This is a genomic window from Caproicibacterium sp. XB2 (assembly GCF_044880635.1).
Classification (GTDB): domain Bacteria; phylum Bacillota; class Clostridia; order Oscillospirales; family Acutalibacteraceae; genus Caproicibacterium; species Caproicibacterium lactatifermentans.
The window spans coordinates 300172-415514 of record NZ_CP173227.1 but is presented as its reverse complement, the minus strand read 5'-3'; the positions used below and the strand labels follow the sequence as shown (position 1 = coordinate 415514).

At 50.7% G+C, this 115343-nt stretch carries 109 protein-coding genes, 1 tRNA gene, 1 other RNA gene, 3 pseudogenes and 1 riboswitch (2 of these 115 only partly in view); of the genes and pseudogenes, 37 read left to right on the top strand and 77 right to left on the bottom strand.

What is annotated here, in order from left to right; genetic code table 11:
- The 8 genes and pseudogenes from rpoB to ACIHKT_RS01875 all read right to left on the bottom strand — a co-directional run.
- A protein-coding gene (rpoB, locus tag ACIHKT_RS01910) for a DNA-directed RNA polymerase subunit beta (RefSeq protein WP_174193481.1) crosses the window boundary here: on the bottom strand, window positions 1-3651 show its 5' portion. It extends 96 nt beyond the left edge of the window; 3651 of the gene's 3747 nt are visible here — the first part of the coding sequence; the start codon lies at window positions 3649-3651; its stop codon lies off the left edge, out of view.
- Between the two features lie 300 nt (window positions 3652-3951).
- Window positions 3952-4410 (bottom strand): RrF2 family transcriptional regulator, encoded by a 459-nt coding sequence (locus ACIHKT_RS01905; RefSeq protein ID WP_404352648.1) that lies wholly within the window; start codon window positions 4408-4410, stop codon window positions 3952-3954.
- A 13-nt stretch (window positions 4411-4423) separates the two neighbouring features.
- A pseudogene (gene rpoD / locus ACIHKT_RS01900) lies at window positions 4424-5599 on the bottom strand (RNA polymerase sigma factor RpoD); the annotation flags it as partial.
- Window positions 5600-5622: 23 nt separating this feature from the next.
- On the bottom strand, window positions 5623-7380 hold the full coding sequence (gene dnaG, locus ACIHKT_RS01895) for a DNA primase (RefSeq protein ID WP_174403125.1): 1758 nt from the start codon (window positions 7378-7380) through the stop codon (window positions 5623-5625).
- A gap of 32 nt (window positions 7381-7412) precedes the next feature.
- On the bottom strand, window positions 7413-8435 hold the full coding sequence (locus tag ACIHKT_RS01890) for a deoxyguanosinetriphosphate triphosphohydrolase (RefSeq protein WP_086035234.1): 1023 nt from the start codon (window positions 8433-8435) through the stop codon (window positions 7413-7415).
- A gap of 109 nt (window positions 8436-8544) precedes the next feature.
- Window positions 8545-9195, bottom strand: coding sequence for an IMPACT family protein (locus ACIHKT_RS01885; RefSeq protein WP_086035233.1), 651 nt, complete (start codon window positions 9193-9195; stop codon window positions 8545-8547).
- A 116-nt stretch (window positions 9196-9311) separates the two neighbouring features.
- Window positions 9312-9515: a 50S ribosomal protein L31 gene (gene rpmE / locus ACIHKT_RS01880; protein WP_086035232.1), complete on the bottom strand. Its 204-nt coding sequence runs from the start codon at window positions 9513-9515 to the stop codon at window positions 9312-9314.
- Window positions 9516-9651: 136 nt separating this feature from the next.
- Window positions 9652-10452: a M15 family metallopeptidase gene (locus tag ACIHKT_RS01875; RefSeq protein ID WP_157658892.1), complete on the bottom strand. Its 801-nt coding sequence runs from the start codon at window positions 10450-10452 to the stop codon at window positions 9652-9654.
- Window positions 10453-10752: 300 nt separating this feature from the next.
- Here ACIHKT_RS01875 and pyk point away from each other — a divergent pair, with 300 nt between their 5' ends.
- Window positions 10753-12510: a pyruvate kinase gene (gene pyk / locus ACIHKT_RS01870; RefSeq protein WP_404352645.1), complete on the top strand. Its 1758-nt coding sequence runs from the start codon at window positions 10753-10755 to the stop codon at window positions 12508-12510.
- Between the two features lie 74 nt (window positions 12511-12584).
- Here pyk and ACIHKT_RS01865 read toward each other — a convergent pair whose 3' ends face one another.
- The 4 genes from ACIHKT_RS01865 to ACIHKT_RS01850 all read right to left on the bottom strand — a co-directional run bounded on the left by ACIHKT_RS01865 (window position 12585) and on the right by ACIHKT_RS01850 (window position 15967).
- A complete protein-coding gene (locus ACIHKT_RS01865) occupies window positions 12585-13442 on the bottom strand; it encodes a YitT family protein (protein WP_086035229.1) in 858 nt (285 codons plus the stop codon).
- Between the two features lie 184 nt (window positions 13443-13626).
- Entirely contained in the window at window positions 13627-14361 is a 735-nt protein-coding gene (locus ACIHKT_RS01860) for an amino acid ABC transporter ATP-binding protein (RefSeq protein WP_086035228.1), read from the bottom strand.
- Entirely contained in the window at window positions 14348-15052 is a 705-nt protein-coding gene (locus ACIHKT_RS01855) for an amino acid ABC transporter permease (protein ID WP_338031370.1), read from the bottom strand. Before ACIHKT_RS01855 ends, ACIHKT_RS01860 begins: the two co-directional genes overlap by 14 nt.
- A 105-nt stretch (window positions 15053-15157) precedes the next feature.
- Window positions 15158-15967: a basic amino acid ABC transporter substrate-binding protein gene (locus tag ACIHKT_RS01850; RefSeq protein WP_086035226.1), complete on the bottom strand. Its 810-nt coding sequence runs from the start codon at window positions 15965-15967 to the stop codon at window positions 15158-15160.
- A gap of 569 nt (window positions 15968-16536) precedes the next feature.
- Here ACIHKT_RS01850 and ACIHKT_RS01845 point away from each other — a divergent pair.
- Both ACIHKT_RS01845 and ACIHKT_RS01840 read left to right on the top strand, forming a co-directional pair.
- Entirely contained in the window at window positions 16537-17031 is a 495-nt protein-coding gene (locus ACIHKT_RS01845; protein ID WP_174403124.1) for a nitroreductase family protein, read from the top strand.
- Window positions 17032-17070: 39 nt separating this feature from the next.
- Window positions 17071-17826, top strand: a complete 756-nt coding sequence (locus ACIHKT_RS01840) for a YwaF family protein (protein WP_086035224.1) — start codon at window positions 17071-17073, stop codon at window positions 17824-17826.
- 188 nt (window positions 17827-18014) lie between these two features.
- On the opposite strand, the gene ACIHKT_RS01835 is transcribed toward ACIHKT_RS01840, so the two are convergent.
- Window positions 18015-18575: a TIGR01440 family protein gene (locus tag ACIHKT_RS01835; protein ID WP_086035223.1), complete on the bottom strand. Its 561-nt coding sequence runs from the start codon at window positions 18573-18575 to the stop codon at window positions 18015-18017.
- A 250-nt stretch (window positions 18576-18825) separates the two neighbouring features.
- Between ACIHKT_RS01835 and ACIHKT_RS01830 the strand changes: the two genes are divergently transcribed.
- Window positions 18826-20514 carry a lipopolysaccharide biosynthesis protein gene (locus ACIHKT_RS01830; protein ID WP_086035222.1) on the top strand — a complete coding sequence of 563 codons (1689 nt, stop codon included), beginning with the start codon at window positions 18826-18828 and terminating at the stop codon, window positions 20512-20514.
- 128 nt (window positions 20515-20642) lie between these two features.
- Here the strand turns inward: ACIHKT_RS01830 and ACIHKT_RS01825 are convergent, their stop codons facing one another.
- From ACIHKT_RS01825 to ACIHKT_RS01815, 3 genes are read right to left on the bottom strand one after another with little or no spacing between them, the layout of a single operon-like run.
- A complete protein-coding gene (locus ACIHKT_RS01825; RefSeq protein WP_174193706.1) occupies window positions 20643-21416 on the bottom strand; it encodes an ABC transporter ATP-binding protein in 774 nt (257 codons plus the stop codon).
- 10 nt (window positions 21417-21426) lie between these two features.
- Window positions 21427-22338, bottom strand: a complete 912-nt coding sequence (locus tag ACIHKT_RS01820) for an ABC transporter permease (protein WP_086035221.1) — start codon at window positions 22336-22338, stop codon at window positions 21427-21429.
- Between the two features lie 48 nt (window positions 22339-22386).
- Window positions 22387-23424, bottom strand: a complete 1038-nt coding sequence (locus ACIHKT_RS01815; RefSeq protein WP_404352641.1) for an ABC transporter substrate-binding protein — start codon at window positions 23422-23424, stop codon at window positions 22387-22389.
- Between the two features lie 541 nt (window positions 23425-23965).
- On the opposite strand from ACIHKT_RS01815, the gene ACIHKT_RS01810 reads away from it, so the two are divergent.
- A complete protein-coding gene (locus ACIHKT_RS01810; protein ID WP_086035218.1) occupies window positions 23966-24580 on the top strand; it encodes an AAA family ATPase in 615 nt (204 codons plus the stop codon).
- Here the strand turns inward: ACIHKT_RS01810 and ACIHKT_RS01805 are convergent.
- The 5 genes from ACIHKT_RS01805 to ACIHKT_RS01785 form a co-directional block, all read right to left on the bottom strand.
- Window positions 24577-25275 (bottom strand): DNA alkylation repair protein, encoded by a 699-nt coding sequence (locus ACIHKT_RS01805; RefSeq protein ID WP_086035217.1) that lies wholly within the window; start codon window positions 25273-25275, stop codon window positions 24577-24579. The two genes, ACIHKT_RS01810 and ACIHKT_RS01805, sit on opposite strands and share 4 nt — an antisense overlap.
- Entirely contained in the window at window positions 25272-25745 is a 474-nt protein-coding gene (locus tag ACIHKT_RS01800) for a methylated-DNA--[protein]-cysteine S-methyltransferase (RefSeq protein WP_338031345.1), read from the bottom strand. Before ACIHKT_RS01800 ends, ACIHKT_RS01805 begins: the two co-directional genes overlap by 4 nt.
- A gap of 80 nt (window positions 25746-25825) precedes the next feature.
- Window positions 25826-26440, bottom strand: a complete 615-nt coding sequence (locus ACIHKT_RS01795; protein ID WP_086035216.1) for an ABC-2 transporter permease — start codon at window positions 26438-26440, stop codon at window positions 25826-25828.
- The gene (locus ACIHKT_RS01790) at window positions 26437-27291 is read right to left on the bottom strand and encodes an ABC transporter ATP-binding protein (protein ID WP_086035215.1); all 855 of its coding nucleotides are present in this window, start codon (window positions 27289-27291) and stop codon (window positions 26437-26439) included. Before ACIHKT_RS01790 ends, ACIHKT_RS01795 begins: the two co-directional genes overlap by 4 nt.
- Window positions 27292-27298: 7 nt before the next feature.
- A complete protein-coding gene (locus ACIHKT_RS01785; protein WP_086035214.1) occupies window positions 27299-27673 on the bottom strand; it encodes a GntR family transcriptional regulator in 375 nt (124 codons plus the stop codon).
- A 148-nt stretch (window positions 27674-27821) separates the two neighbouring features.
- On the opposite strand from ACIHKT_RS01785, the gene ACIHKT_RS01780 reads away from it, so the two are divergent.
- Window positions 27822-28712, top strand: coding sequence for a hypothetical protein (locus ACIHKT_RS01780; protein WP_086035213.1), 891 nt, complete (start codon window positions 27822-27824; stop codon window positions 28710-28712).
- 70 nt (window positions 28713-28782) lie between these two features.
- Here the strand turns inward: ACIHKT_RS01780 and ACIHKT_RS01775 are convergent, their stop codons facing one another.
- From ACIHKT_RS01775 to ACIHKT_RS01695, 17 genes are all read right to left on the bottom strand, one after another.
- Window positions 28783-29526 (bottom strand): ABC transporter ATP-binding protein, encoded by a 744-nt coding sequence (locus tag ACIHKT_RS01775; protein WP_086035212.1) that lies wholly within the window; start codon window positions 29524-29526, stop codon window positions 28783-28785.
- 11 nt (window positions 29527-29537) lie between these two features.
- A complete protein-coding gene (locus ACIHKT_RS01770) occupies window positions 29538-30593 on the bottom strand; it encodes an ABC transporter substrate-binding protein (RefSeq protein WP_086035211.1) in 1056 nt (351 codons plus the stop codon).
- A 53-nt stretch (window positions 30594-30646) separates the two neighbouring features.
- Window positions 30647-31429 (bottom strand): ABC transporter permease, encoded by a 783-nt coding sequence (locus ACIHKT_RS01765; protein WP_086035210.1) that lies wholly within the window; start codon window positions 31427-31429, stop codon window positions 30647-30649.
- Window positions 31398-31706, bottom strand: coding sequence for an MTH1187 family thiamine-binding protein (locus ACIHKT_RS01760; RefSeq protein ID WP_086035209.1), 309 nt, complete (start codon window positions 31704-31706; stop codon window positions 31398-31400). The genes ACIHKT_RS01765 and ACIHKT_RS01760 overlap by 32 nt, the downstream gene beginning before the upstream one ends.
- A gap of 117 nt (window positions 31707-31823) precedes the next feature.
- Window positions 31824-31936, bottom strand: a riboswitch (TPP riboswitch).
- A 59-nt stretch (window positions 31937-31995) separates the two neighbouring features.
- On the bottom strand, window positions 31996-33384 hold the full coding sequence (locus ACIHKT_RS01755; protein ID WP_086035208.1) for a penicillin-binding transpeptidase domain-containing protein: 1389 nt from the start codon (window positions 33382-33384) through the stop codon (window positions 31996-31998).
- 1 nt (window position 33385) lies between these two features.
- Window positions 33386-35149: an FtsW/RodA/SpoVE family cell cycle protein gene (locus ACIHKT_RS01750; protein WP_236849675.1), complete on the bottom strand. Its 1764-nt coding sequence runs from the start codon at window positions 35147-35149 to the stop codon at window positions 33386-33388.
- Window positions 35150-35317: 168 nt separating this feature from the next.
- The gene (locus tag ACIHKT_RS01745; protein ID WP_404352635.1) at window positions 35318-36169 is read right to left on the bottom strand and encodes a pyridoxamine kinase; all 852 of its coding nucleotides are present in this window, start codon (window positions 36167-36169) and stop codon (window positions 35318-35320) included.
- A 104-nt stretch (window positions 36170-36273) separates the two neighbouring features.
- Complete coding sequence (ruvX, locus tag ACIHKT_RS01740) at window positions 36274-36702, bottom strand: Holliday junction resolvase RuvX (RefSeq protein WP_086035206.1); 429 nt, start codon at window positions 36700-36702, stop codon at window positions 36274-36276.
- Entirely contained in the window at window positions 36699-37370 is a 672-nt protein-coding gene (locus ACIHKT_RS01735) for a histidine phosphatase family protein (protein ID WP_086035205.1), read from the bottom strand. Before ACIHKT_RS01735 ends, ruvX begins: the two co-directional genes overlap by 4 nt.
- On the bottom strand, window positions 37364-38275 hold the full coding sequence (locus ACIHKT_RS01730) for a dihydroorotate dehydrogenase (RefSeq protein WP_086035204.1): 912 nt from the start codon (window positions 38273-38275) through the stop codon (window positions 37364-37366). Before ACIHKT_RS01730 ends, ACIHKT_RS01735 begins: the two co-directional genes overlap by 7 nt.
- Window positions 38275-39045: a dihydroorotate dehydrogenase electron transfer subunit gene (locus ACIHKT_RS01725; RefSeq protein ID WP_086035203.1), complete on the bottom strand. Its 771-nt coding sequence runs from the start codon at window positions 39043-39045 to the stop codon at window positions 38275-38277. Before ACIHKT_RS01725 ends, ACIHKT_RS01730 begins: the two co-directional genes overlap by 1 nt.
- Entirely contained in the window at window positions 39042-39965 is a 924-nt protein-coding gene (gene pyrF, locus ACIHKT_RS01720; RefSeq protein ID WP_086035202.1) for an orotidine-5'-phosphate decarboxylase, read from the bottom strand. Before pyrF ends, ACIHKT_RS01725 begins: the two co-directional genes overlap by 4 nt.
- A gap of 47 nt (window positions 39966-40012) precedes the next feature.
- On the bottom strand, window positions 40013-41293 hold the full coding sequence (locus ACIHKT_RS01715; protein ID WP_086035201.1) for a dihydroorotase: 1281 nt from the start codon (window positions 41291-41293) through the stop codon (window positions 40013-40015).
- A 137-nt stretch (window positions 41294-41430) separates the two neighbouring features.
- On the bottom strand, window positions 41431-42585 hold the full coding sequence (locus ACIHKT_RS01710) for a phosphoglycerate dehydrogenase (protein WP_086035200.1): 1155 nt from the start codon (window positions 42583-42585) through the stop codon (window positions 41431-41433).
- Between the two features lie 19 nt (window positions 42586-42604).
- The gene (serC, locus tag ACIHKT_RS01705) at window positions 42605-43690 is read right to left on the bottom strand and encodes a 3-phosphoserine/phosphohydroxythreonine transaminase (protein ID WP_404352631.1); all 1086 of its coding nucleotides are present in this window, start codon (window positions 43688-43690) and stop codon (window positions 42605-42607) included.
- Between the two features lie 428 nt (window positions 43691-44118).
- Entirely contained in the window at window positions 44119-44352 is a 234-nt protein-coding gene (locus ACIHKT_RS01700) for a VOC family protein (protein ID WP_338031346.1), read from the bottom strand.
- Window positions 44353-44412: 60 nt separating this feature from the next.
- Window positions 44413-45606 carry an NADP-dependent malic enzyme gene (locus ACIHKT_RS01695; RefSeq protein ID WP_404352629.1) on the bottom strand — a complete coding sequence of 398 codons (1194 nt, stop codon included), beginning with the start codon at window positions 45604-45606 and terminating at the stop codon, window positions 44413-44415.
- Between the two features lie 1380 nt (window positions 45607-46986).
- Here ACIHKT_RS01695 and ACIHKT_RS01690 point away from each other — a divergent pair.
- A complete protein-coding gene (locus ACIHKT_RS01690; RefSeq protein ID WP_086035195.1) occupies window positions 46987-47304 on the top strand; it encodes a DUF1292 domain-containing protein in 318 nt (105 codons plus the stop codon).
- A gap of 10 nt (window positions 47305-47314) precedes the next feature.
- Window positions 47315-47507, top strand: a non-coding RNA gene (gene ssrS / locus ACIHKT_RS01685) — 6S RNA.
- Window positions 47508-47647: 140 nt separating this feature from the next.
- On the opposite strand, the gene ACIHKT_RS01680 is transcribed toward ssrS, so the two are convergent.
- From ACIHKT_RS01680 to ACIHKT_RS01650, 7 genes are all read right to left on the bottom strand, one after another.
- Complete coding sequence (locus tag ACIHKT_RS01680) at window positions 47648-48013, bottom strand: DUF1667 domain-containing protein (RefSeq protein ID WP_086036801.1); 366 nt, start codon at window positions 48011-48013, stop codon at window positions 47648-47650.
- Window positions 48014-48018: 5 nt separating this feature from the next.
- Window positions 48019-49284, bottom strand: coding sequence for an NAD(P)/FAD-dependent oxidoreductase (locus tag ACIHKT_RS01675; RefSeq protein WP_086035194.1), 1266 nt, complete (start codon window positions 49282-49284; stop codon window positions 48019-48021).
- Between the two features lie 12 nt (window positions 49285-49296).
- Window positions 49297-50814, bottom strand: coding sequence for an NAD(P)/FAD-dependent oxidoreductase (locus ACIHKT_RS01670; protein WP_157658891.1), 1518 nt, complete (start codon window positions 50812-50814; stop codon window positions 49297-49299).
- Window positions 50815-50880: 66 nt separating this feature from the next.
- On the bottom strand, window positions 50881-51618 hold the full coding sequence (locus ACIHKT_RS01665; protein ID WP_086035192.1) for an MIP/aquaporin family protein: 738 nt from the start codon (window positions 51616-51618) through the stop codon (window positions 50881-50883).
- A gap of 38 nt (window positions 51619-51656) precedes the next feature.
- Entirely contained in the window at window positions 51657-53153 is a 1497-nt protein-coding gene (glpK, locus tag ACIHKT_RS01660) for a glycerol kinase GlpK (RefSeq protein ID WP_174403119.1), read from the bottom strand.
- A gap of 221 nt (window positions 53154-53374) precedes the next feature.
- Complete coding sequence (locus tag ACIHKT_RS01655) at window positions 53375-53959, bottom strand: TetR family transcriptional regulator (protein WP_086035190.1); 585 nt, start codon at window positions 53957-53959, stop codon at window positions 53375-53377.
- Window positions 53960-53988: 29 nt separating this feature from the next.
- Window positions 53989-54555 (bottom strand): glycerol-3-phosphate responsive antiterminator, encoded by a 567-nt coding sequence (locus ACIHKT_RS01650; RefSeq protein ID WP_086035189.1) that lies wholly within the window; start codon window positions 54553-54555, stop codon window positions 53989-53991.
- A 499-nt stretch (window positions 54556-55054) separates the two neighbouring features.
- On the opposite strand from ACIHKT_RS01650, the gene ACIHKT_RS01645 reads away from it, so the two are divergent.
- The 5 genes from ACIHKT_RS01645 to ACIHKT_RS01625 all read left to right on the top strand — a co-directional run bounded on the left by ACIHKT_RS01645 (window position 55055) and on the right by ACIHKT_RS01625 (window position 58561).
- The gene (locus tag ACIHKT_RS01645) at window positions 55055-55306 is read left to right on the top strand and encodes a hypothetical protein (protein WP_086035188.1); all 252 of its coding nucleotides are present in this window, start codon (window positions 55055-55057) and stop codon (window positions 55304-55306) included.
- A 52-nt stretch (window positions 55307-55358) separates the two neighbouring features.
- Entirely contained in the window at window positions 55359-56354 is a 996-nt protein-coding gene (dhaK, locus tag ACIHKT_RS01640; protein WP_086035187.1) for a dihydroxyacetone kinase subunit DhaK, read from the top strand.
- A 31-nt stretch (window positions 56355-56385) separates the two neighbouring features.
- Window positions 56386-57012, top strand: a complete 627-nt coding sequence (dhaL, locus tag ACIHKT_RS01635) for a dihydroxyacetone kinase subunit DhaL (RefSeq protein WP_086035186.1) — start codon at window positions 56386-56388, stop codon at window positions 57010-57012.
- Between the two features lie 13 nt (window positions 57013-57025).
- Window positions 57026-57406 carry a dihydroxyacetone kinase phosphoryl donor subunit DhaM gene (dhaM, locus tag ACIHKT_RS01630; protein ID WP_086035185.1) on the top strand — a complete coding sequence of 127 codons (381 nt, stop codon included), beginning with the start codon at window positions 57026-57028 and terminating at the stop codon, window positions 57404-57406.
- Window positions 57407-57676: 270 nt separating this feature from the next.
- The gene (locus tag ACIHKT_RS01625) at window positions 57677-58561 is read left to right on the top strand and encodes a DegV family protein (protein ID WP_157658890.1); all 885 of its coding nucleotides are present in this window, start codon (window positions 57677-57679) and stop codon (window positions 58559-58561) included.
- 62 nt (window positions 58562-58623) lie between these two features.
- Here the strand turns inward: ACIHKT_RS01625 and ACIHKT_RS01620 are convergent.
- The 4 genes and pseudogenes from ACIHKT_RS01620 to ACIHKT_RS01605 form a co-directional block, all read right to left on the bottom strand.
- Window positions 58624-59388: pseudogene (locus ACIHKT_RS01620) on the bottom strand (IS3 family transposase); the annotation flags it as partial.
- Window positions 59389-59462: 74 nt separating this feature from the next.
- Window positions 59463-59828, bottom strand: coding sequence for a helix-turn-helix domain-containing protein (locus ACIHKT_RS01615; RefSeq protein WP_174403117.1), 366 nt, complete (start codon window positions 59826-59828; stop codon window positions 59463-59465).
- Window positions 59829-59922: 94 nt separating this feature from the next.
- A complete protein-coding gene (locus tag ACIHKT_RS01610) occupies window positions 59923-61173 on the bottom strand; it encodes a peptidoglycan-binding protein (protein ID WP_086035181.1) in 1251 nt (416 codons plus the stop codon).
- A gap of 46 nt (window positions 61174-61219) precedes the next feature.
- Window positions 61220-62461: an ATP-binding protein gene (locus ACIHKT_RS01605; protein ID WP_236849676.1), complete on the bottom strand. Its 1242-nt coding sequence runs from the start codon at window positions 62459-62461 to the stop codon at window positions 61220-61222.
- A gap of 130 nt (window positions 62462-62591) precedes the next feature.
- Here ACIHKT_RS01605 and ACIHKT_RS01600 point away from each other — a divergent pair.
- Window positions 62592-62680, top strand: a tRNA-Ser gene (locus ACIHKT_RS01600).
- Window positions 62681-62682: 2 nt separating this feature from the next.
- On the opposite strand, the gene ACIHKT_RS01595 is transcribed toward ACIHKT_RS01600, so the two are convergent.
- The 8 genes and pseudogenes from ACIHKT_RS01595 to ACIHKT_RS01560 all read right to left on the bottom strand — a co-directional run bounded on the left by ACIHKT_RS01595 (window position 62683) and on the right by ACIHKT_RS01560 (window position 71484).
- Window positions 62683-62850, bottom strand: coding sequence for a hypothetical protein (locus ACIHKT_RS01595; protein ID WP_236849677.1), 168 nt, complete (start codon window positions 62848-62850; stop codon window positions 62683-62685).
- 120 nt (window positions 62851-62970) lie between these two features.
- The gene (gene pgmB / locus ACIHKT_RS01590; protein ID WP_236849678.1) at window positions 62971-63621 is read right to left on the bottom strand and encodes a beta-phosphoglucomutase; all 651 of its coding nucleotides are present in this window, start codon (window positions 63619-63621) and stop codon (window positions 62971-62973) included.
- A 111-nt stretch (window positions 63622-63732) separates the two neighbouring features.
- Window positions 63733-65721: a TIM-barrel domain-containing protein gene (locus tag ACIHKT_RS01585; protein WP_086035178.1), complete on the bottom strand. Its 1989-nt coding sequence runs from the start codon at window positions 65719-65721 to the stop codon at window positions 63733-63735.
- A 15-nt stretch (window positions 65722-65736) separates the two neighbouring features.
- The gene (locus tag ACIHKT_RS01580) at window positions 65737-66579 is read right to left on the bottom strand and encodes a carbohydrate ABC transporter permease (protein ID WP_236858867.1); all 843 of its coding nucleotides are present in this window, start codon (window positions 66577-66579) and stop codon (window positions 65737-65739) included.
- Window positions 66569-67489, bottom strand: a complete 921-nt coding sequence (locus ACIHKT_RS01575) for a carbohydrate ABC transporter permease (RefSeq protein ID WP_086035177.1) — start codon at window positions 67487-67489, stop codon at window positions 66569-66571. The genes ACIHKT_RS01580 and ACIHKT_RS01575 overlap by 11 nt, the downstream gene beginning before the upstream one ends.
- Window positions 67490-67514: 25 nt before the next feature.
- Entirely contained in the window at window positions 67515-67736 is a 222-nt protein-coding gene (locus ACIHKT_RS01570) for a glycosyl hydrolase family 65 protein (RefSeq protein WP_404352875.1), read from the bottom strand.
- Window positions 67716-69677, bottom strand: a pseudogene (locus ACIHKT_RS01565) (glycoside hydrolase family 65 protein); the annotation flags it as partial. The gene ACIHKT_RS01570 and the pseudogene ACIHKT_RS01565, both read right to left, overlap by 21 nt.
- A 1-nt stretch (window position 69678) precedes the next feature.
- On the bottom strand, window positions 69679-71484 hold the full coding sequence (locus ACIHKT_RS01560; protein WP_404352621.1) for a glycoside hydrolase family 125 protein: 1806 nt from the start codon (window positions 71482-71484) through the stop codon (window positions 69679-69681).
- 187 nt (window positions 71485-71671) lie between these two features.
- On the opposite strand from ACIHKT_RS01560, the gene ACIHKT_RS01555 reads away from it, so the two are divergent.
- The 8 genes from ACIHKT_RS01555 (at window position 71672) to ACIHKT_RS01520 (ending at window position 81126) form a co-directional block, all read left to right on the top strand.
- Complete coding sequence (locus tag ACIHKT_RS01555; protein ID WP_404352619.1) at window positions 71672-72718, top strand: LacI family DNA-binding transcriptional regulator; 1047 nt, start codon at window positions 71672-71674, stop codon at window positions 72716-72718.
- A 142-nt stretch (window positions 72719-72860) separates the two neighbouring features.
- Window positions 72861-74162 carry a sugar ABC transporter substrate-binding protein gene (locus ACIHKT_RS01550; protein ID WP_086035174.1) on the top strand — a complete coding sequence of 434 codons (1302 nt, stop codon included), beginning with the start codon at window positions 72861-72863 and terminating at the stop codon, window positions 74160-74162.
- 283 nt (window positions 74163-74445) lie between these two features.
- Window positions 74446-74835 carry a metal-dependent transcriptional regulator gene (locus ACIHKT_RS01545; protein WP_086035173.1) on the top strand — a complete coding sequence of 130 codons (390 nt, stop codon included), beginning with the start codon at window positions 74446-74448 and terminating at the stop codon, window positions 74833-74835.
- Window positions 74836-74980: 145 nt separating this feature from the next.
- The gene (locus ACIHKT_RS01540; protein WP_086036797.1) at window positions 74981-76288 is read left to right on the top strand and encodes an alpha-amylase family glycosyl hydrolase; all 1308 of its coding nucleotides are present in this window, start codon (window positions 74981-74983) and stop codon (window positions 76286-76288) included.
- 836 nt (window positions 76289-77124) lie between these two features.
- Complete coding sequence (locus ACIHKT_RS01535) at window positions 77125-78816, top strand: phospho-sugar mutase (RefSeq protein ID WP_404352617.1); 1692 nt, start codon at window positions 77125-77127, stop codon at window positions 78814-78816.
- Between the two features lie 3 nt (window positions 78817-78819).
- Window positions 78820-79764 (top strand): type I phosphomannose isomerase catalytic subunit, encoded by a 945-nt coding sequence (locus ACIHKT_RS01530; protein WP_086035171.1) that lies wholly within the window; start codon window positions 78820-78822, stop codon window positions 79762-79764.
- A gap of 19 nt (window positions 79765-79783) precedes the next feature.
- On the top strand, window positions 79784-80755 hold the full coding sequence (locus tag ACIHKT_RS01525) for an ROK family protein (RefSeq protein ID WP_086035170.1): 972 nt from the start codon (window positions 79784-79786) through the stop codon (window positions 80753-80755).
- A gap of 17 nt (window positions 80756-80772) precedes the next feature.
- Window positions 80773-81126, top strand: coding sequence for an inorganic pyrophosphatase (locus ACIHKT_RS01520; RefSeq protein ID WP_086035169.1), 354 nt, complete (start codon window positions 80773-80775; stop codon window positions 81124-81126).
- Between the two features lie 180 nt (window positions 81127-81306).
- On the opposite strand, the gene udk is transcribed toward ACIHKT_RS01520, so the two are convergent.
- The 6 genes from udk to sufC form a co-directional block, all read right to left on the bottom strand.
- A complete protein-coding gene (udk, locus tag ACIHKT_RS01515; protein WP_086035168.1) occupies window positions 81307-81936 on the bottom strand; it encodes a uridine kinase in 630 nt (209 codons plus the stop codon).
- A 136-nt stretch (window positions 81937-82072) separates the two neighbouring features.
- Window positions 82073-82528, bottom strand: coding sequence for a Fe-S cluster assembly sulfur transfer protein SufU (gene sufU / locus ACIHKT_RS01510; protein WP_086035167.1), 456 nt, complete (start codon window positions 82526-82528; stop codon window positions 82073-82075).
- Window positions 82518-83738 carry an aminotransferase class V-fold PLP-dependent enzyme gene (locus ACIHKT_RS01505; protein ID WP_086035166.1) on the bottom strand — a complete coding sequence of 407 codons (1221 nt, stop codon included), beginning with the start codon at window positions 83736-83738 and terminating at the stop codon, window positions 82518-82520. The genes sufU and ACIHKT_RS01505 overlap by 11 nt, the downstream gene beginning before the upstream one ends.
- A complete protein-coding gene (locus ACIHKT_RS01500; RefSeq protein WP_086035165.1) occupies window positions 83731-84765 on the bottom strand; it encodes a SufD family Fe-S cluster assembly protein in 1035 nt (344 codons plus the stop codon). The genes ACIHKT_RS01505 and ACIHKT_RS01500 overlap by 8 nt, the downstream gene beginning before the upstream one ends.
- Before the next feature lie 57 nt (window positions 84766-84822).
- Complete coding sequence (gene sufB, locus ACIHKT_RS01495) at window positions 84823-86238, bottom strand: Fe-S cluster assembly protein SufB (protein ID WP_086035164.1); 1416 nt, start codon at window positions 86236-86238, stop codon at window positions 84823-84825.
- Window positions 86235-86987, bottom strand: coding sequence for a Fe-S cluster assembly ATPase SufC (gene sufC, locus ACIHKT_RS01490; protein WP_086035163.1), 753 nt, complete (start codon window positions 86985-86987; stop codon window positions 86235-86237). Before sufC ends, sufB begins: the two co-directional genes overlap by 4 nt.
- Before the next feature lie 330 nt (window positions 86988-87317).
- Between sufC and ACIHKT_RS01485 the strand changes: the two genes are divergently transcribed.
- The 12 genes from ACIHKT_RS01485 to hypE all read left to right on the top strand — a co-directional run bounded on the left by ACIHKT_RS01485 (window position 87318) and on the right by hypE (window position 100192).
- Window positions 87318-88697, top strand: a complete 1380-nt coding sequence (locus tag ACIHKT_RS01485; RefSeq protein ID WP_174193500.1) for a TrkH family potassium uptake protein — start codon at window positions 87318-87320, stop codon at window positions 88695-88697.
- Window positions 88698-88997: 300 nt separating this feature from the next.
- The gene (locus ACIHKT_RS01480) at window positions 88998-89288 is read left to right on the top strand and encodes a TM1266 family iron-only hydrogenase system putative regulator (protein ID WP_086035161.1); all 291 of its coding nucleotides are present in this window, start codon (window positions 88998-89000) and stop codon (window positions 89286-89288) included.
- Window positions 89285-90049: a nitrogenase iron protein NifH gene (locus tag ACIHKT_RS01475; RefSeq protein ID WP_086035160.1), complete on the top strand. Its 765-nt coding sequence runs from the start codon at window positions 89285-89287 to the stop codon at window positions 90047-90049. Before ACIHKT_RS01480 ends, ACIHKT_RS01475 begins: the two co-directional genes overlap by 4 nt.
- Window positions 90043-91368, top strand: a complete 1326-nt coding sequence (locus ACIHKT_RS01470; protein WP_086035159.1) for a nitrogenase — start codon at window positions 90043-90045, stop codon at window positions 91366-91368. Before ACIHKT_RS01475 ends, ACIHKT_RS01470 begins: the two co-directional genes overlap by 7 nt.
- Window positions 91365-92504, top strand: coding sequence for a nitrogenase component 1 (locus tag ACIHKT_RS01465; protein WP_086036796.1), 1140 nt, complete (start codon window positions 91365-91367; stop codon window positions 92502-92504). The genes ACIHKT_RS01470 and ACIHKT_RS01465 overlap by 4 nt, the downstream gene beginning before the upstream one ends.
- A complete protein-coding gene (locus ACIHKT_RS01460) occupies window positions 92501-93262 on the top strand; it encodes an AAA family ATPase (RefSeq protein WP_086035158.1) in 762 nt (253 codons plus the stop codon). The genes ACIHKT_RS01465 and ACIHKT_RS01460 overlap by 4 nt, the downstream gene beginning before the upstream one ends.
- Window positions 93255-94550, top strand: coding sequence for a nitrogenase component 1 (locus tag ACIHKT_RS01455; protein WP_236849683.1), 1296 nt, complete (start codon window positions 93255-93257; stop codon window positions 94548-94550). Before ACIHKT_RS01460 ends, ACIHKT_RS01455 begins: the two co-directional genes overlap by 8 nt.
- Entirely contained in the window at window positions 94547-95590 is a 1044-nt protein-coding gene (locus ACIHKT_RS01450; protein ID WP_086035156.1) for a nitrogenase component 1, read from the top strand. Before ACIHKT_RS01455 ends, ACIHKT_RS01450 begins: the two co-directional genes overlap by 4 nt.
- Complete coding sequence (gene hypF, locus ACIHKT_RS01445; RefSeq protein ID WP_086035155.1) at window positions 95587-97920, top strand: carbamoyltransferase HypF; 2334 nt, start codon at window positions 95587-95589, stop codon at window positions 97918-97920. The genes ACIHKT_RS01450 and hypF overlap by 4 nt, the downstream gene beginning before the upstream one ends.
- 13 nt (window positions 97921-97933) lie before the next feature.
- A complete protein-coding gene (locus tag ACIHKT_RS01440; protein ID WP_086035154.1) occupies window positions 97934-98140 on the top strand; it encodes a HypC/HybG/HupF family hydrogenase formation chaperone in 207 nt (68 codons plus the stop codon).
- Window positions 98140-99195, top strand: coding sequence for a hydrogenase formation protein HypD (hypD, locus tag ACIHKT_RS01435; protein WP_404352609.1), 1056 nt, complete (start codon window positions 98140-98142; stop codon window positions 99193-99195). Before ACIHKT_RS01440 ends, hypD begins: the two co-directional genes overlap by 1 nt.
- A complete protein-coding gene (hypE, locus tag ACIHKT_RS01430; protein WP_086035152.1) occupies window positions 99188-100192 on the top strand; it encodes a hydrogenase expression/formation protein HypE in 1005 nt (334 codons plus the stop codon). The genes hypD and hypE overlap by 8 nt, the downstream gene beginning before the upstream one ends.
- Window positions 100193-100297: 105 nt before the next feature.
- Here the strand turns inward: hypE and panD are convergent, their stop codons facing one another.
- From panD to ACIHKT_RS01410, 4 genes are read right to left on the bottom strand one after another with little or no spacing between them, the layout of a single operon-like run.
- The gene (gene panD / locus ACIHKT_RS01425) at window positions 100298-100663 is read right to left on the bottom strand and encodes an aspartate 1-decarboxylase (RefSeq protein ID WP_086035151.1); all 366 of its coding nucleotides are present in this window, start codon (window positions 100661-100663) and stop codon (window positions 100298-100300) included.
- Between the two features lies 1 nt (window position 100664).
- Window positions 100665-101540 (bottom strand): pantoate--beta-alanine ligase, encoded by an 876-nt coding sequence (gene panC, locus ACIHKT_RS01420; RefSeq protein ID WP_086035150.1) that lies wholly within the window; start codon window positions 101538-101540, stop codon window positions 100665-100667.
- A 5-nt stretch (window positions 101541-101545) separates the two neighbouring features.
- Window positions 101546-102400 (bottom strand): 3-methyl-2-oxobutanoate hydroxymethyltransferase, encoded by an 855-nt coding sequence (gene panB / locus ACIHKT_RS01415; protein WP_404352606.1) that lies wholly within the window; start codon window positions 102398-102400, stop codon window positions 101546-101548.
- The gene (locus tag ACIHKT_RS01410) at window positions 102393-103289 is read right to left on the bottom strand and encodes a Rossmann-like and DUF2520 domain-containing protein (RefSeq protein WP_174403113.1); all 897 of its coding nucleotides are present in this window, start codon (window positions 103287-103289) and stop codon (window positions 102393-102395) included. The genes panB and ACIHKT_RS01410 overlap by 8 nt, the downstream gene beginning before the upstream one ends.
- Window positions 103290-103905: 616 nt before the next feature.
- Here ACIHKT_RS01410 and ACIHKT_RS01405 point away from each other — a divergent pair.
- Entirely contained in the window at window positions 103906-104820 is a 915-nt protein-coding gene (locus ACIHKT_RS01405) for a YdcF family protein (protein WP_157658888.1), read from the top strand.
- Window positions 104821-104852: 32 nt separating this feature from the next.
- Here the strand turns inward: ACIHKT_RS01405 and ACIHKT_RS01400 are convergent, their stop codons facing one another.
- The 10 genes from ACIHKT_RS01400 to ACIHKT_RS01355 form a co-directional block, all read right to left on the bottom strand.
- Window positions 104853-105359: an O-acetyl-ADP-ribose deacetylase gene (locus ACIHKT_RS01400; RefSeq protein ID WP_086035145.1), complete on the bottom strand. Its 507-nt coding sequence runs from the start codon at window positions 105357-105359 to the stop codon at window positions 104853-104855.
- Window positions 105360-105494: 135 nt separating this feature from the next.
- Window positions 105495-106163 carry a V-type ATP synthase subunit D gene (locus tag ACIHKT_RS01395; RefSeq protein WP_086035144.1) on the bottom strand — a complete coding sequence of 223 codons (669 nt, stop codon included), beginning with the start codon at window positions 106161-106163 and terminating at the stop codon, window positions 105495-105497.
- Between the two features lie 55 nt (window positions 106164-106218).
- Window positions 106219-107622, bottom strand: a complete 1404-nt coding sequence (locus ACIHKT_RS01390) for a V-type ATP synthase subunit B (RefSeq protein ID WP_086035143.1) — start codon at window positions 107620-107622, stop codon at window positions 106219-106221.
- Window positions 107623-109398 carry a V-type ATP synthase subunit A gene (locus ACIHKT_RS01385; RefSeq protein WP_086035142.1) on the bottom strand — a complete coding sequence of 592 codons (1776 nt, stop codon included), beginning with the start codon at window positions 109396-109398 and terminating at the stop codon, window positions 107623-107625.
- An 89-nt stretch (window positions 109399-109487) separates the two neighbouring features.
- Complete coding sequence (locus tag ACIHKT_RS01380) at window positions 109488-109814, bottom strand: V-type ATP synthase subunit F (protein ID WP_086035141.1); 327 nt, start codon at window positions 109812-109814, stop codon at window positions 109488-109490.
- Window positions 109807-110766 (bottom strand): V-type ATPase subunit, encoded by a 960-nt coding sequence (locus ACIHKT_RS01375; protein ID WP_086035140.1) that lies wholly within the window; start codon window positions 110764-110766, stop codon window positions 109807-109809. Before ACIHKT_RS01375 ends, ACIHKT_RS01380 begins: the two co-directional genes overlap by 8 nt.
- 36 nt (window positions 110767-110802) lie before the next feature.
- The gene (locus ACIHKT_RS01370) at window positions 110803-111393 is read right to left on the bottom strand and encodes a V-type ATP synthase subunit E (protein ID WP_086035139.1); all 591 of its coding nucleotides are present in this window, start codon (window positions 111391-111393) and stop codon (window positions 110803-110805) included.
- 70 nt (window positions 111394-111463) lie between these two features.
- Window positions 111464-111946, bottom strand: a complete 483-nt coding sequence (locus ACIHKT_RS01365) for a V-type ATP synthase subunit K (protein WP_086035138.1) — start codon at window positions 111944-111946, stop codon at window positions 111464-111466.
- A complete protein-coding gene (locus ACIHKT_RS01360) occupies window positions 111943-113964 on the bottom strand; it encodes a V-type ATP synthase subunit I (RefSeq protein ID WP_404352600.1) in 2022 nt (673 codons plus the stop codon). Before ACIHKT_RS01360 ends, ACIHKT_RS01365 begins: the two co-directional genes overlap by 4 nt.
- 34 nt (window positions 113965-113998) lie before the next feature.
- Complete coding sequence (locus ACIHKT_RS01355) at window positions 113999-114310, bottom strand: hypothetical protein (protein WP_086035136.1); 312 nt, start codon at window positions 114308-114310, stop codon at window positions 113999-114001.
- Between the two features lie 300 nt (window positions 114311-114610).
- Here ACIHKT_RS01355 and ACIHKT_RS01350 point away from each other — a divergent pair, with 300 nt between their 5' ends.
- A complete protein-coding gene (locus ACIHKT_RS01350; RefSeq protein ID WP_086035135.1) occupies window positions 114611-115024 on the top strand; it encodes a (deoxy)nucleoside triphosphate pyrophosphohydrolase in 414 nt (137 codons plus the stop codon).
- 73 nt (window positions 115025-115097) lie between these two features.
- On the top strand, window positions 115098-115343 hold the beginning of the coding sequence (gene dcd / locus ACIHKT_RS01345; protein ID WP_086035134.1) for a dCTP deaminase. The gene runs 297 nt beyond the window's last position; 246 of the gene's 543 nt are visible here — the first part of the coding sequence; the start codon lies at window positions 115098-115100; its stop codon lies off the right edge, out of view.

Genomic DNA, 115343 nt, shown 5'->3' with positions numbered 1-115343 from the left:
GGGGCCGTCATACAGGGCTTTGTCGGCATCGTCCACGGTGTAGCCTTCCAGATTATCCGCAACATTGGGTTCATCAAAGTTGCTCTCGTTTGGTGCAAAGCCGGCGTCATCGTCATCATCAAAGGTCTGGCGCAGGTCAATTTCATTATTGTCTTTATCCAGTACCTTCATGTCAAGGCACAGGCTCTGCAGCTCTTTGATTAGGACCTTAAAGGATTCCGGAATGCCTGGTTTCGGAATATTCTGTCCCTTGACGATTGCTTCATAGGTCTTTACACGGCCTACAACATCATCGGACTTAACCGTCAAAATCTCCTGCAGGGTATAAGCAGCGCCGTATGCTTCCAGCGCCCAAACTTCCATTTCACCGAAACGCTGGCCGCCAAACTGTGCTTTGCCGCCCAGAGGCTGCTGCGTAACCAGAGAATATGGGCCAGTGGAACGGGCGTGCATCTTATCATCAACCAGATGATGCAGTTTCAGGTAATACATAATGCCAACGGTGACACGGTTATCAAAGCGCTCACCAGTACGGCCGTCACGCAGCTGGAACTTGCCATCCTCTGCGATTCCGGCTTTCTGGAACAGCTCGCGGATATCCTCTTCGTGGGCACCATCAAAGACCGGCGTCATTACTTTCCAGCCCAGTGCCTTTGCCGCCATGCCCAAATGCACTTCCAGTACCTGTCCGATATTCATACGGGACGGCACACCCAGCGGGTTCAGCACAATATCCAGCGGCGTGCCATCCGGCAGGTACGGCATATCCTCTACAGGCAAGATACGGGAAACAACGCCCTTATTGCCGTGACGGCCGGCCATCTTATCACCAACAGAAATTTTACGCTTCTGCGCAATATAGCAGCGCACTACTTTATTGACGCCGGGGCTGAGTTCATCGCGGCTGTTTTCACGGGTAAAGACCTTGACGTCCACCACAATGCCGTATTCGCCGTGTGGCACACGCAGCGAGGTATCACGCACTTCACGCGCTTTTTCACCGAAGATAGCACGCAGCAGACGGTCCTCGGCGGTTAGTTCCGTTTCGCCCTTCGGGGTAACCTTGCCGACCAGGATATCGTCCGCATGGACTTCCGCACCCACACGAATAATGCCATTGTCATCCAAATCGCGCAGCATTTCCTCGCTGACGTTTGGAATATCGCGGGTGATTTCCTCCGGTCCGAGCTTCGTGTCACGAGCTTCTGTTTCATGCTCTTCAATATGAATGGAAGTGAACATATCGTCACGCACAACTTTTTCGCTGATAAGGACAGCATCTTCGTAGTTGTAGCCTTCCCATGTCATAAAGCCAATGAGCACGTTTCTGCCCAGTGAAATCTCGCCGTCTTTGGTTGCCGGTCCGTCAGCGATAACATCACCGACATTGACGCGGTCATTGCGCTCCACAACCGGCACCTGATTAAAGCAGGTACCAGAGTTGGAACGCAGGAATTTAATAATCGGATACACATCCGTACCGCCCTCGTCGGCATCCACACGGACCTCGTCCGCGCTGACACTGTGCACCACACCGGCGCGCTTGCACAGTACACAGGCACCAGAGTCGACGCCGGCCTTGTATTCCATTCCGGTGCCGACAATTGGCGAATCTGTCTTAATCAGCGGCACAGCCTGCCGCTGCATGTTGGAGCCCATCAGTGCACGGTTAGTATCATCATTTTCCAGGAAGGGAATCATAGCCGTAGCAACGGAAACAACCATTCTCGGAGAAACATCCATATAGTCCACTTTCTCGCGTTCCACCACTACGAACTGGTCGCGGTGACGGCCGTTGACTTTGGCATTCTTGAAATGTCCCTCTTCGTCCAGTGGTTCGTTCGCCTGGGCAACAATGTAATTGTCTTCCACGTCCGCAGTCATATAGACCACATCACGGGTAACAACACCGGTCTCCTTGTCCACTCGGCGGTACGGCGCCTCAATAAAGCCATACTTATTGATGCGCGCAAAGGTAGCCAAATAAGAAATCAGACCGATGTTCGGGCCTTCTGGCGTTTCGATTGGGCACATACGGCCGTAATGACTGTAATGCACATCTCGTACCTCAAATCCTGCACGGTCACGGGACAGACCGCCGGGTCCCAAAGCGGACAGACGGCGCTTATGCGTCAGTTCTGCCAGCGGGTTTGTCTGGTCCATAAACTGGGACAGCGGAGAAGAACCGAAGAATTCCTTAATTGCCGCTACAACCGGACGAATGTTAATCAGGGAATGCGGCGTCAGTGCTTCCAGGTCCTGTGACTGCAGCGTCATGCGTTCACGAATCACACGCTCCAAGCGGGAGAAACCGATACGCACCTGGTTCTGCAGCAGTTCACCGACAGAGCGAATGCGGCGGTTGCCCAAATGGTCAATATCATCTATGGTACCGAGACCTTCCTGTAGGTTGCACATATAGCTGATGGAAGCAAAAATATCATCAATAATAATATGCTTTGGAACCAGCTCTTCCACATGGGTACGCAGCAGGTCTTTCAGGGTATCTTCATCGCCGCCGGCCTGCTCCACCAGCTCCGCCAAAACAGAGTAGCGCACACGTTCCTGGATACCGCACTCTTTTTCAGCGTCGAAATCCACGAATTTGCTGATGTCCACCATGCCGTTGGAAATAACCTTTGCTTCACGTTCGTTTACTGTCACATAAACAGCCGATACACCGGCATCATCCATCTGACGGGCTTGCTCATGTGAAACGACGTTGCCAGCCTCTGCCATCAGTTCCCCTGTGGAGGGGTTGATGACCGGGCGGCTGAGGACCTGTCCGGTAATGCGGCCGGCAAGGTTCAGTTTTTTATTGTATTTATAACGGCCAACACGGGAAAGATCATAACGGCGGGAGTCGAAGAACAGGCTGTTCAAATGGGACTGGGCACTTTCCAAAGTCGGCGGCTCACTTGGGCGCAGCTTTTTGTATACCTCAAACAGAGCTTCTTCCGTATTTTTGCACGGGTCCTTTTCCAGCGTTGCTTCCAGCAACGGGCTGTAGCCAAAGTAATCCCGAATTTCCTGCTCGGTGCCAAGGCCCAGCGAACGAATGAAAATGGTAACCGGCAGCTTGCGGTTTTTATCAATACGCACATAAAAAACATCGTTGGCGTCATTTTCGTATTCCAACCATGCACCGCGGTTTGGGATAACGGTAGTGCTGTACAGTTCCTTACCGGTCTTGTCGTATTCCATTTTATAGTATACGCCCGGGGAACGCACCAACTGGGAAACAATGACACGTTCTGCACCGTTAATAACAAAGGTGCCGCTTTCCGTCATCAGCGGGAAGTCGCCCATAAAGACGTCAGATTCCTTAATTTCGCCGGTTTCCTTATTGAGCAGACGCGCCTTCACGCGCAGCGGAGCCGCGTAGGTGGCGTCACGTTCCTTACATTCCTTGACCGTATAGTTTGGATGTTCCACATCCAATTTATAGTCAACAAAATCCAGAACCAGGTTACCTGTGTAGTCGGTAATACCGGAGACGTCCTTAAAGACCTCCTGCAGGCCTTCATTCAAAAACCACTCGTACGAGTTCTTCTGGATTTCAATGAGGTTTGGCATGGGCAGAACCTCATCAATCTTAGAAAAGCTCATCCGTGTGTTTTTGCCCACCTTTACCGGTTTGACATTCACCATTGGCTCAATCACTCCAATCCTTTATTTAAGAGCCGACTATCCGCAAACGTTCTCAGCAGTCATATTGTCAGGCGCCCTATTGCCTTTTCAAACAGAATGTGCTATGATAAGGAAAGTAAAAAAGGGCGCACGAATCTATGATGATGCAGTTTAATATTGTATTCCTTTTTACACGGTTTGTCAAGGCAATCCTTCCAGAATGCTTTGGCTTTTTCTTTTTCCGCCTAAAAATAATGGTTCCGCACAAAAAAGCTGCCGTATCCGGCGCAGGAATGCGCTTTTCCGGGATACGGCAGTTTTTTATGCTTTTACGCTGTTTTTCGGGGCAGATTCCTCATTCGATCCGACAGAACCTCTGCCCTGCGGAAGGACATCCGCAAATGTATAGGAGCTCAGTTTGTCGCGCACCAGAACGGTCACTTCATTATATATCTCATGAAAACGGCAGCTGCTGGTGCCGCTGTGGTCACAGCTGTACGCCTTCTGCTGGCAGCGGCTGAACATATACGGCCCCTCCACTGCCTCAATGACTTCCAGCAGTGTAATCTGTTCAGAAGCCTTTGCCAATGTATAGCCGCCGTGGGCCCCTTTAAAAGAAACCACCAGTCCGGCCGTAACCAGCTTGTGCAGAATTTTCAGCGTAAATCGCTGTGTTACCATGGCCTTTTCCGCAATGGTGCAGGCGTCCACTTTGCTGTTCTCCGTAGCCAGCACTTCCATGATTCGCACGGCATAGTCTGTTTCCAGTGTAATCACCATGGTACCGTGCCCCTTAATCCAAAAAGTCTTTTAGCTTTTTGCTGCGGCTGGGGTGACGCAGCTTACGCAGGGCTTTGGCCTCTATCTGGCGGATACGTTCACGTGTAACATTGAATTCCTTTCCGACCTCTTCCAAGGTGCGGGAACGGCCGTCCTCCAAACCGAAACGCAGGCGCAGCACTTTTTCCTCACGGGGCGTCAGTGTATCCAGTACTTCGTTAAGCTGCTCTTTCAGAAGCGTGTGGGAAGCCGCATCCTGCGGGGCCGGCGCGTCATCGTCGGGAATAAAGTCGCCCAAATGGCTGTCCTCTTCTTCGCCGATTGGCGTTTCCAGGGAAACTGGTTCCTGTGCGACACGCAGAATTTCACGCACTTTTTCCACCGGCATACTCAGTTCCGCACTGATTTCCTCTGCCGACGGCTCATGGCCATTGGTATGCAGCAGCTGGCTGGAAACTTTTTTTACTTTGTTAATTGTCTCTACCATGTGCACGGGAATTCGAATGGTACGTGCCTGGTCCGCAATAGCGCGTGTAATTGCCTGCCGAATCCACCAAGTAGCGTAGGTGGAAAACTTAAAGCCCTTGGTATAGTCGAACTTTTCCACTGCTTTAATCAGGCCAAGGTTGCCTTCCTGAATCAGGTCAAGGAACTGCATTCCACGCCCGAGGTAACGCTTTGCGATACTGACGACTAAGCGCAGGTTTGCCTCCGCCAAATGTTTTTTTGCTTCCTCGTCACCCTCTTTAATCCGTACGGCAAGGTCGATTTCCTCTTCCGGTGTGAGAAGCGGCACCCGGCCAATTTCCTTCAGGTACACCTTTACCGGGTCATCTATGGCAACGCCGTCCGTGTTGACGCCGGCGTCCAGACCATCATCACTGTTTTGTTTTGTGCTGGCCGTTTGTAATTCCTTTATAGAATCGTCATTTCCAAGGTCATCAACAATTTCGATTCCCTGACTTTCCAGTTGGTCATAGAATTTTTCGATTTCTTCCGGTTCAATGTCCAGTTCACCGATTGCGTCCAGAATATCTTTAGTAGAAAGGAAGCCTTTTGCTTTTCCCTGTTCTATTAAATCATGCAGAATAGTCTTTCTGTCTGGTGTATTCTCCGCAGCCTTCACAGTCTTTGCAGTTCCCGATGCCTTTGCTGTTTTTGCTGCACATTTTGGCGCGTTTGTTGATTTCGCTACTGCCATAGAGTGACCTCCTATTTTTTCTGCGCACGCAGTTCCTGCAGGTAACGGCTGATGTCGCTGTCACTGCCGGCCCGCACGTTTTGCTTATCATTTTCCTCCAGAAGAACGCGGATATAAGAATCCACTTCCGGCCGGCCAGCCGGAACGCCCGCATGTCTGGCACAGTACCCGGCCACCTTCCCCATTTCGTCTTGGGAAAGGCTGTCCACCAGGTCTGTAAGGCCTACTGCCTTACCATCTTTCATTTTACCCACGATTAAGGTATATACACGGCGGTTAAAAGCCGTAATCCATTTTTCCGGCGAAAGTTTTTCCGCTGCATAGGCTGCATTTTCCGGATAATCCAGAATGGCCCCCAAAAGCTCCTCTTCTGCACGGGCCGCCCGCAGATTCTGGTACTTGTCCGGATTCAACCGGTCCTGTGCGCCGGTACTTTGGCGACGAAAAGTACGAAATTCTTTTTTCTGCCGCCGCCGCTGTTTCTTTTTGCGGACGGACTGGACCTGCTGCAGCAGTGCAGCACGCTGAATGCCCGCTTCTTCCGCAAGACGGCCGGCATATACTTCCCGCTCAATCTCATTGTCGAGCGCCGCCAGTACCTCCGCCGCTGCGTTGAGGTACTGGATTTTTCCGTCCGGCGTCTTTAGGTCAATTCCCTTTTTCAGCTTCTGCAGGCGGTACTCCACATCGTTGCCGCAGCTGTCCAAAAGCTGCTGAAAACGGGCATGTCCGTTTTCTCCGTGCGAGCGGATAAACTCGTCCGGGTCCTTGCCGTCCGGCACCACCAAAATCCGCACATTCAGGCCTGCCTGCCGCAGCAGCGGAATACTGCGGGAAGCCGCCCGCTGTCCAGCCGTATCCGCGTCATACGATGCAATCACTTCGCCGGTATAATGTGCAATCAGCCGTGCCTGCTCCGGTGTCAGTGCTGTTCCCAACCCGGCCACCGCATTTTGAAAGCCCGCCTGATGCAGCGCAATAACGTCCATATATCCCTCGCATAGGATGAGCCCCTGTGCCGCTGTATCTTTTGCAAAGTTCAGCGCAAACAAATTTCTGCCTTTGCTGAAAATCGGGGTATCACTGGTATTCAGGTACTTTGGCCCGCCCTGTCCCAGCACCCGTCCGCCAAACGCAACGACATTGCCGCGCAGGTCAATAATGGGAAACATGACACGATCGTGGAAGCGGTCCACCGCGTGGCCGTTCCTGCTGGAAAAGGCGGTGTTTGCCTGTATCATTTCCTGGTCACTGTAGCCCTTTTGATGCAGATAATCGACCAGCGCAAATCGGGACGGCGGCGCATATCCAAGCCCAAAATGTGTAATGGTCTGCCGGGTAAGCGCACGCCGGGAAAAATACTCCATGCCGACAGCGCCCTGTGGGGAAAGCAGCACCCGGTGGTAAAAGCGGGCCGCGTCCCGGTTCAGCGCATATAGGCGCATCCGCAACTTCGCAAGACCGCGGTCTTCCTCGCTTTCCGGCACCGCCATGCCGGCGCGCTGGGCCAGTGAACGTACCGCTTCCATATAATCTAAATTTTCTATTTTTTCTATAAATGTAATGATATCTCCGCCGGCCCCACACCCAAAGCAGTAGAAAGAACCGTTGTCCGGATACACCGTAAAGGAAGGCGTCTTTTCGCTGTGGAACGGGCACAGTCCCACCATCGTCCGGCCGCGTCGTTTCAGGCTGACATAGCTTGAAACGACGTCTTCAATACTGCTGCGGGCTTTGAGTTCTTCAATGAATTCCTGCGGTAGAGGCATGGACTTCCTCCTTCCCTTGTACAAAACACCGATTACATATGCCGCCACGCGTGGGGGACATATACCTGCTGGAAAAGCTCAACCGCATACGGGTCCGTCATACCGGCTATGTAATCCACGGCCGCCCGTCGGGGACCGTCCTGTGCCGCTATTTTTTGTAGATGCTCCGGCAGGTTTCGGCTGTCCAGCGCATATTCGTACAGTTTTTCCAGCACCATCGGTACTTTGCGTTCTTCGCTCTTGGCACTTGGGTTCACATACACGGAGCGATACATAAAATCATTCAGTTTATCGAAAGCCGTTTCCACCTGTGGCTCCATACGCATGATACCGTCACCGCTGCAGCGTACAACCGAGCGCACCAAACAATCAATGCGCTGACTTTTTGTATGTCCCAACACCGCGGTAACCTCCTGCGGCAGGTCGCTTTCCTTTAAAATGCCGGCACGCTCCGAATCGTCAATATCGTGATTGATATAAGCAATCCGGTCCGCCATCCGCACAATGTGTCCTTCCGGTGTATGTGCCTGTTCCCCGCAGGTGTGGTGCAGAATGCCGTCCCGCACCTCTGCCGTCAGATTGAGGCCCCGGCCCTCTTTTTCCAGCCGTTCCACAATGCGCACACTTTGCTCATAGTGGTGAAAAGCGGTGCTGCCGTCCTCCAGCGGGTGTTCCTGACAAATGTCGTTCAGGGCACGCTCCCCCGCATGGCCAAAGGGTGTGTGGCCGAGGTCATGCCCTAGAGAAATGGCTTCCGTCAGGTCTTCATTCAGACGCAGGCAGCGCGCAATCGTCCGCGCAATCTGGTCCACCTCCAGCGTATGTGTCAGCCGTGTGCGGTAATGGTCGCCTTCCGGTGAAAGGAAAACCTGTGTCTTTCGTTTCAGGCGGCGAAACGATTTGCAGTGAATGATGCGGTCACGGTCCCGCTGAAAAGCAGTGCGCAAATCGTCCTCTTCCTCCGGATATTGCCGACCGGCAGTATCACAGGCATGGGTTGCTGTGCTGGAAAGTATATTCCGTTCGATTTCTTCGGTCTGTTCACGAATATTCAATGCAAAGCTCCCCTCTTTCAATGGTCAGAGCATATGAAGGAACCACTCGAAGATATATACGCAAAAAAAACGGTTTCTCCTGCAAAGACAGCAAAAGAATCCGATTTTTTCACGGAGAAAGCGCTTCCTGTGTGGAATGGACCGGAAGCGGATAATAAGCTTCGTCCAGCTTTTCCGGGCAGACACTGCCGCCGGTGGCGTCTGCCAGCGCAGTAGTCAGCGGCGGCAATTTTTCCTCGGTGATATGGAAATGAATGAGGACCTTGTCCGTAAAGAAAGTGTTGTCGACAGCGGCACCGCTGGCCGGCAACAGCGCCGCCACTTTTCCGTACTGGCTGTATGTGCAGGCTGTCTGCATTTGCAGGCACGGTTTCATACACAAAAGTCCTGCCGCAGCAAGGCCCAGCGATGCACCGTGCGAGTAAGCCCGCACCAGCCCACCGGCTCCCAACAGTACCCCGCCAAAATAACGTGTTACGACAACAGCGGCATCCGTTATACCGTTTTTCAGCAAAACGTTTAAAACCGGCACACCGGCGGTTCCCTGTGGTTCTCCATCATCCGAGCAGTGCTGCTGGCCGTTTTGCAGAACATAGGCTGAAACATGGTGTTTGGCGTCCCAGTATTTTTTCTTCTGCGCGGCAAAAAACTCCAGCGCCTGCTGTTGTGTCTGCACAGGCGCAGCGCAGCCCAGAAAGCGGGACTTCTTTTCCGTAAAAGAATCCGTTCCCTCCGTCCGCAGCGTTAAGTACTGCTTCACAGGCACAGGCCCCCTCTCATCTGCTGTAAAAAAGAGTAAGAAAAAAGGCCGCCGCAAGTCAGGCCCTTTTCAGGTCCCTGCTGTACAGCAGTCTTTACATTCCAGAGAAAAGCGAATCATTTGGATATGCCGTAACGCTTTTTGAACATATCGACACGGCCGCTGCTGTCCACCAGCTTCTGTTTGCCAGTGAAGAACGGATGGCACTTTGAGCAAATTTCAACGCGGATATTCTCTTTTGTGGAACGCGTATGGATCACATTGCCGCAGGCACATGTGATGGTAGTGTCCTTATACTGAGGATGGATACCTTTTTTCATGGAGTTGTCACCTCTTTCAGCAAAAGCTGTAGCATCGGCCCGATGCCCAAAAAGGCGCAGACAGGCCCTAAACATCTGCATTTTACCACAAGTACGGGCAAATTGCAAGTTTTTTATGCGGATCAAACCGCTTTGTTCAGCTGCCGGAACTCTGGCGTTCCACATAAACCGCGTACTCTTCCAGGCACAAACCCAGCCGACGCATATTCTTGGCATTGCGGGTACCTACATAGCGAAAATGGCTCGGGTCGTCCTTGAGGCCAGTGCGGCCCTCTTTGCTGTCGGTATAGTGGCGCACAAAGCCGTACTCCACGCAGTGGTTCAAAAGCCAGTGATAACCGTCACTGGAAAGGAACGTCTGGTCTGACGGAAACGTTACAGCCATACCGGTCTGGTTCTCGCTGCACCCGCCCGGCGGCACCAGCGCCGCGGCATCGCTTTCCGCAATGGCACATGTCTTGCCCTGCTGCATCAGCGTTTTAATTTTTGCCTGATACTGGCTTTCCTGCATCTTTGCATCAACATATCCCTGCTTGACGGACAACGTATAGCCGGCTGCCTTTGCATCGTCCAGCATTTTCTGCAGAGAAGGCACAATGCGCTGGTCCACCTGCACATTCCCAAAACTTACTAGCTGCGGTGAAAAGCTGCTGCTGATTTTCCGGTCCTGCGAAACAACAGTCAGTGCCCAGCTGTCGTCCGGTTCTGACAGCACTTCCGTACTTTGTGCGGCCAGCGCCGCGGCCGAGCCAGCAGAAGATGACTGCCCGTTTGTTTTTGGCATATAATATTTCCAGACAAGAACGCCCAGCAGAACAGCCAGCACCAGAATGGCTGCCAATACCACCCGCATCCAGTTTTTTAAGTGCCGGACACCTGCGACACTGCCGCGTGGGCTGTCTTCGTCCAGAATTTGTTCCTGACGGGATTTACGCATATTCGTTCTCCTTTCCCGGTTTAGTTCTGCACCTCCGGTTGGGTTTTTACCTGCTTTTTCAGTCGTGAAACCGGTCATTTCTTTATTTTAAGCCTACAGGCAATACTTTGCAAGCAGTTTTCTTGACACACTCCGTGGAATGCTGTTGCATTTTAAAGATAAATACTGTAATATTAATGGTGGTAAAATAAAAATGTTATTTTGGAATACAAATCTTACTTTTTTTCACCGCTGAAACGATACTGCGCTTCAGCGGTTCCTGTTTTGCCGATACTTTGTAGAAATCGAGGTCATTTGTTTATGCGTAAAACAAAAATCATCTGTACGCTTGGACCTGCCACGGACGATAAGAAAGTGCTGCGTGAGCTGATGCTTTCCGGCATGGATGTGGCGCGCATCAATTTTTCCCACGGCACCCATGAGGAGCAGCTTGTTCGCATCAATGCCGTGAAAGAACTCCGCCAGGAACTGGATTTGCCGGTAGCACTGCTGCTGGACACCAAGGGACCGGAAATCCGCACACGCGAATTTGAAAAGCCGGTGAACCTAGTGGATGGACAGCCCTATACATTAACGACTCGGGACATCACGGGTGATGACAAACAGTGTGCAATCACGTTTGCCAACCTGCCTAAAGAGGTGACTCCCGGTACAAAAATTTTGATTGATGACGGCCTCATTGAACTTCGCGTTGACAAAACAAATGATACAGACATTCTGTGTACAGTGATGAACGGCGGTCCCATCACCAAACATAAAGGCATTAACATCCCGGGCTCCACCCTGTCCCTGCCGTTTTTGAGTGAACAGGACAAGTCCGATATTGCCTTTGGTGTGGAACAGGACTTTGACATTATTGCCGCTTCCTTTTCCCGCAGCGCGGATGATATTCTTTCCCTGCGCAGTGAACTGGAAAAGAACGGCAACCACGACATCCAAATTATCAGCAAAATTGAAAGCACGGGCGGTGTGAAAAACATCGACGAAATTATCCGTGTATCCGACGGCATCATGGTTGCCCGCGGCGACCTTGGTGTTGAAGTCCCTATGGAAGAAGTTCCGATTCTGCAGAAAAAGATTATCACCAAAGTACACGTTGCCGGAAAGGTTGCCGTTACCGCTACCCAAATGCTGGATTCTATGATTCAGCACCCGCGTCCCACCCGTGCAGAAACAACGGATGTAGCAAATGCTGTATTCGACGGTACCAGTGCCATTATGCTTTCCGGTGAAACGGCTGCCGGCAAATATCCGGTGGAAGCCGTGCGCACCATGGCGTGCATTGCGGAACATACGGAACGGAACATCGACTACATTAGCCGATTCCGCAGCGCGGACTGGACGGAGAAAAAGGACGTCACTTCTGCCATTTCTCACGCAACCTGCACTACTGCACACGACCTGGGCGCCGTTGCCATTATGACTGTCACACAGTCCGGCCATACCGCGCGCACCATTTCCAAATATCGTCCAGCCTGTCCCATTATCAGCGGCACGACCAACCGCAAGGTTTGGTACCAGATGAATCTGTCCTGGGGCGTTATTCCGCTGATGGTGGAAGAAAAGGACAACACCGATGAACTTTTCGAGCACGTTGTCAATGTTGCCCGTGACCACGGATTGGTACAGAATGGTGACCTGACTGTCATTACAGCCGGCGTTCCCCTCGGCGTTTCTGGCACGACCAACCTGCTGAAAGTACAGCTGGTCGGTGATGTCTTGGTAACCGGCGACGGAATTTCCCTCGGCAGCGTATGCAGTAACCTGTGTGTCTGCAGAAATATCGATGACCTGCACCAGAACTTCCAGACAAATGATATTATCGTAATTCCAAGCACCAATAATTCCATGATGCCGTATATGCGCAAAGCTTCCGGTATCATCACCGAGGAAAAGGGCCTGAACTCTCATGCAGCCATTGTAGGCCTGTCCCTCAATAAGCCGGTCATTGTCGGCGCGCGGAACGCTACCAAAATTCTGCGCAGCGGCGTAACCATTACGCTGGATTCCGACCGCGGCATTGTATATGCCGGTGTAGCCGTCAACGAAAACGCATAATATTTCTTGAAACATATCAAAAACAGCCTCTGTGGGTCAAAACCTACAGAGGCTGTTTTTAATACGCCTGTCTGTCAGTTGACACCGCGGAAGCCTTTCCCAATAATCTCACTGCTGTTGGTAATCATAATGAACGCACCCGGCTGGTTTTCACGGATAAAGCGGCGCAGACGCACCGCCTGACTGCGCCGCATAACTGTCAGAATGATTTTTTTTTGATTATGCAGGTAACTGCCCTCCGCACTGAAAACAGTGGCACTGCGTTTCAGTTGCTCGTGGATAAAGTCACAGATAGGAGTCGGGTTATCACAGACAACCGTAAAGTATTTGCACAGGTTCATGTTTTCAATCACGCCGTCAATCACCAGCGTTTTGCTGAGCAAACCGGCAAAGGAGAACAGGCCTGTCTTTGGTCCATACACCAAAAATGCCGCCACCGTGATGAACACATCCACCAGCATTAGGGTAACGCCAATATTCAGGCTGGTATATTTTTTAAGAATCATCGCCAAAATATCCGTTCCGCCGCCAGAAGCGTCCATATCAAACAGAATCGCCGAACCCAATGAGGGCAGAAACACCGCAAACATAAATTCCAGCACCGGTTCATCTGTAAGCGGCCGTATCATAGGATATACTTTTTCCAGCACGCTCAGCCCAACGGACATCAGTACACTGACGTACACGGTTTTAATGCCAAAGTTCTTTCCTAAGAACAGAAAGCCTGCCCCCAACAATACCATGTTGATAATAAAGGTATAACTGGAGGCACTCAATTTCATAAAGCCGCTTAACAGCACTGCTATGCCAGTCACGCCGCCAAAACAAAAATGGTTTGGAAATTTAAAGAAATAGATGCCCACGACCATAATCAGCGTAGCCACAGTCAGCCGTGTGTACTCCCCTGCCACAGAGAAAACCTTTTGTTTCATACTTTTCTTCACCCTCCGGAATCTTTCAAGCATTCGGGGGCCTATTGCTGCCGCCCGAAAGAATAGTATAGCCGATTCCGTACAAAAAGCAAATAATTATTCCCCGTTTTGTCATAAAAGAATCGAAAACGGGGCTGCCACTTTCCGAAAAAAGCAGCAGCCCTGCGAAAAATATTTTTATGTTTTACAGCACTTTATTCAAAAAATCCTGCAGACGGGGGGATTTTGGGTGTCCAAAAAAAGTGTCCGGGTCGGCCTCTTCCAGCACCTTGCCGCCATCCACAAACAGGACACGGTTCGCCACTTCACGGGCAAAAGCCATTTCGTGGGTAACAACTACCATGGTCATGCCCTCTTCGGCCAGCTCCTTCATAACCTGCAGCACCTCGCCGACCATTTCCGGGTCCAGCGCACTGGTAGGTTCATCAAAAAGCATCACGTCCGGTTCCATTGCCAGCGCACGAACGATTGCGATACGCTGCTTCTGTCCGCCGGAAAGCTGGCTTGGATAAGCGTCCGCCTTGCTTTCCAGATTTACGCGCTTTAAAAGTTCCAGTGCACGCTCGTTGGCTTCTTCCTGGGACTTCAGCTTCAGGGTAACCGGTGCCAGCGTGATATTCTGCTGTACCGTCAGATGCGGAAATAGGTTAAAATGCTGAAACACCATGCCGATTTTACGGCGCAGGCCATCCACATCAAAACCGGGCACATTGATTTGCTGTCCTTCAAACCAGATTTCGCCGCTGGTCGGCTGCTCCAGCAGATTCAGACAGCGCAGGAAGGTACTTTTTCCGGAGCCAGACGGCCCAACAATAACGACCTTCTCGCCTTTTTCAATTTCCTGGTCGATGCCCTTCAGCACTTCTACGGTACCATTCAACGTATGAAAACTTTTATATAGGTTTTTAACGGTAATCACTTCTGCGCATCCTCCTTTCGGCCTTGGACAGCAGCGCACTCAGCGCAATGACAATCACCAGATACACAGCGGCGGTGGCTAACAGAGGCAGATACGGCTGATAAGTAATGCTGCGGATAACATCGCCGCCCTTTGTCAGGTCCTGAATGCCGATGTAGCCGGCAACGGAAGTTTCCTTCAACAGGGAAATAAACTCGTTGCCGATAGCCGGCAGCACATTTTTCACTGCCTGCGGGAAAACAATCTTCACCATAGTTGTACGCTGTGACAGGCCAAGAGAACGGCCCGCTTCGGTCTGCCCACGGTCTACAGACATGATGCCGCTGCGGATAACTTCCGCCACATAGGCCCCGGAATTAATGCCAAAAGCAAGAATTGCCGTACCAATATCATTGATGGCAGTCCCTACAATAATAATATAGTACATAATCATCAGCTGTACAAGCACAGGTGTACCGCGGATAACGGTAAGGTACACCGAGCAGATAGCGTTCGGGACACGCATCTTTTTGGGGTCGTTCTGATGGGCGGTTTTAACCAGTGCCACCAGTGTACCCAGCACCACACCGATGAGTACCGCAAATACGGTAATCAATAGGGTATTTCCGAGGCCCGTTACAATGTACATATAGCGGTTTTCTTTAATGAGACATTCATAAATCTGGTCTTTCAGTACAGAAAAGAAAGACATGGATACTGCCGGAAACGTAAAATTCATGGTCGCCCTCCCTATGAAAAGAAAAGCGGCAGGGAGTGCATATCCCCCTCCCTACCGCTTTCTGTTTCAGTCAGTTTTTCAATCGCTTTCCAGAGCCGACTTATATTTGTTGATGATTTTGTCCAGTTCGCCGTTGGACTTCATATCCTTCAGGACACCATTGATGGTACTGACAAGCTGGGTGTTGCCTTTCTTTACGGCAATGGCATAATGCTCCACCGTCAGCGCATCCGAAAGCTTCTGTACCTGATTGGCGTTCTTCGCAACAAATTTCTGTGCCGAATAGTCGTCAATGACGACCGCATCAATACGCTTGGAAATAAGGTCCGAAATGGCGTCCGCGCCCTTATTGTAGCGCTTCGGAGGTGTATCTTTATAATTTTTGGTGCAGTAGTCGTCGCCCGTTGTGCCCTGCTGTACACCAATCTTTTTGCCCTTTAAGTCCGCCTTGCCCTTAATGGTGCTGCCCTTCGCAACAATAATTGCCTGTGCCGCATCAAAGTATGAATCCGAGAAGTCCATGTTCTTTTTACGGTCATCCGTAATCGTCATGCCTGCCGCGACGAAGTCGCACTTGCCAGCGGTCAACTCTGCCGGCAGCGAATCGAACGCAACATCACGCACCTGCAGCGTCTTACCAAGCTTTGCAGCAACCTTATTGGCAATATCTACATCGATACCGACAATTTTGCCGTTTGCCTTGTACTCAAATGGTTCAAACTCGGCGTTGGTGGACATGGTCACATTCCCGCCGGCTGTGCTGGCCGCCGCTGTACCGGTTGTACCGCTGGCCGTGCCGGACGAGGTGTCAAAGGATGCACATGCTGCCATAGGGACCAGCATGGATACCGCTAACGTTGCTGCCAAAAACATTTTTACCTTTTTCATAAGTTCTCTCTCCTTTACCATTCGGCCAATCCTCATGCAGTCGCCGGTATTTCTTTTTTGAAAGTGGCTTTATTGTAATACTTCAATATGCAGAAGTCAAGTATTAAACGAATATTTTTTCACTTTTATCGCAATATGTCAGGATAATACACGGATATGCATTTATTTATGCATATATATGTGCATATTTTTACGAAAGCACATTGCTTTCCCCCGGTGCAGACCGCGGTAAATGCTGTCTTAGGCGGTGTGTCGGTACTTTGGCCGCCGCCCGGTGGTTTTCCGGTCCCCTGTCTGCTCCTGATAAAGATGCACAGCCTCCTGCAAAACGTCTGCACCCATAGTTTCCCCGCACGAATCCGCCCCTCTAGGCCAGCCGTTCTGCCATAAACGTGTACTTCGGGCATCTGGCCCGCTAAAAGCCCTTTCATGACATTTTCCCCATCCCTTTTTATTTAAAATCTATTGTATGTGGTAAATCATGGAAATACAAATCCTCTGTTGAAAGGCATTCATGTTGACACCCGCATGAAGCCGGTGTAAAGTGGCTGCAAAAGGAGCTGTTAAAAATGGATTCTATTTTTATGCGCACTAGTATCCGAAACTATCAGGTCAAACCGGTGGAACCGGAAAAACTGGAGCAGCTTTTAAAAGCTGGTATGGCGGCACCCTCTGCATGCAACCAGCAGCCATGGGAATTTTATGTAGTGCAGGACACCGTCACCCTGCGGAAGCTGTCCGAATGCAGTCCCTACTCCGCCTGTGCGGCACACGCCCCCGCCGCACTTGTACTTTGCATCCGCCGAGAAGGGCTTGTTTATGCAGAAGACGCTCCACTGGATATGAGCGCCTGCTGTGAAAATATCTTGCTGGAGGCGGCACAGCTTGGCCTTGGTGCTGTCTGGCTGGGCGTTTACCCGCAGCGGGACCGGATGCTTTCCGTAGCGAATGCCCTGCATCTTCCGGATACGCTGGAATCCTTTGCCATCGTGCCGGTGGGATATCCAACGGCGACCGCGGTGCAACAGGACCGTTTTGACCGTACCCGGATACACATTGTTTGACTGAAACATATAAGAGCAGCCGAAGGGAGGCCAGCAGATATGCAGTCAAGCACTGCTCTTTTTCATTTGTTTTTCACCTATGAATCAGACCTGCCGGCAGGCTGTGGTTTTGCCCATTTCGGGTCGGCACATCTTTTGTGGCTGGGAATACTGGCAGCCGGCGGTGCCTTGTTTGAACACTGCTTTTCCCACCGGAACAGCCATTGGCGGACAATCGTTTCCCGCATCCTTGGTGCCGCGCTGGTACTTCTCATTGCTTTGCGTCTGCTGATTTTACAGCGAATCGGTCACCTGACTGTTTATGAGCTGCCGCTGCATTTGTGCAGTTTAGCGGGTATTTTATGTCTGCTGCACGCCTGTACCAGCTGGGATTGGCTGGGTCAGACTTTGTATGCGCTGTGTCTTCCGGGAACGCTTGCCGCACTGCTGCTGCCCAACTGGAATAGATATCCACCTCTTTCCTTTATCAGTATCCAAAGTTTTCTGTTTCACGGTTTGATTGTCCTATATGTACTGTGCCAGCTGCGTCAAGGAACCATTCACCCACAGCTTCAATATTTCTGGAAACCGCTTGTTTTTCTCATCATTCTTGTTCCGCCCATGTACCTGTTTAACCAGCATTTCGGGGCAAACTATCTTTTTATCAATGTACCGGAACCGGGAACACCTTTGGAATGGCTGGCTGGTTTTCTCGGAAATCCGGGTTATCTATTCGGCTATGCTGTACTGGTTCTGTTGGTAATGCGAATCATGTACCTGCTTCCGGCCGGACATAAAGAGAGTGCCCCTGGCTGATTGGGGAGCCAGAGGCACACTACGCAAAAATACGCAGCAAAAAAAGAGAAGCTTTGTATGTAGAAAAAACTTGTAAGCAAAATCAAAAGAGGCGCTGTGCTCATAATGAGTACAGCGCCTTCGCCGCAATATTAAATTATCGCTGGTATAGAAGGCAGGCAAAGCTTTATCAATCGTTCTTTCAGAACTTACAGAAGGTTTTCATCATAGTGGGCGCGCACGCCGCCGACAAACTTCGGCCGAGTACGTGCACACAGCAGTACCGCCTCACCGATATGGTCCATAGAAAGGCGCACCGGAACGGCCACTTCTTTTAAATGCATACCAATCAGCGTACCGCCGATATCCATGCCGCAGTCCGCACGCACATGTTCCACCGCAACCGGGTCGCTGAACCGCGCATAGGCTGTGGTGCCAAAAGAACCGCCGGCTTTGGGCTGCGGCACTACATTGACCTGTTCATATCCGAATTTTTCCGCAGCCTCGCGCTCAATAATCAGCGCACGGTTCAAATGCTCACAGCACTGCGCCGCCAGGAACAGGCCGCGCTTTTTTACCTGCTCATAAATGCCGTCAAAAAGCGCGGCAGCGGTTTCCACATTGCTGTCCGTGCCAATGCGATGCCCGCCGACTTCGCTGGAAGAGCAGCCTACGACCATCAGCTGTCCGGGGCGGACTTTTGCCTTATCCAGCAGCTCACCCGCGGCTTTCCCCGCCAGTGCACGCAAATCTTCCAAATTTTCGACCATAAAAGAACACCCTCCCTGCAGCTGTTACGGAATCAATTTTATGTTTTTATGAATACAGTATAGCACAAAGTACACCAAAGCGCACCCCTTTTCCTGTATTTTCACCGGCTGAGCATACGCCTGCCCAGCTGGGGCGCACAAAAAGACAGTTCTTTCTCTCTGCTTGCGGCCATTGAACTTTCTGCCCCGGATATGCTATAATAGGGGACGATTTTATGCTTTTCGATTTTTTGGACAGGAGAGTTAAATTTTGAACAAATACAAAAGGCTGTTGTCTAATACCCTGATTTTTGCGATTGGTACTTTCAGTTCTAAAATTCTTACCATACTAATGACGCGCTTCACGACCAGCGCGCTGGGCAGTGATTTTAACGCAGCCAGCAATATGCAGGATATCGGCAACGTGCTGATTCCTTTGTTTTCCCTGCAGATTGTCGATGGCGTTACCCGCTTTGGTCTGGACCGTCGATACAACAAAAAAGATGTTTTTACCGTTAGCCTGATTGTCACCTGTCTGGGCTCTCTGGTCCTGCTGTTTCTGTCACCGTTTCTGGAAAACATCTCCTGGTTAAGCTTTATGAAGGGGCGCAGTACGCTGGTGGCCGTTTTTGTGTTCACCTCTTCCCTGCGCAATATGTGCAGCCAGTTTGTACGGGCCCGAAATATGGTAAAGCTGTACGCGTTTGAGGGCATCTTTACGACCTTCACCACGGTTCTGTTCACACTGCTATTCCTGTATCCGCTGAAAATGGGCATTACCGGATTCATTCTGGGGATTATCATTCCGGACCTCATCGGCGCACTGCTCCTGTTCTGGGTTGCAGGGCTAGGAAAGTTTGTCCGCTTTAAGGGACTAAACCGTCTGACCGCTGCCCAAATGCTGAAATATTCCGCCCCGCTAATTCCCAACAAAGTCGCTTTTTGGCTGACAAACAGTTCCGACCGTATTATGGTTGGTCATTATCTGGACAAAGTAACTGCCAGTGCCTTTACCGGTGCCTACAAAATTCCAAACCTCATTTCCCTAGTCGTCAGCGTTTTCCTGGATGCCTGGCAGATGTCCTCTATTACAGAGGAAAAGGGCCGTGCGCGGTTCTTTACACAGGTGTTTCACGCGATGTCGGCCATTGTATTTGTCGGCAGTGCACTGGTCATTCTGCTGTGCCGGCCGCTTATGTCACTGCTGACGGCGCGCGGTTTCCACCAAGGCTGGGTATATATCCCCATTCTGGTGCTGTCTACGGCATTTTCCTGTCTCGCCAGTTTTCTCGGCACTGTTTATATGGTGGAAAAACGCAGCGTGAACAATATGATTACCACCATCATTGCGGCTGTCATCAACATTGTGTTAAACTTAATGCTGATTCCGCCCTATGGACCGCAGGGTGCCGCCATGGCTACGCTGGCCGCTTATGTGATTATGTTCCTAATACGTACAATTGATACCCGCCGCTTCATTCGTATTCATTTCAGTCCGCTGCGCCTGCTGGCAGAAAGCGCCCTGCTCGGTGCGGAAGCCCTGCTGATGATTCAAAGCGTCCGGCACAGCATCCTCTGGTGCAGCCTTCTCACACTGGTCATGCTGATTATCAACTACCGTCCGCTGGTGCAGTCGATGTGCAAAGTCCTTCCGGAAAAAGTAACGGACAAACTGCCGAACTGGGTTCTGTGCCGCAAAACACCGGCACGGCATTTGGCTGAGCCGAATACCAAAGCTCCGGCCGTACAGCGGAACTCCCACAGCCGCCGGGCCTTTGCACAGGATGAAGAATATGCTCGCAGCAGAACGGAAAAACGTCCCTCCCCACCAGCAGACCGTGACGGCTCCGTTCATGGGTCTTCCAAAAATATAATAGATGGTTTTGATTATGAAGCATATCTGCGTGATGAAGTAGAGAAAGAGGAAAAAGAGTTCTCCCACGACCGCTACCGTCACTGATACGCCGCTTGGACCACAACAAAATCAGAAGCCGTTAGCTGCAGAATATCTGCGGCCAACGGCTTTTTTTGCATAGAATAGATAAGAAAAGGGGCGGCTCAAAAGCCGTCCCCGGGAAATGAACTTATTTAGTTTCCGTCTTCTACACTGATTTCATCAAAGCGGTTTGTCAGGTCACGAACGTCCAGCACCTTCTTGTCCTCACCGGCGGCGTCCAGCATAATATGGCCGCGGTGCATCATCAGCAGCCGGTCACCGTAGGCCACCGCAAACTTCAGATTATGGGTAACCATCAGCATCGTCACATGCTTTTCTTTTGCCACACGCTGTGTCAGTTCCATCACATTTTCACTGGAATGCGGGTCCAGCGCCGCCGTATGTTCGTCCAGAATCAGCAGGTTGATTGGCGACATCGTCGCAATCAGCATTGCCAGCGCCTGCCGCTGCCCACCGGAAAGGCTGCCGACCTGCACACCCAGTTTATCTTCCAGTCCCATATGCAGCAGGGAAAGCTCCTCCCGATAATGCTGTGTCCTGCGGCGGTTGACACCCCGCTGCAGCAGAAACGAGCTGCCTTTGTTGTCCGCAAGAGCCATATTCTCCAGCACCGTCAATGAGGGGCAGGTCCCCATGGAAGGGTCCTGAAATACACGCCCGATAAATCGGGAACGCTCATATTCTTTCATCTTCGTAACCTGCCGGTCCCCCACATAAATCTCGCCGGAACCCAGCGGCAGGCTGCCGCACAGCAGGTTTAAAATTGTTGTCTTGCCGGAGCCGTTGCTGCCAACCACTGCCACAAAGCTTCCCTCTGCAATTTGCAGGTTAAAATCCTGAAACAGCACCACTTCATTGACAGAACCGGGATTGAAGGTTTTATAAATGTGCTCCATACGCACCAGCGGCTTTGCTTCAGGTGCGGTCAATTGTGACATAATGCTTCCCCCTCCCGGACGCAAATCGGCTTGCAACCAGTGCGATAACAAAGATAATGGACATCAGCATCTTGAGCCAGTTGGTATCCAGCCCCAGCTGCATGGCGACCGTCAGGCAGGCTCGGTACAAAATCATGCCGATAACGGCCATCATGGTCGGCCGCATCCGCTTCACACGGCTAAACAGCGATACGCCGATAATGACCGCCGCCAGCGACATAACCACCATGCCGGTGCCGGAAGTAACATCCGCGCTCTCCTTTTGCTGTGCCAGTACACAGCCGGAAAGGGCGGTCAGGCCGTTGCCTAAAATCAGACCCAAAATTTTCATGCGACCCGGGTCCTTGCCCAGCGAAACAACAAACTGAGAATTGCTGCCCGCTGCCCGCAGGAGCAGTCCGGAACGCGTTTTCAGGTAAATGTCGACGACCCATTTGACAACCATACATACGAGGAACGCCATGATGACCCAGCCCCATTGTCCAAGGGCATCATGCAGGGCACCACCCAGTCCGCTGCTGAAAATAGTTGGTGCATCAAAGAAGGAAAGTACTGCTTTTTTCCCTGTAATGGCCATATTGACGCTGTACAGCGCGGTCATTACCAGAATACCGGAAAGCAGGTCTGTAATATGCAGCCGTACATGCAGCAGTCCCGTCACAGCACCTGCGGCGGCACCCACCCCAAAACAGATAAGGCAGGCAAGCCATGGATTAACGCCGGCAGTAATTAGAGCAGCGGCACTGCACGCACCCAGCGGAAACGAGCCATCCACCGTCAGGTCCGGAAAATCCAGCACCTTATAGGTAATGTACACCCCTACCGCCATAATGCCATAAATAAAACCCTCACGCAGCACCACCTGCAAAAGGCCTAGAAAGATGTCCAAAGTTCAAGTCCCCCTCTATTCTTGTCAAAGCGGCCGGAAAAATCTGTCTCAGGCCGACTTCGTTGTCGTCGTTTTGGCAGCATCTTTGTATGCGGCAGGTACAGTCAGCTTCAGCTTTGTCAGCACATCGGTATTATAAATTGGTGTGCCGGTCTGTGTGGTGTACACCTTTGTATCCTGCGGCTTCGCTTCCCCCTTCAGAATTTTGCCGGCAATTTTGCCGGTTTCTTCGCCCAGCGCTGTAAAGTCAATACTGACCGAGCCGAGGCAGCCGCCGCGCACCTGTTCCTCTTCAGAGCCAAACACCGGAATGCCCGCCTTATTGGCCGCCTGCAGCTCACTCTTCATGTTATTGACGACATTGTTGTCCGTAAAGTTATTAAAGCAGTCCACACCTTTGGCGACCAATACCTGTGCGCCGGATGCCACTTCGCTGTCGTTGGTGACGCCCTGACCGACAACCTCAAAGTTGTATTTCGGGGCAATTTTTTTCAGGCGTTCCAGTGTGGAAACGGAGTTCGGCTCACTGGTCGTGTAAAGGACGCCAATTTTCTTTGCTTTCGGCAGGAACGCACGAATCATTTTAACCTGTGCCTCCAGCGGAAGCTGGTCGCTGCTGCCGGTCGCCACACTGCCGGGATGGTCCAAGCTCTTCACCAATTTGGCCGATACCGGATCGCTGACCGCGGTGAACACCACCGGAATATCGTTGCTCTTTGCCGCCGAATAGGCACTCATGGCCGCCGGTGTTGCAATCGCCCCGAGCAAATCGTATTTTTTGTTTGCCATTGTCTGCGCCTGTGTGTCCGCCGTTGCCGTTTCGGCCTGTGCGTTCTGGAAATCAATGGTCAGATTTTTGTCTTTCACAAAACCTTCGTCCTGCAATCCCTTTAAAAATCCCTTATAGCAGTTGTCCAGTGAAGGAACCGTGGTGAACTGAATAACACCAATTTTTTTGCTGCCCTCTGCCGTACCGGCAGAACCGGATATACCAGAAGTACCGCTTCCTCCGCAGGCTGTACAGGCCAGTGCCATGGCACCTGCAAGAGCTGCCGCCAGAAAACGTTTCCCATACTTTTTCATCATAAATGCCTCCCTATTCTCTCTTTTGTGAAAATGACTGCGGAAAATGTACGGACAGATAAATAAAAAAGCTCCTGCCCCTGCTGTAAAAACAGGGACAAGAGCTGATAAATGACAAACTCCTGCGGTACCACCCGGATTGGCGCTGCCTCGCGGCCGCGCCCGCTTTGCCGCACACAATATGTATGTGCGCTTTCCTTGTAACGGGGAAAGGTTCCGTCGCCCCTACTGGGCCCAAGGCCGTTCGGTTTGCCCTCAAAAGTCCATTCCGCCCGCTGTGACCATACCACGCTCTCAGCTCTGCGCAGTTCTCTGTAATGGCACCTGCCGGCGTACTCGTCTTTCTCTTAGGTTTCATCTATTTCATTTTGATTAGATTTATCATAGAACAGTCCGGCATATTTGTCAAGCATCAATTTCAACACAGCAGCGCTTTTTAGTGGAAAATCCTTTGTGTTCCGCTTGAAATTTGACATTTTGCACGATATGGTATATAATATATAAAATATTTTTGTATTATTTTATAGAGGAGAGGTGTGTCTTTATGCAAAACATCATTACCATTTCTCGCCAATACGGCAGCGGTGGCCGGCAAATCGGCCAGGAACTCGCCAAACGGCTGCAGGTTCCCTATTATGACAAGCAGCTGGTGGCACTTGCCGCCAAACGAAGCGGTATCAGCGAAACATTTTTTCATTCCGCGGACGAACGGCACGCCAGCAGTCTGCTGTATTCGCTGGTCATGGGCAATTACTGTTTCGGAATGCCCAGTGTAACCACCAACCTGCCGCTTAACGACCAGCTCTTCCTTTTGCAGGAACAAATTATCAAAGAGGCTGCACAAAAAGGTCCCTGTGTCATTGTCGGCCGCTGTGCGGATTACATTCTGCGTAGTCACCCGCATGTGTTCCGCGTATTTTTGCACGCTGACCGTGATTTCCGTATTCAGCACGCAATTAATGACTATGGAATCAGCCCCCAAAAAGCGCCGGAAACCATTGATAAAATAGACAAAGAGCGCGCCGCCTACTGTAATTTTTACACAAGCCAGCGCTGGGGCAATGCCGCGAACTATGACCTATGCCTCAATACCACCCATATTGGTTTGGAAGGTGCGGTACAGCTGATTATCGACGCCAGCAATATGAATCAGGACTAACGAGGCTTTCGCTTCATGGCCCGCACCGCGGTTTTCTGCTCCGGCGTTGCCCGACGGGACTCGATTATTTTTTGTAATGCCTGATTATAAACCGCATCGCTTAAATGACTGTGCCGCAGATATTCTCCAGTTATCTCCGGACAGTGTACATAAAAAACCGACACCGCCCACGCTGCCGCCATACCAGCATAATATGCTGTGCTGCGCATGTTGTCCAACAGCTGAAGCGCCTTTCCGGCGTATTCCGGTGCGGCAAAATGGTCCAGCAGCATGACGGCACCAAAGCGGGCAAAATATTCCCGCTCACTCCGTACATAAGGTGTTACGAACCGCCACATCTGCTGCGGGTACCGGTTCGCAACTTTCAGCCCAACACAGAAGCTGTCGCATATTGACCAGTTGTCGATTTTTGGAAGGAACTGCTGAATCCACGGTATGGCCTCCTCCGGCGTTTTCGCCGCACGGCCAATGACCATTCCCTGCAGCATGATTTCTTCAAACCACCGGTCCGGGCAGGTTTGCAGGAACGCCTGCCAATCCCCTTTCGATATTTTTCCGGCCATCTGCCGCAGCTTTGGAAGGCGGACACCCAGCATCCCTTCGGCCGCAGCCTGCGGCAGCAGCCGGCTGGAAAAGTCTCGATACTTTGGCTCCGCCATACACTGCAGTTCCTCTTCTATTTCCGGTATGGTCATAAGGACTGCGCCTCTTTCTTTTCCATTTGCAGCAAGAAGGCCTTCGCGTCAAGGCCGGCACCAAAACCGGTCAGGCTGCCGTTCTGCCCAATCACACGGTGACACGGCACCACAATCAGCAACGGGTTGCGGTGACAGGCCATTCCCACCGCCCGACAAGCACGTGGTTGGCCGACCGCCTGTGCCACCTGTCCATAAGTCCGTGTTTCACCATATGGAATTTTCCGCAGAGCTTCCCACACGTCCCGCTGGAACGCCGTTCCCTCGGGGGAAAGAGGCAAAGAAAACATCTTTCGTCTGCCCGCGAAGTAGTCCGCTATCTGCCCCGCTGCCGTTTGCAGCAGGGGCGTTTCTTTTTGTGTGCAGCCATTCGGAAGTATATTCGTTAGGGATACCCCGCACAGACCCGCATCATTTGCCGTCAGCAGCAGTGGGCCAATGGGACTTTTACAAAAAGCAGACGTATACAAAATGCGCTTCCCCCTTCTTTTAAAAAGCAAAAAGCCGCAGCCCGACAGTACCGGCCACGGCAGCAAAACCGATTGCTTGTTTAATCTTTTTTGTGCTGATAGCAATGTATGGAAATAACAATGGAAATGACATTTGCGAGGATAGTCGCCGCAAAAATAATCCCAAAAACGAGATTTGTCAAAGACGGCTTCGCGAGGGACTGTTTTTCCGCCATATAGAAAAAGAAACCCAAAGCGCCAAAGATAACAAAGAAAATAATCATAAAGAGCATCCGGCCTTTTTCCACACCCATAGAAATCAGCATGGGTGTCTGGATTGCCAGCAGGACCAGTGCCATACAAATACTGGCCAATACGGTTATTCCAAAATCTTCAAACGCATTGCTGTGGGTAACGATGCTTTTAACAGCAGTGACAGTCGCTGAAAACGCCGCGGCAATGCCGACACCGCAGTATCCCATAACATACTTGCTTAAAACAACATCTCTGGGTGAATAGGGCATCATACGCACCAATGTGTCCCATTTGGAACGTTCATCATAAGCCATGGCACTAATCGGCAGCATGGCCGCATACAGAATGGCAAAAACCGTCATGGTGACATTGGGAATCAGCGAGAAAAACAAAATGAGTATCAGAAAAACTTTCATCTGTTTTGTAATAACATACCAATCTTTCAGCATTAGCGCGCTCATATCCGGTGCTCCTTTCTTCCCAGAAAAACAATAATGTCTTCGATACTGATGTGCTCTGCCTTGACACCGGCGGGCAAACGGTCCCGCAGGACCATTGCTTCCACACCGTAGTCACTGATGCGCACACCGCCCTGAACCGCACCTGCCGGAAGGTGCTCCAGCTCTTCCCGCGTACCATTTACCAAACCGTAGGTTTCCAGCAGACGGTCCTTCTCCTCGCAGAACAGCAGCTTTCCCTGATGCAAAAAAGCAATGTAATCACATAGTTTTTCCAAGTCACTGACAATGTGGGAGGACATCAGAATCGAATGATCCTTGCTGCGGGTAAAGTCATTAAAAATATCCAGAATTTCATCACGGGCAATCGGGTCCAGTCCGCCGGTCGCCTCATCCAGCACCAGCAGCTTTGGGTGATGGGACAGCGCCACGGCAATGGCGAGCTTCATCTTCATGCCGCGCGAAAAATCCTTAAACTGCTTTTTGTCTGGCAAATTGAATTTTTTTAGGTATGTGCTGTACTGCGCTTCGTCCCAATGGGCAAACGTGCGCTTCATCACCTGATTCACCTGCCGTGCGTTCAGCACTTCCGGAAAATTCGCTTCATCCATCACCACACCAATATCCTGCTTAACCGCATAAAACTGAGGTGTACGGTTGTCTACGCCCAGCACGGTTACCTCTCCGCTATCCCGCGGTATCGTATTCATCAATAGGCGAATGGTGGTACTTTTTCCGGCGCCGTTTTCACCAATCAGTCCCAGAATGCTGCCGGACGGCAGACTGAAGCTGACATTGTCCAGCGCAAAGTCCGCATAGTTTTTGGTAAGGCCATGTAGTTTCAAAGCGTCCATTGTCTGTTTACTCCTTTTTCAGTGTCTGATAAATTTCCAGCAGTTCGCTGTCGCTCAGTCCGCATTCCCGGGCAAGCGCTTGTGTCCGCAGCAGCAGCGCGTAAAGCTGCTCCAGCTTTTCCTTTGGCGGCGGCTGCGGCAGCGTTTTTTTTGCGACGAAGCAGCCTTTTCCCGCCACTGTGTATAGGAACCCCTCCCGCTCCAGCTCCTCATAGGCATGCTTGGTGGTAATTACACTAATGCGCAGGTCCTTTGCCAGCGAACGAATAGAGGGCAGCATTTCATTGGGGTGCAGGCTGCCGGAACGTATCTGTCTCTTGATTTGAATACATATCTGACTGTAAATAGGCCGATTTCCTGTGCGATCCACCCATAGTTTCAAGTGCGCCCCCCCTGTTCATATCTGTATATGCACAGTATACACAGTCCAGCATTAGCTGTCAAGCGAACTTCACAGAAAAGTACCATTTTCTTTTCTGCCCTTCTATGCTATACTGTGAAAGCAAAACAATGCAGAAGGAGTGAAAAGCATGAAATGGGGCAAAAAAAGTCAAGAGGACCCCTCTATGAATGATACACAATACATTCCCACCCATTCCCGCGGCACTAGAAGTCAACACAGCGATGGAAACGGGCAGAACTATCCGCCCTATCCGGAAGACGACCGAAACTACGATGACCGCACTTATCCGGACGACCGAAGCTACGATGACCATGCTTATCCGGACGACCGAAGCTACGACGACCGTGCTTATCCGGACGACCGAAGCTACGACGACCGCGCTTATCCGGACGACCGAAGCTACGATGACCGCGCTTATCCGCAGGACAGCGATGATGGTTACGATAACTATTATGAGGACCAGCGTCAGCCAGTCGCCGATCCCGGCAGAGGAAACCGGCCTATGTGGCTGATTGGTGTGATTGTCGCTGTGATTGTGGTTGCATTGCTGTTCGCTGTTCTGGGACATTCCTGCGGTGCGTCCGGTACAGCATCTTCCGAAACGTCCTCTGCCAGTGTATCTTCCGCTGTCAGCGATAACGCAGACAGCATCGCTGACCAGGACAACGGTGGTCAGCAGGCCGACAACAATACCGGCACTGCCAGCCGCCGCCGAGCCAGCGAAGACAAAACGAACGGCGGTCAAAATAATACCGGAAATACTCAAAATAACAACGGCGGCACCTCAGCCAGCCGCTCCTCTCGCCACAGCAGCACCACACAGGGCGGTTCTTCCTCTAAAAAACAGCCTTCGGTGGAAAGCAGCAAAGCACCAGAAAGCACTGTTTCGGAAAAACCTGAAAGTCAAACATCTGAAGCTCCCGCTTCCAGCACAGAACCGGAGCAGCCTTCCCAAACTGCTTCCGCTACAGGCGGGAATACACAGAATGCCAATCATGCAGACAACGATACCAACTGAGCAGGAAAATCCGAAACAAAGAAACGAAACCGTATGAAAAAACGCGCTGCCAAAAAGCAGCGCGTTTTCTTTATATCTTGAGGTAATCAATAATTTTACGTTTGTAGTCAAGAAAGGTATTGCTCAGCAGGAACTCCCGTGTGCGTGGGCGCGGAACCGTAATTGGCATTTCCGCGATAATATGCCCCGGCCTTCCAGACAGAATATAGACACGGTCAGAAAGCAAAATGGCCTCATCTATATCGTGCGTAATGAACAGCGTGGAAAGCTCTATCTTCTGCATGACATTCAAGTACCATGTGTGCATGGCATCCTTTGTGATGGTATCCAACGCTGAAAAGGGCTCGTCCAGCAAAGCGACGCCTTCACTGCCCAGATAGGTGCGCAGCAGGGCGGCACGCTGACGCATACCACCAGAAAGCTGTGCCGGCCACTTTTTTTGTGTGCCCTCCAGCCCAAATTCCGCAAAATACGCACCTGCCTTTTGGCGGGCTTCTTTTTTAGGCATTCCGTGCAGGATAAGTGGCAGCGCCGTATTGTCCACCACTGTATGGTACGGCAGCAGCAGATCTTTCTGCAGCATATAAGAAACATGGCCGGCGTAACCGGTGATTTCCTTTCCTTTCAGGAATACATGGCCGCAGTCGGGCAGCATCAGTCCGGAAATGATATTAAACAGTGTCGTTTTCCCGGCACCGCTAACACCCAGCAGGCTGACAATTTCCTGGTCCCGCAGCTCGATACTTACGTCTTCCAAAATTTTAGTGCCGTCATAGCTTTTGGAAATGCCTTTTGCGGTCAGTTTTGTTTCCATAAGGCCGCTCCTTACTTACCGAGGTAATCATTTGAGAAACCGGTATTTGCCGGAATTTCCTTACTGATAAGTTTGTTCTGATACAGCCACTTATAGAAAGCATTCCAGCGGGAAGGTGTAATATAGCCCCACTGGCTGGCATCTGCCTGGTACTGATTTTTCAGCCATTCCTGGCTCTTATAAATCAGCTTTTCATTGCTCTTTAGGTCCGGCACCTGCTGAATAAGAATCTTTGCGGCGGCATCCGGGTCTTTAATGGCGTATTCATAGCCTTTCTTGCAGGCGGCCATAAACTTTTTGGCGGTTTCCGGCTCTTTTTTCAGGAAAGCGTTGTTGGCAATAATGACTGGTGTGTAGCAGTCTAATACGGGGTCAATATCTTTGAAGGCAAAGAAGTTCAGCTTAACGCCTTTTACTTCACCGGCAATGCCATCCCAGCCATAATAAATCCACGCTGTGTCGGCATTGGTCTGAATCTGCACGATAGAGTTGTCACCGGAAGGAACCATTTTCACTTTGGAATAATCGCCACCGTCTTTGTTGACGATGTACTTAACCATGCCTTTTTCCACCGGTGTATCCCACGTTGCGTAGGAATGGTTTGTCATATCTTTCGGGCGGGTGATATTTTTGCTCTTGACGGACGCAATACCGGAAGTATTATGCTGAATAATCGCCGCTACGGCGGTAATCGGCAGTGGGGTTGCAGAGGTCAGTGCGGAAGCCATATCCGTGTCCTGGAAACCAACACCAAACTGTGCGTTACCGGAACCAACCAATGCTGCGGTGCCGGACTCCGGCGGCTGTTCAATTTCCACGTCTAGGCCCGCATCTTTAAAATAACCCAGAGCCTGCGCCACATAAATGCCTGTATGGTCTGTATTCGGGGTATAGTCCAAAACGAATTTGATTTTCTCCAGCTTGCCGTCGGCCGCGGAAGAGGCAGCCGTACCGGAAGCTGTACCGGATGCAGCCGAGGATGCCGCACCGCCCGCGCAGGCAGTCATCGAAACAGCCATGGCGGCTGCCAATACACCGGCAATCAGGGATTTTCCAAACTTTTTCATATTTTCAGGAACTCCTTTTAGAACTCTATTGATGGAACGAATCGGAATCTGCTTCAGGCAGACTTTTCTTTCCGGCGTTTGCGGTCCCACGGCATGCACAGCCGCTGTACCACATCTACCAGTTTCATTAAAATTAGACTGATAATGGATACGAGGAAGATAACCGCAAACATGCGGTCGTAGGCATAGCTCTTTCGTACGCGCGTCATATATACGCCAAGGCCGGAGTTGCCGCCCAGCCACTCTGCCACAACCGCACCAATCACCGAATAGGAAACGCTGATGCGCAGGCCAGAAAAGAAGTTGTTAAGGGAACTTGGAATTTTTACATGGCAGAAAATCTGCCATCGGCTGCTGCCCATGGTACGCATCAGGTTAATCACGTCTGGGTCGGCACTATCAAATCCATTGAGCAGACCAACCGCAATGGGAAAGTAACAGGAAATGACAACCAGAACAATTTTCGGCGTCATATCATAACCGAGCCACAGCACCAGCAGCGGTGCAATAGCCACCGTCGGCACCGTTTGGGTTAAAATCAAAATTGGGTACAGGCTTTTCTTCACCAAGCGAAAACGGTCCATTAAAAAAGCTGAAAGAAATGCCAAAATTACCGCAATCAGCATGCCCCAAAATGTTTCCTGCAAAGACGTGGAGGCATTGTACATCAAAGACGAAAAGTCATCAATGAATGCCTGCACAACCTGCACCGGACTTGGCAGCATAAAGTTCGGCACAACATTAAAGGAAACAACCGACTGCCATACAATCAAAATGATAACGATGAGAAAAATTGGGGAGAGCTTATCTGTGATACTTTGTAACTTTCTGCGCAATCGTCAGGACCCCTCCCTGCGGCTTGTAGCTGATTTTTACGTAGGAAGCAACCTGCGGACAGCCCGCCTTAACGGCAATGTACTGGCACTGTTTCACAATCTCCATCAGCTGCTCATAGTCGCCTTCCATTGTGGTTTCAAACGGGCCAACATAATAATTAACGCCGGTGCTCTTAATATAAGCAATCACTTCGTCAACAATGCGGACAACCTCTTCGTCGGTACCGACCTGTGGCAGCACCTGAATGGCAACACTTGCGGGGAATTCTTCTTTCATTTTACAATCTCCTTCGTTTTTTGCAGAAATCTGCTGTAAAGAATAATAGGAAAAGTGATACCGGCCGAATAGGCAGCAAAAAGCCGCCTATACCCGGAAAAGGTACAGGCGGCGGCTAAAAACCCGATTGTATGTTACCTCCGCCGGTATTATCCGGATCAGGCCAAAGGGTCCGGAATTTCTCCCGTCTCAGCCAAGCCCCGTAAGGCCAAGCGCCCCATTTATAAGAACGGTTTTATTGTACAGCAGGAAAGCCATTTTGTCAAATCTTGTAGAAAAGGGACACCCGTTACTCCTTGTACTTTGCCGCTGCCGCCAGCAGGTCCCGCAGGATTGGTCCGGCAGAGTTAATGCCGAAAGAATCCGTGTGTTCCACAACCACTGCCGCAGCGTAAGGTGTGCTTTCATTGGATGAAAAAGCGACCATCCAGCCGTTATTCCCGCGGCCGCTGCCCAGTTCCGCTGTACCGGTCTTTGCGCACACGCTGTCGATGCCGTCAAAGGAATCATCACCGTAGGCAATCTTCACGTTGCCGCGCATATAGTTTTTCAACCGGCTGGCTACATCCGAGCTCATCAGCTGCTTGCCAGTCTTCACACTGCCAAACTTGTTTTTATCGGTCAGGTCACCGCTGACGCCTTTAATCACGCGCAGTTCCTGCGGGGAACCACCGTTGGCGATTGCCCCTAATAGACGCACCATATAGCCGGGGCTGACCTGGTCCGTATACTGTCCAGTGCCGGACCAGCCCAGCTGGTTTTTGCTTGCTTTACTCACATCATAGCTGCCCTTTGCTGCATTCAGTGTATCCACCGTATAACCAGAATTCACACCGAGCGCATTGGCTGCAGCGGTCATTTTATCTTTGCCCATTTCCATGGCAAGCGTTGCAAACGTGACATTACAGGAATTTGCGAACGCGTGCTGGAAGTTTTGCGTACCATGCTGCTCGCGGTTTGTACAGGTAATATCGTTGCCCTCTACCTTAATGGCACCGTGGCAGGTAAACATGCGGCTGTCCAAATCCGGAATGTTTTGTATAGCAGCAGCTGCCGTTACAATCTTAAAAATAGAGCCAGGCGTCAGCTGGCCGGAAAGGACCTTATTGACATAAACACCGCTGTACTTGGAATTAGTTTGCAAATTACTGGGTGGGTCGGATGGGTCAAATGTAGGCGTACTGACCATGCACAAAATTTCACCGGTGCGCCAGTTGGTCAAAACCGCGGCACCCTTTCGTCCCGCAAGTGCATTGTATGCCAACTTGTTTAAACGGCTGTCCACAGTAAGGGAAATGGTGCCGCCCGTTTTGGAGGGGTGCACGTCCGTCAATCCAGTAACAATGTTATAACCAGTTAGTTCCGTTTTAAAGGCATTTTGTACACCGGTGGAGATGTTGCCGGCAGAGTCGCCTACCAAATGCAGCGTTGCCTTCCGCACTGTTTCACTGTCCGCATAGGTGCGCTTCCCGTTTTTGGTAGACACCAGTTTTACACCGTTGCGGTCCGCTACAGTGCCGTCCGCCACAGTAGAAGTGCCATTCAGATGCGCATTGTAAGGCTGCATGGCCCATTTGCTTCCCTGTGTGACATACTGGTACAAAAAGGTACACAGCCCCGCAGTAAACAAAAGCAGAAAAAAGAACAGAAACAAAGAACGCTTGCCGGTTGTTTTCATGCTATCTTCGCCTCCTGACTGCATAGGTCCGCTCGTCGCTGGACTTAATAAAGGCCAGCGCACCCCATGTGGCCATCATGCTGCTGCCGCCTGCACTGATAAACGGAAGTGTCACACCGGTAAGCGGAATGATATCCGTGCTGCCGAAAATATTCAGGCATGCCTGAAACAGCAGCATTCCGGCAGCAGCGCAGGCAGTAATGGAATAGAACGTGGAGCGGGAACGCGTCACGTCACTGCGCGCAAACAAAATAAACAGCGCAATCACGCCCACAATAACAACGGACATCAACAGGCCCAATTCCTCATTGAGCATTCCGAAAACGAGGTCACTGGTGTTGGCCGCAATCGTGGTATAGCCTTTCAGCGGGCTGATGCCGCCGCCGAGACCGCCGTTGCCAATACCCACGCCGAACAGACCGCCGCTGGCGGAATAGGTCAGCACACGCGTCTGCTGCAAGCCCTTGTCATACAGATACGCCGGCTCCCAAATGTGGTGCCACACGGCAAACCGTTCTTTGACATGGCTAAACATTCCCAGCACGGTAATAATGCCGACACCGGCCGCCGCAATACTCAGCACGATGGTGCGCACCGAACCGGAACGCATAAAAGCGATAATCAGAAACGTTGCAAAAAAGACAGCCGCGCCGCCGATATCTTTCTCCAGAACCAGGATACCCATGACACACACCAACAAGCCAATGAAACCAATCAGGTTTCGTTTGGTCTGCAAACGGTCCAGTGTAGCGGCACCGGAAAAGATAAATGCCAGTTTGACAAATTCACTGGGCTGCAGAGATATGCCCGCAAAGTAAATCCAGTTTTTTGAGCCGTTAACACTTCTGCCGATAACCAGCGGCGCCGCCAACAACAATACGCCAAAAATGGCAATAGGAATCCGCCAGCGGTTCACGCGGTCCAAATCCTTCATAAACCAAATTAGAAAGGAAAACAGGAAAATGCCCGCTATCATCATTAGGACCTGCATATAAGCGGCATTCATGGTCGGATGAAACAGGGTAAGCTGTGTCGGTGCTGTCTGGGTCTTTGTCAATTTTTGACGCGTACCGCACAGCAGTGCAGTACCAATCCCGCACAAGGTAAACGCCAGCGTTTCCAACTCAAAGTTGACACGACCCAGTACATACCGGGAAACCATATAATAAATCCACTCGGTCATCAGGACCATAACCATAGGCAGCAGCGGCAGCAGCGAAAACTGCTTGTCCGCAAAAAATGCCTGTACAAAACACAGAAGCTGTATGACCACTCCCAGCGCCAACAGACCCGCCGGATGCGGCTTGTGCCGGGAAACGCGCCGCGGCGGTGCCACATTGGCATCCGTTACACGGCGAAAAATCAGATTTGTGCGGCCAATGCCAATTAAATCGCCCGGTATCACCTTCACTGTGCCGCGGATACGCTGTCCATTTAAATAGGTTCCGCCTTTGGAGCCGGTATCCGTCAGCAGCCAGCCGCTTTCCCGCCGCATAAGGACCGCGTGGTCACGGCTAACTGCACTGTCTGTCAGCACAATGTCGCAGCTGGGGCTGCGGCCAAGGCTGTTTTCCCAGTACAGCACAGGAATATTCTTTCGGTTTTTCTGGTTTTCCAGAAAAACCACCGGCTCCTCACGGCGGCGTCCCGCCCGCATAGATGTGTAACAGCAAATTGCCAGAAACACCATCAGTATGGCTGCTACGCCGCGCAGCGCAAAGAAGACCGGTGTCAGTGTAGAAAGCAGCGCCGAAATATTCGACACATGCGCACCTCCCTGTATCGTTCGTTTTCATTTGTTCTTTAGGTTCCTTGTGAAAAAAGAAAAGACAGCAAAAAATCAAGAAGCGGTGCCTCTTGATTTTCATGATGCTGTCTTTTCAGTATACCCTTTTTCACTTGGTTTGTAAAGAAAAAGCACGGGCTGTAAACGCTACAATTCCAGCTCCTGCATCAGTGTCGGCAGACACGGTTCAAAGCGCACACCCCACAGCGGATTTGTGCCCGCCTCATGTGTGCGCCGGACAGCGGCAGCCGTAAAGTCCACTGCCAGCTGCAGTGCACTGCGCAGATGCTTCTGGTGCAGCAGTGCCCCCAGCAAAACCGCGGCGAACAGGTCGCCTGTTCCCTGATAGCTGCCCGCGATACGCGGCCGAAACGCATAGCTGACTTCCCCCGAAGTGCGGTCATATCCCGCCGCACCTATTAGTTCCGGCGAAAACCACACGCCGGTCAACACTGCCACGCGCGGACCCAGTCCTGTCAAGCGGTGCAAAACAGATTCCACATACTGACGCGTACAGGGACCCTCCCGATACGGCTCTCCCAACAGCATCGCCGCCTCTGTACGGTTCGGCACCACCACATCCGCCTGCCGGCATAGTTTTTCGGTACCAGCCGCCATTTCCTGCGTATATGTATCATATAAGCGTCCATCGTCAGCCATTGCCGGGTCCACCAAAACCAGTGTATCCTTCTGACGAAACTGCTGCAGGAACTCCTGTACCACTGCAATTTGTTCCGCACTGCCTAAAAATCCTGTATAGATACTGTCAAACGGAATATGCAGCTCTTTCCACTGACGCAAAAAGCCGTGCATCTCCGGCGTAAGGTCACGCATCGTTACGTCCGGCAATCCACCCGTATGGGAGGACAGCACTGCTGTGGGCAAACAACAGACTTCATGCCCCATGCAGCTGAGCACCGGCAGAATAACACTGAGGGAACATTTGCCGAAACCGGACAGATCGTGAATAGCCGCTACTCTTTTTTGTTCTGAAAACATTTTCTCACCTCAAACCGTTTTTACAGAACATAGTACCACCCTGTTACAGCGAAATGAAGAAAAACCTGTCGCAGAAACTGCCTTTTTCTCACAGCCAGCAGATTTTATGCCTTGGGCGGCATTTGGCGCAGATGGTCCAAATAGCCCTGCAAAATAATGGTTGCCGCGACCGCATCCACAACGGATTTCCGTTTTTTCCCGCGGACGTTGCTCTCATTCAAATACCCATGTGCCGTAATGGTTGTGCCGCGCTCGTCCCACAAAGTGACCGGCACACCTGCCGCCGTCTGCAGCTTTTCGGCAAATTCGCGGGCACCCTGCGCGCTGGCACCCTCGGTTCCGTCCATATTGCGCGGCAGGCCAACAACCACCTGCTGCACACGGTTTTCCTGGATTCTGCTGACAATGCGCAGCAGCAGTTTATCCCAGTTATAGGAAGGCTCCACCCCCAGCGGAGAAGCCAAGAAACAGCTTTCATCACTCAGGGCAAGCCCCGTGCGGGCATGACCGAGGTCGACGCCGAGAATTCTCATGCTCGTTTCTGCCCCCAGCCCATTTTTTTCATAACAGACATATCCTGCCCCAAATGTGCCGCGTCACCCATGCGCAGGACTTTGCAGCTGCCGTCATCGGCAAAAGTTACTTCCGAAATGGAGGTGTTGTCACACAGCGGCACCATGTCAATTTTAGAAAGCGGCAAACCCAGTGCCCTGCAGAAAAAGCACCGCAGCGCACAGCCGTGTGTGGCGATACATACCGTCACTTTCTGATTTGGTACATTTCCTTTTTTTATGATTCTCTGAACGCCGTTCCAGACACGGTCCTGTACCTGTTGGATATTCTCGCCGCCGGGCGCCTGAAAGTCGGCCAGATGATTCTGCCATGCGTCCGCTTCTTTCGGAAATCGAACGGGCAGTTCGCTCCACTTCAGGCCTTCCATACCGCCCACATCAATCTCCAGCAGGCTGCTGTCCGTATACAGCGGTACATGATGGTACTGATTGATAGCTTCAGCCGTTAGGCATGCACGTTTCAGCGGGCTTGTGTACATGGTCTGAAATGGCACATTACGCAGCCGAACCGAAACCGCCTCCAACTGGCGGCGGCCGAGGTCCGTAATGTCACTGTCTCCACGGCCCTGGTAAACGCCGTCCACATTTCCGCGGGCCGCACAGTGACGCACCAGATAAAGGTCTACCAAGGGCGCACACCCCCCGTCAGTTCTGTTACATTTGCAATGGAATGATTATTCAAATACTCTTCAAGACCTTTCAGGATTTTAACCGGCGCATAGGGGTCCGTGAAGAAAGCGGTACCGACCTGAAACGCCGACGCACCCGCCAGCATCATCTCCACAGCATCCTGCCAGCAGGAAATTCCACCCAATCCAACGACTGGTATCTTTACACGGCGGGCTGTCTGCCAAACCATTCGCACTGCCACCGGAAATACCGCCGGGCCGGAAAGGCCGCCGGTGTTATTGTGCAGGACTGGACGCCGTGTACGAATATCAATGCGCATACCCGTCAGTGTGTTAATCAGTGAAACAGCATCGGCACCAGCCGCCTCTGCCGCCGCCGCATTTTCGGAAATGTCCGCTACATTGGGAGAAAGTTTCACCATCAGTGGCTTTTTGCAGTGCTTTCTTACCTGCGCCGTAATGTTTTCCACCCCTTCACAGGTAACGCCAAACTGTACGCCCCCTGCCTTTACATTCGGGCAGGAAATATTCAGTTCTATCATATCAACGATAGAGTCGCTCAGCCGCTCCGCCATGTCGCAGTAATCTTCAGGTGTTCTGCCGGCAATATTGGCAATCACCACGGTTCCCTGCTGTTTCAGCCACGGCAGGTCCTCCCGCAGGAAATGTTCCACGCCGGGATTCTGCAGGCCAACCGAGTTAAGAATGCCCGATGGTGTTTCCGCAATGCGCGGCGGTGGATTGCCCGGCCGCTCCTCCAGTGTAATGCCTTTGCAGGAAATGCCGCCCAACACAGAAAGCGGGTAAAACTGTGCATATTCCCGACCGAATCCGACGGTGCCGCTGGCGCCAATCAGTGGATTGGCAAACGGAACGCCGGCAATGTTCACTCGCATATCCGCCATTACTGCACCCCCTGTTCCCAAGCAATCCGGCTTGCTGGAAAGACCGGCCCATCCTTACAGACATGGCCGTAATACTGGCTGCCGTCCGGCCTGTACAGCGCCGTGGCACAGCCCAAACACGCGCCGACGCCGCACGCCATGCGCTGTTCCATAGAAACCCAGCACGGCACTTTTCGCTCGGCACACAGTGCCGCCACGGCCCGCAGCATGGGCAGCGGCCCGCAGGCACAGCACACATCAAAGGAAAGTGTCTGCAGTACGCCCGTTACCAGGCCGTGAAAGCCGGCGCTGCCGTCATCGGTAGCAAGGTGCACTCGGCACCCGGCCGCTGTGAAATCGTCCGCCAGAATAACCGCCTCTCGGCTGCGGAAACCCAGCACCGCTGTTTTCTCACCGGAAAAGGCTGTTGCCGCGCCCAGCAGCGGCGGCACCCCAATGCCTCCGCCGACAAAGACTGCACGCTTTTCGGCCATCTGCTGCGGGAAGCCATTCCCCAGTGGCGCCAAAATATCCAAACTGTCCCCCGGCCGTACTTCAGAAAGCTGCTGCGTTCCTTCCCCGCGTACCTGCACAACAAAGCGAAGGGTATCCGGCCCAATGCCGCAGATAGAAATAGGACGGCGCAGAACTTTTCCGGGAATACGAATTTGTGCGAACTGCCCCGCTTTTGCAAGCGGCGCCAGCTTTGGTGCCGACACTGTCAGGCTGAAAATATCCGCTGTCAGCTGCTGCCGTGCCAAAACCGGACAAATTTCAATATCGTATTTCATCGGATTCCTCCAATTTCCGAAACGATGTCGTCACGCATGCGCACCGCTTCTTTCGCCGCGGCTGCAGCATAGTCGCGTTCGTCCGCACCGGTTTTCTGCCATGCCGTTAAAATACTGCGGGAGGCGTTGACAACTGCGCCCAATCCGCGTTCATCAAAGGCAGGCGCCACATCTTTGGCACCGCCGCCTTGCGCTCCGTAGCCCGGCACTAAGAAAAAGGTATGCGGCAGTGCCCGGCGCAATTCCGCCAACTGCGCTGGATAGGTAGCACCGACTACGGCGCCAACGCGGCTGTAGCCGTATTCACCTCGGGTATCTGCCCCCCACTGCTCACACAAACCGCCAACCGTCGCGTAAAGCGTCTTTCCGTCCGCAAACGTGCGGTCCTGTAGTTCGCCGGACGAGGGGTTACTGGTTTTGACTAACACAAATGCAGAACGGTCATACCGTTTGCATACCGGCAGCAGCGGCTCAATGCCGTCCGCTCCCAAATAAGGGTTAACGGTCAGCGCGTCCCCCGCAAATGCCGGCAATGCCTGCCCGGCTACTTCGGTTGTACCCAAATGTGCCTGTGCATAGGCCTGCATGGTGGTGCCGATGTCATTGCGTTTGCCGTCCAGAATGACATACAGGCCTTTCTCCTGTGCGTAGCGGATGGTGGCCTCCAATGTGCGCATTCCCTGCCAGCCGAACTGCTCATAATAGGCACACTGCGGCTTGACCGCCGGCACAATGGATGCCAGTGCGTCAATGATGCCTTTATTAAATTGCAGAACCGCGGCCGCGGCACCTTCCAGAGTCTTGCCGTACTGGCTGTAGGCCGCATTCAGCATGGATTGCGGGATATAGGACAGCTTCGGGTCCAGCCCAGCAACTGTCGGGTTCTTTTTTGCACGGATTGCTTCAATGAGTCTGTCCATGAGTAGCTCCTTATAATTTGTATTTGAATGATATCAAAATCGTTTTATTATGGATTTTTCCCGTCCTGATACACCAATTTTCCTGCACAGTAGGTACGCTTGACACGGCCGCACAGATTTCTACCCTTGAAAACGGCATTTTTGCTTTTGCCGTGCATCTTTTCGGGGTCCACTATCCAGTGCTCTTTTGGGTCAAATAGTACAATATCCGCCGCCGAACCGGAAAGCAGCCCCCCGTATGGCAGCCGCAGCAGTTTTGCCGGCGCAGCGCTCATTTTGTACAAAAGCTGATTCAAAGTAAGATGTCCGGGCTTTACTAAATAGGTAATGCCCGCCGCCAAACTGGTTTCCATGCCGATAACGCCGTTGGGCGCCATAAAGAAGTCCCCCTTGTCATACGGCGTATGCGGTGCGTGGTCCGTTGCAATGACGTCAATGGTGCCGTCCTTTAGCCCCGCAATAACGGCGCGGCGGTCCTTTTCCGTACGGAGCGGCGGACTCATGCGCAGGTCGGCATCCTTGCCGCGCAGGGCTTCCTCTGTTAGCGCGAAATAGTGCGGCGCCGTTTCACAGGTAACTTTTACGCCGCGCTTTTTCGCGGCACGGATAAGTTCCACACTGTGCTGGCTGCTGACATGGCAGATATGCACAGGTACCCCTAATGCCTCCGCCAGCGCCAGTTCCCGTGCAATGCCGCATTCCTCCGCGGCCGCAGGAGCACCCGGCACATCCAGTTCCCGGCTGACTTTTCCCTCATTCATAATACCGTCCGCTGTCAGTTCCGGCACTTCACAGTGGGAAACGACTGGCAGCCCAAGGTCGGCCGCCTCTTTCATGGCTTCTGCCATCAGGTGAGAATTTTCCACCGGACGGCCGTCGTCCGACAGCGCCGTTACGCCGGCCTCTTTCAGCGCCTTTAAGTCAGTGCGTTCTTTCCCGTGCAAACCAACTGTCAAGGCACCTGCCACGCGCACACGGGCACTGGCATTGCGGGCTTTTCGCAAAATATAGGCCACCGTATCCGGCTCATCTACTGCCGGACTGGTATTCGGCATACACAAAAGAGTGGTGACACCACCGGCCGCCGCGGCACGGCAGCCGGTAACAATGTCCTCCTTTTCTGTATAGCCCGGGTCCCGCAGGTGAACATGCATATCCACCAGTCCCGGCGCAGCAACCAGACCGGTGCAGTCCACCGTTTCAGCATCTGTCACGTCAATATGCCCGCCGGCACCGATAATGCACCCATGCTCCAGCAGCAGGTCACCTGTCTGCGGAGATGGGCGTTCCGGGTCAGCAAGGCTCGCGTTTTTCAGCAAGATCTTCATGCCAGGTCCTCCTTCATCTTCTGTTCAGTATTATACAATATTTTGCGGGAAATGGACAGACCTTTCCCAGAAAGAAAGGAACGGGCTGCGGCAGGGTATTTCCTGCGCAGCCCGTTCCTGATTTTTGCTTGTGTTTTTTACCGAATAACGCGTACACGGATAACTTCTTCGGAAGCGTTCAGCTGTTCCGCCACTTCCGGCTTAATCTCACCGGTGACGTCCAAAATAGTATAGGCATAATCTTTGCGGGACTTCGACTGCATATTCTCAATGTTAATGCCCATGTCCGCCAGCTTCCCGGAAAAGCGGCTGATGGTATTGGGAATATTGCGGTGCAGAATGCAGATACGCTCGCCGTCGCGTGCCATGGAAACTGCCGGCATATTGACGCTGTGGCGAATGTTGCCGTTTTCCAGGTATTCTTTCAGCTCATCTGCTGCCATACGGGCACAGTTTTCTTCGCTTTCCGGAGTGGAAGCACCCAAATGCGGCAGTGCAATAATATTCGGATTGCTAATCATTTCCGGTGCCGGGAAGTCCGTTGCATAGGCCGCTACCTTGCCATTTTCCACGGCCTGCAGCATGGCCTTGGTATCCACCAGACCGCCGCGCGCAAAGTTCAGCACGCGTACGCCCTTTTTCATTTTAGAAAGGGCGTCTTCACCAATCATGCCCTTGGTGTCCGGCGTCTGCGGAACATGAATGGTAATATAATCGCAGTCCTGCCAAATCGTGTCCAGCGTACGGGCATGGTGAACCGAGCGGGACAGTCCCCAAGCGGAATCTACCGACAGGAACGGGTCATAGCCATACACTTCCATGCCCAAGCTTTTGGCTGCGTTGGCAACCAGTACGCCGATGGCACCCAGACCGATAACACCTAGCTTTTTGCCGCTGATTTCCGGTCCGGCAAACTGACTCTTTCCCTTTTCAATCTGTTTGGGAATATCGCTGCCAGTCAATGTTTTGCACCATTCAATGCCGGGAACAATTTTGCGGGAAGTGAGAAACAAGCCGCACAGCACCAGCTCTTTTACAGCATTGGCGTTGGCACCGGGTGTGTTGAAAACGACAATACCCTGTTTACTGCATTTATCCAGTGGAATATTGTTGACGCCGGCACCGGCACGGGCAATCGCCAAAATTTTATCAGAGAACGTCATATCCAGCATAGAAGCGGAACGCACCATAATGGCGTCCGGGTCCTGTACATCCTGACCGGCTTCATATTCTTTGCCAAAGCGGGCCGTGCCCGCTGGGGAAATCTTATTCAGGTACTGAATTTTATACATGCTAAGATCTGCCTCCTGTTCAGCGGTTTTCTTTCTCAAATTTCTCCATGAAACTGACCAGCTTCTCTACGCCCTCGTAAGGCATAGCGTTGTAAATAGAAGCACGCATACCACCGACGGTGCGGTGGCCTTTCAGGTTCACCATGCCTTCATCCTCGGCTTTTTTGATAAACTTTTTGTTCAGTTCATCGCTGTCCGTGACAAACGGCACATTCATCAGGGAGCGGTCCTCCGGCACAACGGTGCCATGGAACAGCTTGCTGTTGTCCAGGAAACTATACAACAAGTCCGCCTTCTTGTGGTTTCGCTTTCCCATTTCTTCCAGACCACCAATTGTATTCTGAATCCATTCAAGTACCAGCATACAAATATAAATTGTCCAGCACGGCGGGGTGTTAAACATACTGCCGTGGTCTGTATGTGTTTTGTAGTTCATCATGGTTGGCGTCATTTCCTGTGCATGGCCAATCAAATCGTCCCGCACCACAACGATTGTCAGACCGGCCGGAGCCAGGTTTTTCTGTGCACCGGCAAATACCAAACCGAACTTGCTGATATCCAGCGGCTCGCTGCAGATGCAGGAAGAAATATCCGCTACCAGCGGCACCTTTCCAGTCTGCGGCAGGTCATGATAAACCGTGCCGTAAATGGTGTTGTTCATGCAGATATAAAAATAATCCGCGTCCGGTGTAAAGGCAGCAGGGTCCAGCTTCGGGATATATGTAAATGTTTTATCCTTGCTGCTTGCCACAACATGAGTCTGTCCATAGCGGGAAGCTTCTTTCCACGCTTTGGTGGCCCACTGGCCGGTCAGCACATAGTCCGATTTATGGGAACCATTCATCAAGTTAAACGGCACCATGGCAAACTGGCTGGAAGCGCCGCCCTGCAGGAACAGGACCTTGTAGTTATCTGGAATTTTCATAACGCTGCACAGGAGGGACTCTGCACGGTCGATGATGCCCTGGAACAGACTAGATCGATGTGACATTTCCATGACAGACTGGCCGCTGCCCTGGTAATCCAGAATTTCTTCACCAGCACGGCGAAGAACTTCTTCTGGCAGCATGGAAGGACCTGCAGAAAAGTTGTACACACGTTTCATACGACTAAACCTCCAATTTTTATAAGCAGCGGCGGCGCCTTTCGGCACCGCACTTTCAAGATTGTTAAAATTATATCGCTTTAAAATAATAAAGTCAACAAAGAAAATGATAAAATATGCAATTTTGGCTTTCTTCCTGTGCAAAAAGCGCCGCTGAAGCATCTTTTTGTCTGTAAATTCCGCTTTTCAGTAAAATGGAGAAAAACCAGTTTGAGAAAGCAATTTTTTGAAAAAAACGAAGTCTGCCTCCCGTTTCACGCGTGTTTTGTCGGAGAACGGCCTGTAAAAAATAGGTTGTGCACAAAGAAGCGGACAAAAATTCCGCTGCATTTTTCTCAGCCGCTATCCTTCAGTATATGCGGGTATACAGTCAGCTGAACCATGTATAGAAAGGAAGCCCCGGTTTCCCGGCTCTTTCAAATGCTTTTTTATTTTGGCGCTGTCATTTCGAGCGTATTTCCTTCGCTGTCCAAAAATTTCACAACCCAATTTTCACCGATTTGGGTAATCGGAAAAGTCACTTTCTTTCCGGCACATTTGCACCTAAGCGTGTCAAGGTTCGGTATGGAAAAACTGGGCAGGCAGCTATTTCCATAGGTATGCGCTTCTCCCCTCTTTTGATACGCAAACAAGCCCTGCCGAAAGCCTTGCAGGTCAAACACGCTGTAAATCTCCACGGTTCATTTGTTTGACACACAGATAAAGCGAATTGATTTTACAGTTCATTTTGCAGAAAGGCCCTCTGGACAGCGGGCAGCGCCGCTGTCACAGGCAGCCTGTGCTACTGCTTTTGCCACTGCCGGCACAACCCGCGGGTCAAAGGCTTTCGGCAAAATGCACTGCGCCGACAGTTCTTTTTCCGCCAAGATACCCGCCAGCGCATAGGAAGCCGCCGTCTGCATCTCATCGTTAATGTCATTTGCCCGCACATCCAGCGCACCGCGGAAAATGCCGGGGAATGCCAGCACATTGTTAATCTGGTTTGGAAAATCAGAGCGGCCGGTTCCTACCACAGCCGCACCGGCCTTCAATGCTTCTTCCGGCATAATTTCCGGTACTGGATTGGCCATAGGAAACACAATGGGGTCCTTCGCCATGCTGTGAATCATTTCCGGCTTCAAAATGCCCGGTGCAGAAACACCGATAAAAACATCCGCGCCCTGCAAAGCGTCTGCCAAACTCCCCTGTTTATGTTCCTGATTGGTCAAATGGCTCATTTCCTCGTGGGCAGGATTCAGGCCCTCCATTCCTTCGCACAAAATACCAAAGCGGTCGCATAAAATCAGGTTTTTTAGACCCAGACGCATCAGGTGCTTCGCAATAGCGATACCCGCACTGCCCGCGCCATTGATGACACAGTGTACGTCCTGTATTTTGCGGCCGGTCACCTTCAAGGCGTTCATCAGTGCGGCACCGACAATAATCGCTGTGCCGTGCTGGTCATCGTGAAAAACCGGAATATCGCACATCTCTTTCAGCCGTTTTTCCACTGTAAAGCAGCGCGGTGCGGAAATGTCCTCCAGATTGATGCCGCCGAAGGAACCGGACAGCAGATAAATCGTGCGCACCAGTTCATCTACATCTTTTGTTTTCAGGCAGATAGGGACCGCATCAATATCCGCGAATTCCTTAAAGAGCACGCATTTGCCTTCCATAACCGGCATACCGGCTTCCGGCCCAATGTCGCCCAGCCCCAGAATTGCCGTGCCGTCCGTGATAACTGCCACGGTGTTCCACCGGCGCGTCAGGGTGTAGCTTAAAGATGGGTCCTTCTGGATGGCAAGGCATGGCTGTGCAACGCCGGGGGTATAGGCCAGCGAAAGGTCATGGCTGTTTTTCACCGGCACACGGGAGTGGACCTCCAGCTTTCCCGCCCATTTGCGGTGCATCTGCATGGCTTCTTCTTTAATGTCCATTTTATCCTCCTGATAGTTTTAATTTTGACGCAAAAACAGGAATTGTCTACAAATAATGTACCACACAGCTGGCTGTGTTTGCAACCGCATCCAGCGAACAAACCTGTTTGGTTCGCAAAACCAATGAAAGCTATTTAAAAAAATTTTTTCTGCATATTCCAGCTGCCGCCGCCATAAAATAGTACCATTATCCCAGTGAAAAGCTACACAAAAAGAGAGCGGCCCCGGCGGCCGCATGGCGGCCTAACCGGAACCGTTCTCTTTTCGTTCCCTAACTTTGCAGAGCCAACGCTCTTTCGGTATTTTTACATCTACTGCATTGGTTTCACCCGGATGTTCTGTGTCCTTCGAGTACTCCAGGTGTTTTCTACTGCTTTATTGGAGACATCTCATCTTCTTATGCCCCGCAGGGCTGCCTGCTGAATCAGGCTTTATGTTGAGGCTGCCAATTCCAGTTCACTCTGAAGTGCTCGACCTTTTTGTACCGCTCGTAACAAGTATCCTTCCTTTCCAAGAAGATAAGGCTCTCATCCTGTCTTTGGGACTCAAATCCTTTCTACTGGTCTGGTCACTTTCGGTTACCTTACGGGCTTCCAAAACATCTAAACACTGTACATTGGACTACATTCCCTCCGCTTATACGGTGCTGACGCATTTTGGCTGTCGGCGGTTACTTTTCAGATGACAGGCATTTACCGGATACCTGCTCCCGATTTCATCCGTCCGTATCGCTTTGTGCAGTCCGCACCAGCTTTTTTGCCGTTGCCCTTCGCCCGCCTACTTTGCCGTTTGCCGGTTTTGCGGCTGTCCGACTTTCTGCTGCGGCGTTAAACTTTATCGGCTCGGCCGCTGCACCCTGCAGCTGGCCGGAGGCCCTTACAGGGGACTCCTTGTGTCAGTTTTCAGCAGCGCAGCCGCACACAGACTGCACTGCAAAACTGCCGATCGGTTCTTCGTCCATGGGACTCGCTCCTTTCCTCACTGGCACTACTCACAGTACCCGCTTTTTATACTTTCACAAGGAACCGGCTGACATTTCCGTTTTTCCGCCTCCCGTACTGCAGGTACCTTTTTTGGTGCCCACCTGCGGTCGGCTGTTGTGGTTCTGTCTGCCTGTTTCCTTGTTTCTGTCTATAGTATAGTGGATTATGTGTAGATTGTCAATACTTATTTTATACATTTTGAAATTTTTCTATAGAAAATGCCATTTTTCGCTCTCCTGTCAAAAAATTGCATCTTGACTTCTTTCCTAGCGCTGTGTACAATAGGACTTGTGAAAAGCACCGGCGTACGTCCTGCTTTTCCATGGTCCGTTTTTACAGCAGCATAAAGAAATCTGCCGGGTGCCATAGCCCCGGCTGTGTGGAGGCAACTTCTGTAATGAGCAACGAATTTGGCCCCGACCTGTTCACACTGGTCGATGAAGAAGGACACGAGCATGAATTCGAGGTCCTGGATGTCATTGACAACGACGACGGCACGTTTTATGCGCTGCTGCCTACCTTTGAAAATGCCCAGGACAAGGTAAACGACGAGGGAACTTACTACATCTTTCAAAGTTACGACCATGACGGTGAGCAGGAGCTGGCCGAAGTGGAAGATGATGCTCTGCTCAACAGTCTGGCTGCACAGTTTGAAGAACACTTTGCAGATTTATACCCCGATGACGGGGCAGCTTTTGAGGATGAAAAAGACTAATATTATGGGACGCTTCCTGCCCGGTACGCGGACCTGTGCATAGAATAACCCTACAATTTTAAATCGGGAGTTTTGTTCCGGCGGTGGAACGCAGACCTCCCGGCCCTCGGGCCGGAAGCTGGGAGTACGAAGCCGCCGGGCGGACACCCACCTGTCTTTCGTAGGCAGGTTATTTCTGCACTTTACGGCCGGGCGGGCCTTTGAAAATGATATGAGCCGTTGCAGCACAGTTTTCTGTGTCTGCAGCGGCTCTTTTTGATAGACGGAAAAAAGAAAAGCATATCCGGCTCGCTTATCCCGGATATGCTTTTCTTCTATCCTTTCTATCACAGAATTGAAGGTTTTATTCTACGTTCTTCGTGGCAATCATGTCAACACCCGTGCCAGCCACATTTACTTTAACCACATCACCAATTTTGACTGGTGCTGGAACAGAAATGCCAACCAAGTCATGTACACAATTGAAAATTTTACTTTTGGGGACATCTGTGCGTGTTTTGCAGGAAACCGTCACGGCACCAGTTCTGCTGCCGGACACACGTACAGAACTGGTGACAATGCGTGTCGGATTGGTCACTTCTTTGCGGGCATACGCGTCACCGCGTGGGCAGGTATTTCCAGTGACAGAGGTCACTTTGCCGCCCGCCATGGCAACAGTTATCTGGCAGCCAAGTGGGCAGCCAATACATGTAAGATGTTTTGTATCCATCTTCATTATGCCTCCTCTACTTTGATGCTGATATCAGAAAGGTCCGGATGTGCGTCAAACATACTGCGTGTAAGAACGACTTCTTCCATCTCGCCAGGTGCCATGACAGGACGTTTGCGGTGAATCACACGTTCGCCGTCAAGGTAGACATTGACAAAGTGATTCTTCATAACGCTGCCTACACGGAAGCGAACGGTTTCTTTATTACCCGCATATTTCGGGTCAATCGTGCATGGAACCGTGTAGCGGGGACCGCCCGCAACGTGGATCGGAATTTCTCTGCGTCCGCTTTCGTTTCCATCTGCAGCAACATACGCAGCCGCCGCACGGCCGGCGGCACCCGCTTCTTCGCTGACATAGTCGACAAGGTCATGTACATGCAGGACATTGCCAGCCGCAAATACGCCCGGAATGGAAGTTTCAAGGCTTTCATTGACTTTAGGCCCGTTGGTAATGCGGTTCAGTTCCACACCCATTCCCCTGGAAAGCTCATTTTCGGGAATTAGGCCACAGGAAAGAAGAAGGGTATCACAATCGTAGCGCTCTTCGGTTCCCGGAATCGGCCGTCTGTTTTCATCTACTGCTGCAATGGTCAGGCCTGTCAGTCTTTCCTTGCCCTCAACGTCAATGACTGTATGGCTTAGTTTCAACGGAATATGGAAGTCATCCAGGCACTGCACAATATTGCGTTTCAGGCCGCCGGAGAACGGCATCAGCTCCGCCACGACCAAGACCTTTGCCCCTTCCAGCGTCATACGGCGTGCCATAATCAGGCCAATATCTCCGGAGCCGAGAATAACGACACGGCGTCCCGGCATATAACCTTCGATATTAACCAGCCGCTGTGCCGTACCGGCTGTGTAAATGCCCGCCGGACGAAATCCCGGAATATTCAGGGCACCGCGCGGACGTTCACGGCAGCCCATGGTCAGAATAACCGCTTTCGCCTTTATCTGAAAGAGGCCGTCGGTACGATTCATTGCCGTAACAACCTTATCTTTGGAAATATCCATAACCATGGTATTCAGCTTGTACGGAATTTTTCTTTCTTTCACTTGGTCGATAAAGCGCTGTGCATATTCCGGTCCGGTCAATTCTTCTTTAAATGTATGAAGGCCAAAGCCGTTATGAATACACTGGTTAAGAATACCACCCAGACGGTTGTCCCTTTCCAGAATCAAAATGTTTTCCGCACCGGCATCGTGGGCAGACACGGCCGCCGCCAATCCGGCCGGACCGCCGCCAATAATGATAATATCATAATTTTCCATATTCTTTTCCCCCTATGCCCTGTCTTTTGTATTGCCGACAATTAGTTTGGAGGCGCCGCCGTTTTTCGTGATTTCATTCTGTCCAACGCCCAGTTCACGGGCAAGAATTTCAATCACACGCGGTGTACAGAAACCTGCCTGACAGCGTCCCATGCCTGCACGGGTACGGAATTTAACACCATCAATGCTTTTTGCTCCAAGCGGACGGTGAATGGCATCCAGTATCTGCCCTTCTGTAACACTTTCACAGCGGCAGACAATCTGACCGTAAGCTGGATCTTTTTGAATGAGCTCTGCCCGCTCCTGAAGGGAAAGCGTTTTCGGGTCTATAATACCTTTGCGAACTCCATTGAACTTCGGGTTCGGCTGCAGGTGCATTTTGTCCCGCAGAAGGTCCGCTACGGTCATGCCAATAGCTGGTGAGGAAGAAAGCCCCGGTGACTCAATGCCCGCACAGTCAATGAAATGTGGTGCGTCCTCTGCCTCGCCGATAATAAACTCGTGGTGGTCCTCGTGTGCACGCAGTCCGGCAAAGCTGGTAATGGTCTGACGGAGCGGAATGTTTTGAATGGCAATGTCTGCCTTGGCCGTCACTTCATCCAGTCCAGCAAGGGTTGTGTTCGTTCCTTCTTTATCTTCAATGTCAACTGCGGTTGGTCCAACGATTGTATTTCCGTGGACAGTGGGCGCAACCAAAACACCTTTTCCGTATTTTCCGGGAAGCTGAAACACAGTATGCTTTACAAAACCGTCCGTCGCATGGTCAAGAATAAAATAATCTCCGCGGCGGGGTGTAATGTGAATTTTTTTCGCGGATACCATGTTGTGAAAAACATCGGCGTAAAGTCCTGCTGCATTGACAACATAGTTTGTGTCCAGCGCACCCTGATTTGTCTGTACTGTCCAGTGGTCGCCGTTTCTGACGACCGCCGTCACTTCTGTATTAAACTTGAAGTCCACACCATTTGTATTTGCATTTTCAGCGAGCGCAATCGTAAGGGTGAACGGACACACAATACCGGCGGTCGGTGCCCACAAGGCCGCCACCGCGTCATCGCTTACATTTGGTTCCAGTTCCCGCATACGCTCTTTCCCTACGATTTCCAAACCTTTAACGCCGTTTTTAATGCCGTTCTCATACAGCTCTTTTAAATACAGCATATCGTCTTCATGCATACAAACCACAAGACTGCCATTCTGCTGAAACGGAAAATCCAGTTCTTTTGCCAGTGCGGGCATCATCTGGCTTCCCTTTACATTCATTTTCGCCATCAGGCTGCCGTGTGCAGCGTCATAGCCAGCATGAACAATGGCACTGTTGGCCTTTGAGGTCCCACAGCAGACATCATCCGCCCGCTCTACCACACACACTTTTGCCTGGTATCTGGAAAGATACCGCGCAACGGAACATCCTGTGACACCGGCTCCAATAATGATAATATCATACATGGTGCTGTCACTCCTTTTTATTGTTTTTCTGTATTTTTTGATAAAAAACGGGCAGTTCTGTTCCCTTGTCCCAAAACGCATTCGTCTGGGACGGCCAGAACTACCCGATTCTCTACTCTCTACGGGAACTTATAAAATTGATGTATCTTATGGAGCGAGCGTTACGGTAGCTGCCCACGGAATCAGTTTATAAACACCAACAGCTGCAAGTGCACCGAGGATTGGCCCAAGAATCGGAACAATCAGTCCATATTTCCAATTGCTGCTGCCCTTGCCCTTAATCGGCAGAATTGCATGTGCAATCCGGGGACCAAGGTCACGAGCCGGGTTAATCGCATATCCGGTCAGCCCGCCAAGGCTCATGCCGATGGAAACGATGATGGCGTTAACGAGGATTTTGCCAACGCCTGCATTCAGCTGCGGAACCTGTCCCAAACCAAGGATGATAAAGACAAGGACAAAGGTACCGACAAATTCTGAGAAGATATTGCGCGGAATGTCTTCAATCGCAGGGGCGGTCGAGAACACGCCGAGCTTTGTGGCCGGGCTGTCCGTCGCATCAAACTGGTCCTTGAAGAGCAGATATACAATGATGCCGCCAAGCAAAGCACCAGCAATCTGCGCAATGATATATCCCAGCACAAGGTCCCAGCGGAAAGTTCCGTTGACCGCCAGTGCAAGCGTCAGGGCCGGGTTAAAGCTGGCTCCTGATGCAGCGCCGAAACAAATACCCGGCAGCATAACGGCAAGGCCCCAGCCAAGCGTTATTTGAATAGAACCGGCTCCCTTCATTCCTGACTTATTCAGAGTAACGTTTGCAACAACGCCGTCGCCCAGAATAATCAGGATACACGTACCAACAAATTCACTTATGTATGCTAACATGGTTCCTGTTCCTCCTTACTTTTCTCTGCTCCCTTGAATTATTCATCCTTTGCCCAGCCGAACGAGCACTTCACAGCTTTGTTCCAGCCTTTAATCATGGCTGCGCGTTTGTCGTCCGTAATTTCCGGCTGGAAGGTGCGGTCGATTGCCCAGTTATTCTGGATATCCTTTGTGCTGCCCCAATACTTTACAGCAAGTCCTGCCAGATAAGCAGCACCCATTGCGGTCGTTTCAATACAGGTAGGCCGCATAACCGGTGCGTTGATAATGTCAGCCTGTGTCTGCATCAGGTAGTTGTTGGCGCAGGCGCCGCCGTCCACTTTCAGGCTGGTAAGGTCAATTCCGGAATCAGCACGCATGGCCTGCAGTACATCGTTTACCTGATAGCAAAGGCTGTCCAATGTAGCGCGGATAATATGATATTTATTGCAGCCTCTGGTCAGCCCGACGATAGTGCCGCGCGCGTATTGGTCCCAATGCGGTGCACCAAGTCCTGTAAAGGCCGGCACCACATAGCACCCGTTTGTATCTTTGACGCGTGTTGCCATATATTCGGAATCCGGTGAAGTATCAATTATTTTCAGCTGGTCTCGCAGCCACTGAATCGCCGCGCCCGCGACAAAGATGGAACCCTCCAGTGCATAGTTTACTTTTCCGTCCAGCCCCCATGCCACGGTGGTTACCAGACCGTTTTTGGAAAACACCGGTTTTTCGCCTGTGTTCATCAGCATAAAGCAGCCTGTGCCGTATGTATTTTTCGCTTCGCCCGGCTCGAAACAGGTCTGCCCGAACAAAGCTGCCTGCTGGTCACCGGCAACACCGGTAATCGGAATAGTTGCACCGAGGAACTGCGGGTCCGAATAGCCAAAGAGTCCGCTGGACGGCATCGGTGTTGGCAGCATACTTCCCGGAATATCCAGCTCCTCAAGAATATCCTTGTCCCACTGCAGGGTATTGATATTGAAAAGCATTGTGCGAGAGGCGTTGGAATAGTCGGTTGCATGAATTTTTCTGCCCGAAAGCTTCCACATTAGCCAGCTGTCGACGGTGCCAAAATACAGGTCACCTTTTTCCGCGCGCTCGCGTACACCTGGCACATTTTCCAAAATCCAGTGAAGTTTTGTTGCGGAGAAGTAGGCATCAATGACCAGTCCCGTTTTGGCACGGAAAGCTTCTGTCAATCCTTTTGCCTTCAAAGAATCCGCATACTCGCTGGTACGGCGGCACTGCCACACAATGGCATGATAGACCGGCTCACCCGTGTTCTTGTCCCAGACGATGGTTGTTTCACGCTGGTTTGCAATCCCGATTGCTGCAATGTCAGAAGCAGTTGCACCAATCTTCTGCATTGCCTCAACGGCAACGCTGAGCTGTGTCGCCCAAATCTCGTCTGCGTCATGTTCCACCCAGCCCGGTTTCGGAAAATACTGCGTGAATTCCTTCTGTGCTACACTGCATATCTCTCCCTTTTCATTAAAAAGAATGCAGCGGTTGGACGTCGTCCCAGCATCCAAAGCCATGATATACTTTCCCATTTTACAACATCCTCCTTTTATTACATCTGTCCTGATGACAGCTGTATGCTTTTTTCTGTTCCTCTTTGTGGCGGGGAACTCAGTATGTTGGGCAGCCCACAATGGCATGCTCAATTTATCTATATTTTTATAAAACATCTTGTATTTTATAGGCATTTTCATCTCGAAAGGTCCGGTGAAAGCTCCGCCCTGTTACAGCGGAGCAATAATGGCAGCTACTGTTATGCCGTGGTTGTGCAGTACGGGAAACATACAATGGGATTTTGTTCAAACATTCTGCGGCCCTGCAGGATACTGCAGAGGATATGAATTCTTTCTCGGCCGGTTTTGTAGTCAAACGTTTTACGGTCTATCAGCGAATCCATCAAATTGTTAATGGCTGCCCGTGCAAAAAACTCAAGTGCAAACCTGTCATTGTCTGAAAGTTCTTCCACCCGCTGCAGTTTGTCCGGGTACAGCGTCAGCAGTTTATCTGAAAAAACGGGAAGCCATTTCTGCATAGTCAGCGTCCGGCCGACCTCCACCAGCGTTTTTCTGTAAAACACACGATTGCTGTCGATAAGAACCATCATATGATACAGCCATATTTCACAGTCCGCGTTTTCGGGACCTGACAGCGGCGCAATCAAGTTTGTGTTTATTTCCCAATCCAGCACATCATAAATGTCCTGAAAATGATAATAAAAGCTTTGGCGCTTCATGTTGGCCCGGTCCATTATGTTCTGAACCGTAATTTTGTTGAGTGGCCTTTCCTTCATTAGGTCCCGAAGCGTTTCTACAATCCGCTCTTTTGTCATACAGCGCATAATCCGGCACTTCCTTTTCCCAATCCGGCTTACATATCCCACACTTTTTCGTTTGTCGCTGAAATGGCCATCGCGCCGGCCTGCAGGGCATTGATAACGTCCTGCTTTTTCCGAATCAAACCGCCGGTAAGCAGCGGCACGTTGGTCATGCAGCGAATATCCCGAATGATGTCCGGCATGACGCCCGGCAGAATTTCCAAAAAATCAGGACGGATATCCGACACATTTCTCGTTTCCGCAAGGGCCATAGAATCAATGACAAAAATACGAAAGACCGTGTACATGTGCAGTTCCTTTGCCCGCTGAATTAAGTTTTTGCGGGTCGAAATAATGCCGTCCGCTTTGGTATTCCTATGAATATAGTCAACCGCTATTTCTTTGGCGGAAAGGCCTCCAATCAGGTCCACATGCACCATCGCAATTTTTCCGGCAGACACGATTTTGTCAACAATTCGGGGAATATTGCAGATGTCTCCATATAAAATAAAGACAACCTTTATTTCTTCGTGCTTAAGGCATTCCTCCAGTCCCTCGTTGTTTTTGACTGCCGCTATGACCGGATTCTGTCGAACGGCATCATAGAATTTTTGTTCCATCCGTGACCTCCAGATGTATTTTATCGAAAAAAGAAGAGTATAGAAAAGCACCGCCATATTTCAGGCAGAAATTTTCCATACTCTATTTCTCAGGGTAATTCTTATTGAATTGTCTGCTGTGGATTTCTTTTGTTCCTTGTATAACGTCCACCAGCATTTCTTTTCAGTTCATATTATAGTCATTGTATAAAATAATGTCAAGATTTATTTTAAATTTTCATACAGTTTTTAATTTTTGCCTTTTGTACACCTTCTATCTCTTTTTCAGCATGCCGGTTAGTTCCTAAATCGTCACGCCGTCAATAGCCGCCCTCTCGCTTATTTTCCGCCCGGAATGCCGTGGAAAAAGGCCGCCCATATCCGTTATTTTTCACAATAAAATTTGACATATCGCATATAATGTCAAAACATTTAACAATATGTTCTTGATTTTTCACCCATTTACGATATAATGCAAAGGTAACAGCTATATGCGAAAAAACAAAAGGAGGATTTATCCATGAGCAAGAAAAAAGAACTCGGCCTGCACAACATGAATGGCGCAACTTCAGATGATGACAAAAGATGCGGCCTAAACGATATGAATTGTCTGGGAAAAGACAATGCCGACGAGTGCAGCTTGAACGACATGAACTGTCTGGGAAAAGACGATGACACGTCCTGCAGCCTCAGCAATATGAACTGTGACGAGGATACTGAAGAGGATAAAGAGTCCGCCGCAAAAAAAGCAAAAACCAAACAAACAAAATAATATGATGAGGTCCAGCGTCTGCGATTTTTTATGATAAAGTGAGGGCTTGTCCATGAAAAAGTTCATCAATGACGTGAACAATGTAGAAGAAGAAATGATTGAGGGTATGGTCAAAGCTTATCCTCAGTATCTCAAAAGAGTAGAAGGCACAAACGTGCTTGTCCGTGCAGAAAAAAAGACCAATAAAGTTGCCCTTATCTCGGGCGGCGGCAGCGGCCATGAACCGGCGCACGCAGGCTACGTTGGGCGCGGAATGCTAGACGCGGCTGTCCCTGGTCCGGTATTCACTTCCCCTACCCCCGACCAAATTTTGGCCGGCATTCATGAAGTTGCAACAGAGCAGGGCGTTCTGATGGTTGTTAAAAACTACACCGGCGACGTCATGAATTTTGAGATGGCGGAAGAAATGGCCCAAAGTGAGGGCATTTCTGTAAAGCATGTGGTCACCAATGATGACGTGGCCGTTAAGAACTCCTCGTTTACCGTGGGGCGCCGCGGCGTGGCGGGTACGGTATTCGTACACAAAATTGCCGGTGCAAAGGCGGAGGCAGGCGGCTCCCTCGATGAAGTGCAGACGATTGCCCAAAAGGTTATCGACAACGTCCGCACCATGGGTGTTGCCATCAATCCGTGCACAGTGCCTGCTTCCGGCAAGCCGGGCTTTACTCTCGATGAAAACGAAATGGAAGTTGGTATTGGAATTCATGGGGAACCCGGCACACACCGTGAAGGAATCAAACCTGCGAACGAGATTGTGGACATCGTGCTGGATAAAATTCTGGCTGATATCGACTACTCTGGCACAGACGTGGCTGTCATGGTCAATGGTTCCGGTGGGACGCCACTTATGGAACTGTTCGTTCTCAACAATCATGTGCAGGACGTCCTGCAAAAGAAGGGCATTCATGTATACCGGACTTTTGTCGGGAACTATATGACCTCTATTGAAATGCAGGGATTCTCGCTTTCTCTCTTGCGTCTGGATGATGAAATGAAGAAACTGCTGGACGCTCCGGCAGACACCCCTTCGTTTAAAGTGCTTGGGTAGAGGCTTACGTAAATACGGAAAGGAACTGGCAATGACAGATTCAAAAACAGTCTTAAAAGTTATCAGTGCTGTCAGCACAAAAATAAAAGAAAAAGAAGATTACCTGACAGAACTGGACAAGCCCATCGGTGACAGTGACCACGGCATTAATATGGCACGCGGGTTCACAGCCGTCGACGCCAAGCTGCCCTTGCTGGAGGACAAAGATATTGGAACAATCTTGAAAACAGTGGGCATGACACTGGTTTCAACTGTCGGCGGGGCCTCTGGTCCCCTTTACGGCACCGCATTCATGCGCGCCGGTATGGCTGTTGGCAGCAAAACGGAAATCAGTACGGATGATTTTTTAAATCTCATGGACGCTGCAGCAGCCGGTGTCAAACAGCGCGGCCATGCAGAACCGGAAGATGCCACGATGCTGGACGCCATAATTCCCGCACTGGATGCCATGAAAAAAGCTGCCGAAGCGGGAAAAACGCCTAAAGAAATGCTCACGCTCGGCACAGCAGCAGCCAAAAAAGGCGCTGCACACACTGCCGGCCTAGTTGCAAAAAAGGGACGCGCCAGCTACCTGGGGGAGCGCGGCATTGGTCACATAGACCCCGGTGCAGCCTCCTTTGCCCTGATGGTGGAAGCAGCAACAGAAACGATTGTGTAAGGAGGACTCCCGATTGATAGGAATTGTAATTGTATCCCACAGCAGCAATCTGGCAAAAAGTGTAATAGAGCTTGCTTCTATGATGGCACCGGACGCCAAAATGGCGCCGGCCGGCGGTTTGGAAAACGGTGCACTGGGCACCAGTTTTGAAAAAATTCAGCATGCAATCGAATCAGTTTACTCGGACGATGGCGTTCTTGTCCTGGTGGATATGGGAAGCGCCGTTATGACAACACAAATGGTGCTTGAAATGATGCCGGACAAAAAGGTTGAAATGGCTGACTGTCCGCTGGTAGAAGGCGCCGTGCTCGCCGCAATGGACGCTGTCGGCAATATGCCCATGGAAGAAATTCAAAAAGACCTTACCTCAGTCAGAACCGCAAAAAAGTTCTAATTTTTGCGTTCTTCTTAAAAACAACACACCTAACAAACGCCCCTCACAGGCGCCAAACGGTCGGCCCCAGCAAGCGACTTTCTTTGGCCCTGCGAGGGGCGTTGCTGTGCGGCAAAGTTTCATATGTGAGCAGCAGTTTCCTACAGCATTCTGCATAGACCTTTCTGTCTGCTTTTGTAGACAATCTTCCCGTTTTGTGCTATGATGATGTATGCTTCATGTATGATTTTTATATGGAAATGTATCCCGTTAAAGGAGGCCGTCCTCCCTATGGACAGTTCTTATCAGATTATTACCGACGCAACCTGCGACCTGCCTGTCGACTTGGTCAAGAAGCTGGGGTTGGCCGTTATTCCCATGCCTTTTATGATGGACGGCAAAGAATATTACCAGTATTCGGATAACCATGATTTTCCCTCGCATGACTTCTACGATGCCCTGCGCGCCGGAAAATGGGTGACTACTTCACAGATTACCGCAGCCGATTATGTGGACGCGTTTCGCCCCTATCTGGAAGCGGGAAAGGATATTTTATACATTGCTTTTTCCAGCGGTCTGTCCGGCACGTGGCAGCGCGCCTATGAGGCAATGGAGGCGCTACGCAAAGAGTACCCCCAGCGCTGTATAGAAGGTGTGGACAGCCTAACCGCCACACTGGGAGAAGGTTTGCTGGTATATCTTGCCTGCTGCAAACAGCAGCAGGAGAACTTGAGCCTGCATGAACTGAAAGCATGGACAGAGGTGTACCGTTTCTGTGTTTCCGGATGGTTCATGGTAGATGATTTGAACCATTTGAAACGCGGCGGGCGCGTAAATGCCGCTGCGGCACTGGTCGGCTCTATGCTCGGCATTAAACCGATTCTGCAAATCAACCAGGAAGGCAAACTGATTGTTCGGGAAAAAGCCCGCGGCCGCCGCAATGCCATTTTGAACCTGCTGAACAAAATGGAAACTCGCTTTACAAAAGACACTTCTCTGCAAACCGTTTTCATCGTTCATGCGGACTGTGCGGCAGATGCAAAGGCAGTTGAAAAAGAAGTACATGCCCGCTTTAAGCCGTCTCATATTTTTGTCAATTCACTGGGACCTGTCATCGGCGCACATACCGGCCCTGATGCCATGGCGATTTTTTACATGGCAAAAGACCGCGAATAAAACAAAAAAGTCCCGCAGGCATGTGTATGAATTGACCCCAAAAAGTTAGACAATATTTTAAATCAAGCAACCGAAAGGGCTTGTTGCCTATGTAAAGCGGGCGGCAAACCCTTAAGTTTTGCTTTGATACGGCGGTTGTTGTAGTAATCCAGATAGTTTACGAGTTCGTCCTTGAACTGGTCGATTGAGTCGAATTCCTGCAAATACAGCAGTTCACTTTTAAGCAAGCCAAAGAAATTTTCCATTACAGCGTTATCAAGGCAGTTCCCTTTGCGGCTCATGCTTTGTTGAATTCCTTTCTCGGCAAGCACTTTTCGATACCGCTTGTGTTGGTACTGCCAGCCTTGATCGGAGTGGAGAATAAGTTGTGTACCATCGGGAATTTTCTCAAATGCTTTGTCCAGCATTTCCGTTACCATCGACAAAACCGGCCTGTCCGAAATGGTGTAGCTGACAATATCCCTGCTGCACAAATCCAGAATCGGTGACAAATACACTTTCTGCCCGAACAGGCTAAATTCGGTCACATCGGTTACCCATTTCTGATTTGGTGTCGTTGCTTCAAAGTCCCGTTTCAGCAGATTTGGAGCAATTTTACCCACCTCACCCTTGTAAGAACGATATTTCTTCATTCTCACTCGGCATACGAGTCCAGGCTGCTTCATTAACCTCTGGACGGTTTTGTGATTGATGCAGTATCCTCTACTGTGCAGAACATCTGTGATACGGCGATAACCATAGCGCCCCTTGTTTTCATGGTAGATTTCAGTGATCTGTTCTTTGATTTCGCTGTATTTATCCGGTTGCATTCTACGCTTGGCATAGTAGTAATAGGTTGATCACGGCAAACCGGATACTTCAATTAGTAGTGAAATCTTGTGTTTATGCCTTAGTTCCCAGATCACTTGCGCCTTTTGTCGCGGCGTTCCTCTTCCAAAACCAAGGCATTCAATTTTTTTAAGTGATCTACCTCTGCACGCAGCCGTTGGTTTTCTGCAATCAAATCTTCTTCTACCTTTTTGTTCAGCTTTGGGTTGCGTTCTTTCTGAGTGCCGCTTGCAGCACTGGCTCGACCACGGCGTTCCACATATAGCCCTTCTGGTCCTTCTTCCAGATAAATTCGTTCCCATTGAGCAACGCTTTTATGGTCAGACACGTGAAACTGCCGCGCTGCTTCACTGTAACTGAGTTTCTCTGTTTGCATAGCTTCTACAACCTGCTGTTTGAATTCTCCTGTGTATCGTTTCTTTGCTTTACCTTTTGGCATAAAAACACCCCATTTGTTTTCAGTATATCATACTGTCTAACAAATGGGGTGCAGTTCATGTAAGATGTCTGCGGGACTTTTTTATACTGTTTTTTTAACCGGCATTGTCTGTATCTCCGCTGTCATCCGTGGAGCCAGAATTACTTTCCGGCGAGACCGCGGCGTCTTTGGAAAACATTTTCGTCAGCGTCTTGCTGTCGGCTATTCCGGTTGTATCCAGATTGTTGTACAGCTGAAAATCCTGTACGCTCTGTACGGTACCGTCACCATAAAGGCCAGTCGGGTTGACAAACAAATAGCCAAGTTCCTTCAGCCGGTTCTGCATGGCCTTGACATTGTCGCCTTGGTCACCTGACTGCAGTGTCGTTCCAGCGGGAATTGTACTGTTGGGAATGACCGAATCACTGGAAGCGGAGGAAGCGGCACCGTCCGCGGCTGAGTTTGTTTTCAGCAGAGACGGATAAGCAATACCAGCCATATATGTAACCGCTGTAATCATGTTCTCACCCTCTGTTTTCATCAGCAGCGGGTCCATCTCATAGACTTTTCCACTTTGTACTGCCTGCAGATCCTTGTAGCCTTCTGTTTTGCTCAGCGTGCTTTTCAGGCCTTTCGGGCAGAAAATCAAACTGGGATTCACGGTTTTCAGCGCGGTAATATCCATCTTGCTGTTTTTGCTTCCGCCGGCCACGTTGGTAATTCCGGCAGCCGTTAGCAGTGAACCGGCCATTGTATCTCCTGTTGCCGCACCGCCGGCCGCATCATACAAATAAACACCGGTCGTCACGGTCTTAGATTTTGGCACCAGCCGTGTAACCGAATCAATGGTCATCAAGGCACTCTGCGCTGCCTTTTTGCCGCACTGGGCACCGGTTTCAGCGCCCTTCATCGCAGTACCGACAGTTGTGTATAATGTCTGCAGTTTAGCTCGGCTCTGTACCGCCGGAATCGCGATGACCTGTACACCGGCATTATCCAGCGCACTCTGCTGTGCCTCTGTCGGCTTGGCATCCGTCAGGACCAAAGAAACGCCTTTGCTTTTGATTGTCTGTACATCATTCACTGTGACATTGGTCAGTGTAGCGAGGGCCTGCTGGGTGCAGTCCTTGCTTTTCGCCTTCAGTTTTACATCATAGCCTAGGGATAAAACGACATCCGCAAGGTTCGGCGAAACGACCGCTACCCCTGTCGGTTCACTCTTCAGCGTAACCCCATTTACAGTGGCGGGCCAATCTTTTACGCTGGACTCCTGTGAAGTGACCGTGGCCGGTGAAAGGCTGCAGCCCGCAAAAGCCGTCAGCGTCAGGGCCGCACAAAGCAGCGCGCCTGTTATTCGTTTAAACATCTTGCATTACTCTCCTTCCAAAAAGAAAGCACGGCATACGGAAAAATCACAAATCCTGCAGAGACTCTCCCAGATTCACTTTTGCCTCTGCGGCGCGCAGATACTGCTGTGCCACACGGGGGGAACGTCCGCCATGGACCGTGGCCCAGCGTTCGGCACCCGCCTCCAGCTGCTCCATGCAGCTATCCAGCCCGCGCTGATGGGCAAGCTTGTCCACAATTTCCAGAAAACGTGCTTTGTCCGGATTGGTAAAATTGATGGTCAGACCGAAACGGTCTGCAAGGGACAGCGACTCCTGCACTGTATCGTTGCGGTGAACGTCATCGCCTTCCCTTTCTGAAAAGCTCTCTCTCAGCAGATGGCGGCGGTTAGAAGTCGCATAAATCAGGGAATTGGACGGATTGGCCGCCAGACCGCCCTGCAAAACAGATTTCAGCGCCGCATAGGTGCCGTCCTGCCGGGAAAAAGAAAGGTCATCGATGAAAATGATGAAATGCATGGGTACTGTGGCAATCTGGTCCACCAAATACGGAAAATCCATCAGGTATTCTTTGGGCATTTCAATGACACGCAGGCCGTCTTTATAAAATGTATTTAGCAGTGCCTTCACTGTGGAGGATTTTCCGGTGCCGCGGTCGCCATATAGCAGGCAGTTGTTTGCCGGCAGGTTTTTCAAAAAGGCCACTGTGTTTTCAATGGCCATGCCCCGCTGTACCTCATACCCTTTCAGGTCTTCCATACGCTGCGGGTCCGGATGCGCGACCGGCAGAATTTTTTTGTCCCGCCAGATAAACGCGCGGTAACGGGCGTAAATACCGCACCCATTCCGGCGATAATATTCCGCCATACGCGGAAGATATTCGCTCGGTGTACCGGAAAGCAGTTTCACCGGTTCGCCGCATTTCCAGCGCGGCAGCGGCGGCAGGTCTGCAAAGCCGCAGCTGCCAAGCAGGTCATCCGGCGTCATCTGGGACAGGCGCAGGATAATCTGCAGGTCACGCTGTACCGCAGCTATCATAGAGGGGGCGAAGCTGGTCTTGCCTGCAGCCGCATCCAAAGAAAAGCCGTTTTCATCATATAGTGCGGTACTGGTCAGATGTTCGGCAAAATGTTCGCTGCTTTCCCGTTCGCACAGGGCTGCAAAGAAGTCGCCCCATGCACGCAGAAAAGTTTCCCGGTCATCTGCCCACAGCAGACGATAAAGAGCTGATGGTACGGTACGATTTAGGATACTGCGGTATATGGAAAGGGAAGCCATTGCCTCTGCAGCACGTTTCATTAAATTCATTCTTTGTCTCCCACAACATTCTCATTTTTATCATTGTACCTAAATCATTTCCCGTCGTCAAGCACTCGACGTGTTTTTCCACTTGACATTCTGTTCCTTTTTCTATAAAATGTACAGGTATAGAAAATAAGGAGACGTATCGAAGTGGTCATAACGGGACTGACTCGAAATCAGTTGGACCTCCGGGTCCCGTGGGTTCGAATCCCACCGTCTCCGCCAAATCAAAAATCGCTGTCTGCTCTTTGAGTAGACAGCGATTTTTCTATGTATAATAGAATATTTTCCATTGCATCAGCAGATTGCACTTTGCTTTTATAGGCTAAGTGCACATAAATGCCCGCCGTGGTAGAAAAAATGTTGTGTTCCAGCCATTCCTGAATGGCTTTCATCGGAACGCCCGCGTCCAGCAAAAGGCTCTCGCAACTGCGCCATTCTGTATGTCGTAAGAAGCGGATGCTCCCCGCTGATTTTCCAAAAAAGCAAATTATTTGTATTTCCTTGCTAACTCATTACTGTTTCCGGCTAACAATACCAACTAATTCGTCAAATTGAATTAGTTGGTATTTGGCTAATGAGGATACCCGGGCATCGCCCAGGCCGGCAGCATCAAAACCACCACGAACTGCCGCGTCAATTCCTGCTTCCGCGTCTTCCACCACAAGGCAGGTACTTGGAACAAGTCCCAACCGTTGCGCCGCAAGCAGAAAAACCTCCGGATCCGGTTTTGAGTGTTGAATTTCATTGCCGTCCACAACAGCGTCAAAGTAATAACCGAGGCCAATTCGTTCCAATATGTACTTGGCGTTTTTACTGGATGAACCGATTGCAAGTTTACAGCCAATTTTCCGTAGGACATCCAGCGTGTTCTTTACATCCGCAGAAAGGTCAACAGGTGACATCTGCATCAGTAACTGACGGTAATATTCATTCTTTTCCTTTGCAAATTCGTATTTCTCAGCATCGGTATAAACGTTTTTACTGTTTTCCAGTATAATATCCAGACTTTCCATGCGGCTTATTCCGCGCAGACGGTTATTGATCTGTTTGTCAAAATAAATGCCCAGATGATCCGCAAGCTTTTTCCAAGCTAAATAGTGATAAGCGTCCGTATGGCAAATGACACCGTCCAAATCAAAAATAATACCCTGATACTGTTTCAAGCTTACCCCACCATTTCTGAGATTGCCGATTACAGGTCTGTACCACATTAGCAATCTAATAAATTTTATATTCGAATCGGATGCAGCCCGCAATGCATATGCCAAGAGCTGTTAATCAATCATCCGAACGGTAAATGGGCAAATGCTGCGCCCGGATTTCTTCCAGCCTGATGCGTTCCATGTAAGCGTGAAATCATTGCCAAGGTCGTCATGAAAGCGAAGGGTACCCGTTTCACCCGCAAGGAGAAAATTTAGATTGTGATAAGAATCCACTCCATTCCCAACGCTGCTTCCTAACTTCTGTGAATCATCCAGATTTAACGCGATGCCATGTCCTGCGCGTAAATATACTGGCAACGAGTGCGTGGGACAAATAGCATTGACTGTTTGTCCCCCTAATTTTTTTTCATTCGTAAACAAGTTATACCATACACCGTTCGGCAGATATACAGAGCGGCATTGTGCGTTTTCTTCCAATAGAGGTGCCACTAAAAGACTTTCTCCAAGAAGAAATTCATCTTCGATTCCCGATGCTGCCTGTTCGTCGGGAAAAACATAGGCCAGCGGACGAATCATCGGGCGGTTCTGCTGTACACAGTCAAGTGCCGTGCTGAATAGGTATGGCAGCAGATTCATCCGCAAGTTATGCCAAAACCGCATTTCATCTATAAAATCCGGTGATTTGTATACAACTGCCAAGTTCCATGGACTGCGCTCATTATTTCCAGATGCCGACGGCATCAGTTCCCGGAACTGTCCGCCGTCCGGTTCGGAATGCCACTGCATCACCGGGCAGAAACAGGCGAGCTGTGTAGCACGGCGGTAAAGATCAAGTGTGGGCATCGGTCCCGAAAAGCCTGCAATGTCAAAACCCCAAAAGGGGACTCCCGTCATGGCCGCAGATAGCCCTGCGCGCAAAACACTTTTCAGTTCATTGTTTTCGCTTTGCTGGTCGCCTGCCCAAAGTATGGGCGTGGTATGCTGCCCCGTATATCCGGCACGACTAAATAGCACATGATTTTCTCCAAGGAATTCTGTATATGCAGTTGTATAGCTTTGGGAATACCGGTTTTTCATTTGTGCACCGGTGGACCCATCTTTGAAATGCAGATCTGTGCGGTATATAAATTCGCCGCCATCTGTTTTAAATCCATCCACGCCGATATCAAGCAGATACTGGCGCTTTGAAAACCAGACGCGCCTTGTCTCAGAATTTGTAAAGTCGGGAATCATGGAACCCGAGAACCAGTGGCCTTTGGGAATCTCATAAGGCAGTCCCCTGTCTGTCTGTACACATAACCGATCTTCCACTGCAAAGGCACGGTCGTTCTCGTTTTGCGCATTGATCGGTTCATCCAATCCCTGTTTTTTATAGACCGGAATTTGCCATAGGACAAGATGAAGCCCGCTGTTATGAAGATTCTCAATCATGCTGCGGGGATTGGACCATGGACTGTCAGAAAAATCAAAATCAAAATAATCGAGCGCTTCGCTTCCATGGACAGGAGTATATTTTGCGCCATTAAAAATATAAAAAGTGGCTTCATCGCTCCAAGCTTCCAGCACCAGCATGGTGGCGGGAAAATGATAACGGTTTAGTTTTGAAATCTGTTCTTCCACTTTTTCCTGCGTATCCCAGTGATTGGCGGAAATCCAAGGCCCAAAAGCCCATTTCGGCGGTAATTTGGCCGGACCGAAAAGAGACATATACTCTGAAATTATAGTTTCCGGCGTACCATCGAAAAGTACGACAACAGCATCAATAGGCATGGAAATAACAATTTTCTCACCAAAATCGAATATTGTTTTACAATTTGTTTCGACATACAGGCCAAACCCTGTGTTCGTCAAGAAAAACGAAGCAGAACAGTATGTTTTATCTTCTTGGTGGCAGAACTGCTCTTCTACACAGTTAGCCACATAGTGTCCTTTTTGATTGAAAGAGTTGTATTTTTCCCCCATTCCGTAGGCGGCATCATAGGGAAGAGAAACGATTAGAATGCCCACGTCGTTTTCTGTACCCCACTGGAGCTGAGCTCTGTGGCCACAAAATGAAAAATCCAGAAAGGTCTTTTCTTTAGAAAATGTGATTCTTTTCATTACAGGTTTTCCAGGTCAGCCTTTTACACCGCCGACCGTCAATCCTTCCTTAAAGTATTTTTGCGCGCAGATATACACAATCAGAATCGGAATAATCGAAACAAGGCTTCCTGCCATCATCAGATTATACTGATTACTGTACTGACCCTGCATGGAATTTAAAATAAGAGGAAGTGTATAATTTGCACGGTCGGTGAGAAGGACCAGAGGCAGTAAATAATCATTCCATAAATCCATAAACGACAGAATTGTAAGTGTGGCCAGGGTACCGGAACACAAAGGAAGAATTACTTGGAAAAATACGCGCCACATACTGGCACCGTCAATCGTTGCCGCTTCGATATAAGCATCGTTGATAGTCAACATCTTTTGACGCAACATGAAAATCGCAAATGCGTTAAATAGCTGTAAAAACATAAACGCATTGAGATTATTCAACAGATTCAGTTTATTCATTACAATAAACAACGGAATAAACGTAGTTTGCGCAGGAATCATCAAGGCGGTAATATACAGGCCAAAAATCACTCCTCTTCCATGAAATTTGATTTTTGTCAGAGCAAAAGCCGCCATAGCTGCGCACAGCACACGAAATACAGTGCCAAATATCGCGATATAAAAGCTGTTCTTAATTGAAGCCCCGAAATTCGGAATAGTAAATAATTTACGGTATGCATCAAGTGTGGGGTTTTGAGGGATCCATTCCACTGGTAAAAGCATCAGATCCCCTCTGCTTTTTAAAGAAGTCACGATCATCCAGAAAAATGGAATGCATACCACAACAGCAACCAATAACGCACATACATAGTACAATAATTTAAAGGCTATCCGTTTTTTTCTTATTAAATCAGTCATCATAGTTCACCCACTTACTCTGCAATTTCATTTGTACGAAAGTCAAGGCCATAATGATAATAAACAAAATCCAACTTAGGGCGGATGCAGTACCCATCTCGTAATATGTAAAACCATGTTTATAAATGCGTTCTACCATAACCATTGTAGAACCACCTGGTCCTCCGTCCGGTGTCATGATCATCACCTGGGGGAAAATCTGAAAAGAATTAATCAAGCTAATGATAAGCACAAAGAAAATTGTCGGCGTTAAAAGCGGCAGTGTAATTTTGAAGAAACGCTGAACATTATTGGCGCCATCAATAGCCGCCGCTTCATAGTACTCACGATTGATTCCCTGTAAACCGGACAGCAACATTAGACCAAAATAGCCCATATCTTTCCACACGGAAGCCAATACAATTGCTGGCATCGCCCATTGTGGGCTTTGTAACCATTGAGGCCCTTGTATGCCAATCGCCGATAATATGGAATTTAAAATTCCGTATTGAGGGTTCAATACCCATTTCCAGATTAAAGAGCCTGCTACCCACGAAGTAATCACGGGGATATAATAAACCACACGGAAAATGCCTACCCCATGCGCCTTACTGTTCAAAATACCGGCGACACAGAGCGATACGATAAGCATGAGCGGAATATAAAGTACCACAAACTTTAGAGTGTTTGACAACACCTGATAAAACTCAGCGTTACTGAAAATTTCCTGATAATTTTGCAAACCAACGAAATGTTGTTTCATGAAACCCTGAAAATCACTTGCTAAGGTCAACTGGCTTAGACCGTCCCAGTTTGTCATACTGATAAACAAAGTGGCGATTATCGGTAAAATGCTGAAAATCAAAAATCCTACGAGGCTGGGAAGCAGGAACGGCAGTGCCACGCGAAATCCTGATGTATGCGAATGTTTCATATCAATTCCTCCCAATTCTTTTGTATTATGTAGTACTTTCCTCATTGCACTGAACTTCCCGAAGCAAATTGTAATCCTGCCTAAGATCAGCTTCATACTGCTTACCACGATAAAAGAAGCGGAAATGCATGCTTTCCCAGTTTGGCGGCAAGTGCGGCTTCAATTCGGGAACCCCGTTTCGAAAAGATAAACCGCCAAATCCAATGACCGCTGCCTGCCAGGTTTCTCCAAGACAGGCAAGATGCAATCCCTCTGTTCCTGTATTCCCCATTACATTACGAAGGTCCAGAAAAGCGGCTTTCCCGAAGTAAGACTGTGCTGCGTCCATAAGACCGTTCTGCGCCGCAAACAGCGCATGCGAGGCAAAGCTCAGGGTAGAGTCATGTAGGCACAGCGGTTCAAAGTCTTTCCATGCAGCCAGTTTTTCCTTAGATGTGAACATGTTTGGCAGGCGGCTCATCAACAGCAACACATCCGCCTGCTTGATGACCCGATATCGTTGTAGGCGATCAAAGCAAACACATTTGTAACTGGCTGCATCCCCCTGTTTTAAATTGGAAAGCTGAATTGGCTCCAGCAGATGGAAGGTGTCGTCCTGCCGCCAATGTCCTGAAACTGGGTCTTTGGGTAACTTGATGGAATGTTCCAGCTTGTTCCAACATTCCACTTCTTCTGCCGTGATTCCAAGGCGAAGATAGACAGGCCTGTCATGTTGGTACAGATAGTCCGCTGCATCCTTAGCAAGTTTCAAATTTTCTTTTACCAGCACATTGGTATACAGATTGTTGCTGGTGATGCCGCAGTACTCGTCTGGCCCTTTTCAGAACAGTAAGTTGACTTTTCCGGTTCCGGATTCCGGCGTATAGCGGCTCTGCCAGAATCGCGCCGTCTCAATATAAACCTCTGCCGCTTCATGTATGTAAAATTCCTCATCGCCTGTCGTCTGCACATATTGGTTGAGCGCATGCACGACATCCGCTGTCACATGAAGTTCCGAAGCGCCAATATCCCAACTTTCGCATTGTTCGCTTCCATCATAAGCAGCCATCCAAGGATAACGTGCCCCGAGGCAGTTCATCTCTTGAGCGTGCTTTTTTGCCTGCGGCAACGCATCCGTGCGGTACTGCATTAGATTTCGAGCCGCTTCCGGAGCCGTATAAAGGTAGAACGGCATCATAAACATATCAGTGTCCCAAAAATAGCATCCTTTGTACCGGGTATGGGTCAGGCCGCGGGCACCGATATTTACCGAAAAGTCTTTTGCTGAATTGTTGGCAATCAACTCAAAGATCACATAACGCAGGGCGGCATCAGCCTGCCTGTCGCCCTCGACTTCAATGTTTGCTGATTGCCAACGCTGCGACCACGCCGATTCACTCTCCCACAAAAGCGTATCAAAATTCCAATCTGAGCCCACTTTATGTATGCGAGGGTCTTTGTCACGACTGGTAGATAGAAATACACACTGCTCTATCACAAAAGGTACTTTTGCGGATACCGAGCCGGCAAAAACGAATCCTGTGCCTTTGTCATTTTCAAAAGTACTGCGGCACTGTAGATTTTCCATATGATACGTCATGTTTTCGCTGATTTTAATTTTGGTACCTTTGGTAAGCAAATGCAGCGAAAAGCCATTATCAGAAAATTCTTTTTGTCTTACTTCAGTTAACTGTACGGTTTGCGTGTTTTCCTGCGTCTGATCATCTGGAATTGGAAGGTTGCAGCAATTGGTATGAACTCCGCTGAAAAGTTCCAAATCCATTTTTTCACAGGGCGTCAATGTGACCCTTTGTACCAGCAATCCTGTATTGGATAGCGAAAAAAAACGTTCTTCGCGGACCTGAAGAGATTTTCCGGCACAATGGAGAACGTATTCCGCCGTAAACAGTCCATTGTGTAAATCGAGTGTGCGATAGACATGCACATCATCCTCGCATATTGTGTGGCCATCTATGTTTACCCATGCGTAAAGCGGAGTGGGCAAATTCACAAAATCAGTAATTCCTGATTTCAATTCACCAAATATTCCGGCAATAAACAACCCTGTTTTCTCAGGCCGCGCATGAGGCTCAAAGGTAAGATGGCCGCGCGCACCCATTCGGCCGTTTCCAGTAAAAAAAACGCTTTCCAGAAAATCATCGGTCCAGCCTTTGCTTTCCGCTGATATACTCCATTTGTCAAGTTTCACATCATTCCTCATAGACCTGATCCAATCCTTCCTTACTTTCCTTCATCGCATGGCATAAAAATCCCGCGCATGTTGCAAACGCTGCGCCAGTAGTGCATTCCCCGGTATTCTCATCCACACTCTCGCAAGCAATCAAATCGTCCATTTTGACATCGTGCAAAAATTTCGCACAGTGTGCTGCACGCCCACACAGAAGACTGTTCGCGACGCTGAGAATCCACGGGTGTGGTGCGTGAGGACATCCGATTTCCGCAAACCGGCTTTCAGAAAAGCTATACTGATATCGGGGAGAGCGTATCATGTTGACGGTATTCTGATATACTTCATCGTCTACCGTACAGAATCCGATATACGGAAGGAGCTGTAAACTGCCGGGCGGTTCATCATAGATGTCATAATTACCGTTTAAATCTACCGACCACGCATAAAAGCGTTTTCCGTTTTCCTCTTTGACACAGTACATCTCAATTGCCGATTTGATTTTCTGGGCAGTTTGTTCCAGTTCTCTATAATCGGGATACAAGTGTGCCAACGCGCGCATTCCTTTCCATACCAAAACATTGTCATATGTGAGATATGGATAGACATGTTCGTCATCCGTAGGCTGCAGAAACGTATTGTACAAAGCTACTGCTGCATGCCGGTGCTTTTTCAGACAATCCAGAATTCTACTGACTCCATCTCTTACATCAGGTTTTTTCAATATGCTCCTGTCACCTGTCGAGTCCACATACCGTTCGAGCGCAAGCACCGGCGCCATCAGCTCATCGAGTTCAAAACCTGGCTCCAGCACAGTGCCGTCTATGTATCGTGAATGAATCCCAAAATTTCTTTGCTGGCGGCCAAAAACATATAACAGCATGTCATATGCCAGGTTATGGTCGGCATCCAAAACTGTGGGAAAACTCCATAATAGGCTGTCGCGATCCCAATAGGCCGCACTTACGTAATAGCGTGGGCTACGGCTAGTGACAAGCACCAATTCTTCTGTATCTAACGTAATGCCTGTAGAAAAGAAAATGCAAAAAAACAAGTTTGTATTGTATAGTCTGGTAAGTTTTTCGTCTTTAAACTTCAATGTGCGTTCATCAAGCCAATTTAGAGTCCGGCTTAATTCGTAATCATAGCCCTGCCGCAACATTTCTTTCGCGCTGGTTACAGCGGCCACTTCCTCAAAACCAATTCCCCAATACACTGTCAACGAACAATTTTGCCCCGTCGCCAATGATTCCGATCGAGCCAAACGGTAATCGACCATATCTTTAGTTGTTTCAAAGGTTGATTTGCACTCTTGATCTGCCATAGGCGCAAAGGCAAACATTGGTGTACCACAGCGCATATCAAATACAATGCCATGATTCCACTTGCTTTGATAACAATGTTTTTCTCCGCTAAGCATTTTGTCCTCATTAACGCAGTGCCAGCTTGACGCCCAGCGCCCGCATAAACCATAAGTAAAATTTACTGGTTTTGATGAGCGATTGGTAATTTCAAGCTTCACTAAAAACCCGCGTTCTTCTACGGGCGTGAGAATAATTCCGCGCAAAGTCAGCTCCTCTGTCTGGAAAGAAAAACAGGGAATCCAATTTCCCAACCGGTTCCACACAAGGGATTTAAATGGAATTTGCGTATCGCCTATCTGTAAAAAAGGATGGATAAGCGGCTCATTTTCATCCCCTCGAATATCAATCAATCCTTTGTATCCCATGTGTAAAAAGGTCAAATCCTGTATTCCAGCTGTTGTTTCCTGAATCTGTGGCAGGGAAACCACTTGATTCCCAACTGGCATATTCCTTGCATGTATCAAATATAATCCTCCTTTAATTGTTTAATCGTTTCAATAGATTTCAAGTAAAATATATCTCAAAAATCATAATATGTCAATAGTTTTTATTGTATATGAATATTTTTGTACTAAATTACTTGACTTTATCTATAGCAGCCGCTATTATAGAGCTGTTGAATGTTTAACCGATTAAATGAGGCGAATGAATATGAAAAACAAAGTTACAATTAAAGAAGTGGCCCAAAAAGCAGGGGTCTCTCCTGCCACGGTATCCTATGTACTTAACAATAAAAAATCTATTTCCGAGAACACCAAACAACGTGTTTGGAATACAGTCTCGGAACTTGACTACGTGCCCGATTTATCCGCTCGCAGCTTGATTGCCGGTAATTCGAAACTGATTGGTGTAGTAGTGCCACAGACGGAAAAAGGCAACCGTCTGATGTTTGAAAATAATTTTTACAGTGAAATTGTAAGCAGTATCGAGTACCGTGCGCGATTGCGGGGCTACCATGTTTTGATTTCAGCGTCAGATACCAATGAAAATTATTTGACACTTGCCAAAGAACGCAACCTCGATGGTATCATCGTTATTGGAATATATCCCAACAGTTTTTATCAGGAAATGAAAGAGTCCCAAATTCCAATTGTGTTGGTGGATAGTTACTGCAATGACCATTACTACCATAGTATCCGCATTGACGATGCCTATGGCAGTTACCTCGCCACAAAATATATGATTGACCATGGCCACCGCAATATTGCATTCTTTTGCGGTGAGATAAAAGAAAACGGTGTTATGAAACAGCGCTTGCAGGGTTATCGTGAGGCAATGGAAGAGCAAGGGCTTACCTTTAACACAAAAAATGTATTTGAAGGAAAAATTGATTATGAAGATGGTATTAAACTTGCGGAAGCATTATGTAAATCGGATATAAAAGCCACAGCTGTGGTAACGACAGCTGACATTCTCGCAATCAGTGCCATGAAAGCCTTTTATGAACATGGGATTCATGTACCCGACGATATTTCTATTATAGGTTTCGATGATCTGCAAATTACAAAGTATTTGACGCCCGGATTAACCACCGTGCATCAAGATATATCCCGTAAGGGTGAGCGGGCCATGGATTTACTGTTCAACAGTATTCAAAATCCAAAACTTACAAAGCAAGAGGAAATCATGCCCGTGAACATCATAGAACGTGGCTCCGTAAAGGATTTGAACGATTCTGCGGAAAAGGAGGTGATATAAAAAAGGTCGCACGCTGGCAAAGCATGTGCAACCTTTGTAAAAGGGTAAACAATGGCTGCTGCCCTTTTCATTTATATTGTTGTAATTGTTGTAAATGAAAAGCGCCCAAAAATTAGCATAAATCAGATTGGGAGGAATTACCTTGAAAAAACGACTATCCATTGTTAGCCTTGTTTTGGCCTCGATGCTTACTATCAGTGCCTGCTCTACCGCACCCGCCTCAAGTACGGCATCTAACAGCGCAGATTCCGCATCCACCAAACCAGTCGTCATTACCTTTGACCAATTTTCTGGATCTGGTGACAATGAAAAGTATCTGCAAAAAATGATTGACGCCTACAAAAAGAAACATCCGAATGTTACCATTCGGATGCAGTCTTATGGTTATAACGATTATTTCACTCAACTGACAACCAAGGTCGCAGGTGGCCAAGCTGCGGATGTGTTTGAGCTAAACTATGAAAATTTTGTTTCCTACGCTAAAAAAGGCGCTCTTATGCCGCTGAACGATATCATTAAGTCACAGGGTATTGACACCTCCATATATAATCAGACAGCTCTGAAATCTTTCAATACCGATGGAAAGCAATATGGCGTCCCGGACAGCTTTTCCACCGCGTTGCTGATTTATAATAAGGATTTGTTTGACAAAGCAAAAATCGCCTATCCAACCGATGATTGGAAATGGGAAGATGCCATGAATGCCGCCAAAAAAATACGCGCACTTGGAAAAGATATTTATGGTTATTATCATCCACTTTCCTACAACGAATTTTACAAAGTTTCCAAGCAAAATGGCGGGAGTCTGATCAGCGCTGACGGAAAATCTTTCACAATGGATACCCCGACTAATGTGGAAGCTTTGCAGTATATGGTAGATATGCAGAACAAAAGTAACGTAATGCCTACTCCTACACAACTTGAGCGCGTATCTAACGCTGATTGGGATCTGTTCAAATCCGGACGTCTCGGTATGATTGTTACCGGTTGTTGGGCTTTCCCAGATTTCGCACGTGACTGCAAATTTAAATGGGATGTTACCGTAGAACCAGGCCATAAACAAAAAGCCACACACTTTTTCTCTAACGGTTATGTTATCAATAAAAACAGCAAAGTGGCTGATGAGGCAGCAAAATTTATTGCCTTTATTTCATCAAACAAAGAGGCTACTCAGATACGTCTGGATGCAGGTTGGGAATTGCCACCCGTCAATGATAAATCCATCATTGCACAATACACAGCCAAAACACCTCCGGCAAATCGTCAGGCTGTTTTTAAAAGCCTTGATTATTCTGTAGCTCCTCCAGTTATTTCGCAGTATGCTGAACTTCAGGATATTGTCGGAAAACATTTAAATGCCGCCGCAGCGGGTACCGTAACACCAGCACAGGCACTGAAAGATATGCAGGCCGAGTGCCAGAATATGATTCATTTGTCTAAATAAGCTTCCGTCCACTTTTCAGAATAAAATGATAGCGCATTCCACCACTTGAATCTGCTGTTATATTTCTTTAATCAGAAAAAGTTAAAGCGAATCCTTCAGCACATTCTCGAAAATTTTCATAGCGTATTCTTCCGGTGTCAAATTATCCAGAGAATTGTAAGGCCGAAGGTCGTTATATTCATTTCGCCAGTCTTCAATCGAGGAACACATAATCGGCGCACCGCTGCAGATTATCTTGACTTTTTTTGCATTTATGTTACTCTTGATATTGGAGGCAGTTTTTATGAAAATTCATGAATCGGCAGAAGATTATCTGGAATCTATCCTAATGCTGAAAGAGAAGCAGGGCATGGTGCGGTCGATTGACGTTGTCAATAAAACCGGCTACTCCAAGCCTAGCATCAGTGTGGCTATGAAACACCTAAGGGAAAATGGATACATTACAATGGACCGGGAAGGGTTCATCAGCCTGACCGACGCAGGGCTGGCCATTGCGCAGCGTATTTATACCCGACATAAGGTGCTGACCAGACTTCTGGTTTACCTAGGTGTTGACGACGAGACCGCGGCCGCAGATGCCTGCCGGATAGAGCATGACCTAAGCGACACCACCTTTCAAAAAATTCAGGAGCATACCGAAAAATACCTGAAAGACGAAAAAAGTAAACAATAATCCAATGGCTTCTGCAGAAAAACCTGCAGAAGCCTTTTTTCGGTTAACTTTGTTTGTAACACACGGCTGTGAATGCTATAATGCAGACAATACCGCCTGTCTTTATCTGCGGCAGCATCATTACTATAAATTGGAGGGAATTTCTATGTGGGCATACGACTCTGTTTTTTACCAAATCTATCCGCTGGGTTTCTGCGGCGCTCCTCTGAAAAACGACGGCATTACAAAGCCTCGTATCCGGAAAGTTCTCAACTGGATTCCTCATATCCAAAAGCTCGGGTGCAATGCGGTTTATTTTGGCCCGGTCTTTGACAGTGATGCACACGGCTACGATACACGCGACTACCGCAAGATTGACTGCCGGCTCGGCACAAATGAGGACTTTGCTGCAGTCTGCACGGCACTGCACAAGGCCGGCATCCGCGTGGTTCTTGATGGTGTCTTCAATCATGTGGGCCGTGGTTTCTGGGCCTTTCAGGATGTCCTGCAAAATCGGGAATGCTCCGCTTATAGGGACTGGTTCTATATTCAGTTTGGCGGAAACAACGGCTATAATGATGGACTATGGTACGAGGGCTGGGAAGGCCACTATGAATTGGTAAAGCTGAACCTGCAGAATCCGGCGGTCGTGCAGTATCTGCTTTCGTGTGCGCGGGAATGGATAGACGCGTTCGACATTGATGGCCTGCGTCTGGATGTAGCCTATCTGCTGGACCGTGACTTTTTAAAGCAGCTGCACAGCTTTACTTTCGGCTGTAAACCGGACTTTTTCCTGTTGGGAGAAGTTTTGGGCGGCAACTACCGCCAGACAATGAACGAGCAAATGTGCCACAGCGTGACAAATTATGAATGCTACAAGGGTCTGTACTCCAGTTTCAACAGTCTCAATCTGTTTGAAATTGTTCACTCTCTGTTACGGCAGTTTGGTCCGGAAGACTGGGCACTTTACCGCGGCACCCACCCGCTTTCCTTTGTTGATAACCACGATGTAACACGGATTGCATCTATTCTAACCAATCCAAAACATTTGCCGCTTATTTATGCTGTCCTGTTCGGTATGCCGGGTATTCCGTGCATTTATTATGGCAGTGAGTGGGGTGCCAAGGGACGCAAAGAGGACGGTGACCCCGCCCTGCGTGTCTGCTTTGACTCCCCGCAGGAAAACGAGCTGACCAATTGGATTGCCGCCTGCGCCCACGCACATCGTGAAAGTGACGCTCTCCGCTATGGCAGCTTCCGCAGTTTGGTGCTGCAGAACCAATACTGCATTTTTGAACGCAAAACAGAAACGGACCGCGTACTGGTCGCCGTCAATGCCGGCGACACGCCTGTACATGTTGACTTTGATGCTGGTGCAGGCCGTGCGCGTGATTTGATTACCGGAAGCGTGCATGACTTTGGGGGCGGCACAGACCTTCCGCCCTACTTTGCTGCACTGTGGCAGATTTTCTAATATAAAAGAGGGACAGCTGGTACGGACAGCTGTCCCTCTTTTATATTTGCCGGGCCAAGTGAAAATCAGCGACTGTGCATACATGCGATTGACATATCCTGCAGGGGCTATCTGCAAAATACTGCACGCAATGTAAAAAGAAAGGAAGAAAAAGACGGGTAATCTTTTATATTTTTGACTGCACAATCCATTTGAAACCAGTAGATGACCTTATCATATTTCCCGGCGTCAACACCGTACAGCCCCTAATTTGTCTATAGGAGTTCTATACAGCTTTTTGTAAACAAACAACTGAGATGGAATAACAAATACTAGTGTAATGGATAATGATACCGCTTTCAAGGGTAAATCGATAAGTGATGAAAAAGCAGCAATTAACGATAAGGTTTTTCCATAAATTTGCACTTTTAGTATGCATCTTTTGTACACCTTTTGCCAACGGATAAGAGATATGATATGTACCAAACTGCGTTATCAGGACTTTTTTCTTTTTCCACATAGATACACACAATTTCCCGCACAAACAGCGGCCACTGGCAGCCGTCTAATCTGCAGCCAAGACGTTTCAGTGTTTCCTATGGACAAATGATGAAAAATGATAAATCGGCATACGCACGAATTCCTCTTCTTAAAGGTTAGTCCGGTAAAGTAACTTTTCTATTATTTAAGCACGTTCATACGTGTTCATCCAGCTGAATTTTCATCTGCACGCCAAAATTGCGAACCGACCAACAAAATGATATAATTATCAAGATTGTGTGATTGACAGCCTTTTCCAACATCGTCACCATACATTAAGTAAATATCTATTATTTTGGCTAAATGGAGGGATTACTTTGGATATTCAGGACAAGTACCGGCAGTGGGCAGAAAAAGCCGCTGAGGACCCGGACATTCCGGCAGAACTGGCCGCCGTGAAAACAAAGCCCGACGAAATAGAGGACCGCTTTTACCGTGACCTCGCCTTTGGCACCGGCGGTTTGCGCGGCGTGATTGGCGCTGGCACCAACCGAATGAACATCTATACTGTGCGCCGTGCCACCCGCGGCATTGCCAAATGGCTGCAGACACAGGAAAAACCAAGTGCCGCCATTTCCTATGACAGCCGTATTAAGTCCCGCCGCTTTGCCGAAGAGGCCGCACGCACCTTTGCCGCCTGCGGTGTGAAAGTTTACCTGTACCCGCAGCTAATGCCGACGCCGGCGCTGTCCTTCGCGGTACGCCGGCTGCACTGTTCCGCTGGTATCATGATTACCGCGAGCCACAATCCCGCCAAATACAACGGCTATAAAGTATACGGCCCGGACGGCTGCCAGATTACCACCCGTGCGGCCGAAGAAATCACCGCCTGCATTCAGTCCATCGGTTACTTTGATGCACTGCCGAACGGCAGCAGCACAACTGTACAGGAAGTCCCTCAGAGTGTTTTTGAGGACTTTTATCAGGCAGTGCTGGCACAGCGGCTGGAAAGCCGTGTACCGGCGCCGCTGAAACTCATCTACTCTCCGCTGAACGGCACTGGTCTGGTTCCGGTTACCACTGTATTGAAGCGTGCCGGCTATCAGGACATTACCGTCGTACCCGCACAGGAAAAACCGGACGGCAACTTCCCCACCTGTCCGTACCCGAATCCGGAAATTCCCGAGGCAATGGCGGAGGGCATCAAACTGTGCTGCACACAAAAAGCTGACCTGCTACTGGCAACGGACCCCGACTGTGACCGAATGGGCATTGCGGTGCGTCATGGAGATACCTGCCAGCTTTTATCCGGCAATGAAGTGGGTGTCCTCCTGCTGGATTATGTGTGCCGCCGCCGTTTGGCACTCAACCAAATGCCAAAAAATCCGGTTGCTGTCAAAACCATCGTCACCACGGAAATGGCCACGAAAGTTGCGGAGCATTACGGCGTAGAGCTGCGTGATGTTCTGACCGGATTCAAATATATCGGCGAACAGATTGGTTTTCTTGAAAAAGCCGGTGAAGCGGACCGCTACATCTTTGGCTTTGAGGAAAGCTACGGCTATCTTTCCGGTACCCACGTGCGGGACAAAGATGCGGTAAATGCCTGCCTGCTGCTGTGCGATATGGCCGCGGACTACAAGGCAAAAGGAATGTCCCTGCTGGATGCCATGAACGCACTGTATCAAACCTACGGCTGCTATAAGAACAGTTTGGACTCCTTCGCGTTTGAGGGAGAAACCGGCTTCCATATCATGCAGGACTTTATGACTTATCTGCGGAAAAATCCGCCAAAAGAACTGTGCGGCCATGCGGTCGCACTGGTTAAAGATTACCTGCAGGCGCCTGGAAAACCGGCGCAGTTCCCGAACCTGCCCAGCAGCGATGTACTGCAGTATGTGCTGGACGATGGCACCTGCCTGACAGTGCGCCCCTCCGGCACGGAACCCAAGCTGAAACTGTACTGTGCCGCTGTGGCACCGACCATGCAGGCCGCAGACGCTTCCTGTAAATCCTACCGCAAAGCCATGTCCCAGATAATTGAAAACTTTGGAAAAGAGAAGGCATAAGAAGTGTCTATTATAAAACTGAACCCTGCCTGTAAATCTTACCTGTGGGGCGGCCAAAAGCTGAAAGCTGACTACCATAAGCATTTTGATGGAGACATTTTGGCTGAAACGTGGGAACTTTCCTGCCATCCGGACGGCCCCAGCACCGTTGCAGATGGGCCGTATGCGGGAAAAACGCTGCCGGAATATTTGCAGGCTGTGCCTGCCGCTGCCGGTATCAACTGTGCCCGCTTCCGTGACTTTCCAGTTCTGATTAAGCTGATTGATGCCAAGCGGGACCTGTCGATTCAGGTTCACCCCGACAACGCCTACGCGCTGAAAAACGAGGGACAGTTTGGCAAAACTGAGATGTGGTATGTTGTGGACTGCGATCCCGGCGCATTTTTGTACTACGGTTTCCAGAAGGAAATCACCAAAGAGGAATTCCGCACCCGTATCCAAAACGGTACACTGACCGAAGTATTGAACGCCGCGTCGGTAAAGCCAGGCAGCGTGTTCTTCATTGAGTCCGGCACCATTCACGCCATTGGCAAGGGCATTGTCATTGCTGAAATCCAGCAGAATTCCAACATAACTTACCGCGTGTTCGACTACAACCGTCTGGGCACCGACGGCAAGCCGCGTCAGCTGCACGTTCAAAAGGCACTGGATGTCACCCGGCTGACGCCACCACGTACAGACTATGACTTTGGCGGTCATCTCGGCTGCTGTGACTCCTTTGTAACGGACCTGCTGAAACTAAACGGTTCCACCCTAACAGCCCGCACGGACGGCAGTACGTTCCACTCCCTGCTGGTAACAAAAGGAGAAGGCAGTGTGACCTGCGGAAACGAAACTGTCACCTTCCAGCAGGGTGACAGCCTGTTCCTGCCCGCAGACAGCGGCGTGTACAGCGTAACCGGCCACTGTGAAATCATCCGCACCACCGTACCTCCGGCCACAGAATAACAAACAGGGAGGCTGCAAAATGTCCAATCACTCTACATCACCGGCTGCCAGCCGCCGGCTGGGTATCGATATCGGCGGCACCAGTATTAAAGCTGGCACCGTAAATCAGGAAAATGAAATCATCGGCCGCGCCGCCGTGCCAACCGATGCCGGCCGTCCCTGGCAGACTGTTGCGCAGGACATTGTCAAAGCAGCACAGCTGGCCCTGCAGGACGCGGGGCACACCGAAAAAGAATGTCTTTCCTTGGGTGTCGGCTGTCCGGGAACGATAGATGCCCAAAGCGGTACAGTCGTCTACTCCAACAATCTGCACTGGAAAGATGTTCCCCTCGCGCAAGCCTTGCAGAAAGCTTTTTCCCTTCCAGTACACATCAGCAACGATGCCAACTGTGCCACGCTGGGGGAAGTGCGTGCCGGCGCGGCAAAGAACTGTAAAAATGTTGTTCTCTTAACCCTTGGCACCGGTGTCGGCAGCGGCATTGTTTTGGACGGCAGGCTGTTTGAAGGCAGCGGCCCCGGCGGTGCCGAATTCGGCCACACCCTGCTGGTCATGGACGGAGAGCGCTGCACCTGCGGACGGCGCGGCTGCCTGGAAAGCTACGCTTCTGCGACCGCACTGATTCGGCAGGCGAAAAAAGCGGCGGAAACCCAGCCGAATTCCCTGCTGGCAAAGCTGTGCGAAGGTGACCTTTCCCGCATGGACGGGCGCATTCCGTTCACTGCCGCCCGCAGCGGGGATGCTGCTGGACAGCGTGTGGTAAAACAGTATATTGCCTATTTGGCTGCGGGCATTACAAATGCCGTCAACATTTTCCGGCCGGAAATGGTTCTGCTGTCGGGCGGCATCAGCAAAGAAGGCGCCTATCTGACGGACCCGCTGGAAAAGCTGGTTCGGCAGAACGCCTTTGGCGGGGCAGCGTCTTTCCTGCCGCAGATTCGCACCGCCGCACTTGGAAATGACGCCGGCATCATCGGCGCGGCAAATCTTTAAGAGAAGGAATGGAACGTATGAAAACAGATGCTGACTTTTGGAATGCGGTGAACACGCTGCTGGCAGAATCAGAAATTGTAGTTGACCGGCCAAAAGGCAGTGTTCACCCGCATTGGCCCGACTTTGTTTATCCCGCCGACTATGGCTATTTAAAGGGCACTGCTTCCATGGATGGCAGCGGCATCGATGTCTGGATCGGCAGCGAACTGCACCGCCAGGCAGACGCTATCTTGTGTACCATTGACCTTCTGAAGCGCGACTCGGAAATAAAAATTTTGATTGGCTGCACAGAAGCAGAAAAATCACTGATTGTCAACGCACAAAATCAGTCTTCCAACATGAAAGCCATTCTTGTGCGCCGAACGGTATAAAACCAATAACAAACAGCGGCCCTACTCTCCGGTTTGGAAAGCAGGGCCGCTGTTTGTTAAGGTTTGCACCGTTTTCGGTAATCATCAGCGGCGTATGATAACGTTTATACAAAAATTTGGGTGTCCAGTATAGAACCCGCGGTGTGACGGGCCAGTCACTGGAGGTGTGCGGATTATTTTTTACACGGCGGAGCGGTGCAGTTCGGCTTCCAGCCGGTCGGTCAGCATCTGCAGGGCCACCTGATTTTCTCCGCCGTCTGGAATAATAATGTCTGCCTTTTTCTTGCTGGGCTCTACAAACTGCTCATGCATAGGCTTGACTGTATTTATATACTGACTGATAACGGAATCAAGGCTGCGGCCGCGCTCTTTCACGTCACGCTCCAATCGGCGAATCAGCCGAATGTCCGCGTCGGTGTCCACATACACTTTCATGTCCATCAGGTCCAGCAGTGCCTGGTTTTCAAACAGCAAAATGCCCTCCAGGATAATCAGCGGCTTTGGCTCCACGTGCACGGTTTGCGGCAGCCGGGTATGCGTAACAAACGAGTAAACCGGCCGGTCAATAGGACAGTACGCACGCAACTTCTGCACATCACGAATCATCAGGTCCGTTTCAAATGCATTTGGGTGGTCATAGTTCAGTTTTTTGCGCTCTTCCAACGGCATCTCATCGTGCGGAAGATAATAATAGTCATACGAGAGAATCAGTGCCTCTTCCGGGAATGCCTCCAACAGATGATTGGCCAATGTTGTCTTTCCAGAGCCTGTCCCTCCCGCTACGCCGAGCACATACGGGGTTTGTTTCATGTTTTTCCTCCTACCTATTTCTGCAATATAAAAAAGTATAGCATATTTTAAAGACAAACAAAAGCCGGCACAGGGAACTTCCCCGCACCGGTGGTAGCAAAAAGCAGCCGTGCTTTTTGCTGTTTTTATAAAAAATTTATTTGGCAGCAGCTTTTGTGGATTTATCTGCCTTGGCAACAGCGTCCTGAAGCGTGTGCCAGCCCAGCACCGCGCACTTTACGCGTGCTGGCATATGAGAAATATCCTTAAAGGCCTGTGCATCTTCCAGCTGGTCCAGCTGGTCTTCATCTTTCACGGTTCCTTTAATCATACCGAGGAATACTTCGGATAAATGCTGTGCCTCTTCCAGCGTTTTCCCTTTGATAAGGTCAATCATAATGGACGCGGAAGCCTGTGAAATAGCACAGCCGTCACCCAAAAACGCTGCATCCTCAATGACGCCGTCCTTCACCCGCAGCTGCAGGGTTATGTCGTCCCCGCAGGAAGGGTTCACACCCTCTACAACCTGGGTAGGGCCCTGCACCTGATACTTATGCTCGGTGGAGCGGCTGTTCTCTGTTATAATCTGTGTATAAATTTGTTCAAGACCCATAGCCTAACCATTTCCTCACTTTTTGTAAACTTGCTGCCAGTGCGTCCACATCCTCACGGGTGTTGTATACGGCGAAGCTTGCCCGGCAGCAGGAATTCAGCCCCAAATGATGCAGCAGCGGCTGTGCGCAGTGATGTCCCGCGCGCACACAAACCGCGTCCGCGTCCAGAATTGTCGCAACATCATGTGGATGGACATCCTCCACATTAAAGGAGATAGCTCCGCAGTGCTGCCCCTGTGCTGTGCCGTACAATGTAACGTGCGGCAGCTGGGACAGTACCTGCCATGCATACTGATACACGTCGTTTTCCCTACGTGCAATGGTGTCATAGCCAACACCCTGCATCCAGTGAATGGCCGCCGCCAAACCGACCGCGCCGCCGGCATTTTGGGTACCGGCTTCAAACTTCTGCGGCAGTTCGGCCCATGTGGCGTCCTGTTCCCGCACAGACTCAATCATGTCGCCGCCGGTTAAGAACGGCGGCATATCGTCCAGCAGTTCTTTCCGTCCCCACAGTACGCCGATTCCAAGCGGGGCATACAGCTTATGACCGGAAAAAGCCAGAAAATCAACACCCAGCTTTGTGACGTCCAGCTGCAGATGCGGCGCACTCTGTGCAGCGTCCAGTACACAGACAGCATTCACTGCGTGTGCCCGGTCAACCACTTTCTGTACCGGTGAAACCAGCCCCAGCACGTTGGAAACGTGTGTAATGGCCACTAATTTTACACCTTTGGTGATTTTTTTTTCGATTTCTTCATCTGAAATAACGCCCCGCTGGTCAGTATACAGGAAAGTCAGCTCAGCACCGGTCGCGCGGCAGACCTGCTGCCACGGAATTAAGTTGCTGTGGTGTTCCAGGATGGAGACAACTACGCGGTCCCCTGCTTTCAGGTTATGCAGACCCCAGCTGTATGCGACCAGGTTCAGCGCTTCTGTCGCGTTGCGGGTGAAAATGACTTCTTCCCGCTTGGCATGCAGAAATTCCGCTACGGTGTCACGAGCGGATTCGTATGCCGCAGTGGCCCGTTCCCCCAGTGCATAAACGCCGCGGTGGGGATTGGCGTTGTCTTCCTTGTAAAAGCGACTGACCGCATCCAGCACGGCCTGCGGACGCTGGGAAGTTGCGCCGCTATCCAAATAGACCATCCGTTTGCCGTCCTGCTGTTTCTGCAGAAGTGGGAACTGTGCAATGATTTCGTCAGTCAAGTTGCATTCTCCTTCCCAAGTATTCCCTTACCGCTTCCTGTAGAGCCGCGTCCGGCACCTTGCTGATAACTGGCGCAAACTGTGCTTCTATAATCAGCTGTTTGGCTTGTGCCTCTGTCAGGCCGCGGGATTTGAGGTAAAAAAGCCGTGCCGCATTGATGCGGCCAATGGTTGCGGCGTGCTGGCCATCCACATCTTCCTCACTGCACAGAATCAGCGGCACTGTGCGGTTGCGTGCCTGTGGGCTGAAGAGCAGTGTTTCTTCGGCCTCGTGGCCGACAGAACCGGAAGCACCGTGGATAAAGTCAATGGTGCCGCGGTAAATTTTGTCACTCTGCCCCAGCAGAGCACCTGCCGCATGCATTTCACTGGTCGTTTTGCGGCCGGTGTGACGGGCAATGTAGTTGAAATCAAGCTTGCGCTTTTCATCGCCGAAATAGACGGTGTTCGCATTAAAGTTGCTGCGGTAGCCCTGCAGCAGTGCCAGGCAGCCGGAGAAAGCGCGCGCACCGCCCAGCTCAGCCTGTATCACTTCTACATGGGCGTTGTCCCCCAGCCGTATACCTACATCATTAAAGTGGCGGCTGGTGTCGCTTAAAAGCTGCACCTGCACCAGGCGCACTTCGGCACCCTCATCGGCCAAAATCTTCGTCAGGCCACCGTGAAAACAGGCTGTGTTATCGCCCGCTGTATAGGACTCCAGCACGGTTACTCGGCTGCCCTTGCGGGCATGAATCAAGTTAACATCAACCACCGGCTTTTCAGCAGACAGTACATACTGAAAAGTCTCGGCATCTTTTTCTTCTGCATTTTCCGGTACATCCACGGTGTGATAATCCGTGCAGTACTGCGCGGCAAAGTCTGCTGCTTCTTTTCCCATACCGGTTTCTATTTCTGCAAACGCCGGCGGCATTTCAGCCGGAGCGGCTTTTTCCGGACGCTGTGCCAGAAAGGCAGAGCGGTTGACCTTCAGCCAGTTCCATGTCAGCGCCGGAAGTGTATTGATATGATTAAGCTGCTGTTCCATTGTGTTCCTCCAAAGTTCCGCTGTACCGCAGTTCAGCCAGAAAATTCACGTGCGTTTTCAGCCGATGCTGCCATCCATTTCCAGCTTGATAAGGTTGTTCATTTCCACCGCGTACTCCACCGGCAGTTCCTTTGCAATTGGTTCCGCAAAGCCGCTGACAATCATGGAGCGTGCGTCTTCCTCGCTGATGCCGCGGCTCATCAGGTAAAACACCGCGTCGTCGCTGATGCGGCCGATTTTTGCCTCATGCCCCACATCGGAGTCATCATTTTGTATATCCATAGCCGGAATGGTATCGGAGCGGGAACGGCTGTCCAGCATAAGGGACTCGCAGGAAACGGAGGATTTACTGCTCACTGCGTTTTTCTGAATGGTAACGGCGCTGCGGTAAGTGCACTCGCCACCGTCCTTGGAAATGGACTTGGTCGTAATATGAGAACTGGTGTGCGGTGCGGCATGAACGACCTTTGCGCCGGTATCCAGCTGCTGGCCCTTGCCGGCAAAGGTGATGCCCGTAAACTCCATGCGAGAATTTTCACCCTTTAAGACGGTCATGGGGTACAGGTAGGAAGTGTGGGAGCCAAAGGAACCGGAAACCCACTCCATGGTGCCGCCCTTTTCGACCAGCGCACGCTTGGTGTTGAGGTTGTACATATTTTTAGACCAGTTTTCAATCGTGGAGTAACGCAGGCGTGCGCCCTCGGCGACATACAGTTCCACACAGCCGGCGTGCAGGTTTGCCACGTTGTACTTCGGTGCGGAGCAGCCTTCGATAAAGTGCAGATAAGCGCCCTTATCCACAATAATCAGTGTATGCTCAAACTGGCCCGCGCCTGGTGCGTTCAGCCGGAAGTAGGACTGCAGCGGAATTTCAACTGAAACCTTCGGCGGTACATAAACAAAGGAACCGCCGGACCAAACGGCACCGTGCAGGGCTGCAAACTTGTGGTCGGTTGGCGGAACAAGCTTCATAAAGTGCTCCCGCACCATATCCGCATACTCGCCCTTCAGGGCACTTTCCATATCGGTGTAAACAACGCCCTGCGCGGCAACTTCTTTGCGGACATTGTGGTAAACCACTTCGGAATCGTACTGTGCACCGACACCAGCCAGCGACTTGCGTTCTGCTTCCGGAATACCCAGACGCTCAAACGTATTTTTAATGTCTTTCGGCACTTCGCTCCATTTGCCGCGCATAGGGGTATCGGGGCGCACATAAGTGACAATGTTTTTCATGTCCAATCCGTCAATAGGCGGTCCCCAGTCCGGCACGGACATCTGATTATAAATTCCCAGTGATTTTAGGCGGAAGTCCCGCATCCAGTCGGGGTCGCCCTTTTCACGGCTGATTTGTTCCACAATCTCGGGTGTCAGGCCGGCATCCGCCTCATAGGACGGATGGACTGCATCTTTAAAATCGTACAGGCTGCGGTCTACCTCCTGCACCTGTGTCTTTTTGACCGGACTGCTCATTCGGCGACACCTTCTTCCATATGGCGAAAGCCCTCATTCTCAATCTCGTCCACCAGTTCCGAACCACCGGTGCGGACAATGCGTCCGTCAACCAGCACATGGGCATAGTCAACGGTCAGGTTCTCCAAAATCTTGGCATTATGCGTAATGATAAGCAACGCGTTGTCTTTATTCTTATAGCGGCGGATACCCTCCGAAACAATGCGGACGGCGTCCACATCCAGGCCGGAATCCGTTTCGTCCAAAATGGCCAGCTTCGGCTGCAGCATCAGCATCTGCAAAATTTCAGCTTTCTTCTTTTCGCCGCCGGAAAAGCCCACATTTAGGTCGCGGCGTGCATAGGAAGCGTCCATGTTCAGCGCCTCCATGGTCTTTTTCAGTTCTTTCTGAAAAGCAAATACTTTCAGCGGTTTTCCGGTAACGGCCGACTTGCTGACACGCAAAAAATCTTCCAGAGTAACGCCGGGAACTTCTTCCGGACTCTGAAAAGAAAGGAAAATACCGCGGCGGGCACGCGCATCGGTCGGCTCATGTGTAATGTCCGCCCCATTAAAGGTAATCGAACCGGAATCCACATGATATTCCGGGTTGCCAAGAATCACATTGCCCAAAGTCGACTTGCCGGCACCGTTTGGCCCCATAATAACGTGTGTTTCGCCGGGAGCAACAGAAAGATTGAGCCCGTTCAATATATTTTTTCCATCCACACTTGCGTGCAGGTCGTATACTTCCAGTAATTTCTGTGCCATGTTCCTGAACACCCCTCATGTTTTGCAAAAATGCAAGATAATCATCATATCTAATAACTTAATATGTACTAAATTAGTGTATAATATATTGTACCCGTTTTCCTTAAAAAATCAAGACTTTTTCTCCTATTTGTCAAAATCTTTTGTTGCAGAACAGGAGGAACGGTTTCGGCTGCCGTTCCGGCATTTTTTCTCTTCGCCGCGCTACTCCCCTAAACCCCTCCAAAGGCTTTTGCAGAAAAGCAAGAAATGGACTGTACGAAAGACAATGTTTGTGCTAAAATGTGGTGATTAGCATATTTATAGTGGAGTCTGGAGGTACGTTATGTCATGCTGGCAAATTTAAAAATGTGGTTACATAAGGAACCACCGGGACGTATCATTGTCGTCAGTTTTGCAATTATTATCCTGACCGGTTCTTTGCTACTGTGCCTGCCGGCCTGCACCCGCCCGGGAAAAAGCACTTCTTACCTGGACGCCCTGTTTACCGCTGGTTCGGCAACCTGTGTAACTGGCCTGACGCTGTTTGATACTTACCGTCACTGGACCACCCTCGGGCAGGTCTTTATCTTGATGCTGATTCAAGTCGGCGGTTTAGGGCTGGTGACATTCACCACCGGTTTTACCCTGCTGATGCGTAAAAAGCTTGGCCTGCGCAACATGGAGCTGGCGGTAGAGAACACCAACGGCGACAGCGGAGACATCGGCAGCCTGGTCCGTATGATTTTGAAGTTCACCTTCTCCTGTGAAGGCATTGGCGCCCTTATCCTAATGATTCGTTTTCTGCCGCAGATGGGCGCACACGGTATTTGGGTTTCTGTATTTCTTGCGGTTTCCGCCTACTGCAACGCAGGCTTCGATATTTTGGGCAGTGTTATGGAAAATGGCAATCTGATTCCCTATGCGGCAGACCCGCTTGTCTGTCTGACAATCGACATGCTGATTATAGTCGGTGGTCTTGGCTTTGTGGTGATTGCGGATATTTGCCACTCTAAACTGCAGCCCACCCTGCACGGTCAGCACCGTCACAGCCTTGGCTTTCATTCCCGCATTGTCCTATCTATGGCAATCCTCCTTATTATACTGGGGACTATTGTCTTTATGGTACTGGAGTATAAAAACACGCTCGCCAGCCTGCCGAACTTTGGCGCCAAACTGAACGCAGCACTTTTGCAGTCTGTTTCACCGCGTACCGCCGGCTTTGCGTCTGTTGACCTATCGAAAGAATACGACTTTACTAAAATCTTCACCGTGCTGCTTATGTTTATCGGTGCGGCGCCGGGCTCTACCGGCGGCGGCATTAAGACAACCACCATGCTGGTGCTGCTGTGCTGTGTGCACTCGGTTCTCCGCGGGCAGCCGGAGGCCATTTTCCACCATCGCCGTATCGACAAATTCACCGTTTACCGTGCATTAGCCATCTGCGGTGTCGGCATGCTGGTCGTCCTTATTGTAACCGGCATTATTACTTCTACTACACCAAATGTCAACGGTGTAGATGCCCTGTATGAAGCCACCAGTGCGTTTGGCACCGTTGGCCTGACAGCCGGCGTAACGCCGCGGCTCTCGCCGATTTCCCGCATTGCCATTATATTGACCATGTATATCGGCCGCGTAGGACCGGTATCACTGGGCCTGGCTGTATCCATTAAACACGGACATATTCACACAGACAGTGTCCTTCCGGAAGGAAAAATCATCGTCGGCTAAACCGATAGTCATCCGATTCAAAAGGCTGCCCCTGCTTGATTGCTGAGGCAGCTTTTTGCGTTTTCCGGTTCAAAAGGAAACAGGATAAAAGATTGATTTACTGCTGTGGGCATAGTATAATAAAATTATTCTTTGAACTTTTTAAATAACGACCAAAAATGTTCTGACGCCGAAATAATTTTGAGGTGAAAGACGAGTCAAAGCAGGGACGGAACTGCTCTGCTTTTTAACCGGTATGGTCTGGCTGCGTCTTTTTACAAGGCGCAGTCTTTTTTTCTTGGATAATAACAAGGAGGACTTATGGAAACCAGAGTTGCTGTTATCGCCGTTATAATTGAAAACGAGGAAAGCATCAGCCGTTTTAACAGCCTGCTGCACGGGTGCAGTCCATACATCATTGGGCGAATGGGCCTGCCTTACCACGAAAAGCATATGAATATCATCAGCGTAGTGATTGACGCACCGCAGGATATCATCAGCGCTCTTTCCGGAAAAATCGGAAGGCTGCCGGGCGTAAGTGCCAAAACGCTTTACTCCAATGTGATCACAAAATCGGAACCAAGTCATAAAGAGGGGACTGCGGCAAAATGATAAAACTGGCAGTGTATGGAAAGGGCGGCATTGGGAAATCCACAACGGTTTCCAACCTATCAGCCGCTATGGCAGAAAAAGGGCTGTGCGTCATGCAGATTGGCTGTGACCCCAAAGCGGATTCCACCGCCAGCCTGCACGGCGGCACGAAAATCCCCACTGTTTTAAGCCTGATTCGGAAGTACGGCAATGACTTTCCGCTGCATGCAATGGTCTGTGAAGGCTACGACGGCGTTATCTGTGTGGAAGCGGGCGGCCCCCTGCCCGGGCAGGGCTGTGCCGGCCGCGGCATTATCGCTGCACTGGAAAAGCTGAATCAAAAAGGTGCCTACGAAACCTACAAACCGGACGTCGTCCTGTATGACGTGCTGGGTGACGTGGTCTGCGGCGGCTTTACCATGCCTATGCGCAGCGGCTATGCGGATAAAGTACTGATCCTCACTTCCGGTGAAAATATGTCCCTGCACGCAGCGGCAAACATTGGCATGGCCGTGGAGCACTTTCACGGCAGAAACTACGCCGAGCTGGGTGGGCTGATTTTAAACCGTCGAAACGTCAGGGACGAGGACCAAAAAGTCCGAGAGCTTGCCGAAGACCTGCACACTGGCCTTTTGGGAAGCCTCGACTGGAGCGAAACCGTGCAGGCGGCAGAACCGCTGAACAAAACCGTGCTGGAAGCTTTTCCAAACAGCGAAATGGCACAGCAGTACCGTGTACTGACAGAAACCATTCTGCACACCTGCGGGGGAACATTATGCTGAAACCTTTGTCCCCCGCCCCCGCCGACTGTACCGAAATGCAGATTGGCAGTGCGCAGTTTCCCACCCCGTTTGCATCCGGTCTGGAATACAATCCGCCGGCACGCGGCCCATGGAATATTGTACACACCGGTATGCTGCTGCCGCAGGCCCATCAAATCTTTGTATGTGCGCAGGGCTGCCTGCGCGGCGTTATTCTGACCGCGGCGGAAATGAACGCCATGGACCGCATGTCATGGGTATCCTTGTGTGAAGAGGACATTATCGGCGGCAATATGGAGCAGCTGATGATTGACGGCGTTGCGAACATTCTGCAAAAGCTGCACCCGCTTCCGCCGGCGGTTCTCTTATTTATCAGCTGCATTCAGCAGTTTGTAGGGTGTGATTTTCCGCTGGTTCTCCGCACACTGCGCAGCCGCTTTCCCGATGTGGATTTTGCTGACTGCTACATGAATCCAACCATGCGCAAAAGCGGGCTGACACCCGATCAGCTGATGCGCCGCCAGCTGTACAGCCTGCTGCGGCCCGCTGCACGGGACCTCAAAAACGTCAACCTTATCGGCAATGACCGGCCAACGGACGCGTCCAGTGAACTGCTGCAGATTCTTCGGCAGTCCGGATTCCGGGTACGGGATATCACCCAATGTAAAACCTATGACGAATATCAGCAAATGGCAGAGAGCGCATGGAATATTACCTACCTGCCCACCGCTGCGGCGGCAGGTGATGCCCTGCAGCAGCGCCTTGGACAAAAGCACCTTTACCTGCCGCTGTGCTACCGGCGGGAAGACCTGCTGCAAAACTACAAAGTCCTTGCCGACACACTTGGCCTTTCTCTGCCCGATTTCTCCAATATCATGCAAAAGACCGAAGACGCACTGGATAAAGTCCGCCGTGAAATCGGCAATATGCCGGTAACCATTGATTACACAGCCGTTCCACGCCCGTTAAGCCTTGTCCGTATGCTTTTGGAACATGGCTTTTGTGTATCGGCGGTTTATGCGGACAGTTTCTCCGACGAAGAAGGAACCGATTTTCACTGGCTGCAGCAGCACGCTCCTACCCTGCGCATTTGTGCGACCATACACCCCTCGCTGCGGTTTTACCAGCCGAGAACAAATGCCGAGATTCTGGCCATTGGACAGAAAGCCGCCTATTTCAGCGGGACCGCACATTTTGTAAATATCGTTTCCGGCGGCGGAATGTATGGCTTTGATGGCATTGCCCGTCTGGCGGAACAAATGCTGGACGCTTACCACCACAAAAAAGATACGCGTACCGTAATACAGAAAAAAGGATTGGGGTGTGCATGCTGTCTATGAAACACACTGCGGGAATGATTCCTATTTATGCGGCTGATAACGCCGGTATCTGCTCTGCCCTGTACGAACTGGGCGGCATGACCGTCATTCACGACGCCTCCGGCTGCAACTCTACCTACACAACACATGACGAACCCCGGTGGTACGATATGCCGAGCATGATTTATATTTCCGGGCTGACCGAAATGGACGCTATCTTAGGCGACGACGAAAAACTGATAACCGATATTGCGGAAACCTCCGCAAAGTTGCACCCCGCGTTCATCGCCTTGTGCAGTTCACCGATTCCTGCGATGACCGGCACCGACTTTCCCGCCATTGCTTCTCTTCTGCAAAAGCGGACCGGTATTCCCTGTTTCAGCTTTCGAGCGGACGGCATGCACTCTTATCTGGTCGGCGCTTCCGACGCGTTTCGTGTTTTGGCGGAAACCGTCTGCCTGGCAGACGTGGAAAAGTCCGCGGACCTGTCCGTAAATCTCCTTGGTGCAACACCGCTTGACTTTTCCGTAAATGGCAGTGTGCCCTCCATGAAACAATGGCTGCGCCAAAACGGCTTCCGGCTGGTGTCCTGCTTTGCCATGGGCAGTACATTAGAAGAAATCGCGCAGGCCGGCAGTGCCAGCGTCAATCTGGTGGTGTCTTTCAGTGGGCTTGCTGCCGCCAAAGTTCTGCGCCGGCGTTTCGGAACACCCTATGTCGTCGGCGTTCCGTTTGGCGAAGCGTATGCCGCGGCGCTTGCGGCGGAACTGAAAGCCGCTGCGCAAAGCGGCCGCTGCTGTACTGCCTGCACACACCGCAGCGGCCATGCGGCGGGACTGGCAGTCGTGGGAGAAAGCGTTTCGGCAGGTTCTTTGGCCTGTGCCATAGAGCTGGAAACCGGCAGACCGGCGCACGTTCTGTGTACACTGGAAACCGATCCGGAGCTGCTGAAACAGGGTGACCAAACCGCACCGGAGGAGGATGACCTGATTCGTCTGTTTCCGCAGGCCGCGGGCATCATTGCTGACCCGCTGTTTTCCCCCATCTGTCCAACCGATGTTTCATTTTATCCGCTGCCGCACACAGCCTTTTCCGGCAGGTGCTTCCAGCGGCGTACACCAAACCTGATAAACCATAAGCTAAAGAGGATATTATGATAAAACTGGCAGTATACGGCAAAGGCGGTATCGGCAAATCCACGATGACCAGCAACCTCGCCTCCGCCTTTGCCTCCCTTGGGAAACGGGTGATTCAAATAGGCTGTGACCCAAAGGCGGACTCTACAATTAACCTATTAGGCGGCAAACCCGTACAGCCCGTTATGGACTACCTGCGGGAATACGACCGCGAACCAACACAAATTGAAGAAATCGCCAAAGAGGGCTTTAATCACATACTCTGTATTGAAACCGGCGGTCCTACGCCGGGGCTTGGCTGTGCCGGCCGCGGTATTATTACTACGTTTCAGCTGCTGAAGGATTTAAAGCTGTTTGAAACATATCGGCCGGACGTTGTCCTGTACGATGTACTCGGCGACGTAGTGTGCGGCGGTTTTGCGGCCCCGATTCGTGAGGGGTACGCGGAGGAAGTGCTGATTGTAACCTCCGGCGAAAAAATGGCACTGTACGCAGCTGAGAATATACGCAAAGCGGTACAAAATTTTGCCGACCGCAGCTATGCCAAAGTCCGCGGCATTCTGCTGAATCGCAGAAATGTAGAAAACGAGGAAGAAAAGGTCCATGCCTTCGCCCAGAATGCCGGTCTGCCCATACTGGCCGATATTCCGCGCAGCAAAGAGATTCTGCACTTTGAGGATATGGGAAAGACCGTCGTGGAAGGCGGGCCAAAACTACCGGTCAGCCAAAAATTCTTTGCGCTGGCACAGCGGCTGTTGGAGGATGAAACAAATGGCTGAAGCATTTTACCGTACCGCGGCACAGCTGGTGTCCGGCGGCTACGGCGCTCTTCCGCAGGAATTTCAATCCGTAAAGCATTTGATTTACAGCTCCCCCGCCACGCTGGCGTTTAACTCACCGGGTGCGCAGGGGTTCGGTGTCAAGCGCGCGGGGCTGGCTATTCCCGGTTCGGTTATGCTGCTGGTTTCGCCCGGCTGCTGCGGACGGAACACCATCGCACTTGGTCCAGCGGGAAGCGGCGGTGACCGCATGTTTTACCTGCTGCTGGACGAAGCCGATATTGTTACCGGTCGGCATCTTTCTAAAATACCGGCGGCCGTGCAGGAAGTATGTGCGTCCTGCCGCACAAAGCCGTCCGCGGTCATGCTGTGCATCACCTGTGTAGACGCTCTGCTCGGCACTGATATGGAGCGTGTCTGCCGCAGGGCGGAGGAAGCCGCACATGTACCGGTCGTGCCGTGTTACATGTACGCACTGACCCGGGATGGCCGGCACCCGCCCATGACTGCTGTGCGCAAATCCGTGTATTCCCTATTAAAACCTCTGCCCAAAAAAGCGGACGCCATGAACATTTTGGGCTTTTTCGCACCGCTTCGTGATGACTGTGAACTGTACCGCCTGTTCCGGAAAGCCGGTGTTCATCATATCCGTGAAATTTCCCGCTGTCCGAGTTTTGATGCGTATCTGTCTATGGCACAGGCTAACTTTAACCTTGTGCTGAATTCGGAAGCGCGGCCAGCCGCCCAATGGATGGAGCAGTCCCTGCAGATTCCCTCCATTGAGTTAACCCGTATGTACCAGCTGGACAAAATTGAAACACAGTATCATCTGCTAGCACAGGCCCTGGAAATTCCGTGGGAAGACGGGCCGGACAAGGACGCCTCACAGGCGGAAATCCACCGCTTCCGGCAAAACTACGGCCCTGCGGTATTCACCGTTGGGGAGATTGCAAACGCGGACCCGTTTGAGCTTTCGCTGGCACTTCTGCGGTATGGATTTTCGGTATCAGAAATTTACGGAACCATCAACAAAGTGAATTTTCGTTTCATTCAAAAAATTGCAGAACGCAGTCCCAATACCAAAGTGTACTCCAATCTTTCACCAACCATGCTGTTTTATCGACCCACACCGGCTGAAGCGGATATTGCCATCGGCAAAGATGCCGCCTACTACCACCCGGAGTGTCCGCACGTCCTATGGTGCAGTGAGGTGCAGCCCTTTGGATATGCCGGGGTACGCGGCCTGTTCCAGGCGCTTTCCCATGCTGTGGAAGGGAGGACCAAATGAAAGGACTATTAAAAGTGCTGTCACCGTTTGCGCCGGACCAGTCTGGTGCCGTGGCGGCGCTCTATGAGCTTGGCGGCCTTATCGTCATCTGTGACGCGGGCGGCTGCACGGGAAACATCTGCGGATTCGATGAACCGCGCTGGTTCCAGAAAAAAAGCGCTGTTTTCAGCGCCGGTCTGCGGGATATGGACGCTATCCTTGGCCGGGACGACAAACTGATTGCCAAACTAAGCGCCGTCGCCGCGGACATGCAGGCCCATTTCGCCGCTGTCATCGGCACTCCTGTTCCTGCTGTTATCGGTACGGATTTTCGGGCACTGAAACGCATGGGAGAAAGACAGACCGGCCTGCCGGTTTTGACAGTCGAAACAACCGGCACGGGGCTGTATGACACCGGTGAGGAAGCGGCCCTGCTGCAGCTGTTCCAAACCTTTGCCGTCAGCGCCTTCCCCGTGGAAAAGGGCATGCTCGGTGTTCTGGGCGCTACGCCGCTGGACCTCAGCAGTCTGTCTGCCGCGGAGCAGCTGATGGATGCCTGCCGGCAAAAAGACTGGCAGAAGGTACACTGCTACGGAATGGGCAGCGGTTTTGACGCGGTATGCCATGCTTCCGCCGTGGAGCGAAACTTGGTTGTTTCCCCTGCCGGACGAAAAGCCGCCCAATACCTTCAAAAAACATTTGGTACACCTTACACAGTATGCTGTCCGCTGCCATGCACACACCCGGAAAACCTTTCCTCCCTGCACGGCAAGCGTGTGCTGATTATCCACCAGCAGGTACTGGCAAACACTTTGCGGGACAATATCCGGAAGGCGACAGACGCGGATGTAACGGCTGCCTCCTGGTTCATGATGGACGATTCTCTGCGGGAAAAGCAGGACCTCTTTTTCACCGATGAACAGCAGTTCCAGGAAACCGTGATGCAGGGCGGCTATGACGTCATTTTCGGCGACCGTGTTCTGCGGCGCGCATTGCCCGCGTACACAGGGAGCTGGATAGACCTGCCGCATTTTGCCGTATCGGGAAGGCTGATAACATGAAACAAAAAGCAGAGATTCTTTCCCAGCGGATTCGTGTATTCGGTGTGGTACAAGGCGTTGGGTTCCGCCCCTTTGTCAGCCGTACCGCGCGGCGGGTGGGCATTACCGGCAGCGTCACCAACAAAGGTTCTTTCGTGGAAATACAGGCCCATGGCACCAAAGAAGCATTGCAGGCGTTTCTGCGCTGTCTGCGGCAGGACGCACCGGAACGGTCCGACATTTTGAAAATAGAAGTGACCGCTTCCTCCGCACTGCCGGAAAGCAGCTTTGAGATTATCAGCAGTGCTAAAGAATCCAGCGACATTTTTGTACCGCCGGATATTGCCGTGTGCAAAACGTGCAGCAAGGAACTGTTTGACAAACACAACCGCCGCTATTTACACCCGTTTATTAACTGCACCGCCTGCGGTCCCCGGCTGACCATTCTGGACATCATGCCGTACGACCGGGAACGCACCAGCATGGGAAAATTCCCGATGTGTAAAAAATGTGAGCAAGAATACACCCACCCGCAAACCAGACGATATGATGCCCAGCCGGTATGCTGCAATGACTGCGGTCCGCAGGTGTACCTAATGGGCAGGCCTGAACGCGGCGCAGACGCCATTATACAGACTCGCCGTGCCATTATGGACGGAAAAATTGCGGCGGTAAAGGGAATCGGCGGTTTTCACCTGTGCTGTGACGCTAAAAATGAAACGGCTGTCCGCCGTCTGCGGCAGCTGAAGCACCGCCCCGCAAAGCCGTTTGCCGTTATGTTCCGTGACCTTTCCGCGGCAAAGGAGAACTGCTGTATTTCGCCAAAGCAGGCTGACATTTTGGACGGCTGTCAAAAACCGATTCTCCTGCTGGACCGAAAACCGGAAAGCACGCTTGCCAAGCAGACGGCACCGGGCAATCCCCGGATAGGCTCCATGCTCCCCTATGCACCGCTGCAGCTGCTGCTGTTTACTTATCCGGACGGCGTTGCCATGACGGACAGCCTGATTATGACCAGCGGAAATGTTTCGGGAGCGCCCATCTGCAAATGTGACGCGGACGCCGCCGCCGAACTGTCCGGCTTTTGTGATGTCATACTGTCCCATAACCGCGATATTCTCACGCGGGCGGACGATTCCGTTATGGATTTTCTGGAGGACAAGCCCTACATGATACGGCGTTCCCGCGGATACGCTCCCCTGCCGTTTCTGCTCTCTGCTCCGCTTCACGGGCAGGTGCTCGGCATTGGCGGCGAACTGAAAAACACGTTCTGCATTGGGAAAAACAGCCTCTTTTATCCCTCAGCATATGTCGGTGATATGGCGGACATCCGCACGGTGGAAGCCCTAAAAGAGTCTATTTCCCGTATGGAAACACTGCTGGAGGCTTCCCCGCAGGTGGTCGCGTGCGACCTGCACCCCAAGTACAATACCGTTCGTATGGCAGAAGAAATGGGTTTGCCGGTCATGCGGGTACAGCACCATTTTGCCCATATTGTTTCCTGCCTGGCGGAAAATGACTGCTCGGATGAAGTCATCGGCGTTTCCTTTGACGGCACCGGTTACGGGACAGACGGAACCATCTGGGGCGGCGAGTTTCTGCGCGCCTCTTACGGTGGATTTACACGGCTGGGATGTATCCAGCCTTTTCTGCAGGTTGGCGGCGATGCTTCCGCGCGGGAAGGCTGGCGCATTGCCGTTTCCATGCTGCACCATCTTTTCCCGGAAGATACCCCCCGCCGCATACAGGCACTCGGCCTTTGCAGTGCACAGCAGGCACAGGTCGTTATGCGCATGGCTGACCAAAACCTCAACAGCGTGCCGTCCACCAGTACGGGCCGTCTGTTTGACGCGGTTAGCGCCATTTTGGGTATTCGCACATCTTCCACTTTTGAGGGAGAAGCCTCCTGCGCACTGGAATTTTCCGCGGAAGCGTACCAAAAACAGCATCTGCGGCTGTCTGCTGACAGCTTTTCTTATTCTGAACCGCTGCTGCGCAGCACGCAAAAAGGATTTGTGTTGTGTACCGACCGGCTGGTAGGCTGGCTGACACAACAGCGGCTTGCCGGGGAAGATACTGGAAAACTTGCGTATGCTTTTCATATTCTGCTGGCAGATATGGTCTGCCAAGGGTGCCGAAAAATCCGGCAGGATACGGAACTTTCCATATGTGCCCTAAGCGGTGGTGTGTTCCAAAACCGCCTATTGACCGGTCTTTGTGCCACCCGCCTGCGCGATGCTGGGTTTCGGGTTTTGCTGCACAGTATGGTTCCGCCAAATGACGGCGGCCTTGCGTTGGGCCAGGCGACTGCCGCCATGTATCTGTTAAATAAAGAACGAAATGATAAATAGGAGGATATTTTCTATGTGTGTTGGTTTATCTGCAAGAGTCATAGACGTAAATGACGGAACTGCACTGATTGACGCTTCCGGCGCCAAACGCAGAATCTCCGCGGAACTGATTGATGACCTGGAGCCGGGTGACTATGTCATGGTGCATGCCGGCATTGCCATTGCAAAAATCACAGACAGCGACCAGGACGAAACAAACAAAATCATGGAGAAGCTGTAATGGAAAACTCTGTTTCAGAAGCAAAGGACATCATCACCTCCTACCATGGACCGAATCTGCGCATTATGGAGGTGTGCGGCACCCATACCCATGAAATTTTTCGGCTGGGTATCCGCAAGCTGCTGCCGGAAAGCATTCGTCTGATTTCCGGCCCGGGCTGTCCGGTATGCGTTACACCGGTCGGCTATATTGATGAAGCAATTCTGCTAGCGCTCAAGCATCACGCCGTCATTTGCACATTCGGCGACCTTATCCGCGTGCCAGGCAGTGAGATGAGCCTTGCTGGTGCCCGGCAGCAGGGCGCGGAAATTAAAATGGTCTATTCCCCGCTCGACTCGGAAGAATATGCCAAGGAACACCCGGAAAAGAACGTGGTTTTCCTTGCGGTCGGTTTTGAAACCACTACACCGGCGGCGTGTCTAGCCGTGAAAAAGGCCCGGAAAGATGGCCTTCAAAATTATTCCCTGCTGGTAGCAAACAAAACCATGCCAAACGCCTACCTGGCCCTAAAGGACAGCGCTGACGCTTTCCTGTACCCCGGCCATGTCAATGCCATTGCGGGAACCGCTGTGTGTGAAGAACTGGTAAAGGAGGGCATTTCCGGCGTTGTCACGGGCTTTACAGCTGGGGAACTGCTGACAGCTCTGGCCGTAATCTTAAAGCTTTCCGCCGCTGGAAAGCCGTTTTTCCGTAACTGCTACCCGCGTGTTGTTCGGCCAGATGGAAACCCCGCTGCACAGGCCGTTATGCGGGAAGTAATGGAACCATGCGACACGGAATGGCGTGGGCTGGGCATTATCAGGGGTTCCGGCCTGCGGCTGCGGGAACCCTACCACAGCTTTGACGCACGGCTGCGCTATGCACTGCCGAAAATTACGGGACACAGCAGCCTGCTGTGCCGCTGCGGCGAAGTGTTACAGGGAAAGTGTCGCCCCAATGACTGCAAAGTGTTCGGCACGGGCTGCACACCGCAGCACCCCATTGGCGCTTGCATGGTTTCCAATGAAGGCGCCTGCTCGGCATACTATCAATACGGAGGAACAGAAAATGGATAATACAGTTACACTGGCACACGGTGCCGGCGGAAAGCAGACTTCTCAGCTGATAGACAGCGTTTTCAAAGCACATTTTGCAAATCCGGACTTTACCGCAGATGACGCCGCTGTTCTGCAGGTGGACAGCGGCCGCCTCGCCTTTACAACCGATGGCTTTATTGTTTCCCCCTACGAATTTCCGGGTGGAAACATTGGCAAGCTGAGCATCTGCGGCACAGTTAACGACTTGTCCTGCATGGGCGCAAAGCCGCTGTATCTTGCCTGCTCCTTTGTGATTGAGGAGGGATTCCCACTGGATAAGCTGGAGGAAATCGCCGCCGCTATGGAAAAGACCGCAAAGGAAGCGGGCGTCCGCATTGTAGCTGGTGACACAAAAGTTGCCGGAAAAGGACAGGTGGATCATATCTTTATCACCACCACAGGCATTGGTCGCCTGATGGACTGCGCGCATACTTCCGGAAAATATGCAAAGCCTGGCGATGCTGTTATTGTCACTGGTGACATTGGCCGCCATGGCTGTGCCATTCTGCTGGCACGCAACGAGTTTGGCATTGATGCGGACGTCACCAGCGACTGCGCACCGCTGTGGGGCACCGTAAAAAAGATGTTCGACACCACCGACCAAATCCATGTTGTCCGCGACGCAACCCGCGGCGGCGTAGGCACCGTGCTGTATGAAATTGCCGACCAAAGCCATGTTGGCATTCAGCTGGATGCCCAAAAGATTCCGGTCGCCGGGGAGGTTTCCGGTGTATGCGGTATGTTGGGGCTGGAGCCGCTCTACCTTGCCTGTGAGGGCCGCTTAGTGGTCTTTGTGCCGAAAGAGCAGGCACAGGCGGTGGTGGATACCCTGCATCAGTGCCCGTATTCCAAAAATGCTGCTGTTATCGGCGAAGTAACCGCCGATATGCCCGGCAAAGTGGTAATGAAAACAGAAATTGGTTTGCAGACACTGCTGCCTCAGCCAGGCGGCGAGCTGCTGCCCCGCATCTGCTGAACAGAACATCCTTACATAAAGAACAGCACTCGACATATTCCGGCGAACCTTCCGCCGAAAAATCGGGTGCTGTTTTTCGTGAAATGCTTTTTATAAAAAGGTCAGTCAGTCGCAGTTTTCACGGCTGCAGACAGCATTGCTGCTGTTGACAAAAACAACCTTTGGTGTAAAGTTCTCCGCTTCCTGCTCACTCATCTGGCAGTAGCACATAATAATGACCTTGTCACCGCGGTTCATTAGTTTAGCGCCCGCACCGTTAATGCAGATGATGCCGCTTCCTTGCTTTCCGGCAATGACATAAGTCACCAGCCGGTTTCCGTTGTCGATATCGGCAATCTGTACCTGCTCATATTCTCGGATACCGGCAGCGTCCATCAGGCTTTTGTCAATGGTAATACTGCCGACATAGTTGATATCCGCCTGCGTGACGGTCGCGCGGTGAATTTTTGCTTTCAGCATATGCAGCTCCATGTTATACGTTCTCCTTTCCACCCAAAATGGTATTATCAATCAGCCGTGTGCTTCCAAAACGGACAGCGACCGCTGCCAGTGCCCGTTTCCCCGGCTCTATTTTTTCTATTTTATCCAATGTGTCGGTGTCCACCACTTCCACATACTCAATGTCAGACAGTGGCTGCGCGGAAATCTCCTGCCGAATAACTTTCTTCAGCTTTTCTGCCGAAGTGTGGTCCGCCGTACTGCCGGCGAAAAAGTCACGTGCTTTCTGCAGGCCGCGGCTTAAAGAAAGCGCCTGCTGGTGCTGCTCTGGTGTCAAGTAAATGTTACGCGAGCTTTTTGCCAAGCCATCCGCTTCCCGAACAATGGGGCAGGGAACAATTTTGACCGGGATGTGTAAATCACGCACCATTTTTTTAACAACAACAACCTGCTGTGCGTCCTTCTGTCCGAAATAGGCGCGGTCCGGCTGTACGATATGGAACAGTGTGCAGACAATGGTGGTAACTCCCTTAAAGTGAATTGGGCGGGAAGCACCGCAGAGTTTATGGGTGGTTTCTCCCTTGACTTCCACCTCCGTAGAAGCACCCGGCACATAAATTTCACTCGCATCCGGGTGAAAGACAATATCGGCACCCGCCTCTTCGGCAGCTTTGCAGTCACGGTCAATGTCCCGCGGATATTTGTCATAATCTTCATTGGGGCCAAACTGTGTTGGATTGACAAAGTCACTGACGACGACCAAGTCATTCTGTTCTTTTGCTTTACGGATAAGAGACTGATGTCCCTCATGCAGATATCCCATGGTTGGGACAAGACCGAGTGTCTTGTCTTTTCGGCCGAGTGCTTTCAGTTCCTGCCGCAGCTGTGCAATCGTTGTTACCAGTTTCATTTTTCTCACTCCCTGTTTCCCACCGCATTCTGCAGCTTTTCCAAAACGGCATCGTCCATGGTAAAGGTATTCTTCCTTTCCGGAAAACGCTGCTCCTGTACATCACTGACATACTGGGCAATCGCGCCAGACATACTCTCTTTCATGTGGGCATACTGCTTCACAAATTTCGGTACAAAATCGTCAAACATGCCCAGCATATCATTGACAACCAAAATCTGTCCGTCACAGCAGCGGCCCGCACCGATGCCAATCGTCGGCACATGGACTTTTTCTGTAATCAGCTTTGCCAGCCCCTCCGGCACGGACTCCAGTACAATGGCAAAAACGCCGGCCTCTTCCAGTGCTTGTGCATCGGCAATCATATTCCTTGCCGCGGCTTCCTCTTTGCCCTGTACTTTAAAGCCGCCGAAAAGGTTGACAGACTGCGGCGTTAGACCGATATGGCCCATCACCGGGATTTGTGCGTGAATAATTGCACGGACGACCGGCACCATGTCGCGGCCGCCTTCCAGCTTTACCACGTCGGCACCGCCCTCCTGCACCAGCCGTCCCGCATTGCGTACAGCCCCTTCTGTACTGATTTGATACGAAAGGAACGGCATATCGCCTACCACCATTGCCCGCTTTACCCCGCGGGACACGCACCGGCAGTGGTAGACCATCTGGTCCACTGTAACCGGAAGTGTGGAGTCGTTGCCCTGCATGACCATGCCAAGTGAGTCCCCTACGAGAATTGCATCCACACCGCCGGCATCCACGATTTTTGCCATGGAATAGTCGTACGCGGTCAGCATACTGATTCTTTCCTTGTTCTCTTTCGCTTTCTGAAATGATTTTACGGTGAATCTACTATTCATTGCTGCCACCTCCTTTTAAAATTCGGCGAAAAGTTTCCGCCTGTTCGTGGCTCAGTCTTTCTCCTTCTTCCGCAAATGCAACCGTTTTCTCCGCCAGCGCCCGGTACCATGCCGCGTCCTGCGGCATGGCGTGCTGTATCGCGCGGCAGTGTGCCGCGACTGTGTCATAATCTGCGCGTACAATAGGACCGGTCAGCGCCTGCAGGGTCCCTTTTTCACGAATGTTTTTCAGGGTACCGTCAATCAGCGGCAGCACCGCCTCAAAAAGGGTATCCTGGTCCATGCCGGCCGCCTGCATAAAGCGCATTCCACTGTCCAGCAAAGTAACCAGATAGTTGGAAATCACACAGGCACCCGTGTGGTAAAGGGGTTTGTCACGCGTTGAGATTTTGCTGCAGCTTCCGCCCGTCTGCCCTAAAATCTGCCGGACCGCCTGCAGTGCCTTTGGCGTGCCCTCTGCGCTGAAATGCGTTTTCTCCAGCATTTCCGCACTGATTTCCGGATTTCCAAAGCTCTGCAGCGGGTGCAGGCTGCCGACAGGACAGCCTGCGGCGGAAAGGCATGCAAGGCAGGTGGAAGCGTGCGCACCGCTGACGTGCAGCCAAACTTTGTCCTGCCAGTCCGAATGTGTGGACAGCAGTGCCGCCGCCTCTTCGTCCACCGCCGGCAGTGCATGGTCCGGTGTCGTCAAAAATAAGACGCTGCTTTCTTTGGCGACATCCTCCATGCGGTAGAACCATTTACCGCCGGTTAAGGCAGCTGCCTCCTGTGCGGATGCCGCTGTCCGACTGCTGTACCCGGACAGTGTCAGCCCATGATGAACAAAGTATAGGCCCAGTGCCTGTCCAACTTTTCCCGCACCGATAAATCCGATTTTCAGTTTTCTCATCTCCCATTCGCCGTTTATTCCCCAAAGACGCAAAAAAGTCTTCTCCACCTGCCGTCTGCGCACAAAAAGGCGCAGACATCCTGTTACAGATGAAAAAGACATTCATTCAAATTCATGCAGTCTTTGTCACAGAGGATCAAAGCAGATTATAAAAAGGTTTCCGGACTTTCCACCGTTTTGCAGAGAAAACATTTCTTTTCGTGCAGTTCTTTTATAAAAGATACCGCCTGCATTCTGTACAGCTCCAAAGGATACCGCCAGAAAAAAGAAAAGAAAGCCAAGAGCCATGGAACAGTATAGTACACATTTGTAAAAATAGCAATCACTTTTTAGTCATTTTTACATATGGTCTTGAAAAAGAATACTAGCTGCAAAAAGGTTTCGTGTTTCGGCAGAATATGGTACACTAAAAGGAAAGAGGAGGCAGATCCTTTATAGGGACCGTTTCCGAAAAACAGGAGGAACTAAAAATGATTATGCTGGCCGCATGCTTCGGCGGAGTTGCCGCCGTCTTGCTAACCTTTTTTCTTGTCTGTTATCACCAGCAGCCAGGCTGAGAAACGGTTTCTTATTCGACCTTTTCTTAGACAGCACAGTGGTTGGGCTGTTTCTTTGGATGCAGACCTCCCCGCAAAAAGCGGTGGCCGCCGTTGGCATTGTGCTTGCTCTCGGTCTGGCTCTATTGCTTCTGTTTGGCATTTCCATTGTATGTATTTATCTATTTACCAGTGCCATTCAAATGCTGCGCAAAGAACGGCACACCCTGCCCAATATGCTTTCCCTGCTTTTGATAATCGGTATTTTTGCGCAGATTATCGCCGGTGGTCTATTCGGGTGGAAAATCTATCAGCAGACGATCCCTTCTATTTTGTTTTCGTTTGTCTTTATCGGTGAATTTTACTTACTGCTTACCATGATTAGCTTTCTGACCGTATTGGTCCTGCTGCACGCCCACGCACCCCGATACAGAAAAGTGCGCTGTTTAATTGTTTTGGGGTGTGGTCTTCTGCATGGCAGCGATGTTTCCCCTATGCTTGCTGGCAGAATTGACCGGGCCATCCGCTATTATCGGCGGGCAGAAAGAAAGGGATGCCAACCATTCGTGCTGCTTTCCGGCGGACAGGGAGCCGATGAAGCATTGCCGGAGGGCGAAGCCATGTACCGCTATGCACAGGCACACGGCATTCCGGAGGACCGTCTGCTGAAAGAAACGCAGTCCAAAAATACGGAGGAAAACCTGCGGTTTTCCCGGGAAGTACTGGAACAACGTACAGGCACCAGTGCCTCCAAGCTGCCCTGTCTGGTTATCAGCAACAATTATCACATTTATCGGGCGGTCTATTATGCCAAAAAAGCCGGTCTGAAAAAAGCACGCGGCCTTGGCTGCAAGACTGCACCGTACTATTTCCCAAATGCGGTTCTGCGTGAATATCTGGCGGTCATGGTCATCAACCGCCGATTTAACATTGCCATTCTTATTTTCTCAGCTGCACTGCAGGCCCTTTTAATTATTCTTTCTGTTGTACACTAATATTATTGTCCAGCCGACGGTGTATCGGCCTTCTACTGCTCTGCCAGCGCGTTATCGTAGGCTGCCTTGGTGCGGCCGTCAAAGCAGACCATGGTTACCTTTTGTACACAGGCGGCTGTCTGCAAAAAAGCGGCGATTTCCCGCACCGCGATTTTTGCGGCACATTCCAGCGGAAAGTGGTAAACACCGGTGCTGATGGACGGAAACGCCACCGTGCGGCATTTCTTTTCTTCCGCAAGCTGCAGACAGCAGCGGTAGCAGGAGGCCAGCAGCTCCTCTTCCTCCGCTGTGCCGCCCTGCCAAATGGGACCGGGTGTGTGAATCACATACTTTGCGGGCAGGCGGTAACCCTTTGTCAGCTTTGCCTGTCCGGTCCGGCAGCCGTGCAGTGCCCGGCATTCCGTCAGCAGCTGCGGCCCGGCAGCCCGATGAATGGCACCGTCCACACCGCCGCCGCCCAGCAGTGTGGTATTCGCCGCGTTAACAATCGCATCCACTGCATAAGTAGTAATATCGCCCTGTTCAATCTGCAGGTTCATAAAAATTCCTCCCGTTTATTTTTATGGTATGTGAATAAAATCATCCTACCGCTTTACCGAATAAAATACAAGGCAGTGAAAAAGACCGCCTGCACCAAATAGTGCAGACGGTCTTAAAAATGGAGTGTTGTCCTATTAAAGGGATGCCTGACGTTCTTTGTAATGATGTGTTTCTTCCAGCATCATATCTTTCACTTTCATCAGGCGGACCTGTGAACTGCGCTCGTTTTCGTCCAGTTTCATCGTAATATATTTGATGTCTGTTTCCATCCGTGGAATCAGCACGTGCTCCAGTGCATTTACGCGCCGGCGTGTTTTCTCAATTTCTGAAGCCAGCAGCTGACAGGATTTTTCACTCTGGGCCAGTTTCAGCATATCCGGCAGCAAATCCGCCAGCTTCTTAACGGCATCATCCAGGTCACTGGAAGTAAAGGCGTAGCCGTAGGAATAAATGTCATTGCTGTCTGAGGTGCGGGTATGTGCCGTGTAAACCGGAATTTCAACACTCATCACGTTCCTGGTTGCAATTGACAGGGAAACTTCCTGTTTTGGTGCCATAAAAGCAACACGCACCGCTTCATCGGACATAGAGGAGCGCGCCAGCACAAGGTTCCGGTTTGCCTCCCGTATCCCCTGTTCCACTGTTTTCCGCAGTGCCATATTTTCACGCACCAAATCCAGGAACTGCCGCATCAGTTCATCCCGTTTATCTTTCAGGAGCTTATGGCCGCGCAGCGCGGTGACAAGCTTCTTTTTCAGGCGCGTCAATTCCATTCGTGTAGGGTTAACATTGGTTGCCGGCAAAGCGGTACCCCCTTTTTACAGCGGCTGTACCAGTTGTTTTTATAAAAGATACAGCTTATGCTTTTTCCTGCAGCTTGTTATCGGCAGGTTTTTCTTCATAATATTCGTCCAGATATTTGTCCTTAATCCGTTTCAGTTCGGAACGCGGCAGAATCCGCAACAGCTTCCAGCCGAGGTTCAGCGTTTCTTCAATACTGCGGTTGGTGCGGTATCCCTGCGAAACGTACTCTTCTTCAAATTCGTCCGCGAATTTGGCATACAGCTTATCCACATCGGTCAGGGCCGCTTCACCCAGAATGGTCATCAGCTCTTTAGCGTCTTTGCCGCGGGCATATGCCGCAAACAGCTGGTTCATCAGGTCCGCGTGGTCTTCCCTCGTTTTCCCTTTGCCAATACCCTTATCCTTCAGGCGGGACAAAGACGGCAGCACATCAATCGGCGGCTGAACCCCCTTGCGGTACAGGTCACGGCTTAAAATAATCTGGCCCTCTGTAATGTATCCGGTCAGGTCAGGAATCGGGTGTGTTTTATCATCTTCCGGCATGGTCAAAATCGGTATCAGCGTAATGGAGCCTTTCTTGCCTTTTTGGCGGCCGGCACGTTCATACAAAGAAGCCAGGTCCGTATACATATAACCCGGATAGCCACGGCGGCCGGGAACTTCTTTTCGTGCCGCGGAAATCTCACGCAGGGCATCCGCGTAGTTGGTGATGTCCGTCATAATGACCAGCACGTGCATATCTTTTTGGAATGCCAGATATTCCGCGGCGGTCAGTGCCATCCGCGGTGTGGCGATTCGTTCGACTGCGGGGTCGTTTGCCAGATTGATGAACAGGACTGTACGGTCAATAGCGCCGGTTTCCTGAAAACTTTGAATAAAGAAATTTGCTTCCTCAAACGTAATGCCCATAGCAGCGAAGACAACGGCAAACGGTTCGCTGGTGCCAACGACCTTTGCCTGACGTGCAATCTGCGCGGCAAGCTGGGCGTGCGGCAGACCAGAAGCGGAAAAAATCGGCAGTTTCTGGCCACGGACCAGTGTGTTCAGGCCATCAATCGCGGAAACACCGGTTTGAATAAATTCCTGCGGATAGCTGCGGGCTGCGGGGTTCATCGGCAAACCGTTGATGTCACGGCGTTCTTCCGGAAGAATTTCTGGACCGTCGTCTATGGGGCGCCCCAATCCGTCAAACACACGGGAAAGGATGTCTTCCGACACACCCAGCTCCATGCTGCGGCCCAAAAAGCGCACCTTGCTGCTTTCCAGGTTAATGCCGGTGGAAGCTTCAAACAGCTGCACCAAAGCGTTGCCGTCATCGATTTCCAGCACCTTGCAGCGGCGTTTTTCACCGTCCGCCAGCTCGATTTCGCCAAGCTCATTGTACGAAACACCTTCCACGCCGCGGACCAGCATCAGAGGACCGGCAACTTCTTGAATCGTTCTGTATTCTTTGGGCATTTAAAAGTCCTCCTTTGCCGCCGTGATATCCCCAATTTCTATATGCAGTTCCCGCATGACCTGCCGGCTGGACGCGTCTGCCCCGTCCTCCGGTGTATACTTAAAGCGGCCGATTTTTTCACGAACCGGCATGCTGACCAGCTTATCGACGGAAGCGCCCTGCTCCAATGCCTGCTTAGAAAGCTTATAGTAGGACAGAACCATCTGCATCATCAAATATTGTTTGTGCAGGGAAGCATACGTATCCACTTCGTGGAAAGCATTCTGCTGCAGATAATCTTCACGAATCGAGCGGGCGGCCTCCATTTTCAGGCGGTCAGGCGCGGAAAGGGCATCCATGCCAACCAGCTGCACCATTTCATTCAGTTCCGATTCATCGTGCAGCAGGCGCATGATGTCCCCGCGCATCTGCATCCAGTCCTCTCCGGCGTTCTGATTAAACCAGTCCCCCAAAGAATCAAGATACAGCGAGTAGCTAGTCAGCCAGTTGATAGCCGGAAAATGCCGCTTATAGGCAAGGTTTGCGTCCAAGCTCCAGAAAACTTTGACGATACGCAGGGTAGCCTGTGTAACCGGTTCGGAAATATCGCCGCCAGCCGGCGACACAGCGCCGATAACGGACAGCGTGCCCTCACGGTCGCCGCTGCCCAGTGTAATCACACGGCCTGCACGTTCGTAAAACTGTGCCAGACGGGAGGACAGATACGCCGGGTATCCTTCTTCGCCCGGCATCTCTTCCAAACGTCCGCTCATCTCACGCAGTGCCTCTGCCCAGCGGGAGGTGGAATCTGCCATCAGTGCAACAGAATAACCCATATCCCGAAAATATTCCGCTATGGTAATACCGGTATAAATGGAAGCCTCACGTGCGGCAACCGGCATATCAGAGGTATTCGCAATCAATACTGTGCGTTCCATCAGGGAATATCCGGTCTTTGGGTCCTTTAGTTCCGGAAACTCGTTCAGAACATCTGTCATTTCGTTGCCGCGTTCTCCGCAGCCGATATAGACAACGATGTCGGCATCTGCCCACTTGGCCAGCTGATGCTGCACCACTGTTTTACCGGAACCAAAAGGTCCCGGAACTGCCGCCACACCGCCCTTTGCAATGGGGAATAGCGTGTCAATAATGCGCTGTCCGGTCACCAACGGGCGGTTCGGCGACAGCTTTTTCTGATAAGGACGGCCGCGGCGGACCGGCCATTTCTGCATCAGTGTAATTGGTTTATCACTGCCATCCGCCTGTGTCAGTACGGCCACGGTATCCGTCACACGGTAGTCGCCCTCTGTTATCTCCTTTAGTGTACCGGAAACACCCGGCGGAAGCATGATTTTCTGCATGACAATACGCGTTTCCTGTACATGGCCAATGATATCGCCGGAAGACACCCGGTCCCCCGCCTTTTTGTCCGGGACAAAGTGCCACACATGGTCACGCTTTAAGGAGGGCACATCTACCCCTCTGTGCAGAAGGTTGCTGCCCGTTACCTTCATAATATCATCCAGCGGGCGCTGAATGCCGTCATAAATGCTGCCAATCAGCCCGGGACCAAGTTCCACGCTCATCGGTGCACCTGTCGATACAACCGGTGTCCCCGGTGCCAGACCGGAAGTTTCCTCATATACCTGAATGGACGCTTCGTCCCCGCGAATCTCTATAATTTCGCCGATTAGCTTTTGGTCACTGACATGCACCACATCAAACATGTTTGCGTCGCGCATACCCCTAGCGACGACCAAAGGCCCGGCAACTTTTTTAATCGTACCTTCACTCATTGAACAGCTGTCCTTTCTTTCCGCAGGATGCAGTCTTTCGCCTTCTGAAAAGAACACCGCGGATTGTTGGCTTTTGTATGTTCTGTGTGCTACTTCTCCTGAAACAGGATATCCGAACCGACTGCCTGTTCCACCGATTTTTTCACGGCGGCAAGGCCCTCGCCTGTATTGCCGAAAATTCCGGGAATCAGAATAATGGCTGGTTTCGGCATGCTTTTATAGTACGCAATCTCGCGTGTCATCTGCGCTGCCAGTGCTTCTGTCACATAAATAACCGCATAGTTCTCACCGGCCAGCTTCCGCAGCGTTTTTGCCGCCTGCTCACTTTCCTGCACGGTAAAGCGAAAAGTGTCCAGCCCCAACGCGCCAAATCCGTAAATGCTGTCCCAGTCACCCATGACCGCCACTTTATACATACGTTTCTCTCACCCTTTCCCGAATAGATGCTTCCGAAAGGTCGTTGCGCTTTCCGGAAAGGATGATGCGCACCGTCTTAATCTCGCTTTCCCGCGCAAGAATATAGGCTGCCAGCGGACCTATGCCAAAGGGATTGTGCAGCTGCGGATGAATGCGGTGAATCAGCAGGTTGTCACACCAGCGCTCAAAAGCCGCCGCGGAAACTTTCAGCTCCGGGACCGCTTCCGCGTAGGGCGTCTTTTCCAGATAGCTGCAGATGGCACTGAACCCTGTTAGGGCAGCATCCGTCAAAGCAACGATATCCAACGTGTCACAGGATGCCAGCGACCGTTCCAAAAAGGCGCGGTCTTTTCCGGTTTTCTGTGCACGGACAGCGGTCTTTATATCCGCCGTAACCACTACCAGTTCTCCATACAGAGCCAGCAGCTCCTCTTTGGAATCTTTGCCTGCCTGCTCGATTGCCTCCAAGGCAGCTTTATCAATGATGCAGTCACACAGCTGGCCGTCACGTGTATGAAGCAATGTGTTCATTGCTTTTTCCGCCACAACGCGCATCCTCTCCGGCAGCAGGGAAAAGTTCCGTCCCTCCACCGCTTTTTGTATCCGCGTATACGGGACGGTTCCCTGCTGCATATAAATGCCCGGATGCTTTCCCGCTGTACAGGCCTCTTTAACGGCTGCCTTCAAATTATGATAATCATTTTGGTACAGGAATACATCAAATACGGACATATCCCCCACCAGCTCAGCAATCAGGTCCCACGTTTTCTGGTGCTCCTGTGTCAGCACTTCTTCCGCGCTGCCGCTGCCCCAGCCGCGCTCCTGCAGCAGGCGCAGACACTGTGCCTCGTCCGGCGCGGCCAGCAGCTGTTCCAGAAAGGAGGCATTCAGCAGCTGCATCTCTTTGGTGCGAATGCGCGCAACTGCATAGATATAGCTGTTTTCAGACATCGCCGGTTCCTCCTTTTCTTCTAGTGTTCTCCGCTGTCATGAAAACAGAACGCTCCGTACTTTATCCTGCAGTTCCTCGTGCCTTGCTGCAAGGACTGCCTCAAAGGAGCCATTCTCTTCAATTCCATTGTAAGAAAGCAGGAACCCGTTTTTCATTTTGACTGGCTGCTGTGAAACCGTCAGACTAGCGCCCTGCGGCAGTGCTGCATTCAGTGTTTCTTCAAATTTTTCCGGCAGGCGGTCCAAATCTTTCTGGCTGAAGCAAATCTCGCCCTTGCCCGTGTGTGCAGCTTTGGCAGCCATTTTTACAATGACAGTAAAATACTGTTCTGATGGCAGTGTATCGGCGGTTTGCAGTGCTTTTTCCAACACTGCAGAAATCAGCTGCTGTTTACAGGCAAGTAAAGCCTGCCGCCGCCGCAGCTGTGCGGCGGATTTTGACCTAGCCCGGCTGTCCACCGTTTTCTCTTCGGTTTCCCTCCAGTATTTCCGCCGAATCTGTTCTGCCTTGGCATCGGCTTCCCTCATAATCGCGTCCGCCTGTTTCTGCGCTTCGTCCAGCATTTTGGAAATTCCCCTGCTGGACTGCTGTTGAATATCTTCTAAAATTTTCTCTAAACCAGTCATGACTCATACCCATTCTGCAAAAGTTATATTGCGTTTTATAAGGTGTACGGGATGATATTCTGCTGTGTTTTTACATTTTCAGACCAGAAATTCCGAAAATAGCAAGAATGGAAATCAACAGTGCCAGAATTGCGTATGTTTCGACCATTGCCGGGAAAATCATGGCCTTGCCAAACTGGTCTGGTTTCTTTGCCACCATTTCAATCGATGCAACGGCTGTCCTTGCCTGATGAATTGCTGAAATCGGCCCGACAATAATCATCGGCAGGCAGGCTGCAAAGTACAGCAGACCTTTCACCAGAGAAATATTGGCACTGCCGCCCATAATGCCAATCTGTGTCATGGTCAGGAACGCAATCAGCAGGCCGTAGATGCCCTGTGTGCCCGGCAGCAGCTGCAAAATCAAAACTTTACTGAATTTGGACGGGTCCTCTGTGCAGACTCCTGCGGCCGCTTGGCCAGCCATTCCTACACCTTTCGCACTGCCAATGCCGGACAGCAGTGCAGCCAAAACCGCACCCAGCAGTGCAAAGAAAACTCCCATGTTATTCATTCTGAATCGTCCTCCTCAATTTTGTAATATTTCGTATGAACGGCAAACGGCTCAAAGGGACGGCCGCCGCCATCATAAAATTTACCGAAGAACTCCACAAATTCCAAGCGGTTGGTGTGTACATACGCACCCAGTGCATTGATTGCCAGATTCATCGTATGGCCAATAATAAAGACGACAATAAAAACAATGACGCCGCCCACGCTGTTTCCGAGCATGCTGCCCATCTTATTAAAGACGGTCGCAATCACGCTGGTGGCAAGGCCTAGAGCCAGCAAACGGGAATAGGAAAGAATATCACTCAGGTATCCAGTAATGCCATACACGCCGTACAGACCTTTGAGTATCCGCTTGCCCCAGTTGCGTGACTCTCTGCCACCGGTCAGGATAATACTGAACATACCTGCCAGTGCAATCATTCCAACGATTTTTCCTGCCTGCGCCGAAAGCGTAAAGGTCAGGCCCATCATGGAAGTGAACTGCGGCAGGGACAACAGAAATGCAATCGCACCTCCAACCATCATATACCAGAAGATGACATCGCAAATGCCGTCCCAGATTTCCCCGTTTTTAACATACATATAAAATTTGGCACCCAAACCGACAAACAAATGCAGAATGCCGACCGCAAAACAGAATACCAGCATTTTCATCGGTCGGTTCAGTGGCTCGAACCACAAAGCCGGCAAACGAATATCCGGCCGGTTGAAGAACGTAGTGGCAATCACATTGACTGCATCCCCGAAAAAAGAACCGAATAAAAATCCAAAGACGGTGGTGGAAATGCCACAGAAAAAGAACATCTTCAACGTTTTGCGCAGTCCCTCTGACATATCCTTCAGCTTTTTTAAAGCAATCCCGCTGCCAATCAACATAATCAGTCCATACGCTGCGTCGGAAAGCATCATACCAAACAGAATATAATAGGAACATGCCACCAGCATGGAGGGGTCCATCTCGCCTTTTCCCGGCAGCGAATAGCTTTCCACAACCGGTTCCACTGCTTCGGCAAAACCGTTATTCTGCAGTAAAATAGGGATATCATCTTTCTCACCGGGTTCGGTGTATTCCACAATGACATCGAACTGTGACTCCAGCCAGTTCTCCAGTCTCTGTGCATTCTTCGCCGGGATATATCCCTGCAGGACAAAGGTCCGTTTAGACTGTGACAGCCTGCCAATCACTTCGTATTTATCCGCACGCATATGGTAATAATCCACAGCAAACTCAATTTCTTTGCGGTTTACCGCATTTTCTTTCAGCTGCTTTTCCAGTTCCACAGAAGTGCTTTGCAGCTGCTGGCTTTTCTGCTGCAGTTCTTTCATTGCCTCTGCTGGATTGACAGAAGTAGCCGGAGGCTTGGAGAAATTCCTTCTGCGCAGTGCGTCCTGCACTGCCGCGGCATCGCTGTTTGAGCAGACAACAAAAATACAGGTCTGCACTTGACTGGTGCTGATAATTTGCACATCCACCTTTTCGGCCTGCGGCGCATCTTCCGCCAGCTGGCGATAAATATTTTCTAATGTCACTGCACTGGGAAGCGTGCCTGCAAAAACAGTTGTTGCTTTTGTCCCATCGTAATCCAGCGGCAGGTCATAGGAAAGCCACGATTCCAGCGCCACCATCTGTGTCTTCAGTTTTGGCAGCGCCGCCGCATTTTCTGCACGCTCCTTTTCCAGTGATAAAATCTTTCGGCATACCTGCATGGTCTGGTCCCGCTTCTGTACATGTTCTTCGTACACCTTTACAGGCATTTTTCGTCTGCCGTTCATCAATGTTTTCAGGTCTTTTTTCTGCGGCGCGTATTTGTCAAGCACTGCCAGCGCCCTTGCGGCCATATCTGCGTTCTTTCGGAAAGCTGTCTGCGCTTCTGACCGGTCCTGTTTTGTAAAGATGTCATCCTCCAGCGCGCTGTCCTCGATTTGTACAACGCCCTGCCGCTGCAGCTGTTCCAAAATTGGCTTTCGGTCCTGATTCAGTGCGCAGATGAGCACCCGCTTCATCGGCAGCACAGCCATAAGTGCATCACTCCTCTTCTTGGGGCAGTTTCTCTCAGTCGGCCAGCATACTTAGGACCGTCTGAACCGCCTGCTTCTCTTTATCCTTTGCTGCCAGCCGCAGAGCGGCGGTTTGTTTTTCTGTTTCCTTCATCTGTTCCTGCAGCATGCCTGCCTCCTGCGTCTTCAGGATTTGCAGTGTCTGTGCCTCCTTGGCTTTTTCCGACTGCTCTGTGCTTTTCAGCAGGTCTGCCGCATTTTTCTTTGCCTGCAGGACAATCTGTTCTGCCTTTGTTTTTGCATCCTTTTCCGCCTGCTCCGCCTGCATCTCAACGTTTCGTATGGCATCGATTGTTTCTTTCGCCAAAAATAATCACGCCCCATCCCTGTAAAACTTTTATGAAAAATGTTGGTAAGTTCTTCATATCAGACCATTTATAATTATAGCACAATATTTTAATATTTAAAGCGCCGGTTTTAAAGAAAACGACGGACTTTAGTTGTTTATCAGAACTATTGTCGTAAAATGAAAAGCGATTCCCATTTTTCGTATATTGTTCCAAAACGGTTCTTTCCATTTTGTTAATTCTGTACTATCATTAAGAAGAAAGTTAAAAATTCTAAAACTTATCAGCAATCAACGAACCACCTTGAAAGGAAGGCTCTTATGTGCAGTGTTTCCGCGGCAATTCTTTATCAACACCAAAAGCTTCTAATCGGCCAGCGAAAGGCCGGCGACTCCTGCCCACTGCTCTGGGAATTTCCCGGTGGAAAGCAGGAATCAAACGAAACGGCTGAAAGGTGCGTAGTTCGGGAATGCCGCGAAGAACTCGGCATTGTTGTCAAGCCTCTCTCTGTCTGCTACCGGACTGTTTACGCATATCCTGACCGCACCGTTCGCCTTATTTTCTTCTTTGTAAAAAAGGTATGCGGCAAGGAACAGACGTATGTCCATAATAAGTTGCTGTGGGTACCGCCGGATAAGCTGAAGCAATATTCGTTTTGTCCTGCAAATCATGAACTGATTTACAAGTTGTCCCACACATCATTGGACATATTCGAGAAAATTTTTGGTGACTGATTGATTACACATTTACAAATAGGTTTAAAATCCTGTATAATAAGAACTGAGAAAAGTGAAAAAGAGGGGTATAATGATACTTTCTGACAGAAGCATACGGCGGCTGTTGAAGGACAACGCCTTAAAGATATCACCGCTGGAAAAGGAACAGGTGCAGCCCGCGAGTGTGGATATTCGGCTTGGCAATACTTTTACGGTTGTAGAAGACGTAAGTGAGCCAATCGTGCAGATGACCAAAGCCGTTTCGTACAAAACAATCCAAGCGGACCGATATATTCTTCTCCCTGGTCAGTTTGTGCTGGCTACCACATTAGAATAC

Bases quoted from the DNA above. Each gene is read 5' to 3' on its own strand.
- ACIHKT_RS01905 (WP_404352648.1), bottom strand. From the start codon at position 4,410: ATGGTGATTACACTGGAAACAGACTATGCCGTGCGAATCATGGAAGTG.
- dnaG (WP_174403125.1), bottom strand. From the start codon at position 7,380: ATGCCTCTACCGCAGGAATTCATTGAAGAACTCAAAGCCCGCAGCAGT.
- rpmE (WP_086035232.1), bottom strand. From the start codon at position 9,515: ATGAAAAAAGGTATCCATCCTCAGTATAAGGACACTACCATCACATGT.
- ACIHKT_RS01875 (WP_157658892.1), bottom strand. From the start codon at position 10,452: ATGCGTAAATCCCGTCAGGAACAAATTCTGGACGAAGACAGCCCACGC.
- pyk (WP_404352645.1), top strand. From the start codon at position 10,753: ATGCGTAAAACAAAAATCATCTGTACGCTTGGACCTGCCACGGACGAT.
- ACIHKT_RS01865 (WP_086035229.1), bottom strand. From the start codon at position 13,442: ATGAAACAAAAGGTTTTCTCTGTGGCAGGGGAGTACACACGGCTGACT.
- ACIHKT_RS01855 (WP_338031370.1), bottom strand. From the start codon at position 15,052: ATGTCTTTCTTTTCTGTACTGAAAGACCAGATTTATGAATGTCTCATT.
- ACIHKT_RS01850 (WP_086035226.1), bottom strand. From the start codon at position 15,967: ATGAAAAAGGTAAAAATGTTTTTGGCAGCAACGTTAGCGGTATCCATG.
- ACIHKT_RS01845 (WP_174403124.1), top strand. From the start codon at position 16,537: ATGGATTCTATTTTTATGCGCACTAGTATCCGAAACTATCAGGTCAAA.
- ACIHKT_RS01840 (WP_086035224.1), top strand. From the start codon at position 17,071: ATGCAGTCAAGCACTGCTCTTTTTCATTTGTTTTTCACCTATGAATCA.
- ACIHKT_RS01835 (WP_086035223.1), bottom strand. From the start codon at position 18,575: ATGGTCGAAAATTTGGAAGATTTGCGTGCACTGGCGGGGAAAGCCGCG.
- ACIHKT_RS01815 (WP_404352641.1), bottom strand. From the start codon at position 23,424: ATGATGAAAAAGTATGGGAAACGTTTTCTGGCGGCAGCTCTTGCAGGT.
- ACIHKT_RS01810 (WP_086035218.1), top strand. From the start codon at position 23,966: ATGCAAAACATCATTACCATTTCTCGCCAATACGGCAGCGGTGGCCGG.
- ACIHKT_RS01805 (WP_086035217.1), bottom strand. From the start codon at position 25,275: ATGACCATACCGGAAATAGAAGAGGAACTGCAGTGTATGGCGGAGCCA.
- ACIHKT_RS01795 (WP_086035216.1), bottom strand. From the start codon at position 26,440: ATGAGCGCGCTAATGCTGAAAGATTGGTATGTTATTACAAAACAGATG.
- ACIHKT_RS01790 (WP_086035215.1), bottom strand. From the start codon at position 27,291: ATGGACGCTTTGAAACTACATGGCCTTACCAAAAACTATGCGGACTTT.
- ACIHKT_RS01780 (WP_086035213.1), top strand. From the start codon at position 27,822: ATGAAATGGGGCAAAAAAAGTCAAGAGGACCCCTCTATGAATGATACA.
- ACIHKT_RS01775 (WP_086035212.1), bottom strand. From the start codon at position 29,526: ATGGAAACAAAACTGACCGCAAAAGGCATTTCCAAAAGCTATGACGGC.
- ACIHKT_RS01770 (WP_086035211.1), bottom strand. From the start codon at position 30,593: ATGAAAAAGTTTGGAAAATCCCTGATTGCCGGTGTATTGGCAGCCGCC.
- ACIHKT_RS01760 (WP_086035209.1), bottom strand. From the start codon at position 31,706: ATGAAAGAAGAATTCCCCGCAAGTGTTGCCATTCAGGTGCTGCCACAG.
- ACIHKT_RS01755 (WP_086035208.1), bottom strand. From the start codon at position 33,384: ATGAAAACAACCGGCAAGCGTTCTTTGTTTCTGTTCTTTTTTCTGCTT.
- ACIHKT_RS01745 (WP_404352635.1), bottom strand. From the start codon at position 36,169: ATGTTTTCAGAACAAAAAAGAGTAGCGGCTATTCACGATCTGTCCGGT.
- ruvX (WP_086035206.1), bottom strand. From the start codon at position 36,702: ATGAGAATTCTCGGCGTCGACCTCGGTCATGCCCGCACGGGGCTTGCC.
- ACIHKT_RS01730 (WP_086035204.1), bottom strand. From the start codon at position 38,275: ATGGCGGATATGCGAGTGAACATTGCCGGCGTTCCGTTTGCCAATCCA.
- ACIHKT_RS01725 (WP_086035203.1), bottom strand. From the start codon at position 39,045: ATGAAATACGATATTGAAATTTGTCCGGTTTTGGCACGGCAGCAGCTG.
- pyrF (WP_086035202.1), bottom strand. From the start codon at position 39,965: ATGGACAGACTCATTGAAGCAATCCGTGCAAAAAAGAACCCGACAGTT.
- ACIHKT_RS01715 (WP_086035201.1), bottom strand. From the start codon at position 41,293: ATGAAGATCTTGCTGAAAAACGCGAGCCTTGCTGACCCGGAACGCCCA.
- ACIHKT_RS01710 (WP_086035200.1), bottom strand. From the start codon at position 42,585: ATGTATAAAATTCAGTACCTGAATAAGATTTCCCCAGCGGGCACGGCC.
- serC (WP_404352631.1), bottom strand. From the start codon at position 43,690: ATGAAACGTGTGTACAACTTTTCTGCAGGTCCTTCCATGCTGCCAGAA.
- ACIHKT_RS01695 (WP_404352629.1), bottom strand. From the start codon at position 45,606: ATGGACATTAAAGAAGAAGCCATGCAGATGCACCGCAAATGGGCGGGA.
- ACIHKT_RS01690 (WP_086035195.1), top strand. From the start codon at position 46,987: ATGAGCAACGAATTTGGCCCCGACCTGTTCACACTGGTCGATGAAGAA.
- ACIHKT_RS01680 (WP_086036801.1), bottom strand. From the start codon at position 48,013: ATGGATACAAAACATCTTACATGTATTGGCTGCCCACTTGGCTGCCAG.
- ACIHKT_RS01675 (WP_086035194.1), bottom strand. From the start codon at position 49,284: ATGGAAAATTATGATATTATCATTATTGGCGGCGGTCCGGCCGGATTG.
- ACIHKT_RS01670 (WP_157658891.1), bottom strand. From the start codon at position 50,814: ATGCGTTTTGGGACAAGGGAACAGAACTGCCCGTTTTTTATCAAAAAA.
- ACIHKT_RS01665 (WP_086035192.1), bottom strand. From the start codon at position 51,618: ATGTTAGCATACATAAGTGAATTTGTTGGTACGTGTATCCTGATTATT.
- glpK (WP_174403119.1), bottom strand. From the start codon at position 53,153: ATGGGAAAGTATATCATGGCTTTGGATGCTGGGACGACGTCCAACCGC.
- ACIHKT_RS01655 (WP_086035190.1), bottom strand. From the start codon at position 53,959: ATGCGCTGTATGACAAAAGAGCGGATTGTAGAAACGCTTCGGGACCTA.
- ACIHKT_RS01650 (WP_086035189.1), bottom strand. From the start codon at position 54,555: ATGGAACAAAAATTCTATGATGCCGTTCGACAGAATCCGGTCATAGCG.
- ACIHKT_RS01645 (WP_086035188.1), top strand. From the start codon at position 55,055: ATGAGCAAGAAAAAAGAACTCGGCCTGCACAACATGAATGGCGCAACT.
- dhaK (WP_086035187.1), top strand. From the start codon at position 55,359: ATGAAAAAGTTCATCAATGACGTGAACAATGTAGAAGAAGAAATGATT.
- dhaL (WP_086035186.1), top strand. From the start codon at position 56,386: ATGACAGATTCAAAAACAGTCTTAAAAGTTATCAGTGCTGTCAGCACA.
- ACIHKT_RS01625 (WP_157658890.1), top strand. From the start codon at position 57,677: ATGGACAGTTCTTATCAGATTATTACCGACGCAACCTGCGACCTGCCT.
- ACIHKT_RS01615 (WP_174403117.1), bottom strand. From the start codon at position 59,828: ATGCCAAAAGGTAAAGCAAAGAAACGATACACAGGAGAATTCAAACAG.
- ACIHKT_RS01610 (WP_086035181.1), bottom strand. From the start codon at position 61,173: ATGTTTAAACGAATAACAGGCGCGCTGCTTTGTGCGGCCCTGACGCTG.
- ACIHKT_RS01605 (WP_236849676.1), bottom strand. From the start codon at position 62,461: ATGAATTTAATGAAACGTGCTGCAGAGGCAATGGCTTCCCTTTCCATA.
- ACIHKT_RS01595 (WP_236849677.1), bottom strand. From the start codon at position 62,850: ATGAAAGCCATTCAGGAATGGCTGGAACACAACATTTTTTCTACCACG.
- ACIHKT_RS01585 (WP_086035178.1), bottom strand. From the start codon at position 65,721: ATGAAAAGAATCACATTTTCTAAAGAAAAGACCTTTCTGGATTTTTCA.
- ACIHKT_RS01580 (WP_236858867.1), bottom strand. From the start codon at position 66,579: ATGATGACTGATTTAATAAGAAAAAAACGGATAGCCTTTAAATTATTG.
- ACIHKT_RS01575 (WP_086035177.1), bottom strand. From the start codon at position 67,489: ATGAAACATTCGCATACATCAGGATTTCGCGTGGCACTGCCGTTCCTG.
- ACIHKT_RS01555 (WP_404352619.1), top strand. From the start codon at position 71,672: ATGAAAAACAAAGTTACAATTAAAGAAGTGGCCCAAAAAGCAGGGGTC.
- ACIHKT_RS01545 (WP_086035173.1), top strand. From the start codon at position 74,446: ATGAAAATTCATGAATCGGCAGAAGATTATCTGGAATCTATCCTAATG.
- ACIHKT_RS01540 (WP_086036797.1), top strand. From the start codon at position 74,981: ATGTGGGCATACGACTCTGTTTTTTACCAAATCTATCCGCTGGGTTTC.
- ACIHKT_RS01525 (WP_086035170.1), top strand. From the start codon at position 79,784: ATGTCCAATCACTCTACATCACCGGCTGCCAGCCGCCGGCTGGGTATC.
- ACIHKT_RS01520 (WP_086035169.1), top strand. From the start codon at position 80,773: ATGAAAACAGATGCTGACTTTTGGAATGCGGTGAACACGCTGCTGGCA.
- udk (WP_086035168.1), bottom strand. From the start codon at position 81,936: ATGAAACAAACCCCGTATGTGCTCGGCGTAGCGGGAGGGACAGGCTCT.
- sufU (WP_086035167.1), bottom strand. From the start codon at position 82,528: ATGGGTCTTGAACAAATTTATACACAGATTATAACAGAGAACAGCCGC.
- ACIHKT_RS01500 (WP_086035165.1), bottom strand. From the start codon at position 84,765: ATGGAACAGCAGCTTAATCATATCAATACACTTCCGGCGCTGACATGG.
- sufB (WP_086035164.1), bottom strand. From the start codon at position 86,238: ATGAGCAGTCCGGTCAAAAAGACACAGGTGCAGGAGGTAGACCGCAGC.
- sufC (WP_086035163.1), bottom strand. From the start codon at position 86,987: ATGGCACAGAAATTACTGGAAGTATACGACCTGCACGCAAGTGTGGAT.
- ACIHKT_RS01485 (WP_174193500.1), top strand. From the start codon at position 87,318: ATGCTGGCAAATTTAAAAATGTGGTTACATAAGGAACCACCGGGACGT.
- ACIHKT_RS01480 (WP_086035161.1), top strand. From the start codon at position 88,998: ATGGAAACCAGAGTTGCTGTTATCGCCGTTATAATTGAAAACGAGGAA.
- ACIHKT_RS01475 (WP_086035160.1), top strand. From the start codon at position 89,285: ATGATAAAACTGGCAGTGTATGGAAAGGGCGGCATTGGGAAATCCACA.
- ACIHKT_RS01470 (WP_086035159.1), top strand. From the start codon at position 90,043: ATGCTGAAACCTTTGTCCCCCGCCCCCGCCGACTGTACCGAAATGCAG.
- ACIHKT_RS01465 (WP_086036796.1), top strand. From the start codon at position 91,365: ATGAAACACACTGCGGGAATGATTCCTATTTATGCGGCTGATAACGCC.
- ACIHKT_RS01460 (WP_086035158.1), top strand. From the start codon at position 92,501: ATGATAAAACTGGCAGTATACGGCAAAGGCGGTATCGGCAAATCCACG.
- ACIHKT_RS01455 (WP_236849683.1), top strand. From the start codon at position 93,255: ATGGCTGAAGCATTTTACCGTACCGCGGCACAGCTGGTGTCCGGCGGC.
- ACIHKT_RS01450 (WP_086035156.1), top strand. From the start codon at position 94,547: ATGAAAGGACTATTAAAAGTGCTGTCACCGTTTGCGCCGGACCAGTCT.
- hypF (WP_086035155.1), top strand. From the start codon at position 95,587: ATGAAACAAAAAGCAGAGATTCTTTCCCAGCGGATTCGTGTATTCGGT.
- ACIHKT_RS01440 (WP_086035154.1), top strand. From the start codon at position 97,934: ATGTGTGTTGGTTTATCTGCAAGAGTCATAGACGTAAATGACGGAACT.
- hypD (WP_404352609.1), top strand. From the start codon at position 98,140: ATGGAAAACTCTGTTTCAGAAGCAAAGGACATCATCACCTCCTACCAT.
- hypE (WP_086035152.1), top strand. From the start codon at position 99,188: ATGGATAATACAGTTACACTGGCACACGGTGCCGGCGGAAAGCAGACT.
- panD (WP_086035151.1), bottom strand. From the start codon at position 100,663: ATGGAGCTGCATATGCTGAAAGCAAAAATTCACCGCGCGACCGTCACG.
- panC (WP_086035150.1), bottom strand. From the start codon at position 101,540: ATGAAACTGGTAACAACGATTGCACAGCTGCGGCAGGAACTGAAAGCA.
- panB (WP_404352606.1), bottom strand. From the start codon at position 102,400: ATGAATAGTAGATTCACCGTAAAATCATTTCAGAAAGCGAAAGAGAAC.
- ACIHKT_RS01410 (WP_174403113.1), bottom strand. From the start codon at position 103,289: ATGAGAAAACTGAAAATCGGATTTATCGGTGCGGGAAAAGTTGGACAG.
- ACIHKT_RS01405 (WP_157658888.1), top strand. From the start codon at position 103,906: ATGCAGACCTCCCCGCAAAAAGCGGTGGCCGCCGTTGGCATTGTGCTT.
- ACIHKT_RS01400 (WP_086035145.1), bottom strand. From the start codon at position 105,359: ATGAACCTGCAGATTGAACAGGGCGATATTACTACTTATGCAGTGGAT.
- ACIHKT_RS01390 (WP_086035143.1), bottom strand. From the start codon at position 107,622: ATGCCCAAAGAATACAGAACGATTCAAGAAGTTGCCGGTCCTCTGATG.
- ACIHKT_RS01385 (WP_086035142.1), bottom strand. From the start codon at position 109,398: ATGAGTGAAGGTACGATTAAAAAAGTTGCCGGGCCTTTGGTCGTCGCT.
- ACIHKT_RS01380 (WP_086035141.1), bottom strand. From the start codon at position 109,814: ATGTATAAAGTGGCGGTCATGGGTGACTGGGACAGCATTTACGGATTT.
- ACIHKT_RS01375 (WP_086035140.1), bottom strand. From the start codon at position 110,766: ATGTCTGAAAACAGCTATATCTATGCAGTTGCGCGCATTCGCACCAAA.
- ACIHKT_RS01370 (WP_086035139.1), bottom strand. From the start codon at position 111,393: ATGACTGGTTTAGAGAAAATTTTAGAAGATATTCAACAGCAGTCCAGC.
- ACIHKT_RS01365 (WP_086035138.1), bottom strand. From the start codon at position 111,946: ATGAATAACATGGGAGTTTTCTTTGCACTGCTGGGTGCGGTTTTGGCT.
- ACIHKT_RS01360 (WP_404352600.1), bottom strand. From the start codon at position 113,964: ATGGCTGTGCTGCCGATGAAGCGGGTGCTCATCTGCGCACTGAATCAG.
- ACIHKT_RS01350 (WP_086035135.1), top strand. From the start codon at position 114,611: ATGTGCAGTGTTTCCGCGGCAATTCTTTATCAACACCAAAAGCTTCTA.